This window comes from Coprococcus aceti (assembly GCF_025567285.1).
GTDB classification, from domain to species: Bacteria; Bacillota; Clostridia; order Lachnospirales; family Lachnospiraceae; genus Coprococcus; species Coprococcus aceti.
The window spans coordinates 145295-234368 of sequence record NZ_JAOQJT010000005.1; the positions used below are offsets into that span (position 1 = coordinate 145295).

Here is an 89074-nt window from a genome sequence, read left to right on the forward strand (position 1 = left end):
AAAGTATGAACATGGCGTACTGAAACTGTCGATTCCTAAGAAGGAAGAGCAGAAGAAAGTAGAGAAGAGTAATTACATCGCAATCGAATAATGTAAGAAATGCGTAATTACTTAATAACAGATGACTAATATTCGTAGAGCCCTCCGTGTATCTGCAAGGTGCAGGTATGCGGGGGGCTCTTTTGCTTGTCTGTTCCAGGGACAATCCTCATGACAAAAGAAACGTCCCCATTAAAGTATCAGCCATGAAAATAATATGACAGCCAAAGGCATGGTTATGATACAGAACAAAGTAGTAAATACATTTAAAAGACTGGAGTATGTTGCATCTTTGTTATATACCTGAACCATCTGGGTGATTGTTGAAGCTGATGGCGTGATGGAGGCAAGGTATACTATGAGTAGTAAGGTTCTTCCGTCTGGAATAAATTCGTATACATGACTTACACACATTATAAGCAGCAAAATAGTAGGCCAGATAACGAGTCTGATGGCAGAGAAAAGGTATAGTTTTGCATTCTTCAGGCTGGCCAGAATCGGCGAATCAGCCATCAGCATACCAGTTACTATCATGCTTAGAGGTGCAAGCATATTCCCGATGTCATTTATCGGTGCAAGGATGACGGCTGGCAGTTTTATCTTGCAGAAAAATAGCAGGAGACCAGCTATTATGGCTAATACATTTATATTGGATATTATCTTTTTCCATTCCAGGTGTGGCTTTTCGGAGAGCATTGTGCTGCAGTGTGTCCAGAGAAATATCAGTTGTACAGACATAAATGCGCATGAATACAGTACATAGTCGGAACCCAGAATAGCACTTACAAGTGGGATAATCATATTTCCCGAGTTGGAATACATGACAGTTGCACATTCAACCGGGGTCCAGTGCCAAAATTTTCTTCCGATATTTATAAAAATCAAAAGCAGAACATGTATAATGACCGCAATGACAGCGGAAAATAACAGTCCCTGCAGTTTTTCTTTTGTAAAATCAATCTCAAATGAACCAATTATGGCACAGGGCATCACCAGGTATACCACGATGATAGATAATATCCGGCTGTCAGATGATTTTAATATATTTTTGTTGACAAGAATAAAACCAAGCAGGATCATAATAAAAAAGTTAATAAGCTTTCCGAGCAAAATTATACTTATCTGCATAGCGATTACCTCTTTTCGTTTCCGTATTATAATACTATTCCTCTAAAAAAACATCCCTGAATGCTGACTTGTCAAAAATGAATGAATGCGATAAAATATGTGCAATTTGTAGAGAACTTGTAAATAGCATCCAAAATAAGGAGAGATGACATACTATGAATTCGCGTAAAAACCATAACAAAAAGCTTATGTTGCCGGTTCTCATTTTTCTGGTTGGCTGTCTGGTTTTGACAGTAGTTTTATATCATTCATATAGATCAAATTATAAACAGGTACGGAATGTCACAGCGCTTAATGCCACAACATATGCAGAACGACTACAGAATGACATGAACCGTGGAGTTGCAATTACAGATACACTTGAAGAGATAGCAATCAGCGAAAATGGGAAAATTGACAATTTTCAAAAAGTTGCTCGGGATCTGATGGCAGATTTTATTCAGAGCATACAGATTGCGCCTGACGGTGTTGTCACAGATATATATCCGGAGGCAGGGAATGAAGCTGGAAAGATAGATTTGATGCATGATGAAAGTCGTGGAGAGATATGCCGCTATGGAAGAGATAAAAATATAGTCACGATGCAGGGTCCTTTTGATTTAAAACAGGGGGGGCAGGGCATTGCGATTAGAAATCCTGTATATCTGGAGGGGGCAGATGGCTCTCCAGTATTTTGGGGATTTACCATAGTAATTATACGTGTTCCGGAGATATTTACAGAATCAATTCAGGCACTCACAAAATTCGGTTATGATTACTCCCTGACAAAGACAGTTTCCCCTTTGTCTGATGATACAGAGATAGTATCATCATCCGGCAATATTATGAAGAATCCGATTACATTTGAGTTTGAATTTTGCGGCAGTCTATTTGATTTTGAGATAATGCCTGCTGATGGCTGGAGTCATGGGTGGAATGTATTTCCGCAGCTGTTTTTGGGAATATGTGTTATTTTGCTCTTAACTGGATTAACGGTGGTCATCCTTGTGATTGAGAGACATCGAGATACATTAAAAAAAATGGCGATAACAGATCCGCTGACCGGACTCTTGAATCGTAAGGGGTTTGACGAACAGCTCAAAAAGGTTATGCAGGGCGATCTTCATATTCATTGCGTGGGTATACAGATGGATATTGATGATTTTAAATTTATAAATGATATGTATGGTCATGTAGTTGGAGATGCCGCACTGAAAAGTCTTGCACAGGACATGCAGAGCTATTTCAATGATAATTCTATTATTTGCAGAAATGGCGGTGATGAGTTCTCCGCCATTCTGGTTGACACAACAGAGGAAGAGGCAAGAAAGAAAATAGAACAATTTACTCTTCAGCCACGGCATATAACATATAATGGTGGGGAGCATCCATTTTACATTTCTCTTGGGTATGCAGAATATCCAAAAGATTGTGAAGATGTTTCGGAGCTTATCAGATGCGCGGATATGGCACTTTACGCGGTAAAACTTCATGGAAAGAATAATTGCAGTCCTTATCGAGGAGCTTATAAGATGCAGCACAGAAGCCAGCTTGGATTTGCACTTCAGGATGTATCAAAGAATCTTCCGGGAGCTTTCCTTATATATATAGCTGATCCTGAAAATGATAATATTTTATTTGCAAATCGTGAACTGATAGAATTTGCTGGCTGCAGGGATTTTGATGATTTTCTGGATTACACAGATCATAGATTCAGAAACCTGGTCCATCCAGACGAACGGGATTCTGTTGAGACCAGCATCTGGAAACAGATTGATGCAAAGACCAGTGGAAATAATGACTATGTAAGGTTCCATTTTGCAAAAAAAGATGGAACATATCTTCCTGTTCTTGATCACGGAAGAATAGTGGAAAACCGTTATTATGGAAATGTATTCTACGTTTTGATCATGGACTGCGCTCTGGTTGAATCTTATTATGATAACAAAACAGGTCTGGAAACTGTGCCAGAATAGCGGATTGGCTATTACAGGAATAGGACACAAAATCTTCACAAAAGAATTAGCACTCACCTATTGACAATGCTAACAACTAGGTGTATAACATAGTCAAAGATAAGGAAAGGGATAATAAAGAAGAGAAAGAATCCCGAAAGTTTATCTTGACAATTATTTTGAAAGTAACAGTAAACAAAAAGTCTAAGTGCCTTGGGGTTTCATAAGAAACCACAATTTCCGACACTTGTTTGAGATTGAAAGGAGAAATGACTTATGTTACCTAGTATTTTTGGAGAAGATTTATTTGATGATTGGATGAATGACTATTTCCCATTTGGAAGGGATTTTGACAAGGAGTTCAGTAAAGCGTTAGCACCTACCGAGCGTGCTCTGTATGGCAAGCATGCAAAGAACATGATGAAGACCGATGTCCGTGAGACAGACGATTCATACGAAGTAGATATGGATCTCCCAGGATTCAAGAAAGATGAAGTAAAGGTTCAGCTTGCTGATGGTTACCTGACAATTGAGGCTGCAAAGGGTCTGGATAAGGACGAAAAGGACAAGAAGAGCGGCAAGTATATCAGGCGTGAGCGTTATGCCGGCAGCATGAGCAGAAGCTTCTATGTCGGTGAGGGAGTTACCCAGGAAGACATTCATGCAAAGTATGAACATGGCGTACTGAAACTGTCGATTCCTAAGAAGGAAGAGCAGAAGAAAGTAGAGAAGAGTAATTATATCGCAATCGAATAATGTAAGAAATGTGTAATTACTTAATAACAGATGACTAATATTCGTAGAGCCCTCCGTGTATCTGCAAGGTGCAGGTATGCGGGGGGCTTTTTTGCGTTTTGCAATTAGATGTAAACCAGTAAAGGTGAAAAAATATTATGACTATTTTGGACTGGAATATTGTAAAAGCTGGTAAATTTTTTCATTGATATTTACACAGAATATCTCTAAAAATGTTGAAATGGCATTTGATTTATTTGATAATAGTAATTGAGACTGTTGAGGGAGGACAATCGGTGAAACGTTATTCAATAAAGGGGGATTTATATGTTCGATTTTCAGCAAATGTATAGAGAAAAGCTGCGTACACCGGAGGCTGCGGTGGAGTGTGTCAAGGATGGAGACTGGGTCGATTACACATCGTCCCTTGGAAAACCTGTACTACTTGACAGAGCACTGGCAAAGCGGAGAGATGAGCTGCACGATGTGAAGATCAGAGGCAATCTGATGGCTGGGCCTATAGAGGTTGCAGAGTGCGATGACAGTCAGGAGCATTTTGTGTATCACAGCTGGCACTGTTCGCAGTACGAGAGAAAGCTGTGCGATGAGGGCAAATGCTATTATATACCGATGGTGTTCCATAATAATGCGGCTTACTATGAGTATTTCCTCCATGTAAATGTGGTCATGGTGTCGGTGGGACCTATGGACAAGCATGGTTATTTTAACTTCTCGGTGAATACCGGTGTGGCTGCCCCTATTGCCAGGAAGGCGGACATCGTGATAGTTGAGGTGAATGAGCACATGCCTAAGATACGCGGTGGATATGACGAGTGTATTCACATATCGGATGTGGATATGATCATAGAGGGGGAGCACGAGCCATTTGCAGATGTGAAAACACAGGCACCGCGGGAGGTTGACCGGAAGATAGCGGAGCTGCTTATTCCGTATATTGTGGATGGTTCAACACTACAGCTCGGTATCGGAGGAATGCCAAATGCGGTGGGTGAGATGCTGGCTCAGTCGGATCTCAAGGATCTTGCCATGCACACGGAGCTCTGCTCGGATGCATATCTAGCCCTGTACAAGGCGGGCAAGCTGACAAATAAATATAAGAACATAGATCGTGGAAAAGGCGTATTTGGCTGTGCCATCGGTTCAAATGAGCTGTATGAGTGGCTGGACGACAATCCGGGAATCGCCGCATATCCACTTGAGTATGTGAACAGGCCATATGTCATATCGCAGATAGACAACATGGTGTCCATAAACAGCTGTGTGGCTGTGGATCTGTACGGACAGGTTGCGGCGGAGAGCAGTGGTTCGCGCCAGATCAGCGGAACCGGCGGACAGCTCGATTTCCTGATCGGAGCATCGGGCTCTCGTGGCGGCAAGGCGTTTATCTGCATGAGTTCCACACACACCGACAGGAATGGAGTGAAGCATTCCAGGGTAAAACCGCAGTTCAACGGAGATATCATCACCTCGCCGAGAAGTCAGGTGTACTTTCTTGCGACAGAGTACGGTGTGATAAACCTTGAAGGACGATCCACATGGGAGAGAGCGGAGGCTCTGATATCCATAGCCCATCCTGATTTCCGGGACATGCTGGTAAAGGAGGCACAGGAGAGAAAGATCTGGCGGAGGTCGAATAAGAGATGAGAAGATCATGGCATTATAAAAGTGGGGCTGCGAATGAAAGGAAAATCTAAAAAACAAAAAAGTAGAAATAAGAAAAAGCAGAAAAATATAAAATTGGCAATTACTCTGAGCATAGTTATTGTCATAATATTGTTCTGCAATTTTCAGAACAAACACCTTGAAACCACACATTATACATATGCGGCAGAGCAGCTTGGCGCAGATCTTGAGGGATATCGCATCGTCCAGATATCGGATCTGCATAATGCAAAGTTTGGCAAGAATAACCAGAAACTGGTGGACAGGATAAGAGAATGTGAACCTGATATGATTGTCCTGACCGGAGATCTTGTGGACTCAAATCACACAAATGTAGACCGCGCAGTCCAATTTGTGGATGAGATCGTGAAAATATGTCCGGTATACTATGTCACAGGCAATCATGAATATTGGCTTGAGAAATCTGAATATGACGAGCTTATGGATGGGCTTATAGGTGCCGGGGTGGTTATTCTGGATGATCAGGTTGTGGAGATATCCAGGGGGGATGCGAAGTTCAGGCTGGTCGGACTGGACGATAAAAGTCTTGCGGATGGGACACTGGAGGCGTTGCTTAGTGATGAAAAGGAGTTCACGGTCGTTCTTGCACATGAGCCACAATACCTTGCCAGGTATGCCGACACCGGTGTTGATCTCGTGCTTTCCGGACATGCCCACGGCGGACAGTTCAGACTGCCGTTTGTCGGCGGGATAGTGGCTCCGGATCAGGGATTTCTTCCAGAATATACATCAGGTGAATATTATATGGATGGCACCGAGATGATAGTCAGCCGAGGCCTTGGCAACAGTGTGATTCCGGTGAGGCTGTTTAACTTCCCGGAGATAGTATGCGTGGAGCTGGTGGGGAAGCATTAGTTATTGTGAGAAAGTTAATGTAGATAAGAAAATGATGTACATAAAAGATCGTGGGAAGATTTTGAGTAGGGATCTTCTCACGACCTTTTAACATATTAGGATTTATTTTTCTCAGCCTTCTAGCTATCGCAGCCTTTCGTCTACTTCCACCTTGAAAGGAAGCTTGCTTAGAATGTCATGTTCAAGATCAATTCCCGGGTACACCTCAATGAGCTTAAGTCCCTTTTCAGTGAGCTCAAATACGCATCGTTCTGTGACGTATATAACCCTCTGCCTGTTTGCCAGCGCACGTTTTCCTGAGAAACTGATGCTTCTGACATCGTTTACGAACTTAGGAATGCTTCCCTCGTTTTTGATGGTCACGATGCCGTCATTGTCCTCCACGGCAAGCCCCTTCGTATCAAATGTGAGACAGAACACAACGGTTGCTGTCTTGGCGGTGATATTTGCAAATCCGCCTACACCGGCAAATGCGCCAGGACCCTTGTGGGCATTTACATTCCCGAACCTGTCAACCTCGATCCCGCCCATGAAACAGATATCAAGACCGCCATTGTTGTAGAGATCAAACTGGTTTGCCATGTCATAGATGGAGTCCGCGCCAATGACAGCGCCGAACACCTTGCCCGATGCAGGAAATCCGCCTACACCTCCGGATTCTACGGTCAGGGTTATCTTGTCCAGAATACCGTTCTCTCTGGCATACTTGGATACAGTCTCCGGAATTCCAACACCTATGTTGACTATATCGTCCGGTTTCAATTCCAGAGCAGCCCTTCTTCCAATGATCTCTGCGCTTGTATTGACGACATTCTTTGTCTTGGTACGACCGGAAAGCATCTCAGCCCAATCCTGCCACTGTGAATATGGAATCTCAAAACTTCCTGTCAGGGATTCGTATGATGCGTGTCTTGGCTCCGGCGGTATCTCAACGATAGCGTCAACCAGACATCCCGGAATGATGGTATTGTGAGGTCTTGATGGCCTTGCCACAAGTCTGTCAACCTGCACGATGACCTTTCCGCCATTTGCCTTTACAGCCTGACAGATGGACAGCGCATCTCCTGCGGTAAACAGATCCTCAAATGAGATGTTGCCCTTGCGGTCGGCAGCAGTTCCCTTGATGATAGCCACGTTGATAAGCGGCAGCTTGTAGTAGAGGAATTCCTCACCGTCCAGCTCAACGTATTTTACAAGTGAGTCGTCCTTTGATATGTTGTTGATTCCCGGTCCCTCAAGTCTAGGATCGACAAATATATCGAGACCGACCTTGGAGAGTGCTCCCGGAAGTCCGCCGGCCTGTGCACGAATTGCGTGTGAGATACAGCCGAGTGGAAGATTGTATGCCTCAAATCTGTCCTCAAGGACAAGCTTCTTGGTGCTGTACATGGCACCGAAATGTCCACAGATGATCTTGTCAACGGCGCCGTCTCTTATGTATCCCTCTGCCGCCTTGTTCTCATCCCACGCACCAAAGCCCGCGCTTGATATAGCTGTGAGGTGCTTCGGTGAACCTGTCCTCTGGTATCTTTTATATAATGCCTCGTGAAGCTCGATTGGAATATCTATGCCGAGAAATGAGTTGAGTGCGATCACATCTCCGTCATTTATAAGATCCATTGCCTCGTCGGCTGTCATTATCTGGTACATTTGTTCTATCCTTTCGTTTATATAAAAAATCAATCAAAATCTGCTATGAATTTATTAGCAGGTTACAATATGATAACATTCTTTGTAAGAGTTCTGTATCCTTGTTCTGACATAAATCAACAAGGGCAAAGAGCTCAGGATTCTTGTTTTTGTCAATTACGATTTGTGTCGCGGCCGGAGAATCCGAAAGACCGGTCAAATATTCAACAGATGTGTTAAAACATTGAGCAATAATTTCCAGCGTTTGCTGAGATGGGACTCTCTCTCCGTACTCATATCTGCAATATCCTATTTTGGAAAGATTGAGTCTCCTGGATGCTTCAGCCATAGTAATTCCCATATTTTCTCTCACAATTTTTAATCGTTCTGGAATTAATTTAGCAGACATTATTATTCCTCCTAGACTAAATATTGACAGTAACCATTGGATAATATAAAATAGATATATCCAATGGTTACTATACAACAAATAATAGCCTTATTCAACATTTAATATAGAATAGAGGGAGATATATAATATGCGAAATGAGGACAAGTTAATAAAAGTAGCACATTATAACACTAAACTCAATTCAGTATTAGGTTTTGATTATAGTGCTTTTACAATTTATAGATCTAAGGGATTGTTGACACATCTTATTAAAAGAAAGCATTTTGTTGCTGCAAAATACATTGATCGTTTAGATGATATAATTAGTCATCCAGACTATGCAGGATGTTATAATGGAAATATAGAGTTGGTTAAATGTTATAATGACAATATTTTTGTTTCAATCAAATTAGATGAAAAGGAATCAAAATATTATATTGCTACAGTATTTGATGTAAAAAAAGGAAAAATAGATTCATATGTAAAGTCAGGCAGATTGGTGCCGATATGTAGTAATATATTTGGTTAGATAAGATATCTTGACTTTATCGGTAAGCAATGGTATCATCATTGTATACATTTGACAAGCAGGAAAGGCACCCTGCGCTCCCTCGGGAACCTGATATGATGGATACGCCGCCCATCCAAATGTAAACATTAAATACTTAAAAATGTCAGATAAATATGAGCAATGATTTGGAGCTTATATCTATCTGACATTTTTAATTTGCGTCAGCAACGAGCTAAAGCGTGCTGCTCCTTGTTCCCTAATCAGGATACTTGATCAGATCGTACATCTTACCATAAGCGCCCATATCGCGCACACCCTCAAGCTCCATGCCGAGATGCATGTATTTGTCGCACTTTGACTTGGCATCCGTCTCAAGGATGACTGGAACGTGCAACCTGTTTCCCTCAGAGAAAGCCATGTCCAGAACTTTTCTCATGTATCCCTGTCCCTGGTATTGTTCGCGGACGCAGACCATGCCGACGAATATAAAATCTTTCTTCTCTTTCTTCATTCGATCTTGAAGGGATTTTCCTCCCTTGGACAGAGCTTTTCCCATGCAGATCATTTCTTTAAGGCTCATGTTGTGAAACAGAGCTTTGAGGATAGCCATGCCCGCCTTGAGATTTATTTTCTGTCCTGGCAGGGTATAGGCGATATACCCCTCGCCGCGTTCGCTGGTCGCGTAGAGCATTTGCCCTTCAAATGCCATACGAACGTAGCCGGCTATGTAATTTGCTACGGCTTCTTTGCTGCTGTAGAACACTCCCATACCTGTTTCCTGCCCATAGTCGTAATATCCAAACGCATGGCCGATATCCTCGGCTGCCTGCGCATCCCATTTTGTTATCTTCATTGTATTTTCTCCGTTCGATAATTATATTGTAGTTTCTAATTTGATTTATATGGTTAGACATACCTAACCATAATCATATTATCATATATAGAGTGAAAATAAAACTATGATCTCATTCAGGATGACATGATAGAAATATATGAATATATGAAGATGTGAAGGATGTCGATGTCATAGTGTTTGCATATGGAATGTTACTACTAAAACAATACATTTGTATTGAATTAGCATAAATCAAGCATTATAATTTATAAAGAAGCGGTGAAGTTGCATATTATTAATACTAGGAGGTGCATGAGAATGGCAAGCACAATACAGGTAAGGGTAGACAATGATCTTAAGTCAAAATCAGATAAATTATTTCATGATCTTGGAACAGATACTACGACAGCTATAAGAATTTTTCTTACCCAGGCAGTTGCAAATAATGGATTTCCATTTGAGATAAAAAGGGTTGTTACAGATCCATATGTGGCAATGACAGAGGAACAGATGATAGACAAACTGGCGAAGTCAAGACAACATGCTGAAAAAGGTGAATGTCGTGATGCTGATGTTGTGATAGATGATATGAGGGCAAAATGATACAGAACAATCCGTAGAGCTATGAACATTAAAGAGTGGGAAGCGATGAGCTTCCCACCTTTTTGTGTATTTAAAACTTTGTAAAACTAACTCAAAAGCGTTATATAAATTCCCGTAAGTATCGCAGTCGTTATAACTCCGCAGATATTTACGCCCAGGGCGTAGTCGAGAATAAATGCTGAAGGGTCAGCCTTTGATGCCGCCTTCTGGGCGACCTTGGCGGTTGAAGGTACGCATGACACTCCAGCAATACCGACTGTAGGGTTGAAGTTACCCCGCTTGAAGAGGTATACGATGTAGCCTCCGACTATTCCGCCGATACCTGAGAGGAGCAGAGCAAGCATTCCAAGGATCAGGAGCTTGAGCACCTGTTCATTCAGGAACCAGCTTTTGTTTGGATGTGATCTTGCTTTTTCTCTGTTCCCTGACGATGGCTTTGCCCCTCACGCTCTTTGGTATGAGCAGCTTGAGTGATGCAAATAAAACCATAGGTCCGTCCGCACCGCCGATGATGGAGACTGCGGCTTACGAACCGGCATCGAGGCCCATTGCCCTGGCGATAGGGTATGTAAGTATGGTGCCCGCCTCTGAGTCCGTTGCTGAATGTGAGTGTGTATATCGGCTGCAGAAAATCTATCTGCATATATTTCATCAGGTCATCGGTGGATGAAAGCAGGGGATTGATGATCAGATTTCCTGTCTGGTTATTTTCAAGGAACAGGACACCGGCATTTACCGCCGACATTCCAAGTCCCATCGGGACCATGATAAGCGGCTCCAGTGTTCCCTTTATACCCAGATACACAAGTAAAAATCCAAGTAAAATGAGCGCGATACGGGCGATGACTATATGAGGCGACTGCTCGAACATAGTCGCAATACCCTGAAAGAGGTCAAGAATATCCATTATTTCTGTACATCCTTCTCCTTTGTCATGGCACTGATACACGCCATCGTAATCTTCATAAGCACAGCGATACCATATGATATCACAGCTCCGATACTAAATACTTTTAATGCTAATAACACCCACAATATATCCAATTGAGAAAATGGTGTCAATGAATCGCGGGGTAATTGGGTGTATCTGAGCCATATCTTTGCCGAGGGGCAGTACGCTTTTCCGGTTAATATGCGAGTACCTAATCTTCACAAAATCTTCACAAAATAATTAGCACTCACCTCTTGTTATTACAGCGTAGCTTTTGTCTTAGTTCATAGAGTGCCGTAAAGTGCTTATTTACAGGCTTTTTACGGGTTTTATGAATTTATCACATTTCATCAAAAATCGTCAATATACAAAAATTTGGTGTCAAAATTGGTGTCAAATAACCTTGATTTGAGATTTTGATGAGCAACACATCAGTATAAAAAATTGAATATTTTATAGATTATGGAACGCCTAAAATGACGTTCCTTTTCTATTTCCAGCCGTTCTTATTGGACGGCTATTTTATTACCCAAAATGAAAGGAGCATTAGATTTATGAAAAAGACATGGAAACGATTGTGTACGGGCTTCTTAGTTCTTGCAACTGTCGTTACTGCTTTACCGACTACACCTGTCCATGCAGAAAGTAAGCAATACTGGACGGAAAGTGCAGAGCGTGTCGGTATCATTGAAAAAGTAATGAATGACGGTTCTATCGGTTCGACATTCAATGAGGGCTATATGAAAGTCGAGGGCGAAACTGCCTATTGTATTGACATCAATACAGATTTTAAGAACGGCTACAAGACCAGAGCTGACGCAAGCTCACGCATGAGTGCCAACCAGATTTCAGATGTGGCGTTATCCTTAGAGTATGTCAAACAGTATGGCGAAGCTCACAAGGAACTGAATTACAAACAAGTCTATCTGTTGGAACAATGTGTAGTCTGGCAAAGATTGAGCGTACATCTTGGCTGGCAATGTGATAACGTGCGAGCTTCTTATGATGAAATTCCAAAGGCAACGCAGGACGAAGTTTTCGCTGGTGCAAGAACTTTTGTCAAAGAAAATAAAGGACGCTATGAATGTGGCGGTTATATCTACTCTGGCGAGGGACAGGAATTAGGACAATTCTGGGCGAAGCTGAATGTCGGAAATGCGAAACTGCAAAAGACTTCCAGTAATAACAGCATTACAGACGGTAATGGGAATTACTATATTTCTGGTGCAACCTATGGTGTCTTTTCTGATAAGGACTGTACGAAACAGCTTGCCACCCTTACGACTGATGGAAACGGAAATACAGATGTTGTAGAGGTAACGGCTGGCACAGTCTATATCAAGGAATTATCCGCACCAGCAGGATATAAAGTGGATAAAACTGTATATTCCTTAAAGGTTGAAGCTGGAAAGACAGCAACATTGAAAGTATCTGATACGCCAAAAGTAACGGACACTTTGATTGAGCTTTTCAAGATTGATATGGAAACACAGAAAGACAATCCGCAAGGGAACGCTTCTTTAGCAGGTGCGGAATTTACATGGAAGTATTATGCTGGCTTCTACAATAAAGACAATCTCCCTGCCGAAGCTACTCGTACATGGGTTACAAAGACAATCGCTGAAACAGACAGCGACGGGACAACTCATTACATCACAAAATTAGCGGACACATACAAAGTATCTGGCGACAGCTTCTATATGCAGGACGGCAAGGCGGTTCTTCCACTTGGAACACTAACCGTAGAAGAAACAAAAGCTCCAAACGGCTACTTGTTAGAGGGTGCATATATGCAGGCTGGCGATAAGTCCGAACAGATAAAAGGCTTATATGTAACACAGATTACCGAGGACGGCGACCTTGCCGTATTATCTGGAAGTAACCAGTTTTCCGTATCAGACAAGGTTATCCGTGGCGGTGTCAAAATTCAGAAACGAGATTTAGAAACGGGCGATACAAAGCCACAAGGAAGTGCCACTTTGAAAGATACTGCCTTTGACATCATTTCCTTAAATGATAATGCAGTATTGGTTGAGGGCAAGTTATACAAGAAAAATGAAGTGGTAAAGACAATTCGTACAGATATTGAGGGTGTCGCTTCTACTTCTTCTGACCTCTTACCTTATGGAAAATTCCGTATCGTTGAGAGTGAAGCTCCCAACGGTTACTTAACTGACGGTGCAAAGCCGATTGATTTTACAATCACAGAAAATGGAAAAATCGTGGACTTAACCGAAAAAGCCCATTCTATCTATAATCAGATTAAGCGTGGAGATATTGAGGGTGTAAAAATCGGTGCAGGCACACACAAGCGTCTTGCTGATGTTCCTTTTAGGATCACAAGCAAGACAACGGGCGAAAATCACGTCGTGGTAACTGATGATAACGGGCAATTCTCCACTTCTGCTGAATGGGCTTCTCATAAGCATAATACCAACGCAGGAAAGACCAGCGAGGACGGTGTGTGGTTTGGAACTTCTGAACCAGACGACAGCAAGGGTGCATTACCTTATGATACCTACATCATTGAAGAAATGCGTTGTGATAGTAACAAAGGCTTTGAACTTATCCCACCTTTTGAAATCGTGGTATCAAGAAATAACCTTGTGATTGATTTAGGGACGCTGACTGATGAATACGAAAAAGAAATCTCTATCCATACCACAGCGACCAGCAAGGACGGCGAAAAGACTATCCTTGCAGGAAAAGAGGTAACAATCGTTGATACGGTCAAATTAGACGGACTTACAAAAGGCTCAAAATATCAGCTCAAAGGTTGGCAGATGTTAAAGGAAGAAAACGCCGAGCTTGTCATTGACGGAAAGCGTGTAGAAAATGACTATACCTTTGTCGCTGATGATGAGGAAATGAAAATAGAAATTACATATACATTCAATGCGTCCGAGCTTGGCGGTAAAAATCTGGTAACATTCGAGGAATTATACGATTTGAGCAATTCAGACGAACCCGTAAAAGTTGCGGAGCATAAAGACATTAAGGACGACGGGCAGACGGTACTTATCACAGAGCGTATCATCAAGATACATACAACCGCTACCGATAAAGACGGCAACAAAGAGCTTGAAGCTGAAAAAGAGGTAACAATCATTGATACCGTAACCTTAGAGGGCTTAGAAATCGGTACACAGTACAAACTTGTGGGCTGGCAGATGTTGAAAGAAGAAAATGCAGAACTTCTTATCAATGGAAAGCGTGTGGAAAGTGATTATACCTTTACCGCTGACAGCGAAGCTATGAAAGTGGAAGTTGCCTTTACCTTTGACGCTACTTCTCTTGACAGCAAACAGCTTGTAACTTTTGAGGAATTGTACGATTTAAGCAATCCAGACGAACCGAAGAAAGTTACCGAACATAAGAATATTGAGGATAAGGGACAGACGATTACCTTTAAGGAAAAGCCAGAAGAACCAGAGAAACCCGAAACACCACCGACACCAGAAAAGCCTAGCAGACCTAGCGACAGTCCCAAAACGGGCGACAGTACAAATGTAATGGCATTTATCGTGATGTTGCTTGCGTCTGCTGGTGGACTGGCTGGAACATATCTTTACAAACGCCGTAAAATGAAGAAATCATAAGGCGGTAACGGTATGAGGAAAGAAAAATCACGCTCTCCGCCGAAGCTGTCAAACGGCAGATTTTTGCTTATTCTGGCTTGTCTGCCTACAACCTGCAAGAACACGGATAGTCAAGGGTGCGTAAGCATTGATTTTACCCTTTACTATCTGGGGGATTGCTGGTACTTCCCAAACCGCCAGAATAAGAAATCACAATTAAAAAACTTATCAAATATAGAAAGAAACGAGGTAAAACAATATGGAAATGAAATATGTCGTGCCAGATATGACACAGTCTTTTGGAACTCTTGAATTTGCAGGCGAAAGCGAGCCAGTCTTTGAAAGAGATAAAAATAACCGCAGGGTCTTAGCCAGACGAAGCTATAACCTTTATTCTGACATACAGAAAGGCGAAAATGTTGTGGTGGAAATTCCTGTGCAGGCTGGCGAAAAGCATTTCAAGTATGAACAGAAAGTAAAACTTGTCAATCCGAAGTTATACGGCAGAGGTTACGCAATCGGGGATATGGGACATACCGATTATGTATTAGTTGCTGATGATATTGTAGCAGTTGAAGAAAAGTAAAGGAGTGAAGAATTTATGAGATTATCAAACGGGTTTGTTATTGACAAAGAGAAAACATTTGGAGAATTAAAGTTTACAGCGGTACGTGATGTGTTCTTGCAGAATGAGGACGGGACACCGAGTACCCAGCTTAAAAAGCGTATCTATGATTTGAAGTGCAGTCTGCACGGTGGAATTATCCCCGTGTCTGTACCGCCAGAAGTACCGTTAAGGGAATTTCCTTACAATGCAGTTGTGGAGCTTGTCAATCCAGTAGCCGATACGGTATCAAGAAAAACCTATACGGGTGCAGATGTGGACTGGTATGTAAAGGCAGAGGATATTGTGTTGAAGAATAAAGGCAACCAGAACGCAGGTAGCCCACAGAACCCTACACCGCAGGGACAGCCGAAGAAATAAAAGTGATGTATTTGTCTTAATTTTGATTGACACGAACAATGCGGAGTGATATATTTATCTCATAAAGATACAAAAACATCTCATTTGAAAGGAGAGATAAATATGTCAAAGAAACAAATTAAAAAAATTATTTTTATGGGGGTAGGGTGTGCTTTATTGCTTATTGTTGGTACAATCTACTCCCTATTATACAATGATGGACGCTGGGTCAAAAATATGGATATGTCGGAATATGTATTTTCTTACAAGGATATTCCTATGTTAGTAATTGGAGCTTTAATAGCACTATATGCTATCTATATAGTAATTATCTGCTTTAAAAATGTCTTTTCAAAAAACAGCAGGGAAAAACGATATTCAAGAACAATTTCTCCTTACTGGGGATTTTGTGGAATGTTTGGTTTTCTGGGGTTTGGCGGATTTTGGACATACTATAAATTTGGAGAAATATTTCCTTTTGCTTTTTTCATATTTTTTGGTTTTTTCAGTTTTTTCTTTGAAGGTAAACTTTCTCATATCTTAGAAGATGAGCTTTTTCAAGAAAATAAACGTAAGGCACAATTAGAAGCCTACAAGATAGGTTTTAAACTATTATTTGTAGTTATCTGGCTTATGGCAATAGGTATGTTTTCCCGTAATGTTGAGTGGTGTGCAATATTTATGCTGATTTCTGTTTCACTTATCTATGCTCTTGTTCTTTTTCTTAGCAACTATTTATTATATCGTTATGAAAAAAGGGAATAAATTATGGAAGCAAAGTTTGTATGTAATTTAAAAAAATATCGTGTAGCACAAGAATTAACACAAGAACAACTCGCTGACATTGTAGGTGTTCGTCGTGAAACTATTATGAGATTAGAAAAAGCACAATATAATCCGTCACTTAAATTGGCAATAGATATTTCAAGAGCTGTAAAAGCTCCGATAGAAGATATATTTATTTTTGAATAAAGACAGTTTAAAGCAGTTAGTCTTAGGATTGACTGCTTTTTTCATATCCAGAAAGGAGTGATTGATTTATGCGTAAGATTTGTAACAAAGGACACCGTATCAGAGCCAGCGACAAGCAACTTGTCTATCACTTTTCCATAGGGACGCTTCTGTTTGTATTCGTAGCGGTTCTTTTGCTACTGAATACGAAACAGCTCATGCGTACCGATTGGGAGCATTTCAGCTTGTTAGAGAACGGCTTGACGCTCTCCCCTTACAACTTCATAACCATACTGATAGCGACTGGTGTTTGTGCATTGGTCGCTTTTCTGTATTATCGCTTCTGTTACGATAGTTTCAAGAAGCTCCTGCACCGTCAAAAGCTGGCAAGAATGATACTGGAAAACAAGTGGTATGAAGCCGATACCGTACAAGATAGCGGTTTTTTTACTGACCTGCAAGGCAGATCAAGGGAAAAAATCGTCTGGTTTCCAAAGATTTATTATCAAATGGAAAAGGGACTGCTTCATATCCGCTGTGAAATTACGCTGGGGAAATATCAAGACCAGCTTTTACGGTTAGAGGATAAATTGGAAAGTGGCTTGTATTGTGAGCTGACTGACAAGACCCTGCATGACGGCTATATTGAATATACCCTGCTTTATGATATGATAGCGAACCGCATTACCATTGATGAAGTACGGGCAGAAAACGGCTGTCTTAGATTGATGAAAAATCTTGTCTGGGAATATGACGCACTCCCCCACGCTCTGATTGCTGGTGGGACGGGTGGCGGTAAAACTTATTTTCTGCTGACGCTCATTGAAGCCTTACTGCATACCAACGCTGTCCTTTACATATTAGACCCGAAGAATAGCGACCTTGCGGACTTAGGAACGGTCATGCCAAACGTCTACCATACCAAAGAAGAAATGATAGACTGCGTCAATGCCTTTTATGAGGGCATGGTACAGCGAAGCGAGGAAATGAAGCGACACCCGAACTATAAGACAGGCGAAAACTACGCCTATCTGGGACTGCCACCCTGCTTTCTTATCTTTGATGAATATGTGGCGTTTTTTGAAATGCTGGGGACGAAAGAAAGCGTGAGCTTACTTAGCCAGCTAAAAAAAATCGTTATGTTAGGGCGACAAGCAGGTTATTTCCTTATCGTTGCCTGCCAGCGTCCAGACGCAAAGTATTTCTCGGACGGTATCAGAGATAACTTCAATTTCCGTGTGGGACTTGGGCGTATCAGCGAATTAGGTTACGGTATGCTGTTTGGTTCAGATGTGAAAAAGCAGTTTTTTCAGAAGCGTATCAAGGGGCGTGGATATTGTGATGTGGGAACAAGCGTTATCAGTGAGTTTTACACGCCTTTAGTCCCGAAAGGACATGATTTTTTGCAGACTATCGGCTCTCTTGCACAAGCAAGGCAGGACGGGACGGCGACGTGCGAAGCGAAAGGCGACGGCACGGACTAGCCGTTGCTGGTGTGGCGTTAGCCACGCCAGCAGGTAAAACCCCTCGGTATCTAACAGAGGGGTACGTTTGCAAATAGACAATAGACAAAAAGCATAGGAAACATAAGGCTTCTGACATGGTTTCCTAACAAAAATCGGCTGTGAAGTCGCCTTAAAAAACTTCACACTTTATAGATTGGGGGTATGGTTCTGAATGAAGAACAATGGATAAAAGAATTACGGGAGAAACGGATTGCTTACGGTATCTCACAAGGCAGGCTGGCGGTGGCTTCTGGTATCACAAGGGAATATCTCAACAAGATAGAAAGCGGAAAAATGAAGCCGTCAAAGGAACTTCTTAATACTTTGCATAAGGAACTGGCAAGGTTTAATCCAGAAGCACCGCTTACCATGCTGTTTGATTATGTAAAAATTCGTTTTCCCACGCTGGATATACAGCACATCATCAAAGATATATTAAAACTGAATATCAATTATATGCTCCATGAAGATTACGGACATTACAGCTATACGGAGCATTATTCTCTTGGGGACATCTTTATCTATACGTCGGCTGACGAAGAAAAAGGTGTCCTTTTAGAGTTAAAAGGGCGTGGTTGCCGACAGTTTGAAAGTTACCTGCTGGCACAGCAAAGAAGCTGGTATGACTTTCTCATGGACGCACTCGTAGACGGTGGCGTGATGAAGCGTATCGACCTTGCTATCAACGACCATACGGGCATTTTGGATATACCAGAGCTTGCGGAGAAATGCAGGAAACGGGAATATATCGGAAAGTCCAGAAGTTATAAGTTTTACCAGTCGGGCGAGCTTATCAAGCACAGAGAGGACGACAGAGAATATATGGGACGTACCCTTTATCTTGGTTCTCTGAAATCAGATGTGTATTTTTGTATCTATGAAAAGGACTATGAGCAGTACGTCAAGTTAGGGACACCGCTTGAAGAAGCCGACATTATCAATCGTTTTGAGATACGGCTTAGAAATGAACGAGCCTATTATGCAGTACGAGATTTGCTGACGTATTATGACGCAGAGCAGACTGCCTTTTCTATCATCAACCAGTATGTGAGGTTTGTTGATGAAGAACCAGACAAGCGAAAAAATGACTGGAAACTCAATGACCGCTGGGCTTGGTTTATCGGCGATAACAGACAGAGCTTGAAGCTGACGACAAAGCCAGAGCCTTACACCTTAGACCGTACATTGCGGTGGGTACAACGGCAGGTAGCACCGACCTTGAAAATGCTGAAAAAGATTGATAAAGGAAACGGTACAGACTACATGGAAACAATCGAACAGCAGGCAAAGCTCACAGAAAAGCATGAAATGATTATCAAACAGCAGACGACCCCTGCAAAAGATTTGGTGGAAAGTTAGGAGTGATAAAAAATGTGGGTATTATTAAAAGACTTCCTGCTGGTATCTATGGGAATGGGTATCGGCGTAGTCTTGATGTGTATTTTGAATGTCGGCAAAGAAGCTGACTATGAAATGAAACAATTAAAAGAAAGCGAGGACAATTAAATGAATTTCGGACAAAATTTGTATCAATGGTTTTTATCAAATGCACAGAGCTTGGTGCTTATGTCGATCGTGGTTATCGGTATCTACTTAGGTTTCAAGCGTGAGTTTTCCAAACTTATCGGCTTCTTGGTAGTTGCCTTAATTGCTGTCGGCTTGGTATTCAATGCTGGCGGTGTGAAAGATGTACTGTTAGAGCTGTTCAATAAGATTATCGGTGCATAAAATATTGAAATTATCTTTAATTGCAGAGCAAAAAATGATATGATAATATAAAATCTTTCATAAAAACAAAATACATTCTTTCGTGCTTTTTAAGATTTTTACTGTATCATTTTATTTAAAATTACTGTGAAAGGACGATTACTATGTTATCTACAATTTATGCTTTGCTATGTATTATAGTTCCTTGTTCCTTATACCAGCTTATCATTTGCAAGCGTCAAAACAAAAAACAAGAAAACAAAACAATTCATTTTGTATGGGTATATATTTTTCTGTTATATATCTACTTGACGTTCTCTGTTGCAGGTATAGGTAGTATTTGGGATATTGGACATTATGATACGATTATAAGATTAGAGGAAATCAATTTATTACCGTTTCAGTCTGAGGGGATAATGACTTATGTTTTAAATATTATAATGTTTTTACCTCTGGGCTTTTTAATTCCTTTAATTTGGAAACGATACAGAAATCCTCTGAAAATTTTTATGATAGGCTTCGGTTTTTCATTATCCATTGAACTTTGCCAGTTATTCAATCGGAGAAATACAGATATTGATGATTTAATGATGAATACGCTAGGGGCAGTTATTGGATATTTTATTTGGAAATTGACAAAAAGGTTATTTAAAAATATTAACCATAAATCTATTTCTCTTTCTAAACTAGAACCTATTGTATATTTAACTCTTGCAGTTTTAGGAGAATTTCTATTATTCAACTGGAGAATTTTTCTCTAGTGCTAACAAAAATATTTACACAAAAAGCAGTTAGTCTTAGGATTGACTGCTTTTTTCTTACCTAAAATTTCAGATTGGAGTGATTACATGAACGATATTTTTAGGGATATGCAGGCAAACGTCGGCTGTGATTATCTTTCTGACCTGCCCTCTTACAAGCGTAAGGTGTGGCAGGAAATGAAACGGCTGAACCCTGCCGACTATGAAGAAAGACAGTTAGAAGATTTTTCTAACTATGTGTTTGGTATGTCGTACCAGACCATAAAAGATGTGATGAAGCAACAGAAAGGACGTGAGGAACAATGCAGGAAACAAGGGTGCTGGTGGAAACGAGAGGAACAACTGGCGAAGAAACAATATCATACTGGTTTGAACTGCCGATAGATGTTGCCGAGTTTGAAGAAAAGCTAGGTATCGGTGCAGAAAGTCAAGATTACCGTATTATCGAAAAGGTGTTGCCTTATGCTGATGAAGTCCACGAACATACAAGCGTGTACCAGCTCAACGAATTAGATTTTATGTACCGCCAGCTTTCAAGTGATATGCAGGAAGAATATGTATCACTACTTACGGTGTTTGAAAATTTAGAAGCACTTTATATTTGCAGGAATGTGATTACGGTTTATCCCAACTGCAAAAGCATGATAGATGTTGCAAAGCAAAAGCTGATGAACGACCCGACGTTCAAACATTTATCCGAGGACTGTCAAGCCTACTATTTTGACTTTGAAGCCTATGCTTCTCACTTGCAGGAACACGGGAAATTTTTAGTAACAGAACACGGTATCTTTGAACTGCCAGAGTAGGAAATGAGGTGGTGCTTATGATTGATGATATGGCGGTTTACATTGCTAATCTTGGCAAATACAATGAGGGCTATTTAGTCGGTGCTTGGTTCACATTTCCTATTGACGAGGAAGATGTAAAAGAAAAAATCGGCTTGAATGAACAGTATGAGGAATACGCTATCCATGATACCGACAACTTCCCTATTGCGATTGGCGAGTATGTTTCCATTGAAGAACTGAACTCTATGTATGAAATGATAGAGGAACTTCCCGACTATATCGTAGAATGTCTGGACGAATTTATCAGCCACTACGGGACGCTGGAAGAAGTCGTGGAACACAAGGACGATATTTATTATTATCCCGACTGTGAAACCATGACAGACGTTGCCTATTACTACATAGACGAATTGCAGGCACTTGGGGATATTCCACCCAGCTTACAGAATTACATTGACTATGAAGCCTACGGGCGAGATTTGGATATGGGCGGTTGCTTCATTGAAACAAGCCGAGGTATGTGCGAGATACCATATTAACGCTGGAAGATCAGCAACAAGCATTGTTGCTACTGACAGCGTATTTCTCTTTTAAGGGACAGTCTGAAACATGGCTGTCCTTTCCATTTAGAAACTTACGAAAGGAGCTGAAAGAACTTGAAAAAGATTAAATCTTATACGGGTATCTGGAACGTGGAAAAAGTCTTGTATGCAATCAATGACTTTAACTTACCCTTTCCCGTTACCTTTACACAGATTACATGGTTTGTGATTACAGAATTTATCATCATTCTGTTTGGGGATATGCCCCCACTTTCCATGATTGAGGGAGCATTTCTCAAATACTTCGGTATTCCCGTTGCTCTCACTTGGTTTATGTCGCAGAAAACCTTTGACGGAAAGAAGCCGTACAGCTTTTTGAAATCACAGATAACCTATGCCCTGCGACCAAAAATCACTTATGCAGGAAAAGCCGTAAAACTGCATAAGCAGACCTTGAATGAAACAATCACGGCAGTAAGGAGTGTGAACTATGTTCCCGATAAAATATATTGACAATAACCTTGTCTGGAACAAGGACAATGAGGTGTTCGCCTACTATGAGCTGATACCGTACAACTATTCTTTCTTATCCGCAGAGCAGAAATTTATTGTGCATGACAGCTTTCGACAGCTTATCGCACAGTCCCGTGAGGGTAAAATTCATGCCTTGCAGATTGCCACGGAAAGCTCCATACGAAGTATGCAGAAACAGTCAAAGAAACTGGTAACTGGAAAATTAAAGGAAGTTGCTTACCAGAAGATAGACGAACAGACCGAAGCGTTAGTATCTATGATTGGGGACAATCAAGTGGACTACCGCTTTTTTCTTGGCTTTAAGCTCATGGTTACGGAAGAACAGCTCAATCTGAAGAACATCAAAAAATCGGCGTGGCTGACGTTCACGGAATTTCTCCATGAAGTGAACCACACGCTGATGAATGATTTTGTTTCCATGCCGAATGATGAAATCAACCGTTACATGAAAATGGAAAAGTTACTGGAAAATAAAATCTCCCGTCGCTTTAAGGTGCGTCGCTTGGAAATCAACGATTTTGGGTATCTCATGGAACATCTTTACGGCAGGGACGGTATCGCCTATGAAGATTATGAGTACCAGCTACCAAAGAAAAAATTGAACAAAGAAACGCTGATAAAATACTACGACCTTATCCGTCCGACAAGGTGTGTGATTGAAGAAAGCCAGCGATATTTACGCTTGGAACATGAGGACAAGGAAAGTTATGTGTCCTATTTTACCGTCAATGCGATTGTCGGCGAGCTTGATTTTCCGTCAAGTGAAATCTTCTATTTCCAGCAACAGCAATTCACATTCCCCGTTGATACTTCTATGAATGTAGAAATCGTGGAAAATCGAAAAGCATTAACGACAGTCCGCAACAAGAAAAAGGAATTGAAAGACCTTGACAATCACGCTTATCAAGCAGGAAGTGAAACCAGCTCAAATGTGGTGGACGCATTAGACAGCGTGGACGAACTGGAAACGGACTTAGACCAGAGCAAAGAAAGTATGTATAAGTTAAGCTACGTGATACGGGTGTCTGCACCCGATCTTGACGAGCTGAAACGCCGTTGTGATGAAGTCAAGGACTTTTACGACGACCTCAATGTAAAGCTGGTGCGTCCTGCTGGGGATATGCTGGGGCTTCATTCTGAATTTTTACCTGCCAGCAAGCGATATATCAATGACTACGTGCAGTATGTAAAATCAGATTTCTTGGCAGGTCTTGGTTTTGGTGCGACACAGCAGTTAGGGGAAACTACGGGTATCTATATGGGCTATTCCGTTGATACGGGAAGAAATGTGTACCTGCAACCGTCCCTTGCCAGTCAAGGTGTGAAAGGCACAGTTACCAACGCTTTAGCTTCTGCTTTTGTCGGTTCGCTTGGCGGTGGAAAATCGTTCTGTAACAATCTTCTGGTATATTATGCGGTGCTGTTTGGCGGTCAAGCAGTCATTTTAGACCCCAAAGCCGAGAGAGGCAACTGGAAAGAAACACTCCCAGAAATCGCCCATGAAATCAATATCGTAAACCTTACCAGCGACAAGGACAATGCAGGACTTCTTGACCCATTCGTGATTATGAAGAATGTAAAAGACGCTGAAAGTCTGGCAATCGACATCTTGACATTCCTTACGGGTATTTCTTCTAGGGACGGCGAAAAATTCCCCGTACTTCGTAAGGCGGTGCGTTCCGTTACCCAAAGCGAAAAAGGAGGACTGTTACACGTCATTGAAGAATTGCGAAAAGAAGATACACCAGTATCAAGAAATATCGCAGACCATATCGACAGTTTTACGGACTATGATTTTGCACACCTGCTGTTTTCGGACGGTACGGTAGAAAATGCTATCAGTCTGGATAATCAGCTCAATATCATTCAAGTAGCCGACCTTGTACTGCCAGATAAAGATACCACTTTTGAGGAATACACGACCATTGAATTATTGTCGGTGTCTATGCTGATTGTGATTAGTACCTTTGCCCTTGATTTTATCCATTCGGACAGAAGCATTTTTAAGATTGTAGACCTTGACGAAGCGTGGGCGTTCTTAAATGTGGCACAAGGAGAAACGCTCTCTAACAAGCTGGTTCGTGCTGGACGAGCTATGCAGGCAGGCGTGTATTTCGTTACACAATCTTCTGGGGACGTGGCAAAGGAAAGTCTGAAAAACAATATCGGCTTGAAGTTTGCCTTTAGAAGCACAGATATAAACGAGATAAAGCAGACCTTAGAGTTTTTCGGTATCGACAAGGACGACGAGAACAACCAGAAACGCTTGCGTGATTTGGAGAACGGACAATGCTTATTGCAGGACTTATACGGGCGTGTGGGTGTAGTACAGATACATCCCGTCTTTGAAGAACTGCTACACGCCTTTGATACCAGACCGCCCGTACAGAGAAATGAGGTGGAGTGATGAAAGAAAGGATAAAAGGTGCGTTCACAAAAAAGAAGATTTTCCACTTTCTCAAAATGGCTCTGTTTGTCGTGGCACTCTCCCTTATCCTGCTTTCACTTCTGGGGACGGTGGCTCATGCGACGGGGCTTGTGGACGATACCATAAACACAGAAAATCTTTACTCAAAATATCCCCTTTCCAACTACCAGCTTGATTTTTATGTAGATAATAGCTGGTCGTGGCTTCCGTGGAACTGGCTGGACGGGATTGGAAAATCGGTACAGTACGGGCTTTACTGCATTACCAACTTTGTCTGGACGATAAGCCTTTATTTGAGCAATGCCACGGGCTATGTGGTGCAGGAAGCCTATAAATTAGACTTCATTAACGATATGGCAGACAGTATCGGAAAGAGCATACAGACCCTTGCAGGTGTTACGGCAAACGGTTTTTCCAGCTCTGGCTTCTATGTTGGTTTTCTGCTTCTCATTATCTTAGTGGTGGGACTTTATGTTGCCTATACGGGACTGATAAAACGGGAAACAAGCAAAGCACTTCACGCCGTTATCAACTTTGTGGTGGTATTCGTGTTGTCTGCTTCATTTATTGCCTATGCTCCCGATTACATCAAAAAGATAAATGAGTTTTCATCAGACATCAGTACCGCTTCACTTGACTTGGGAACAAAAATCATGCTCCCCAACTCTGACAGCGAGGGCAAGGACAGCGTGGACTTGATACGGGACAGCTTATTTTCCATTCAAGTGGAACAGCCGTGGTTACTCTTACAATTCGGGAACAGCAACGCAGAGGAAATCGGGACAGACCGTGTGGAAGCTCTCGTATCGGCAAGCCCAGAGGACGAGGACGGCAAGACCAGAGAGGAAGTCGTGAAAACAGAAATCGAGGATAACGACAATAACAATCTGACGATACCGCAGGTGGTAAACCGTTTAGGTATGGTGTTCTTCCTCTTGTTCTTCAACTTAGGTATCACGATATTTGTATTCTTGCTTACGGGCATGATGTTATTTAGCCAGATACTTTTTATTATCTTCGCTATGTTCCTGCCTATTAGTTTCTTGCTCTCTATGATACCGAGCTATGAAAGCATGGCAAAGCAGGCAATCGTAAGGGTATTTAATACCATAATGACACGGGCAGGAATAACGCTCATTGTAACGGTGGCGTTCAGTATTTCCAGTATGTTTTATAACATATCTACGGACTATCCGTTTTTCATGGTGGCGTTCTTGCAGATAGTGTGTTTCGCTGGTATCTACATGAAGCTGGGCGACTTAATGAGTATGTTCTCTTTGAATGCTAACGACAGTCAAAGCATGGGACGCAGGATTTTCCGCAGACCGTATCTGTTTATGCGACATAGGGCTAGGCGTATGGAACACCGTATTGCAAGGGCAGTAAGTGCTGGCGGTATTTCGGGTGGTGTGGCTGGTGCGGTGGCTGGAAGTGCCGTTGCTGGCAAACGAGCGGAAAGAAAAAATACAGCTTCTAAAGAAAATCGGGGCAATACCACTTCCAGCATGGGACAGCGAGCAGGCTCAAAGGTGGGTGCTGTCTTAGATACGAAAAATAAAGTGAAAGACAAGGCAAATGCTGTCAAAGAAAACATCAAGGATATGCCGACACAGACCGCTTATGCGGTATATTCCGCAAAGGAAAAGGCAAAGTCCAGCGTATCAGATTTCAAGCGTGGCATGGTGCAGGAACAGAAGTCCAGACAGACGGGACGATTGGAAAAGCAGGAACAGCATAGACAAAATATCGCTGACAAGCGTATGGAGCTTCAAAAAGCACAAGAAGCTAGGCAGGCACAGCGAAAGGCTGACGGATCAGCGACAACGGGAGCTACCCGTCCCCATGAGCGACCAGCCACAGCTTCAACCATTCCAAAGCCGAGTACAGAAAAAACGCAGGAAATCAAACGCCCTGCCACAGCGACCACTTCAAAAGCAAGCGAGCCAGTCAAGACAAGTGTTATCAAAGAGCGTCCGTTATCTTCTGGTGCTTCTGATAGAAAAGCGTCCCAGCCTATACAGCCAGCACATAGGCAGAATGTAGAAAAAGTGGTATCGCAGGAAACACACCAGAATTACAAAGCAGAGCGTACCACAAAGGCACAGACCTTTGAACAATCAAAGCGTACAACGGAACATACCGAAAAGAACCGTAACCTTGTAATGAAGAAAGGACAGAAGAAAAAATGAAACTGAAACATATCGCTCTTATTGGCAGTCTGTTTCCTATCCTCTTTTCTCTGGTGCTGTTCTTTGGTGTCCTCATTAGTGCGGACAGCGACGACGAAAACAGCAACTTTTCTTCTGGCATTACGGTTATGAATTTATCCGCAGAAGTTTTGAAACATCAGCCTATGGTGGAAAAATACGCCAGAGAAAACGGTATCTCCGAGTATGTCAATGTGCTACTTGCTATCATTCAAGTAGAAAGTGGCGGTACGGCAGAAGATGTTATGCAGAGTTCGGAAAGTTTGGGACTACCACCCAACTCTTTAGATACCGAAAGTTCAATCAAGCAGGGGTGTAAATATTTTGCGTCCCTGCTTTCTTCCTGCCAAAATCAAGGTATCGACGACTTGAATGTAGCGATACAGTCCTATAATTATGGCGGTGGTTATGTGGGATATGTGGCAGGAAAAGGAAAGAAATATACCTTTAATCTTGCAGAGAGCTTCGCCCGTGAGAAATCGGGTGGAAAGAAAGTAACCTACACCAACCCGATAGCCGTTGCAAAGAACGGGGGCTGGCGGTATGGCTATGGAAATATGTTCTATGTGGAATTAGTCAATCAGTATTTAACTGTTCCGCAGGTATCGGGAGAGCTGGCACAAAAGGTAATGAATGAAGCGTTAAAATATCAAGGCTGGAAATATGTGTATGGCGGTAGCAATCCCAACACTTCCTTTGACTGCTCGGGACTGACGCAATGGTGTTATGGAAAAGCTGGTATCTCCTTACCGAGAACAGCACAAGCACAGTATGACGCTACCCAACATCTTCCGCTTTCGCAGGCAAAGGCTGGGGACTTGGTGTTTTTCCATTCTACCTATAACGCTGGTACTTATGTAACGCACGTTGCAATTTATGTAGGGAATAACCAGATATATCATGCAGGCGACCCGATAGGATATGCAGACCTAAGTAGTAGTTACTGGCAACAGCACTTAATCGGTGCAGGACGAGTAAAACAATAGAAAGGACTTGAAAATATGTTTAAGAAGAATAAGAAACAGACAGAAACTATCAAAGAACCAAAAGAAAAAAAGGTGCGTACTGTTAAGGTAGGCACACATAAGAAAACCGTGATTGCGTTGTGGGTGGTGCTTATCGCAAGCGTGAGCTTTGGAGTGTATAAGAATTTTACTGCTATCGACCAGCACACGACCCACGAAAAAGAAATCATTGAACTTCGCTTGCAGGACACAAACGGGATAGAAAATTTCGTGAAGAATTTTGCGAAGTCCTATTACACATGGAATAACAGTAAAGAAGCGATTGAATCAAGGACGCAGGCAATCAGCGGTTATCTGACAAAGGAATTGCAGGACTTGAATGTGGATACCATTAGAACCGATATACCGACCAACTCCACAGTTACAGATGTGATTGTGTGGAGTATCGAACAATCGGGAACGGACACTTTTTCTGCTACCTACGAAGTAGATCAGCAGATAAAAGAGGGAGAACAGACAAGCAATGTGAAAGCAACCTATATGGTAAAAGTCCATGTGGAGGCTGACGGGGATATGGTAATCGTTCAGAACCCTACCCTTGCACCAGCAATCGAAAAATCAGACTATGAGCCTAAGACACCAGAAGCAGACGCAAGTGTAGACGCTGATACTGTAAACGACGCTACCGCATTTCTGGAAACATTCTTTAAGCTGTACCCAACAGCCACAGAAAAAGAACTTGCCTATTATGTATCTGGTAATGTACTTGAACCTATCGGCAGGGACTACCTTTATTCTGAATTGGTAAACCCTATCTTCACAAAGGACGGGGACAATGTGAAAGTCAAGGTTGCCGTGAAATTCCTTGATAATCAGACAAAGGCGACGCAGGTGTCGCAGTATGAGCTTGTGCTACATAAGGATAGTAACTGGAAGATTGTAGGATAAATGATATAGCGTGCATTTCCTATCAGATTTGCACGCTTTTACAAAACGACAAGAAAACTGTGCAAAAATATTGACTTGTAATGACCGAATGCTATAATATAAATGACAAGTGTACTTGGTATTATTTGAAAGGAGCGTTATATAATGGATAAAGAAAAAATACTATCACAAAACAAAAAAGAGAATCTATATCTTGATGAATACGAAAAACATATTAAACTTCAAGGGAAATCTTTTGGCTTAATGTTTGTTTTATTTATCTGCATTTTAATTCTTTTCATTAAAGCAGTTTGTAAAGAACCTTACTATGACATAATGACAATTATTGGGTCTGTGGCATTTGGCTCTATGGGTTATGAAGCACATATTTCAAAAAATAAATCCAAATTTGTTATTGCTTTATTCTTTCTTCTATTTATGGGGTATTACTTTTATAAATTTTTAATGGTAGGTTTATAGAATGGACGAACATTTAATTTTGCGAAACAGATTAAAAACTGTACGAAAAGAAAAAAAATTATCACAAACAGAATTAGCTGAACTAGTCGGGGTTTCTCGGAATACAATTAGTTCTATTGAAACTGGACAATTTAATCCAACAGCAAAATTGGCATTAGTGCTTTGTATAGCTTTAGATAAAAAATTTGAAGAATTATTTTATTTTGATTAAAGGAGAGAACAATTATGGAATTAGAGGAATTGATTGTTGAAATAGTTATAGGATTGTTTTTACTTTTTACATCTTATCAAATAGGAATAAAAGAGAATATTACTTTATTACATGGTTATCATTATACACAACTTGACCCTAAAGATAAAAAGGTGTTTACAAAAAAAATAGGAATAGGCACTTTACTGGTTAGTATTGGTATTCTTGTTATGCCGATTATCAATTTAATCTCTCATTCTGAATTAGGCTATTACATAGGTCTTATTTTGATTGTTGTAGGAGTGTTTTATATCATATTCATCATTGTAAAATACAACGGAAAACTTATTAGCTTTAAAAAGTAGAATTGAGGTATGAATATGATAGGACTGAACAAAAGAGATATAAAAAAGGCATTGAAAGCTGGTGCAAAGGCTGGCGGTGTATCATTGGCTGATGTTCGGGCGGATATAGAAGCTACGATTGATGAAGCTATTAACAGCACCGACCCAGAAGTGCAGGCAAATTTCAAAAAGTATTTTGGAAATAAACGCCCTACACCAGAGGAATACATTTATACCATTACGAAAAAGACAAAGGTAAAATTATAATAAAAGGGTCGTGGAAATGTTTCACAGAATTGTGATCTGCATTATCACGGCTCTTTTACTCTCTGTTTACTTTCAAAACTGTAAGTGTAATTGAATACTGCCCTTGCTATAATTTAATTGTATTCCAAAACAAATAAATGTGGCAGGAAGAAAGGAGCGATTTTTAATGGAACACATTTTAAATTTAGAGCAAGTAAAAAAATACTACGGGGGTAATTCTGGAAATATCACAAAGGCAGTAGACGGTATTTCTATGTATGTAGACAAGGGCGAATTTGTCGCAATCATGGGAGCTAGTGGTTCTGGAAAGACTACCCTATTAAACTGTATCTCTACGATTGATACTGTAACCAGTGGACACATTACAGTCAATAATCAAGATATTACAAAAATCAAGGATAAAGATTTTGCTGATTTCAGACGTGAAAATCTAGGGTTCATTTTTCAAGATTTCAACCTTTTAAATACTTTAACGATTGAAGAAAACATTTCTTTGTCATTGGTAATCAACAAACGGAACCCTGCTGATATTGAAAAAAGAGTTCATGCTATCGCCGATAAATTGGGTATTCGTGATATTTTATCGAAATTTCCTTATGAAGTTTCTGGCGGACAAAAACAGCGTTGTGCTTGTGCTAGAGCCTTAATCAATGAACCGAAACTGATTTTAGCTGATGAACCGACGGGAGCTTTGGACTCAAAAGCTTCCAGATTGTTGCTGGAAACAATGGCTGACATCAATAAGAAAATGCAGGCAACTATTTTGATGGTAACACATGACCCGTTTAGTGCGTCTTTCTGTGAACGTATTTTGTTCTTGAAAGACGGTAAAATATTCAATGAAATCTTCAAAGGAGAAAAAAACAGAAAAGACTTCTTCAATGAAATACTGGATATATTAACCTTGCTTGGAGGTGAAGTGGGAAATGTTAGGTAAGTTAGCGTATAGAAATACAAAAAGAAATATTAAAGATTATATGATTTATCTGATAACCGTTACTGTTTCCTTTTCTCTTATATTTGCTTTTAATTTGGTGGCAAGTTCTGATGAAATTGTAAAGTTATGTTCCAGTATGGATGCATTTAAGAATTCATTGTTCGCTGTAAATATCCTTATTGTTTTTGTGATATGCTTTTTGATTAACTATACAACGAAATTTATGTTTGAAAAGAGAAGTAAAGAGTTAGGAACATATATGCTTCTTGGCATTGAGAAAAAAGAAATTGCCCACTTAGTTGTAATTGAAAATATACTGTTGGGAATTTTAGCAATTGTATTAGCTATTCCTATTGGCTTTTTATTCAGCCAGTTTGTGTCGTTAGTAATTGTAAACTTACTGGGTATTCCAAAAACTCTCTTTATTTCTTTGAATTTCGTTTCTATTGGACTATTGATAATTTATTTTTTAACTATTTATGTTTTGGTTTTACTTAATCTATTAAGAAGAATAAGTAAAATGACGATACGTGATTTTCTTTATTTTGATAAACAAAATGAAAAGAAAATGTTCCGTGACAGTAAAAAAAGAAATGTCATTTTTGTCTTAAGTATTATTCTTGGTGTGATTTCTCTTTTTCTCTGGAATTCACGTTGCACTATGGATAACTTTAATAAGCAAGAAACACTTACCTATTTAATGGTAAGCGTAATCATGTTGATTATCAGCATTTATGGTATATCTACAACTTGTGCAGATATGTTCTTGACTGTTTTGTTAAAGAATAAAAAAATGAAATATCAAAATGACAATCTGTTTGTAGCAAGAACATTTGCTTCTAAAGCAAGAACAATGAGCTTCACATTTGGTACATTGTCTATGTTGATTTTAACTTCACTGCTGGCTCTGAATTATTCTAGTATCAACAAAGCTTCGTATGATATCAGCGTAAATTTAAATGCACCATATGATGTACAACTCTTTGATGATAAGCAGGTATTTGATGAATATATTCGAGTAATTGAAGAAGAATATACGATTGATAATACCATTGAGTACGACATTTATAAAGAGCCGAATCATCAGGTACAAAATTTCTTCCAATCAGAATATTATGATTTTGACCCAGTCTTGAAGTTAAGTGATTATAATAGGTTACTAGAATTAAGAAAGATGCCGTTGCTTTCTTTAAATGATAACGAATACTATATAGTTACAAATAGCAAGTTTGCATATGAGGTTGAAGATAACAAAGACATTGAAACTATAACAGTAGCAAATAAAAATTTGAAATTAAAAGGATATGACACTAAGTCTTATTGGAACTCTATAACTAATACTGGCAGATTTGTTGTTGTACTTCCAGATAAATATGTTCAAGGACTTGAAGTATCAGAAAATCATTTGATTATAGATACAAAAGAAGAAACAGATGCAGAATTAGAAAACAAGATAAAAGAAGATATGCAACATCAATTAGTAAAGGTTGATAAAAATGGAGAAATAAATGACGAATCGTATAGAGTAAATGTAAGAGGTGCAGAAATAGAACAACAAAAAGCAATGGTTGCAATAGTAGCCAGTCTGTTTATGTACATTGCATTTATTTTGATTTCCGCAGTAGGGACAATTTTGGCAGTTCAATCATTGAGCGACTCTACTAAATACAAATATCGCTACTTGACCTTGCGAAGATTAGGAATAAATGATAAGTCGCTATTTAAGACAATCAGAAAACAATTATTGATATTATTTTGTGTCCCTGCAATATCAGCAATATTATGTTCTTTTGTGATGATGTCGTCATTGAATAATGTGTATCAACAAATTTTGGGAGATAAACACCTTTATCTAATCTACTTTGGCTTGAATTTAATTATCTTCTTCCTAATTTATAGTATTTACTGGATTGCAACGTATATTGGTTTTAAACGAAATATCAACGAGGAGAGTTAGACTTTTCTAGCTCTCCTACTGTGAAATTATTATAATGATAAATCAAGGGGGTGTTGAAATGAGAATAGCAATTATCGAAGATGATGAAATCACTCGTTTGGAGCTTTCTAAATTATTGAACACACAAGGATATGAAACAGTTTTATTGACTGACTTTGGAAACCTGACAGATGAATTAAAGCAATATTCCATAGAACTGGTTCTGCTTGATATTAACCTGCCGTATGAGAATGGCTATGAAGTATGCAGGAAAATAAAACAAGTCATGCCAGTACCGATTATCTTTGTAACAAGCAGAGATACAAATGCTGACGAATTGAAAAGTATTCAAGTGGGTGGGATTGACTTCATAACAAAGCCGTATGACACGCTTATTCTTCTTGAGAAGATCAAGCGTGCATTGCAGTTGTCAAACCCGAATAATTTCCGTGAGCTTGTCAAAAAAGATTGTACCCTTGATTTACATTTATCCATTTTGAAGTATCAAGAGCAAAGCATTGAACTGACAAGAAATGAATTTCGTATTTTGTACTACTTCTTTATGAACGAAGATAAAGTTATTAGCAAAGAAGAACTATTGGAAAAGCTGTGGAATGACAAATATTATATAGACGAAAATGTATTATTGGTTAATATGACCCGTCTAAAAAAGAAAATGAAAGAAATCGGTATTGTTCATTTATTGGAAAATATACGAGGAAAGGGTTGGAAACTGTGAGTTTTTTTACATTCTTAGAAGAAAAAATAACAGAGATATTGTTTCAGCTTTTCTTTCTTGCCGTAGTAGCATTTCTCTTGATTTTCTACGGTGTAGATACGCTGTTTGTTGTATCGTTGGTAATTCTGTTCATCAGCATACAAGGGCTTTTTCAATGGTGTTTGTATCGGAAGAAACGTAACGTTTCACAACATATTATTGATTTAGTAGACGGACTGGAAGAAACCTATTATATTGCAGACGTTTTACCAAAGCCAAAAGAATTTCAAAATAAAGCCTATTGCTACGCACTAAAAAAAGCCTGCAAATCTATGAATGATGAAATCGGCAAAATCACAGAGGAAAAGCAGGACTATCAAGAATATGTGGAAAGTTTCGTCCATGAAATTAAAATACCGATAGGAGCATTGTCTTTGACGTTTGACAATACAAAAAATTACACATTAAAAAAAGAAACAGACAAAATATTTCAGTTAGTGGAACAAATGCTCTACTATGCAAGAAGCGAAAATACGGAAAAGGACTATTTTGTAAAACAGTTGCAGTTAGACGAAGTGATACATAATGTCATTCTGAAATTCCGTCATTCGCTTATGGAAAGAAAAGCAATTATCAATATCCATGACATAGAAAATGTCATTTATACTGATGAAAAATGGCTGACATTCATTCTATCTCAAATCGTGCAAAATGCGATTAAGTATTTTGATAAGCAAGAAAATAAACTGACGATATACAGTCAAGACAATGGTACAAATATATTGCTTGTGATTGAAGATAATGGTTGTGGAATAAAAGCGTCTGATTTATCCCGTGTATTTGAAAAAGGTTTTACGGGTTCAAATAGAAACAAAGCAAATGCAACGGGTATGGGACTGTATCTATCGAAAAAATTATGCGATAGGTTGGGCTTGAAATTGGATATTGCTTCTACGGAAAAAGAATATACAAGACTGACCATTACATTTCCAAAAGGAACAGTTCATAATTTTTCAGAGTAATTTGAAAACCATGCCAACATTGATACGGTGCTTTAAGGGGGCTTGCATTATGGAAAGCTTTAAGTACAATTATTTGCAATCAAATTCCACCTAATAGCACACTATTAAAAATTGAATATGTTTTAGCTTTAAAGGCTCGTACAGACTATATGTTTTGTGCGGGCTTTTTTCATACCCGAAAAAAATTTAAAAATTTTTCAAAAGAGGTCATTAAATCACACCTTTCATTCCCTATATGGTGCGGAAAGAGGGATAAACACTTTTCAAATCATAGTGGAAAGGGGGTGAGATTGATGAAACCGTCTGACTTCCAGAAAACAGTTCAATGTCGCTTTGAAAGTTGTTTGAAGAAAGTTGTCCGTCATGTTGTAAAGGACTACCAACAAGGATTAAAACGACGAAAAGATAAAGAAATTCCATTCTGTGAACTTCCAGAAATTTTCGTTGAAAATTTTGCTGTGTGGGACGACTACGAAACAGATTATACAATCTTTTCAGTATGTGGCATTGATATTCGTGTCCTTGATGATGAGCTGGCAGAAGCCTTGAAAAAACTTCCAGAAAGAAAGAGAAATACTCTGTTAATGTATTACTTCTTGGAAATGACAGAAAGTGAAATTGCCAACTTACAAAAGATTACGCAAAGCGGTGTATTTAGAAACCGACATCATGCTTTGGAAACTATGAAAAAAATACTAAAGGAGAAGCAGTAAAATGAAGCAAACATTTAAGAAGCCGTCCTACTATTTGCTTTCGCAAGCAATGGACGGGGACGAAAAAGCGATTGAAAAAATACTGGCATTTTATGACCCGTACATATCAAAGTGCTGTTTGCGTCCACTCTATGATGAATACGGCAATGTCTATATTGTTGTAGATATGGAGTTAAAGGGACTTATCCGAGAAGCACTTATCAAAATGATTTTAGGGTTTGATATTGCCTTAGAAATCGAAGAAGAATAAGCAGTTTTTAGCAGAGCATGGTTTAATGTCCCCCTCTTTCCTGCTCTGCCCTGCTTTTACATGAAAGCAACACGCTTTCGCCACAGCTCTTTGACAACTGAATAAAGCAGACAGATACGTTTGTGAGATAGCGAGCCACGGGGACTGTACGCCACGACTTTTCCAAAAGAAAGCGAGCGACCCACGCAGTGATCCGAGAGCGACTGTTGGAAAAGTCGTTTTGCCATGACCTATCCTCACAGAATAATGATACGTCCGCATGGTGCGGTTCTGCCCACAAGAATGGGAATAGTTGAGATACTAATGGAGCTTTCCAAAGCCGTCTGTCTGCTTATGTAACTTATAAATAGACACACAGCAAAGGGGGTGTTACATTATGTTAAATACTGATGTGTTAAATGATGTGATGTTCCAGCGAGGTAAGGTGTTGGAATATGAATAAAACGAAGATAAGAGCAACGGAACAGCCGATTGCTGTTGATATAGAGGGACTGTCTGCTATGTTATCTTGTGGTCGTGCTACTGCAAGAAAGATTGGCGAGCAGGCAGGAGCAAAAATTGTGATAGGTCGCAGGGTTCTTTATTCCATAGAAAAAGTCAAGAAATACTTGTTATATTTGGAAGAATAGAGCGATTTTCTATTTATGTTCTCTGGCGTGTGTAGTATAATAAGAAAGGACAAAGCACGCTGTGAGAACAAGAAAAGAGGCTTTTTCAGAAAGGAATGGTTCTCATGGCAATTAGTAGAAAAGACCCAAAAGGAAGAAAATTAAGAGAGGGCGAAAACTGGCGTAATGATGGAAGATACAGTTATCGTTATACAGATGCAAGAACAGGCAAGAGATTGACAGTCTATGCACAAGATTTACCAGAGCTTCGAGAAAAAGAGAAGCAGATTGCAAAAGATATGGAAGATAATATATTGACAGACGGAGCAATCAAAAAAATGACGCTTAACACGTTGTTTGAGCGTTATATGGCAACTCGTGAGCTGGCTGATACTACAAGAGTTAGTTATGTTCGTGCTTGGGAAAACAGAGTAAAAGACGAGATTGGAAATATTAAAGTTGTTCAGCTTTTACCCTCACATATTAAAGCGTATTATGCGAAACTTTCCAAAGCTGGATATGCTTATTCTACAATCAAGTATATTCACAACCTGCTTTATCCTGCATTAGAAATGGCTGTTGATGACGATATTATCCGAAAGAACCCTGCAAAAAGTTCCATTAGTGATTATGGAAAACCAGCAGAGGAAAAAGAAGCCTTAACAGTTTCTCAACAAGAAAAGTTTATGGAGTTTGTAAAACAGAGCAATGTCTATAACACATATTATCCTATGTTTACCATAATGATTGGTACGGGGTTAAGGTGTGGGGAGCTTATTGGTCTTACATGGAAAGATATAAACATCAAGGCAAAAACGGTTAATGTAGACCACCAGCTCATTTATAAGAATTTAGGCGACGGTTGCAAGTTCCATATCTCAACACCAAAAACGTCGTCGGGTATTCGTATTATACCTATGACACAAGAAGTTGCAAAAGCCTTTGAGGAACAAAGAAAAATCAATTTTATGCTTGCAAAGGATAAGAGCATTGAGGTGGACGGGTGTTCGGGGTTTGTCTTTACAGCAAAATCGGGCAGACCGCTTATGCCGAATGGCGTAAATAGTGTTTTATACAACATTGTAGACGCATATAACAAAACCGAAGTAGAGAGAGCAAAAAAAGAGCATAGGAAAGCAGAGCTGTTACCAAAGTTTTCAGCCCATGTCATGCGTCACACAGCTTGTACCAGAATGGCAGAGTGCCGTATGGACGTAAAAGTTCTTCAATATATTATGGGACACGCTCATATAGATGTAACAATGGAAGTGTATAACCATATTGGAGAGCTGACAAGGATTGAAAATGAGATTGCAAGACTAGATAGTATGGTGTTAAATGCTTGACACCACAAAAAGAGAAATTGGTGTCAAATTGGTGTCAAAACAGAAAAAATCACAATTTCAAAAGAAATAAGATACTGCAAACCATTGATTTTAAAGGGTTTGCAAAAAAAATCTCAAAAAATTAGCACTCACCTCTTGACATTGCTAGCATAGAGGACTATAACATAGTCAAAGATAAGAAAAGGATAGCACAACCGGTGGTGCATATGCACTGCAGATTTCTGTTATATAAAATGTAAGGCAAACAGAAAGGAAGTGTTCAAAATGGATAAAAATCCAAAGCATCCATTGAAGAAAAAGAAAGCAGTTCAGAAGGTATATGCGACAGCAAATCATAACGCTGCAGCAGCTGAAGAACCGGCTACACCAAAGTCAAAAAAGCATAAATAGTATATGAGACAAAGGTCCCCTGTATCTGCATCAGGCAGGTATGGGGGACTTTTTTGTCGTGGGAACAGCAATATATAAATTTAATTTCTGAATATGGGGTTACTGATGTATAATATATATAACAAATATTTATGGGATACATTGTCGGACTTGACAGACTGATATATTTTCGAACTAAAATATATTGAGTGTTGATGGGATAATAGATTTGGGACACATGGGGAATATGAAAAATATGGAGAATGCGGAAGGAACGGAAACAACAGATAAGGTCAGAAAAACGGGTAAGCTGGATGAGAAGCTTTTGCCGCCGGACAAGCTTGTACTGCCTAAGGCCTCTACGCCCCAAAATCAGAACAAGCTTAATATGAAGATACTTCTGGTGGAAATTCTCATTGTGGCAGTGATCGCTGTGATCGTGATAGTTATGGCAGTAAATGGTAAGGGCAGGAATCCTGACATGAAAGGGTATTACTATAGAGGGCGCTGGCATCCAATAGGATTCGCCGGCATAGATCTGTATGGTTTCATTATGCTCATACTTATGTGTATTGGCCTCGGAGTGATGCGGGTAATCCCGGGTACTATAGCGGATTTTTCGACAAGACCGGGGAAAGAGAAACGTGGGGAGCTTGAATCTATCAGGAGAAATAATTATGCAAAGCATTTGTGCAGATTGATCGAGATTGATAAGACGGAAATTTTGGATAATATGAGAGATAGATTCAATCCTGTAGTCCAAATCTTTTTTTCGGAGGCGCAGGCTGAATGTCTGAATAGATCGAGGGCCTGCAATCATCTTATGGTCAGACTGGGGCTTGGCAGTGTGGATATATCTGATCATGTGGTGGTTCAGGAGGCTGGCGGAAAGCGGGAGAGAGAGGTACAGCTCACAGACGTTGCAAATGAGGTGAAGATAAAAACGGCAGTTATCCACGACTTGCCGGTGGTGCTGGATCTCAGCCGTACCGGGGTTATAGGAATAGTAAGTGATGGAAATAAAAAGAGTGCATTTGATATAGCGAGAAATATCATAGGCCAGCTTGAGATAAATGAGACAAATGACAGGATTCAGCTAGCATTTGCCTGTGATCCGGGTGATGGTGAATGGGTAGGATATGATGAGCTTTATCTGGCGGACCGTAAGAATGGAGAAATCTCTTTTGCCGCAGGAGAAGCTGATGTGAAGGGCTTGTTAGACATGCTGGCAAATGAGCTTCAGAAAAGAAATGGTACTCTGGATTATTTTGTGAATAGCGAGAATGTAGGCGGATATAGGCATATAGTTTTGTTTGTTGACGATCCCGGACTTCTGGAGGGGCATTTGATAAATCGGTACATTTTGCCGGGGGAAGAAAATCTGGATTTTACAGTTGTCGTTCTCTCTGATGATGAAGAGAAGTTTATTTTGGAGATGGACTGTGAGATAATACAAAATGATGATTTTGCGGGAATATATAAGCCTAGAACGGAAGAGTGGATAGAGATCAAATTCGACAGGGTGACCGAGGCAAGGCTGTGGAGTCTGGATGAGATTGTAAGAAAGAACAGTGAAAGGATGGTGCAGGATGAGCTACGTAGAATTTCGAGATGTAAAGAAAGTATACAAGACAGGTGAGGTGGAGATCAATGCTCTCCGCGATGTGGATTTTGAGATAGAAAAGGGAGAGTTCTGCGTCATAGTCGGAGCCTCCGGTGCGGGCAAGACTACTATCTTGAATATACTTGGCGGTATGGACACTCTGACAAGCGGCAGCGTGAAGCTGGATGGCAGAGAGATATCAACTCTGAATAAGAGACAGCTCACGGCATACAGAAGGTATGATGTGGGATTCGTGTTCCAGTTCTACAATCTGGTACAGAACCTCACAGCACTTGAGAACGTGGAGCTGGCGGCACAGATCTGTAAGGAACCGCTGGATGCTGCAACGGTTCTGAAGCAGGTGGGACTTGAGGATCGTATGGCGAACTTCCCGGCACAGCTCTCAGGTGGTGAGCAGCAGAGAGTTGCCATAGCAAGGGCGCTTGCAAAGAATCCAAAGCTTCTGCTCTGTGATGAGCCGACCGGAGCTCTGGATTACAACACAGGCAAGGCTGTGTTGAAGCTCCTTCAGGATACATGCAGAAATACGGGAACGACAGTTATAGTCATAACGCACAACCAGGCACTCACAGCCATGGCGGACAGAGTCATCACGGTTAAGAGCGGAACTGTGGAGAAAGTGGTTATGAATGATAACATCAGGAACGTTGAAGATCTGGAATGGTAGGTGGCCTATGAAATCAATGATGAGACGCACGACATTTCGTGAGATAAAAAATACATTTGGAAGATTTGCAGCCATCATGGCGATCATAGCCCTGGGCGTGGGATTCTTCTCGGGTCTCAAGATGACGAAGCCGGACATGATGAATACCATATCGAATTTCCTTGACAAGGGAAATTTCTATGATCTGCATCTTCTGTCAACTCTTGGATATACGGATGATGACGTGGATTCATTTGCCGGGGAGAAGGATGTGCTGTACGCTGAGGGCGGTTATAGTCTGGACGTCCTATACAAGAACCAGGGTGAAAATGACAGGGTGTTGAAGACTATGTCAGTTCCGGAAAACATCAATAAACTGAGTCTTGTGGACGGACGCATGCCGGAAAAGGAAGATGAATGTGTTGTAGATGCCAAGATGGACAGTATAAAGATAGGTGATGTCATAGAGGTGGCAGATGACGATGCAGCAGAAGGTGAGGACAGCAGTACACAGGATATCCTTAAGGTGAAGAAATTCACCGTTGTCGGAACTGTCAACTCCCCTCTTTATATTAATTTTGAAAGAGGCACCACAACCCTTGGAAATGGTAAGATCGCGGGCTTTGTATATGTCAGCCCTGAAGCATTTGACAGCGAATGCTACACCGATGTATATGTGAAATTTGACAGAAAGTTTGATATGTATGCCGATGAGTATGAAGACTATATAGACGACAGGATGGACGAATGGGAGTCAATATGTAAGACCAGTGTACTGGACAGATATAAGGATATCCTCATGGCAAAGGGTATGACGGAGGATATGGTGAAGGACATAACGCTGGATGATGCAGATGGTGTGAATTATTACATACTCGGCAGGGAGACGAATATCGGATATGTCTGCTTTGAGAGCGATTCAGACATAGTGAATGGAGTTGCAAAGGTATTTCCGGTATTCTTCATATTGGTTGCCGTGCTCGTGTGTATGACTACCATGAACAGAATGGTTGAGGAACAGCGCTCTATGATAGGCATGTTGAAGGCTCTCGGCTATGGCAAGGCGGCTATCATGGGAAAATATATGATCTATTCGGGAACTGCAGCTGTAGTAGGATGTGCAGGTGGATATCTTATAGGTACATATGTATTTCCGGAGGTTATCTGGTATGCATATCATATGATGTATATACATGTGCCGCTTGAGAGAACCACAGACTGGACGCTGGTTATTGGCGTGCTGGCAGCATCCCTTTTGTGCACTGTAGGTACAACTTGGTTTTCCTGTAGATACGAGCTTTCTGAGACTGCGGCAAGTCTTATGAGGCCTAAGGCTCCGAAGCCGGGCAAGAGGGTGTTCCTTGAGCATATCCCATTTATATGGAAGAGACTGAAATTTCTGAGAAAGGTAAGTGTCAGAAATGTATTCAGATATAAAAAGCGTTTTTTTATGATGATAATAGGAATAAGCGGCTGTACTGCGCTGCTGCTCACAGGCTTTGGAATAAATGATTCCATAAGCGGATTTGCGGACAATCAATATGGGGAGATACAGGTCGGAGATGGAGTGATAACGCTGAATACACCGATTGCGGGTGATAGAGAAGATGAGCGCTTCAGTAGTCTGAAAGACCGGCTGGAGGAGGATACCTCCTGCTATGATCTCGTCAGTGAATCTACCTGGGATCTGGTTCATGATGGTGGCGTAAAGTCCGTGAACATGGTCATCATGGAAGAACCTGAGCACGTTGACAGGTATATGAAGTTGGCGGATAAAGATGGTGCGGAGATAGAATATCCGGGCAAAGGGGAAGCTGTGATCAATACTGCGCTGGCAGAACAGTACGACATCAAAACGGGCGATGTAATAACGGTCAGAGACAGCGAGATGAAAGAGATAAGAGTTTCCGTATCAGGCATATTCAGGAATCATGTATACAACTATGTGTATATATCACCTGAAACATATGAGGATCAGATGGGGGAAGCACCTCAGTACAAATCGGTGTACTTCAATCTTGAGGAAGGCGCAGATTCGCACGAGATATCTGCTGATCTTATGGGTGATGCAGCAACAGCGTCAGTGACTATCAACAAGGATATGAAGAACAGGATATCTAAGATGATGGAGAGTCTGAATTATATAGTAATTGTAGTCATACTCTCGGCTGGTGCGCTTGCATTTATCGTTCTCTACAACCTGACAAATATCAATATCACAGAGCGAATCAGGGAGATAGCAACCATAAAGGTTCTGGGATTTTTCAAAAACGAGACTTCAGCTTATGTATTCAGGGAGAACAGAGTCCTGACGACATTTGGAATCGCTGTGGGACTTGTGCTTGGAGTGTTTTTGCATGCATTTGTCATAGGACAGATCAAGGTGGATATGGTCGCATTTGATACATATATAGCGCCGATGAGCTATGTGTACAGTATCGTTCTGACATTTGTGTTTAATTTCCTTGTCAACAGAGTCATGTCAGTCAAGCTTGATAAGATAAATATGGCGGAATCGCTTAAGTCGGTGGAATGATCCTTTCATATATGGCATGTAACAGAATAGTTTAGATGTTTATTACGATCCACAGGGCGTACAGTATAGACGGTACGTTCTGTGGATTTTTTTGCAAAAAAGTTGTTTTTACCTCCTGTTACTAGCCTTTTGGTTAGTGTACATGGAAAAACACAGCAATTATAATTGTAAATATATTATTGATACCAGAATGTGGCAGCTTAAAACGGCTGGTGTTCATGGCTGGTTTTTTTAGTGAAAGGGAGGAAGAAATTATGAGAAAGAGGGCGATAAGCTGGGCGCTGACGGCCAGTATGGTGCTATCTATGCTGTCCGGATTTATTCCCGGACAAAAAGCATACGCGGCGGACAGCTCGAAGAAAACAGGCAAGACGGTGGTCGAGACGGAGATTGACGAAAGTACATACAAAGCTCTGGGCCTCAGCACCGATATAGACAAAAGCAAAGCTGCGGTGCCGTATGACAAGGATAATATATCTACATTTGCAGAGGTGAATGAGGTATACGTTGCGGCAAACGGCAATTACAGAAACAAGTACACTGTGCGAGACGGATTTGACAGGATTGGAGATTTCAAGGACAGGACTACAAAGGTAAACAGCAGCCTTGGCAATCTGTACGGAGCGTATGGTTTCTATGATCTTGGCAAAGATAATGTGAAAGTGGAACACGGCGGATCGGGAGACAGTAACATAAGTAGCAACATGGGAAATGTTCTAAAAAAGGACAGTAATGGTTTTAACGGCCTGTATGCGACAAGCGTTGCATTTGATGGAGGCGACGGAAAAACCAACTACGTTGCGGAGCTAAGAGTACATGGAGATAAAGTATTCAGTCCAGCTGGATGGAAAAGTATTAAAACTGTCATAGACGGCAAGGAGTACCGCGGAAAGATAGATGTGAGTATTTTCAAGATAGCAGCTGATGGTACAAGATCTTCAATTGCTACGCTTACCCCTACTTTAAACAAGAATTCTACATATGGCGATGGACTTTTGTATTTTATCAGAAGATACCAGCAGGAGCTGGATGCGATGTTTGAGATCGAAAAGGCCGATCTGAATGGAGATGGCTTTGAAGATCTTCTCGTATACTGTGGAACTTACGAGGATAGAAATATAAACGATCAGAACATACGCTATGCCATAGTCGATGTATATTATGGCAAGGGAAACGGCAGGTTCACAAAGGGAAATAATATAAGCATACCGGGCGGGCTTGCATCTAATTATGAAAGTGGAACGGGTGGATCGTGGTGTGATTATGGAATAGGAAGAGCTCCTGTGGTAACTCTGGCCGGCGGTGATCTGGAGCAGGATGGCCGGGATGAGGCCGCGGTTGCCGTATCTGGATCAGTTCTGAATTACAACATGGCAAAGGCAGGTCATATGACCGTCTATACATATAAAGACGGCGGACTTGTCCCTATAGAAGGTCTGAATGAAGTGTCACTTGGAGACACAGATGGCAGAAAACAGAACTATGGAATGTATGCTGCAAATTGTGCATTTGGCCGGTTTAAGTATCCTGGATCAGGAGCCATGGTCACAGGACTTATAGTTGGTGGATATTATTCGAGCAATTCTCAATATGTGCAGAGGGAATATGAAGCCACGCAGGCTGCATACAGATACGTATACTACGATAGTCTGACGGATAATTATGTGTTGTCAGATTATCATACGAGAAGCCTGGGGACTAAGAGTAAAGAAATCGTGAAATATCACGAGGTTAAAAGTAACGAATATTACAGACCTGTGAATGCACCTATGGCGCTTGCGTGTGCAGACCTTAAGGGCATGAACGGCAATAATGAAAATGACAGTGTGCTTTTTGGCGCAGAGGTATATGCTTTCTCACTGGAAGATGGCGGAATAACAGGTTCGGAGATAGGAAGCATGAGTATATGTACCGACCAGCGCAATCAGGGCAACGACAAGAAGAAAAAAGATCAGGTGTGGATCGGCGATGTCAGGGTTGGCTGTGTCGATAAGGATGCCAAGGGGAACAATTACAGACAGAGTTTTGTGTGCGTTGTGGGAGTGCACAGAGAGAAGAAACTCAATGATAAAGATGATTATTACTGGCTGGACATAGCGACATTTTCTATGGATGGCGGCAGCCCATACAGCAGTCAGGAGGGTGTAGTATGCCAGTCGAACAGCAGACAGGATATGTATGGAACATTTGTTTCACTGTGTCTTCCGGATATTGATAATGACAGTGTGCGGTTAAAGTACGAGGGAGAGTATCCGGTATACACAAATCCAGAGGTCTATGCAATCCTTCAGGCAAGTCCGTATTTTGATGATGTTCAGGAAGTATATGAATATGTAAATAACGGTGGAACATCATATTCAACAAGCAAAGGTTCATCGAACACGGTATCAGCTAACTTGTCAATATCAGTTGGCGCGTATGTGTCGTCGGAGATCCAGCTCATCGGAGCAGGTGAGGTAGAGGTTGAACTTTCGTATGGAGCAAGCTTTGAATATGCAAATACAAAGACAACGGAATATGAGATAACATATAATGCCGCAGGTGGAGGTTCTGATCAGGTTGTTCTGTACTGTTTGAAATATATGTATTACGAATACTCCATATATGATCCGATTGCGAGAAAATGGGAGCCGGTGGTTATGCCGGTATGTCTCGGACCTTCAACTTCAATCATAGATGTGGCAGATTACGACAAGGTTGCAAGAAGGAGCAAGGGGCTCAACGAGATATATAATAATATTCTGAATAACACAGCGGGAGACCCTGCTACATACCAGACTCTTGGAGGTAAATTAAAGTACGCCTATCAGTCAGGTGGAAATAACAATTATTCTTCTGTAAATGCCAGCTCTGGTGCAGATCAGACTCAGACGATATCTGTGACTGATGAGAATGAGTATTCAACTGAAGTGTTCCTTGAGGCGAACGAAAAGCTTGGTGCTGGAGGCGGAGGACTCGGTAATAAGGTTATCGTCGGTGTAACATCAAGCCAGCATGCGGGTCTTGGTCACACCCGTGTAAGCTCGAATGGTGTTACATACAGTGGAACGGTGGACAATGTTCCGGCAGACTGCACAGGGTTCTCATTTGACTGGCAGCTGCGGGTGAACACTGCAAAGCTGAACAGCGACAGTGATTCAGTGTTCGTCATTGGCTATGATGTTAAGAATGTTGTTCGTCCGGCGCGTATGCCGATGGGACTTTCTGTTGTCGACACAACGAGAAACAGTGTCAGTCTTGAGTGGTCACCGTCCAATGATGCAGATTACTATGAGGTCTGTATCGTTGATGCAGGAGGTAATTACAACAGCAAGGCAGTTGTGCCATATACAGTTACTGACTATGAAGTGAAGGGACTATATTCCAACAGGACTTACACATTTGCAGTGAGGGCTCTTCAGGCAAATGGTTCAAAGAGTCTGTTCAGCCGTCCGGCAACCGCGACGACACTTCAGGACAGTTCTAATTTCCATATAACAAAGAACCCTGATGATACAAATACGTTTGCGGGTGGAAATGCAGAATTTGCGGCAAATGCGGTTTATTATGATGGGGATGGAGTAAACCAGAGCGTTGGATACAACTGGCAGGTTAATACAGATAATGGATGGAGAAGCGTATCGACAGGAGGCAGCAATCCTACGCTCAGACTTACTGATGTAAGTGATGAAATGGATGGAAACGAATATCGATGCAGAGTTTATTACAACGACATCACACTCTACACCAAGACTGCGACACTCACTGTAAATAAGGCGGACAGCAAGGTCATGCTTCTGGCGCACAACGATACCGAGAATAAAGATTTGTCGGATGGCAGCGTAGTCAGGGCATCGGGCTCAGAGACTACAAAGGTGGAGAACGTGACTAAGGAGAGAAATCTTATAACAGTCACATCCGGAGTCGGGGAATATATTCTTGTCAGCGACGGAACAAACTATATGTGGAAAGATAGTGACGAGAATTACTATCCATGCAGCGTAAGCGTCAAAAAGGACAGCGATGGTTACGTGGATGAATCACAGACATTTAAAGCATCTGATGTGGGCGGCACGGCATATGGTGTGAGTGAATCAGATTTCATCGCAGATATTGATGGCAATACTTACAAGCTGATCAGCGTAAATGCAGCTGACTATGCAGGTGAAAAGGTGTCATATGCATCTGATGATGTTACATATGACAGGATACTCGCAAAATGGGTATCAGAGGATGGCAGTAAGAACTTCTATCTTCTCGGAAACACATCGGGAAGTGAAGACAGTACGGTGTACTATTATGTGGCAGGTAGTGAAAGCGGAAGTTTTACTATGACTTCAAAGAAGACTCTTAATGTGTCAGATACTGTCAAGGTGGTCCAAACTGATCTCAAATCGGTATATCAGACCAAGACGGTGAGATCTGAGACCACAGGGGCAGAGGTCACATATACAGGAGACAAGATCACACTCAGCTGTCAGCCGAAATCACTGTCAGGTGAGGATGTACAGGGAGATGTGGAATTTGTCATCACAGGACCTGAGAGCAAGCGCATAGCTGGTAAGTATGACAGAGCAAATGGCTGCTATACTGCACAGTGGGAGCCATCCGGACAGGGAATATACAACGTATATGTATACTTTGCAGGAAACAAACAGTACAACGACAGTATATCTGACTCGATGGCTATATATACCTCATTTGAGGGAAAGACGAACATGAATCTGACCATGCAGGATAATGTAAGATATGGAGATTCAGTGAAGATGTCTCTGGAGAGAGTGTCATACGACAATACAGGAAAGCTTCAGGATATCACGGACGATTCAGAATACACTGTCAAAATAAAGAATAATAAGACAGGAGAATTTGAGGACACAGACAAATACGAACTTGCAAACGGCGTGTTTATACCGAAGTCTATTGGAATGTTCCAGATAACGGCATCAAATGGCGGAGACAAGACCCAGAAGAATATAAATGTTGGAATGGCACAGCTTGAGATAGCTGCCCAGGATACAGAGAAAAGTGTAAATGATTCTGTAAGAGAGTGCGAGGATGCGGTGATAACAGGTCTCAAGGCATGGGATACTGACATAATGCCTCAGAGAGACAGGGATTACGAGCTCGGATCAGTTGGAGTAAGTGGGCTGCTGCCGGGTATATATGATATAGATGTTGCATACGTCAAGGTGGGCGATCAGCATTCACAGGTTATGAATGAACTTGAGAAAAACTATATAATAAACCTGGTTAAAGCATCATACACACTGACAGGAAACGTGTACACCGTTACTGCCAGACCGGCAAATACACATGGTACAGTTTCAATCAAGTACCAGCAGCCTGGAAATGAAAACAGTGACGGACTCACAGTTGACAGTGGAACAAGACTCCCTGAGAACTCAACGATCACTTTAGCTGCTACTCCTCATAAGGGATATAAGGTTAAGAGCTGGTCACTAAATGGAAAGACAGTTACGGATCCACAGTGTGGAACATCCGGTGGCAAGGCGTGCAGCAATGACCAGATCCAGATGGCTAAGCTGAAAGCAAACATGAATGTAGCAGTAAACTTTGAGCCTGTATATCACAAGCTGACATACAAGCCGGACAATGAGGCTCACGGAACACTCAAAGCAAACTATGTGACGGATGGAACAATTGGAAAATCGTTTGGTTCAGGTGCAAACATTCATATAGAACAGAAGGTAAGACTCACTGCGGTTCCGGCAGCAGGATATGTTCTGGATCATTGGACTGTTACGGGAGAAGATGGAGTTCCAGAGACCGTTCTCGCGGAAGATGGAGTGACAAATAACACATCTCTCACATATGATGCAGAGGAGATCAGCGAGGATACACTTATCACGGCATATTTTGCAGAGGCACAGAATTTCAAAATATCAGTCTCGCCTGTAACTGTTGGAAGCGATGGAAAGACTACAGTGACAACAGGTGTGGATGTCACAGTCAAGGCTCAGCGAGTTGACGGCACAGTGACTATAGAGAGCGGTGAAGATGGTATATATGAAGTCAGCCGAGGCGACAATGTGACCATCCAGGTTACCGTTCCGTCAGGACTACTTCTCGACGGATGGTCAGCAGCAGATGGACAGGAACTTGGAACTATATCAGCGGATCTCAGGACGATGACAGTGTATGATATAGCTTCAGACCTCGATTATACAGTTAAGTACACTGCGCCGAACAGATACAAGGTGACATATGGTGCGGATGATGATGCAGCTGGTGTGGTAGATGCTGTGGCTGCAGGAAGTACAGACGCACTTGTATCCGGTGACAAGCAGCTTCAGGGAAGTGACATAGTATTTACAGCAACTCCAAATGAAGGCTACGAGGTAGCATACTGGGAGGTAAATGGCGAGAAGGTTGATGCTGAGGCAGAAGGTACTGGCGCCCAGAGGTATGAACTAGAATATCTCGGCAAGGATACAAAGGTTGTCGTATACTTCTACAAACAGCCGGTTGTGTCGTGGACATCAGGAAATGACACAGAGATGACTGCAAAGTCAGGAGATTCTGATCTGGCAAATGGCGGATATATCGCATATGCAAGTAAGGATGATCTGAAATTCTCATTTGCGGTGAAGAGAAGTTATGAGATAGCTGACATAAAGGTAAATTATGCAGGAGAGGATGTATTCAGTCTTGCGGAGGACAGCGGAGAAGGAAAGCTGGCTGAGACTGCGGATTCTGAGTCCGGAACAGAGAGATACACGTTTACGTGGAGTGCTCCGGCAGATGGATTTACAGGGGATGTGACAGTAAATGCCACATACAGAAAGATCGCACCATCCGTGAAGGCTGAGTATTCTCTGAAGGTGATAGAGAAGGCTTCTGCTGGAGAGGCGTCAGGAAAGACACACGGCTCTATAAGTGCAGATGTGTCAAGAAAAAATCTCCCTTCATACATACAGATAGGAGATACCATAAGTGATGCGACGGAGAGCAAATCTGCGCAGATCACAGACATATACAGAGATTCTGTCATCACATTCAAGGTTGTGCCTGATGATGGATACAATGTAAAAGAATGGATCATAAATGGACATAAGCTGACAAGCGAGACGGAGAATATAAAGTTATATTCAGACAAGAAAGTAAATGATACCCTTAAGATCACGGTTGACGGAGATTCATCTGATGTGACAGTTATGGCTGGTCTTGAGCTGGTTGGTGATGTACTCACATTTGGTCCTGAGACAGAGGGAACAGGTGAGGTGAGCGCCATGATCACATCTACAAAGCTGGTGCTCGAATCAGGAGATATGATAGGTGCTGCTTCATATGTGGAATTCACAGCGGCGGCTGCAGAAGGATACGAAGTTGCAGACTGGCTTGTAAATGGAATCAGTCAGGGCGTGGCAGAGAAGATATTTGCATACAAAGTGCCAAAGGATACGAGAGTTGATGTGAGGGCTGTGTTTGACAGACCTGTGTATAAGATAACATGGTCATCAGATGAGGGTGGACAGATAAAGGCAGAGAACATGACAGCAGATGAAGTGCTTGAAGGTAATTCTGCACAGATCAGAGGAGACAGAGAGCTTAAGTTCACAGCTGATGCCGACCAGTACATGGAATGTACAGGATTTACAGTAAAGACAGCAGAGGGAACAAAGGATTACACAGCAGAGGAGCTTGGCAGCAACGTATTTGTGGTTGACAAGGTGGCATCTGACATAGATGTTGTTGCTCACTTTGCTAAGCAGGAACTCAAGTCAGTTATAACCTTTGAGGCAAATGATGCTGCTCTTGGAGCTGTGACAGCGGTATATGGACTGGACGAGAAGGCTGAGATCACAAGTGGCGATAGCCAGGTATCCGGCGGAGATGCAGTATTTACGGCAGCTCCTGCAGATGGCCAGATGATCGAGGGCTGGTATCTTGATCCTGAGTGTACACAGGCTATAGAAGGCACTGAACTGGAGCAGACTACCTATGAGGTGAAGACTATCTACACAGATGTGGCAGTATATGTTAAGTTTGTGGAGATTCCAGAGTATACAGTTAAGGTAGGTACAACAGGAACCGGATCGGCGAAGATCACTGCATCTTCTGACGGTGAGGAACTTGAGATCGTATCAGGAGAGGTTAAGCTCAAGAGACATAAGGATCTTACAATAACAGTTGCACCGAAGGATGAATACAACACAGTTGAGCACTGGACAGTTGACGGAGCAGATGTTGATTCAGATGAACTCACATACAAGCTGACAGACATAACAAAGGATGCAGAGATATATGCATATATCGCACCATCACTTCTTGTAAATGTAATATTCAAGAATGAGGATGAAGTTAAGAAATATGACAATATAGACATCAGTACAGGTTATGTCGGCGAGGATGGAGATATAAGCGGACTTAAGTCAATAAATGCTGAGAATAACTTAGTGAGAATAGGTTCTGGCAAGGATGTAAGATTTGCCATAACACCTTCTGATGATTATATGATCCAGGCATGGACAGTTAAGTACATCAGAGGCGGAAAGGTTGTCAAGGAAGAGTCTGGCACTGACTTTGGATTTACCAACGAGATACTTTTAAATGATGTTACAAACAGCATAGAGGTAAGTGCAGAGCTTGTTGACAGAGTTGGATATGCCATTCCTGTAGAGGGAAATTATGACAGAGATAATAATCTGATAGAGACTGCAGGTGGTGAAAGCACACCGGAGACAGCTTACACTATAACAGACCTTACAAAGATACCAGACAATGTGGTATTCAAGAATGACAATGGCGTAGTTCTTGATAATATGGTAAGAGAGAACGGAGATGCGAGTGTTGTTATTACACCTGCTGAGGGCTGGAGAATTAGAGATATAATCATTGATGAACCAGAGAACGCTGAAAATTCAGAGGAGTCAGAGAATATCATGTCAGTCCAGCCAGTGCTTGCAGAGGATGGAACTGAGACAGGAGCATATCTTGTAAGTGATGTAAACGTCACAAAGAATATGGAGTTTAAAGTTGATGCAGTTAAGCTTTACTCTGTAACAATAGCAGATACAGAGCATGGAAACATAAAGGTGACAAAGCCAGATGGCACAGAGGTGGAGAATGGTGAAATGATTGACGAGAAAACTGTTCTTACATACACAGCAACACCGGATATGTACTATGACTTTGACGCATGGACAGAGGATGCGGCAGATCAGGCTGAGAGCACATTTGAAAAAGCCCTTGACGAAAGTATCACAGTGGGAGCAGCCTTCAAGGCAAGATATGCGAAGGTAAGTATTGCCACAGTGAAGAATGGTACGGTAACTGTCACAACAGCTGACGGTAAGAAGATATCTAACGGACAGCTGGTTCAGGAAGGCACAGATATCATCTGCAAGGCAATTCCTGCAAAGCATTGTGATCTGTCAGCCTGGGGCGGAGATGCCAAAGGCAAGACTGGTACTACAGTGAAACTTACGGTGACAAAGAACATGAATATAAGAGCGGCATTCAAGTTCAGGTATGTGAAGGTAGCTATTGGAAAGACTGAAAACGGATCGATCACAATCAAGACTGCGGAAGGCAAAACAGTTAAGAATGGTGCATCAGTGATCGAGGGAACGGTTCTTATCTGCACAGCAAAGGCGGCAAATAACTGTAAACTTGGAAGCTGGACAGGAAGCTTCAAGAGTACAAAAACTTCGGTAAAGGTTGCTGCAAATAAGAATATGAAAATCAATGCCAGGTTTGTAGCAAAAATACCGGCACAAAATACAGCTGGTATCAATAAGAATATCCATGCAGTAGTATCTGGAAACAAAGTGACAGTTGTGTGGGGTAAGGTTAACAAGGCTGACGGATATGATATATATGCACAGAAGTGCTATGTAAACTTTGGCTCGAAAAGTCTTGTTAAATCGGTAAAGGGCGCATCGGCAACCCGAGTTACAATATCCAGAATTAATGGCAAATCACTTGCTAAGTTTGATACGATCAAGCTGAGAGTAAAGGCATATAAGCTGGTAAATGGTAAGAAGAAGTATATAGACAATAGTGTCATGCTTCATATAGTTACCAATAGCAGCAAATATACCAACATCAAGAAGGTTCTGCTTCCACAGAAGAGCTACGTGTTGGGAGTTAAGCAGACGATTAAGCTTAAACCTGGATATACCAAGGCAGATGCCAGCAAGAAGGTGCTTGATGGCACACATGGTGCAAGGTATTTGTATGCATGTACAAATAAAAATGTTGCTACAGTTGATGCCAAAGGAAGAATAAAGGCAAAGGCCGCAGGAAAGTGTACGGTCTATGTAATTGCTGTAAATGGCACTACACAGGCTGTGCAGATTATAGTAAAATAAAAATAGTAGCTGCATGAGGTGCTTGATATCCGGCCCGTTGGGGCTGGATGCAGGCACCTTTGCTGATATATACAGGGTGTTGATTATCTATACCGGGATTAAAAAGTGAGAAAAGGAGATTTGTACATATGGGGAATACGGCTTCGGGTAATAAAGGCTGTTTTATAAAACCGAAAAAAGCCTGGAGGCTTCTGAAGACAGCGGATGAAGGGAATGTAACTGCATATATATTCGGGGTCAGTGGTTCGGGAAAGACGACTCTTGTCAGCAGATATCTTGGAACACGTAAGTACATGGTGGTGGATGCCGGCGGTATCAGACCGGATGACCTTGTGGTAGAAAGCAGCAACGCAAGAAAAATAATTGTCATAGATAATCTGCACGAGCTCTCATGGGGGGATGTGGACACAGTGAGGGAGCAGATCATAGAACTCATTAGAAGAGAAGACGTATGGGTTATACTCGTTGGCCGGTGTCCGGTTCCCCCATGGCTTTCTGCTGTAAGATTTCAAGAAGGATTTTATGTGGTGGACAGCAAGCTGCTTATGTTCAGTCTGGAGGATATAAAGAAGTATGCTGAATACGCTGGATTTAGCATCAATGAGGCACAAGTGCAGAGAATGTACTATGAGACTACAGGACTTCCGCTGGCTGTGGAGATGTGCCACATCAAATACATGGAAATGGCATATACAAGCGAGATAACAGATGATATGTATAATGATTTTTCGAGACGCGTTGAGGATGAGATGTGTAATTACCTTGAGTATCATGTGTATGATAACTGGGATGTGGAAATGCAGGAATTTCTCATGGAAATATCCGTGGTGGATGAGTTTACAACAAAACAGGCTGAGATGATAACCGGAAGAAGTGACAGTGAGCTTTTGATCGAGAGGGCAAAGTGGCTTGGAAACTTTATGACCAGCCGGATGGATAAGGATGGCAATACACAATATCAACTGCAGTTTCACATGAGGGTCTCTATGCGCAGACGTCTTAAGCGGAAGTACGAGAAAGAGCGTATAAGAGGCCTGTATGAGAATGCCGGACTGTTTTACAGACTTAACGGAGATATAAGGAAAGCTCTAGAGATGTATGAAAATGCAGGAGTTACAGAGCGAATAGTTTCAATACTTGTCGATAATGCCAGACATGCGGCGAACAGTGGTTATTACTATGATCTGAAAAAATATTACCTGGAACTTCCGGATCATGTCATCGAGAAAAGTCCTGAGCTTATGTGTGGTATGAGCATGCTGCAGTCACTCCTTCTAAATCCTGATGAGAGTGAAAGATGGTACGACAGACTAAAATTATATGCAGATGAAAACCAAGGAAGTGCCAGGAAAAATGCAAAGGGACTTTTGCTGTATCTGGATATTGGTCTGCCGCACAGGGGGAGTGTTGATGTATTAAAGCTTTTGAAGTCAGCATACACCATGGTTTTTAATAAAGAAGTAAGAATACAGGAATGGTCGGTTACATCCAATCTGCCATCAATGATGAATGGCGGAAAAGATTTCTGTGAGTGGAGCAAGAGAGACAGAGAGCTGGCGTCGAAGGTTGGCAGGATTGTTGAGTTTGTACTTGGAAAATACGGAAAAGGTCTTGTAAATCTTGCTTTGGCGGAGAGTTTTCTTGAAAAGAGCGGAGATAATTACGAGGTGGCAACGCTTGCGGCAAAGGGCAGAATGCAGGCGGAAGCAGGAGGAAAAATCGAGCAGTGCTTTGTTGCTGATGGTATATTGGCGTGGCTGCATTTGCAGAACGGAAAGCCACAGGAGGCTCTTGAGGTTTTGAATGGAATAGAGGGAAAGGCTGAAAAAGAGGAAGGACAAAATCTCCTTCCCAATATATATGCATTTGAGACCAGATGCAGCCTGTACAGAGGAGATAGAGCCTGTGTTACAGGTTGGATGGAAAATGCTCCGGATGAAAATGTTGAATTCAGGATATATGACAGGTTTATCTATCTAACCAAAGTGAGAGTATACCTTCAAAGCGGACGGAATGAACAGGCATATTCGCTGCTGACAAAGCTGAGATATTATGCTGAGATGATGTCCCGTACGTATATAGGGATAGAATGTAGTGTGCTGATGGCTGTAGCTTTGCAGCGATTAAAAAATGATGACTGGAAAAAGGCGATGTGCCATGCTATTGATACTGCGATGGAATATAGCTTCACAAGGATTATATCCAGAGAAGGTGCGGCGGTGAATACTCTTATAAATACATGTGGATGGAAAGTCGAGAAAGATGGTGCTGACGATAAGGAGATAGCCGCAAGAAGGGCATATTTCAGACAACTGCAGAAGGAGACTGAGAGTATGACGAGATACTACCCTGGATATATGAAAGCGGGAGTGGATGATGTTCAACTCAGTGAGACTGCTACAGCCATACTTAAACTGCAGGCAGAGGGGCTGTCCAGACAGAAGATAGCGGACAGACTCAACATGTCGGAGGCGAATGTAAAGTATCATCTGAACCAGGTGTACAGGAAACTCGGGGTGACTGATAAGGCCGGGGCGGTCAGGGAGGCATCTAACAGGGGACTTATCTAGTGATTGTGAGATTTGTGTTCGGTGGTGATTTACTTGAATACACCGCATGTAAAAGTTGTATATGAATGTATATAATTAGGGTGGAAAAACTTAGATTGTTGTTGTATTATGTCTATAATTATGATTACATACGAATCAGTAACGTCAGATTAAGAAGAGGATAATTTCTGTATGGCATAAAAGTGTTGGTGAAGATGGCGTTTGAAACTCAGAGAATGAGCGGGTACGGACGGATTCGTATTTGACAGGTATTCAAGGAGGAATTGCGACGTGAATTTTTTGGAAGAGAGAATAACGAAGGACGGAATAGTTAAGGAGGGCAATGTTCTCAAGGTGGATAGTTTCCTGAACCACCAGATGGATATACGTCTGTTTGATCAGATCGGTGAGGAGTTCAAGAAGAGATTTGAGGGAACAGAGATCAACAAGATCCTTACTATAGAGGCATCTGGAATAGGCATTGCCTGTGTTGTTGCCAGACATTTTGATGTGCCTGTTGTATTTGCGAAGAAGTCAAAGAGCATCAACATAGAGGGCGATGTGTATGTGGCAGAGGTAGAGTCATTTACACACAAGTGCAAGAATCAGGTCATCGTGTCCAAGAAGTTCATCAATCCTGAGGACAAGATTCTTATCATAGATGATTTCCTTGCAAATGGATGTGCGCTTCAGGGACTCATCTCCATAGTGAAGTCAGCAGGCGCCAGCGTAGAGGGAATCGGAATCGCAGTTGAGAAGGGCTTCCAGACAGGTGGTCAGGTCATCAGGAATCTCGGATATCATCTTGAGTCGCTTGCGATAGTGGACAGCATGGACGCTGCTACGGGCGAGATAAAGTTCAGGGAGCAGTAGGATCGCTGCGGGATATTTGCTGAGAGGTGGGGTATATGGGAAATAACAATTTAGAAGAAAAAAATGTTTCTATGCCTGAGAAAATTGGAGGCGTAATATTTGGCATATGGTTTGTTGCCAGTATTATAGCCGGATTTGTTGCAAGTGAGATCGGAACGGATGCTGTTATGCTTGTTGTGGGGCAGTTTTTTGCCGGGATAGTTCTTGTCATAATTCTAAAGACTCTTATTCCGATGATTAAGAAGCGAAAGCGGGGGAGCATCATCGGTATAGTGTTCATATCTGTGTTTGCCGGTGCTGCATCGGCGCTGATATGGGCGGCGTGTGCTGTGAAAGATGGCTCTTTTGCGGATAAGATAGTATTGCTCCCGGAACGGATATTGGGGAGAGAAAATTGCAATGTTGGAGCATTTTATGCAGAGATATTTGCCTGTGCATTCTTTGTGGTCAGTGCAATAACACTGCTCTCTGTGATATGTAAGAGAAAAGCGCTTGAGCGAAGATGTTCATTTACTGTGAAAGCTGTATGCCATGATGTACGTGCAGATATGAGACAGGATATGAGAGCCGGCAGAAGATATCCGGAGGCGGGAGTATTTGAATTTACATACAGGGATAAGCAGTATAAAGTGTATGAGCAGACATATGTATATGGACTGAATATAAGTAAAGGCGATGTGGTATATCTTTATATCAACCCAGAAAATCCGTACGAATTTTATCTGGAAAACAGTGGTATATTCAGCAGTCAGGCGATATGGTCAGCAGTTTTTTTGATGGTTATATCAGGTTTGATGGCCGCAGGCTGCAATTTGTTGATTTTTAGGTGAAAAAATAGCCAGGTGTATGTTCTCCAATTTGGAGAATATGCACCTGGCTGTTTCTACGTAATTTTATCTGAAACTCTTCAGCCAGTTCACAAGAGAGTCATGCCAGATGTTGTCTGTGACAGTCTTCTTCATCTGCGCATCAACAGGTCCGTTGCCTGCAAGCTTTGCCAGGATAGCAGCCTGAAGTTCAGGAACTGTCATGGATTCCGGAGACTTGCTCCAGTCAACTGTGATGGTTTCTGGATCAACCGGGGTGTCGGCAGCAGCTTGGGCAGAAGCGTCCTTGGCTGAATCTTTTACCTCGTTGGCGGCAGAAATATTCTTCTCAGTATTGGTTGTGTTTTTCTTAGCATCTGCAGATTCTGTAGCAGTCACAATGTCTTTGGATTCTTTGGATTCTATCTTTGGTTCAGCTTCCTTATTGCCTTTTGCATCGGTAGCTGTTTCAGATGCTGCTTTATCTTCTGTGTTGGTCTTAGCTTCGCTCTCAGTCTTCGTCACAACCTTAACCGGCTTTACATCCAGGTCTGTTCCATCAGGCACCCAGATCTCACCACTGTTTGCAGGCTGGGTTATGTTGATATGACCATCCTGTACAGATACCTTTTCGCCTGACAGGGCGCCGATGTATGCTGTGCAGTTCCCTGCTGCAAGGTGCATTCCGGCTGGGGCATCGTCGTTGTTCACTGACACGATGACACGTGTTCCGTCAAGATCCCTCGCGTATGCGAACTGTCTGTTGGTGAGCATCAGCTCATCGTAGCTGCCATATGACAGTGCAGGAACGGCCTGACGTACCTTGCCGAGTGCGGCGATGAGTGCTGTACAAGGATTAGTTTTTACTGAATCCTTGTAATCTTCTATATTGAGAGCTGGTCTTAAGCTGTCGTCCGAGCCATATTCCTTGCGTCCCTCAATGCCAAATTCCGAACCGTAGTATATGCTAGGCACACCCGGAAGAGTGTAGAGCAATACATGTACAGGTGCAAAATGAGCCTTATTGGTAAGTTTTGTATAGATACGCTCCACATCATGGTTGTCTACGAAGTTGTAGAGCTTTAATGTTCCCATGTTCTGGAGACGTCTTACAGTGTGCGCGATTTCAAAATAGTTGTGGTCATTGTGGCCGCTGTACAGAGCCTTGTGAAGTGTGTAGTTGGTGACACTGTGAAGAGTCTCGCCGTTTACCCAGCGGCTGTAGTCGCCGTGGATGACCTCACCCATGAGCCAGAAATCCGGCTTCACTTCATTTGCTGTGCGGCGCAGTGCCTTCATGAAATCAAAATCAAGGACGTCCGCAGCGTCAAGTCTGATTCCGTCCACATCGAACTCACTCACCCAGAAACGAATCACATCGCATATATAGTCAACGACAGCAGGATTCTTCTGATTCAGCTTGACGAGAAGGTTGTAGCCTCCCCAGTTGTCGTAAGAGAAACCGTCGTTGTACTCGTTGTTACCCCAGAAATTCACGTTGCAGTACCAGTCTTTGTAATGTGAATTCTCTCTGTTTGCCTGGATGTCCTTGAATGCGAAGAAGTCACGGCCTGTGTGGTTGAACACTCCGTCGAAGATGACCTTTATTCCCTGTTCATGGCAGTAAGCCACAAATGCTGTCAGGTCCTCATTTGTTCCGAGACGGGAGTCGAGCTTCTTGTAATCTGTAGTCTCGTAGCCGTGTCCGACTGACTCAAAGAGTGGTCCGATGTACAGTGCTGAACCGCCAATCTCCTTTATATGATCCACCCATGGAAGCAGGGTGTTTAAGCGGTGAACAGGCTCACCGTAGTCGTTCTGTTTAGGGGCTCCCGCAAGTCCCAATGGATAAATGTGATAAAATACTGCCTCATCATACCATGCCATAGTTATCCCTCCATATTTTAGGTGCCGGCAAATGCAAAGCACCCGATATTATTTGATATACGCTGTGAGCTGCAAGTGTTATCAGAAGCTGCCCACAACGTTTATATTATACTAAAAAAATTAGAAAAATGCGACAAAAAGTCATGTATGTATTGCACGACAGAGCCACAGATGCAGGAAAAAGACTCCATTGGAGTAGTGACGCTGGCGTGCTGTCTGCTCGTCCATATATTTGCAAAGTCATACTGGAAGCAGCTCTCAGTTCTGTTCGGACTTGTGGTTGGATATATAGTAGCAGTGTGCATGGGTATGGTGGATTTCTCCGCACTCAGCGGAACATCAGTCATAGCGCTCCCTCACATCATGCCATTTAAGCCGGAGTTCAACTGAAACGCGATCATATCAGTAACTTTTCCCTAAGATCGTGCAGACGGTATTTGCTGAGAACTGTGTGGCTGTTGTATTCATAGTTGCCATCATTCTGAATCTTGTGCTTCCTAAGAACATGGATGCCCACGAGGCCCCAAAGACTGAGGATGCAGAGTAAAAACCTTTCATAAGGTGTAAGTGTTAATAACAGCGTTGTTCTGATATTATAATTTCAGAACGGCGCTGTTTTTGCTTTTTCAAAAATAGGTCAAAAGGGGTCAGGTACCTCCGTCCCCATTATAAGAAAATCGGCAAAAATCCCCCCAAATAAAAATAAAGAAAGGTGAACAATATGGATAGTTTATTAAAGATAGAATCACTGAAGAAATACTATGGCAAAAAGCCAAACCAGACTAAGGCTCTGGACGGCATATCATTTCAGGTCATGCCGGGGGAGTTCCTTGGCATCATGGGTAGCAGTGGATCGGGAAAGTCCACACTGCTGAACTGTATCGCAACGGTCATAAAGCCTGACAGCGGAACCATAGAGCTTCAGGGCAAAGAGATACAGGCGCTTAAAGGTGCGAAGCTTGCGCAGTACAGAGGCAGGGAGATAGGTTATCTGTTCCAGAATTTTGAACTTCTGGACAATCTAACAGGCAGAGAGAACATTATGGTTCCGTTGTCAATACACGGTGTATCCGAGGATGAGAGCAGAAACAGACTGGAAAAGCTTTCATCATATCTGGAGATAGATAACGTGCTTGACAAATTCCCATCGCAGATGTCTGGTGGTCAGAGACAGAGGGTTGCGGCCGCCAGAGCACTCATACTTAATCCGGGGATCATTCTTGCGGACGAGCCGACCGGAGCACTCGACTCAAGAAATGCAAAGGCACTCATGGAGAAACTGTTGGGACTGAACAGGGATGACAACACTACCATACTTATGGTGACCCACGACTCAAATGCGGCCAGCTTCTGCAAGAGGATACTCTTCATACAGGATGGCAGGATATTCCATGAGCTCAGAAGAGATATGGAGAGAGAGTCACAGCAGGAGTTTTATGAGAGGATACTCAAGCTGATGGCGCAGATGGGAGGAGGCAGCGCAAATGTTCTTTAAACTCGCAATGAGGAACAGCCGGAGAAGCAGGAAAGAGAATGGTCTGTTCTTCGCTTCGCTGGTCGTGTCCATAGTGGCATTTTATATCATATTGGCGCTGTCCCATCAGGATGTGATGATATTCCTGAGAAGTCTTGAAAGCGATGCGGTGAACAGTCTTCTTCAGATAGCGGCGGTGTTCTATGTATTTTCACTGGTCATGTTGTTCTTTCTTATATACTATGCAAGCAAATACCAGCTCGAACGACGGAGGCACGAACTTGGAATGTATATAATGATGGGGATGAGGAGATCAAAGCTTTTTGCCCTGCTGATTGCGGAGGATCTGGGCAGCAGCGTAGTGGCTCTGCTCATCGGACTTCCTATAGCGATCCTGATGTCTGAGGTGGTCAGCCTTCTCACAGCCAGACTGGTAGGTCTTGGCGTTATAGGTCATCACGTATCATTTTCACTGCAGGCAGTCATACTGACAACTGTTGGATTTGTAGCGATAAAGCTTGCAGCATTTCTCATACTGAGCGGTAAGCTTGCAAGAAAGCAGATAGGCGATCTCCTTGTAGATACACCGGAGACAGAGAAGAAACAGCTTCCGGCTCCTGTGTATGGTGTGAGTGCAGTCCTCGGTCTTGTTGCGCTGGTCATTGCATACTGTCAGGGAATAGGTGGCTATTCGTGGATCAGCGTAAAATATATGGCGGTCACCATAACACTGGGATTTGTTGGCATGTTCCTGCTGTTTTTCGGTCTCAGGCTCTTTGTTGATGCACTGGCCAGACGTGCAAATGGCTCAAAACCACTTGCTGTGTTCGGTTTCAGGCAGATACACGAAAATGTAGCAACAAAATCTGGAACGCTTGCAATAAGCTCGATACTCATACTCGGCGCTCTGTGCTGCTGCGGTGCGGGCGTTGGCATATGTATATCCAGACAGAATATGGATCATGTGCTCGATTATACATTTGCCTCATATGGGGGTGACGCTGAGACGGACAGCAGGAATATCCGCGCGAAACTGGAGGAAACCGGCGTGTTGGAGGATTTCTCGGACGTATTCGATATGAAGCTTGGTTATATAAAGATGGGTGAAAATGAGTCCCATGATGATGCTGTGAACGTGGGGAATGTCATATCCGCACTTGAAAAACTCAAGGTTTCAGAGGACAGGGACGTGCTTATAAATAACATGTCATACATGACATACCCTTACCTGATCCAGGAGAGTGCGTACAACAAGGTGCTTGAGACTGCGGGAAAGGAGCCTTTGGAGCTCGGAGAGAATGAACTGGCACTCTATACGGATTTCTTTACTGATTACCGCGGAGGTTTACTGAATGAGGTATTGGCAGAGCGTCCGGAGGTGGATGTAAGAGGAGATGAGTATCATCTGACCGGAGAGGTCCAGACCACGAAGATTGTGACAGATTCATCGATAACCCTGTCGTTCGGACTTATCGTGGACGATGATACATTTGCCAGACTGACAAATGACAATTACGAGTTATATGTAAATGCCGTTCTCAAAAAGGATATCGTGGACGATAAGGGCCTCATGAAAGCCATAATGGACGAAAATGAGAAACTTGACGGCATAGATTTTGAGAGTATAAACGCTGATTGCGAGAGTTATCTGCAGAACATAGGAAGAAATATGTTCTACACGGTGGCTGCAGGATATATAACGCTTTATTTGGCGGTGGTGTTCCTCATAATCGCAAATACCATAATCGGTGTTCAGTTCCTGATGGGACAGAGAAAGTCCGGCAGAAGGTACAGAACCCTTGTGAAGCTTGGCGCGACATACGAAATGCTCTGCAGCTCAGCAAACAGACAGGTGGGCTGGTATTTCGGAATCCCGGTTGCCGTGGCGGCGGTCAGCAGTATATTCGGTGTGCGTGCTCTGCTCACGGGAATCCTGTCAGAATCCATGCATGGCAGTGTGAAACAGATACTTATCATAGCTGCGGTTATGATAATCCTGTTGTGTGTGGTAGAATATATCTATATGACAGCGGTGAAACGCTCAAGCAACAGATATCTCATGGCGATGATGACACCGGAAAGGGTTGAGTAAACGGTGAAGTGTGTGATGGTGGTTGAGGACGATGTCCTCATGTGCGATGAACTTCTGGATATGCTGACAAAGGCAGGATACAGGGCAGTTAAGCCAGATGGATTTGACAACATAATAGAACAGATACTGGACATGGCTCCGGATATTCTTCTGCTGGATATCAATCTTCCTGGCAGGAGCGGCTTTGACATATGCCGGGAGATCAAGAGGCGGAGCTCTGTCCCGGTGCTGGTTCTCACATCGAGGGACCAGCTAAAGGACGAGCTCCATGCGCTGGAGCTGGGCGCTGATGAATTCCTCACGAAGCCATGCCGCCGTGAGCGGCTTCTGGCCCGGGTGGCAAATGTGCTCAAGAGGTACGAGGGCAGACAGAACCTGATCGAAGGAGAAGGGTTTCTTCTGGACACTCAGACATACACTCTGTATATAGATGGGAGATCTGCGGTGCTTCCACAGAATCAGGGACGTATATTTGAGACACTTATGACAAGCGGAGGAGATGTCGTGTCTAAGGAGAAACTTTGTGAGGCAGTGTGGGGCACATCGGAGTATATAGATGAAAATGCCCTGCAGGTGAATCTTACAAGACTCAAAAAGAAAATGGCGGGACTGGATATGAAGGCAAAGATCATAGCTGTAAGAGGCGTTGGATACAAAATATTCCCTGGGGACGGAGGTGCCTGACCCACTTGTCAGAGTGGAGAAAATATGAAAAGATTTGGACTTGTTATAAAACAGAATATTGTCTGGCTTGGTCTGCTGCTTCTGACGGACGTGGCGTTCTGCTTCTTCATGTGGCTTGTGGCACCAGAGGCATTTGTCAGAATAAGGGTGCTGGTTGGCATGTTCACTGTGATACTGTTCGCGGCGGTGTGCTCGGTGCTGTGTATAAAGGACAGGAAGAAGATTGAGGCGTTCAGGAGATTTGTCACTGCCCCGGATGAACAGAGCGAGATAGAAATGAGGAGCCTGTGCGGGGCTTCTGAACAGGAATATGTGAGCGTGCTGTCGGAGGAGCTTCACGATCTGAGAGATTCAGTGATGCAGAGTGGCAGACAGCTCAGGGATTATCAGGAGTATGTGGAGAACTGGGCACATGAGATCAAGACCCCCATCTCTCTGCTGACATTTGTGGTGGACAACAGGAGAGATGAGCTGCCTCATAATGTTGTGATGAAGATGGACAATGTGACCAGCCAGATGCAGAACTATGTGGACCAGATGCTCTACTACGCCAGACTGAAAAGCGATTCCAAGGATTATCTCATGGAGAGCATAGATGTGGAAGAATGCGTGGATGAGGTGATAGCTGACTACAGATCCCTGCTTGAGGAGAAGGGCATACGGGTCAGAAAGTGTCTTGAGAATGGAGAGGTGTACAGTGACCGCAGGGGATTGCAGTTTATACTCGGTCAGCTTGTGAGCAATTCCATGAAATACACAAATGAGCAGCCGGAGATATCATTTGACTTCTGGACGGCGGGTGACAAAAAGCTGCTGTCCGTGAGTGACAATGGCATAGGTGTAAAGAGCTGTGACATGCCATACATATTCGAGAAGGGTGTCACGGGTGATTCGGGTGAGAACAGGAAGCATGCAACGGGCATGGGACTGTATCTTGTCAGTGAGATGGCGCATGACCTAGGCATCACAGTGACGGCAAATTCAAAGTGGCAGAATGGATTTGAGATAGTACTTGAATTCCCGGATGTGGAGACAAAGATATAAAAGTGAGGAGGCAGATACAGCGTTGTGCGTATCTGCCTCCTCACTTTTTACCGGGATATTTTATAATAAATTTATGAGTGGCGGTCTGTTAATAATCACTTTGATATTTTATAATGTAAGCATTGGTTGTAATTTAGTTGACGGTGCAAAGTCGGTTTAAGTGGACTGAGGTTCGGCGGGGATGTGTCAAGTTTTCTGTGAAAACTTGACATGTAGCGCCAGCCATTTGCCGAAGGCAAATCTTGCATGGCTGGTGTTCAATGGAAAGGAGAATATAATTATGGAGATCAGAAAAGCGACAGCAGAGGATTTTGATATTGTATTTGATTTTATAGAAAAATTATGGACATATAATACATATGACAGGGAAGAAATACGCAAAGTATATATGGACGTCATAGATGACGAATGCAGCTTTGCGTTTTTATTATGGGATGAAGGCATTTGCAGAGGCATGTGTCATGGAGACTATTTCAATACATTCTGGATGTCGGGGCTCACATGCTATGTTTCAAGTCTCATAACAAGAGAGGAGGACCGTGGCAAGGGATATGGTGTGGCACTCCTGGATCATGCAAAGGAGCTTGCAAAGCAGAGGGGATGCAAGGCCATTACCCTTGATTCCGGACTTCCGAGGACAGGGGCACATGGCTTCTACGAACACTATGGATTTGAAAAGAGCTGTTATGGCTTCGAGATGATGATATAAATTATCTGCAGAGATTTGTAAGGAGGCAAAATATGTGTACAGCAGCGACATATAAGACAAAGGATTTCTATTTTGGAAGAACGCTGGATTATGAATTCTCGTACGGCGATGAGATTACCGTGACTCCGAGAAATTATCCGTTTGAATTCAGATATATGGGCAGGATGGACAGCCATTATGCCATGATAGGAATGGCACATGTGGCGGGTGACTATCCTCTCTACTATGATGCTATAAATGAGAAGGGACTTGGAATGGCAGGCCTGAATTTCGTTGGAAATGCCGCGTATCAGGAAGCTGATGAGAGTGAAGACAGGGACAATGTAGCTCAGTATGAGTTTATTCCATGGATACTCGGAAGCTGTGCCAGTGTAGGCGAGGCAAGGGTGGCACTGGATAGGATGACTCTGACAGGAACACCATTTTCTGAGCAGCTTCCTACGGCGCAGCTCCACTGGATCATTGCGGACAGAAATGGTGCCATAACAGTGGAGTGCATGGCTGACGGACTTCATGTGTACGAGAATCCGGTTGGAGTCCTCACGAACAACCCGCCATTTCCTCAGCAGATGTTCCTGCTCAACCAGTATATGGGACTGTCACCGAAGCAGCCAGTGAACACATTTGCACCAGAAGTTGGATTGAGCGCTTACAGCCGCGGCATGGGGGCCATAGGACTTCCTGGGGATCTGTCGTCCACGTCAAGATTTGCCAGGGTGGCATTTGTGAAGCAGAACAGTCTGCCTGCGGATTCTGAGGCTGAGAGTGTAAGCCAGTTCTTTCACATACTTGGCTCTGTGGATCAGCAGAGGGGCTGCTGTGAGGTCGCACCTGACAAATACGAGATCACGATATACACCTCATGCTGCAATGCAGACAAGGGTATATATTACTACAATACCTATGAGGGACATCAGATAAATGCTGTTGATATGAACAGGGAGGATCTGGACGGCGCAGAGCTTGCCAGATACCCTCTTATCCAGGGGGAGAATATCAATTGGCAGAACTGATGTATGTGGCTTACAAGGGAGAAAGGATGCTGTATGAGTAAAAGCAAGGTTACAATAAAAGAAATAGCGGAGATGGCTGGGGTGTCAATAGCCACGGTATCACATGTTATAAATAGGACGAGGTATGTAAGACCTGAGCTTGTGGATAAGATAGAGAAGATCATTGTAGAGACAGGATACCAGAATAAGATAGCTGATAAGGAGAGAAAACTGCTGGTTGGACGGGAGTCCACGATAGTTGCAGTCATTCCAAACATTGAAAGTACTATATACAGAGATATGGTAGCTTATGTGAAGCAGCTTGTCAGTGTGCAGGGATATCAGTTCCTTGTGGCGATAACAGACAATGATCTCAAGGAGGAGGCGCAGGTGCTTGCCGGACTTCTGGTGAATAAGAAGGTTGCAGGGATCATACATGCGCCGGTGAGTGATGTGGCATCTAACTACACAAAACTCATACAGTCGGGTGTTCCATTTGTCTGCGTGGAGAGAAATATACTTGGATCAGGGATAGACTCGGTTGAGTTTCGCGACCGAGAGGCTATATTTAAGGGCGCAGATTATCTGCTTGCGAGTGGACACAAAAATGTTTTGTTTTTCAGAGAGAGTACGGACAGTACCACCAGGGATGAGAGAACAAAAGGTTTCCTGAATGCTCTGGAGAAATACAATATAAATACAAATGATGCAAACATTGTTGATGTGACGTTGGAAAAAGGAGAGGATGACTGCATGCTGGCTATTCAGAAAGCCCTGCGCAGATACAGGCCGACCGCTGTACTTGCGGGGGGCAACAGAATAACTCTTTATCTTATGAAGACACTGAGAGATATGGGAATCGACTGTCCGGGAGAGATATCTGTGGTTGGATTTGGTGATGAGAGCTGGTCTGAACTTACTTATCCACCTCTTACAATACTGAGAAGAGATGTGAAGGGACTAAGTGCCAAGGCTGTTGGGATGTTGTTTGAGAAGATCAATACGGGAGTTGCCATATCGCATGACTGTTATGCAGATGTAGAGCTTGTAGTCAGAAAATCCACAAAGATGCTTGACAATGGACCATTTGGAGATAAAGCGGCAGCGCCGGATTCGGTTGTACTGACAAAAGAAGAGAAACACAGACTAAAGGCAGGACATTACAGGGTTGCGATCTCTTTCCACTATACCGGAACGTCTTGGGCAGAATTGCATGAGAAGGGAATTCGGGAGGAACTTGAGCAGTTTGGAATAGATGTGGTGTCGGTTATGGATGCGCACTTTGACTCGGAACTGCAGAATGCACAGCTTGATGGCATAAGACTTCAGAAACCGGATGCAGTTATAGCTATTCCAGCGGATGACAGCCGTACCAGAGAAAAGTTTCAGGAGCTTTCAAAAGTGTCAAAGCTGGTGTTCATAAGCAATGTTCCAGATGGTATGTCCAAGAACAGCTATGTGTCCTGTGTATCAGTAAATGAGTCGGAGAATGGAACGAACACGGGAAGAATGTTGGGAGAATATTGTAAGGAAAATAAGAAAAAAAAGGCAGGTTTTATTATTCATGGCGCGGCATTCTATGGAACAAGAGTCAGGGATAATGCTGCTGAGAGAATAATCAAGGACAGTTACCCGGATATTGACATAGTGACGATCAGGAGCTTTGGAGAAATATCCAATGCATATCAGGTAGCCAAGGATGTGATAACTGCCAATCCTGAAATTGAGGCAATGTATGTGAGCTGGGATCGCCCAGCGCTTCTGGCTATAAAGGCGCTCAAGGAGCTTGGCAGGGAGGATGTGGCGGTGTTCACAACTGATCTTGACCATGGTATAGCCCGGTGCATGGAAGAAGGAATAGTCAAGGGACTCAGCACGCAGAGACCATACGAGCAGGGAAGAGCGGCTGCGGCAGTTGTTGCCAAGTCCCTGGTAAGTGAAGAACAGCTTCCAAAGTATGTGGGAGTTCAGCCGTATCAGGTCGAGCCAAAACAGCTCAGGCTTGCATGGAAGGAAATCTTCCATGAGTCCATGCCGGACAGACTTGGGTGATATGACATCCGTCAGAGAGAAAATTGTATCTTTCTGGCGGATTTTTTGCGTTTACACACAAGACCTTGGAAGATTGTATCTTTTTCGCCTGAGAAGTTCCCAAGGATACAATTTTGTGTCCAAGTTGCTGTAACCACACCCAAAAGAGAAAATTCCCGGGGAAGTGGTACCGGAGACAAAGGACAAGATTACAAGATACAAGGTGACAAGTAACGGGTGTCAATCATACACTACAAATCCCATAAGTATGACATATCGTAAAATATTTACGTAAAAAATAATAAAAGACCTGCGAACCCTATAATGCAATCGAGTGTTATTTGTACATAATGACGAATAAGCAATAAATAAAACACTTGATATTGACAATAACCGACAAAGGTTATATCATCAAAACATGCAAAGGACGAAAAACAGTTTAAAATTTACGTAAATTAAACCGGTTGTAAACAGTTTTTCGACAACGAGTTAGCAAAAACGAAATACATGATATTGGAGGTAAAAATTATGAGAAAGATTAAGAAGTTATTAGCAGTTGGAGCATGCCTGTGCATGTCACTCAGTTTACTGGCAGGTTGTGGATCAGGAGCAGGAGGCGCATCGGACGGCGGTTCATCTGAATCAGGTACAAAGCAGGAGAGCACGAAGTCATCCGACCTGTCATTTGCATTCTGTACAAACACACTTAACAACACATTCCAGAGTTCAATAGATGCAAAGCTCAAGGAACTCTGTGATGCGAACGGAATATCATATACATGTCTTGATCCTGACTACGATCTGAACACACAGCTCAGCCAGTTATCAGACGTGGCAAACAGTGGATACGACGCAGTGTTCATCATCCCAGTTGATTCAGCAGGTATCACATCTGGTCTTGCAGAGATCAAAGATGCAGGAATCCCAATCTTCAATGTAGATACAGCAGTTATCGAGGATGACATAGAGAACTTTGTAACACAGTTCGTTGGAACAAATGCATACATGGCAGGACAGCTTGTAGGTGAGCAGATGGTTAAGGATTATCCGGATGGAGCAGACATTGCGATCCTTGACTTCCCATCAAATGAGAGCTGTGTAGACCGTGTAAATGGTTTCCTTGACGGACTCGGTGACAACAAGGACAAGTTCAATATTGTGGCACAGCAGGATGGCGAGGCTGCACTTGATGCATCAATGAGTCTTGCAGAGGATATCATCACAGCAAACACAGATCTTCAGGCATTCTTCTGCATCAATGATCCATCAGCACTCGGTGCTGCAGCAGCAGTTAAGGCAGCAAATAAGACTGGCAAGATCGGCGTGTACAGTATCGATGCTTCACCAGATGGCAAGCAGGCACTCATTGACGGTGAGTTCACAGCAGTTGCATGTCAGGTTCCTGTACAGATTGCAGAGTATGCATTCAACGCAGCACAGAAGTATGTAGGCGGAGATACGACCATTGACGAGAAGAAGGTATATCTTGATTCACACCTTGTACTCAAGGATGAGGCAGAGAAGACAGTTAACGACTGGCAGTAAAGCCGGACCGGCTCCGAAAATAATAGTGAGGAGCTGAACCCGGACTTGGCAGATATGACACAATGTAGATGCATATAACACGGGATAGACCGGGGATCTGAGATCTCCGGCCGTGATCCCGAAAAAGCAGGATAACAAAAGATCTATTTTAGAAACTTGGAGGTTTAATATGGGACAGACAGTTCTGGAAATGATAGGGATAAAGAAAAGCTTCTCTGGAATATATGCTTTAAGCGGCATCGACTTTTCCCTTGAGCTGGGAGAGGTACACGCACTGCTCGGTGAGAATGGTGCAGGAAAGTCCACACTGATCAAGGTCCTCGGCGGAATTTACCAGCCCGACAGCGGAATCATCAAGGTAAATGGCAAGGAGGTCAAGATCAACGGAGTTCCGGCTGCCAGAGAGAATGGTATAGGAATAATACATCAGGAAATCGTACTTGTTCCATATCTTTCGGTGGCACAGAACCTGTTTCTCGGCAGAGAGATAAGGACAAAGCTTGGAACATTGGACTTTGCAGAGATGAACAGAAGAGCAGAGGAGATGATATCATCCCTCGGTGTGAATATAAAGGCAGACACGATAGTAGAAAATTTGACCATCGCACAGCAGCAGATGGTGGAGATCGTTAAAGCGGTCTCATTCAACGGCAAGATAATAGTTATGGATGAGCCAACCTCATCACTTTCAAATGAGGAGGTTGAGCAGTTATTTGAGATCATTGAAAATCTCAGAAAGAAAAAGGTAAGTATAATCTACATCTCCCACAGAATGGAGGAGCTCTTCAGAATATCTGACAGAGTTACCGTCATCAGGGATGGTGCATACGTAGGAACAAAAAAGACATCAGAGACAAGCCCGAATGAGCTGGTTGCGATGATGGTAGGAAGAGATCTGGAGAGCTTCTATGCCAGAGATTACTGTGACATGGACAAAGCGGAGACTGCTCTGGAGGTAAGGAATCTTTCTCAGACAGGTGTCTTTGAAGATATAAGTTTTTCAGTACATAAGGGCGAGATCCTGGGATTCTCAGGTCTGGTAGGTGCCGGACGAAGTGAGATCATGGAGGCGATATTTGGCGCAACACGGCTCACATCGGGAGAGGTGATACTCGGAGGAAAGCCGGTTCACTTCAAGAATCCAATGCAGGCTATCAAGGCAGGCATAGCACTGGTTCCGGAGGACAGAAAGAAACAGGGCCTTGTACTTGGCAACAGCGTGGCATTTAACCTCACACTTTCATCCCTCAGATTCTATATGAATGGAATCGCTATAAGTGAGAGAAAACGAGGCGAGGTAATTGACCATTATTCACAGAGACTGAGGATAAAGGCGGCATCGCCTGAGATTGAGGCGGGCAGCCTGTCAGGCGGAAACCAGCAGAAGGTGGTTCTGGGCAAATGGCTTGCAACCAAGCCGGATGTACTTATTCTGGATGAGCCGACCAGAGGCGTGGATGTAAATGCAAAATTTGAGATATACACAGTAATCAATGAACTGGCAAAGGAAGGCATAGCGATAATCATGGTATCCAGTGAGCTTCCTGAGATCATCAACATGTGCGACAACGTATGTGTGGTCAGAGCCGGAAGACTCGTGAAGAAGCTGTCAAAGGACGAGCTCTCACAGGAAGAGATAATGAAATACGCTGCAGGAGGTATCGAATAATATGGGCGAGACAAAGAAGAATTCAAAAGCAACTTCTATATTAAAGAACAATCCCCTGACATCCATAGTCAAGGGCAACATAGGAATCATAGTGGTTCTGATAATCATGTGTGTGGCGGTAGCACTTGCCACGGACAAGTTCCTCACGACCAACAACATCATATCAGTGCTTAGACAGATATCGATCAACACATACATAGCACTTGGAATGACACTGATAATTATACTTGGACACATCGACTTGTCAGTTGGATCGATAGTAGCCATGTCGGGAACCCTGACCGTAGGATTCATAGTTAACCAGGGACTCCCTCTCGGCGTTGCCATAGTAGCAGGACTTCTGGTTGGTACAGCAGCGGGCTTTATAAGTGGTTTTATAGTTGCTAACTTCAAGGTGCCTGCATTCATCATCACAATGGCCATGATGAACATAGCAAGTGGTATAGCTTATGTCTACACAGGTGGACAGTCAACACGTATCACCAACAAGATCTTCATCGAGATCGGAACAGGATACCTGTTCAATGTGATCCCACTCCCTGTAGTGTACATGGTAGTGCTCATCATACTGTTCAGCTTCATCCTCAGCAAGACAAAGTTTGGAACATATGTATATGCGATAGGTGGTAACCGTGAGGCTGCAAGACTCTCAGGTGTACCTATCAAGAAGATAGAGATCGTAGTATTTACAATATCTGGACTTCTCTCAGCATTTGCAGGACTTGTACTTTGTTCAAGAATGTACTCAGGCCAGCCTTCAGTAGGAAGCGGATACGAACTTGATGCCATCGCAGCCTGCGTACTTGGCGGAACATCCATGACAGGAGGTAAAGGAAGGATCAGTGGAACCGTATTTGGTGCCATGGTCATCGGAATCATCTCAAATGGTCTTAACCTTATCGGAGTGTCATCATACTGGCAGCTCATCATCAAGGGTCTTATCATCGCATGTGCGGTACTCCTTGATGGACAGAAGGGCAAGCTTGAGCTTCTCAAGAAGAAGAAACTGGCAGCAAACTAGTAGAAAGAGAGGATTGATAATATGGAGATTTTTAGAAAGATGTCCTTCGCGGATTCCACGGGAGATGCAATACCTTTCTACCACGAGGGCAAATATCATATATTCTCACTGACTTCCCCTCCGGGAACAACAGTGTACCCGGCAAGACTCAGAACAACATGGAGCCACAGTGTATCAGATGATCTGGTGCACTGGGAGGAGCTTCCTACAGCGCTCTATCCGGGCGAGGGCGACGAGCCGGATGCATCAGGAGTATGGACTGGATCAGTCATATACGGCGAGGGCAAATACCATGCATTCTATACAGGCTACTGCCTCACCGCAGAGTATCAGCAGACCATATGCCACGCTACAAGCGACGATGGAATCACGTGGGTGAAGGATGCAGCCAATCCGGTCATCACACCTATGATAGAGCTTTACGAGAAGCTTGACTGGAGAGATCCATATGTATTCTACAATGAGGAGGACAAATGTTACTGGATCCTCATATCAGCGAGAAGGTTGGATATGCCGATAACCAGAAGAGGATGTATAGTTCTCTACAGATCAAAGGATCTGGTCAACTGGGAATATTACGGACCGATATATTCACCGGGACACACCAACTGTCCTGAGTGCCCTGAGATGTACAAGATGGGAGACAATTGGTATCTCTCATACTCAAGATTCTCAGAATATGTAAATACAATATACAGAGTTGCAAAGTCACCATTTGGCCCATGGAGAAAGCCAAAGAAGGATGGCATAGGCGGAAGAAGATTCTACGCAGCCAAGTCCATGCAGGATGATGACGGCAGACGCTTCTACTTCGGTTGGGCTCACGACAGAGCAGACAGAAGCGACAGAGGTGAATGGTACTGGGGCGGAACCTTCTGCGTGCCGCATGAGGTAGTTGCCACAGCGGATGGAGGACTTGACGTAAAGCTTCCAAAGGAATATGAGCATGTATTTGAGAAGCCTGTGGCATGGGATTACATCCCTGTACTTGGAAATGCAGAGCTTCACGGAGACAGACTGGTTGAGATGGATTCAGTAAGCACATGTACATACGGATTCCTTGGACACAACGAGGAGAGCTACATGCTGAAGTGCAAGATCATGCCTAGAGAGGTGTATGACCATTTCGGTATACTGCTCAAGTCAGACAAGGAAGCAAGCGGATGCCTTCTCCTTGAGTTCGATGTGGCCATGCAGAGAGTGTCACTGGTAAATCTTCCTATGGGAGTTGACCCGTTCTGGGTTCAGTCCTGTCAGGCTGTGCCTCCTGCAACGGAGCCGGGCCCTGATGGAGTCAGAGTGTGCGAGAAGACATTTGACATAACAGAGGGCAGCGAGATAGATGTGAAGATCATCGTTGACCATGATATGGTGGAGGTATTTGTCGGAGAACAGGTGGCGTTTACATACAGAATATATGCGAAGCCTGAGTTTGAGACGGGACTTCTGGCACAGGATGCAAGAGTAGAATTCTATGACATAGAGATCACAGGAAAGTAAAATTCACAAGGAGGATCCAACATGGAAAAGAAATATGATGTTGTGGCTCTTGGTGAGTTCCTGATAGACTTTACACCTGCCGGAAGCACTGATTCCGGGATGAAGCTCTTCGAGCAGAATCCCGGAGGGGCTCCGGTGAACATGCTCACGGCAGTCGGTAAAGCCGGGCTTAAAACTGCCTTCATTGGTAAGGTTGGAGATGACATGCACGGCAATTTCCTTGTTGAGACGGCAAAGCAGGCAGGGATAGATACCAGAGGTATAGTGGTTGACAATACGGTATTTACCACTTTGGCATTTGTCACTCTGGATGAGAACGGAGAGCGTGAATTCTCATTTGCCAGAAAGCCGGGAGCGGACACAATGCTCTGTTACAAGGAAGTGGATGCCGACCTGCTAAGAGACACAAAGGTGTTCCATATAGGTTCGCTGTCTCTCACGGATGAACCGGCCAGAACCACCACGTTTCAGGCGGTGAAGGAGGCAAAGAAATACGGCGCGGTGATATCGTATGATCCGAACTACAGAGCACCGCTGTGGGACAGCAGAGAAAATGCGATGGAGAGGATGAAGAGTATTCTTCCATTTGTAGATATAATGAAGCTTTCGGACGAGGAAACAGCGCTACTCACACCATTTTCCGATCCGGAAGAGGCAGCAGAGTATCTTCTGGGAAGCGGCGTCAGACTTGTTGCGGTCACCCTGGGAAGTGAGGGTGTGCTGATATGCAGCAGGGATGGAAGCCGGAAGGTTCCCGGATTCGTCAGCCATGTGGTAGATACGACGGGGGCTGGAGATTCATTCTGGGGAGCATTTGTATCACAGCTTGTCAGAGCGGATAAGAGACTGGAGGAGTTCAGTATAGATGAGCTTGCAGAGTGTGCAAGATACGGAAATGCGGTTGCGAGCCTGTGTGTCGAGAAGCGCGGAGGACTCAGATCGATTCCTGAAGAGAGCGAGACATTTGAGAGACTCGCAGTAAAGTAAGTGTACTACAATTTTTCACATAAAATTTTCCCTTAACCCTGAAGGCCGGAGAGTTTCCGGTCTTCTTTTTTGTACAATCTAACATTTGGACAGTATAACCATTCAAAAGTGCATTGACTCATAATTCCATTTCCTATAATATGTGGCTGGTGAACAAAAAAATAATCATATATACCACATATTATTAGGAAGAGGAATAAATATGAAGAGTAGATTGACGAGAAAAGAAATGCTTCCGCTTGTGGGAATGACCGTCTCGGCGTTCATATTCAACACATCGGAATTTATGCCAATTGGCTTGCTGACAGACATTGCAAAGTCGTTCAGCATATCGGAGTCGAAGGCGGGAATGCTTATTACAGTGTATTCGTGGATAGTCATGCTGTTGTCCCTGCCGCTCATACTTCTTGTGTCGAAGATAGATTTCAGGAAGCTGTTCATGGGAACGATCGCACTGTTTGGAATATGCCAGATCATGTCCGTGATCGCGCCGACATACGGAGTGCTCATGGCATCGCGTATAGGCGTTGCGTGTACCCATGCGATATTCTGGTCGATAGCTTCACCGGTTGCCATAAGACTTGTAAATGAAGAACACAGATCATTTGCACTGAGCATGGTCGTGACTGGAACATCCATAGCTACTATAGCCGGACTTCCGCTTGGAAGACTTGTTGGACAGTATATGGGATGGAGAGTTACATTCCTCATCGTTGGAATCATAGCATTTGCAGTGCTCGTATATATGGCGTTTGTTTTCCCGAAGATAGCGAGCGGAGAGCAGTTCCATGTAAGGGATCTCCCGGCACTCCTGAAGAATCCGGTGCTCATCTGTCTGTATGTCCAGACCATACTTTTTGTGCTTGGATATTACACAGTTTACAGTTATATAGAACCGTTCATGCAGCAAGTCGCAAAGCTGCAGAACAATGTCATAACCATAGTGCTCCTGATATTTGGTGCCACGGGACTTCTTGGAAGTTATCTGTTTTCAAAGCTGTATGACAGACATAGATTTGCATTTATAGGTACAGTTATGGCTACGCTTCTTGTATGGCTGCTGCTTTTGCTTCCAGCATCAAAGAGCCTGGCAACTATGGTCATTCTATGTGCATTCTGGGGAATCACGGCCATGGCGTTTAACGTAACTACTCAGTCTGAGGTCATCAGAAGTGTGGATGAGAAGGGCTCTGCCGTGGCGACAGCCATATATTCAGGACTTTTCAACCTTGGTATAGGTGGGGGAAGCTGGATCGGCGGAATAGTGTGTGACAAAGGTGCGATATCGTATATAGGATTAGTGGGTGCGGTATTTGCGGTTATATCAGTGTTGTTCTTTGCATTTGTACTGCTCAGGAAATTGAAGCAGAGCGTGAACTGATAGTGTGTTGTATATAAAAAAATATGATAGAAATATAAAGGTGCGGCATAGCTGACATGCGGGTTTCGTTTGGAACGTGGAATATCAGCTATGCCACTTTTTCTATTGAGTTTCAAATAATGGGTTGACATATTATCAAAATGATAATAACATATAAACAACTTGGAGATATTATCAAAATAATAATAACTGGAGGCGCGTGTGGATTTCTTTATGAAAGAAGGAGGAGAAGAATTATGGGTAATAACACGAAAAAGACACTTATAGTAGTTGATATGCAGAATGATTTCATTGATGGGGCACTAGGCACAAAGGAGGCAGCAGCCATCGTGGAAAATGTGAAAGCAAAGATAAGAGAGTATGCTGACCGCGGGGATGAGATCATATTCACAAGGGATACGCATTATGAGGACTACATGGAGACAAACGAAGGTCGTCATCTCCCGGTTCCGCATTGTATAGAGGAAACTGAGGGCTGGGAGATCGCAGCTGGTCTTGAAGTCCCGGGAGCTATATACATCAACAAGACCAGCTTTGGATATACAGGATGGGGGGACTTCGACCTTCAGGATGTTGAGATGGTAGGTCTCTGTACGGATATATGTGTCGTGTCGAATGCTCTGATCATCAAGGCTCTGTACCCGGAGATAAATGTCAAGGTGGATGCGAAGTGCTGTGCCGGGGTGACACCGGAGAGTCATGAGGCTGCGCTTGCCACCATGTCGATGTGTCAGGTGGATATAATCAGATAAGATACAGCGGCTGGCATGAGGCTGCCGGTTTTTTGCAGATAGAACCGGCTAGATGCAGATAGAGGCGGAAATATATAGGAGGATGAAGCAGACTTATGAAGAAATATGAGATGAGTGACGAAGAGAAGAAATTCCTCGCCGGATATGATCTGACGAAATATGACAGGCCATCTGTTGCCGCGGATGTGGTTGTATTTTCAGTTATGAAGGATGACGAGTGCGAGGATGCAAGAAGACTTCAGGAGAAGAAGCTCAAGATACTCCTGATAAGAAGAGGTGGATTCCCATATAAAGGAAGCTGGGCTATGCCCGGTGGGTTCTGTAGAAAAGGCGAGGATGTCATAGATTCAGCCAGAAGAGAGCTTTGCGAAGAGACAGGTATAGACGATGCATATGTAAAGCTTGTCGGAGTGTATGGCGAGCCGGGCAGAGATCCGAGAGGCTGGGTCATATCATCAACTTATATGGCACTTATGAACGCTAGAGCCTGCCGCCTGAAGGCAGGAGATGATGCACAGGATGCGAGATGGTTTACAGTTGAACTGACAGATGTTTCAACAGAGGCAACAGAGGTGTCAGGTACAGGTGAAGAAAATGTGAAAAATGAAGTTGAAGCTTCACATAAAGTCCAAAACGGGAAAAAATACAGGCTGGTTCTCAAGAATGCAGACTCTGATATAAAACTTACTGCAGTGCTGCGCAGAACAGATATGAGCTCATGCGGACGAAGCTCGGACAGTTACTATATAGAGGAATGTGAAGGACTGGCATTTGACCACGCAAGAATCATAACGGAAGCGGTGCTCGGACTGCGGGAGGATGTCAGGAGGGATATGGAGCTGGCATTTGACCTGCTGCCGGAGAGATTTACACTCACCGAGCTTCAGAATGTATATGAACAGATATGGGACATGGAACTCACCACACCTAACTTCAGAAGAAAGATTGCGGAATATGTTGAGGAAACTGATGCATATCAGGCCGGTGAGAGATACAGGCCTGCCAAACTGTTCACACGAAGGAAGGATGCAAGGAAGTAGAGACTATAGTGTAGTGGATGGATGTTTAAATGGGGAGGAATGAATAGATGACATTTAAGAAATTTATAAAAAATGAGATAGAGGGCTGGAAGAAGCTGGAGGTCGCCTGGCTGCTTATAGCATGTGCGGTCATCGTGGGGCTGTCCATATACTGGGATGATACGGTTATGGGGATCATATCGTCCACCACAGGTGTGATCTGCGTAGTGTGTACGGGAAAAGGAAAGTTGTCAGCGTACATATTTGGTCTTGTGAATACAGTGCTTTATGCAATCATATCGTATAAGGCTGCGCTGTACGGGGAGACGATGCTCAATGCGCTATATTATGTGCCTATGCAGTTTGTTGGATTCTATGTGTGGTCAAGGCATATGAATGATGAGACGCATGAGGTCAGAAAGAAACACATGAAGGCGGTGGGAAGGATATTCATGGTGCTGGCGGTGGCACTTGGCACATTTCTGTATGGGCTGCTGTTAAAGAGACTCGGGGATGCCATGCCATTTGTGGATGCGTTTACAACGGTTTCATCGGTTGTGGCGATGGTTGTATCTGTAAGAATGTTCGCGGAGCAGTGGTGGATATGGATTGCGGTAGATGTGTTTACAATATATATGTGGGCACAAAACTTTGTGAGTGGCAATGACAACATAGCAACGCTGCTCATGTGGATAGTGTACCTTGGAAATGCCGTTATTATGTGTGTCAGATGGGAACGTGAGGTCAGAAGAAATCGCCTGGACGAAGTACACGTTTTCGAAGACGGCACGGCAACAGAGTAAGGGAGGCTGACAAGTTATGTATAGATATAAGGTAGGAATGTATGGGGGGTCGTTTGATCCGCTTCACATAGGACACATCCACGACATCATACGTGCTGCGGCGATGTGTGAGGAACTGTATGTGATGATAAGCTGGTGTGAGGGCAGAGAGTCTGCCACAAAGGAACTGAGATATCGCTGGATACTTAACAGTACAAGACATCTGCCAAATGTGAAGATAATCATGATAGAGGATAAGGCGGTCTCAAAAGAAGAATATAATACGGATTATTATTGGGAAAAGGGAGCACAGGATATCAAGGACACGATAGGAAAGCCTATAGATGCAGTGTTCTGTGGTTCGGATTATCTTGGAACCGGCAGGTTTGAGAGCCTGTACTGTCCGGAGAGTGAGGTCGTGTACTTTGACAGGGCAGAGGTTCCGGTATCCTCGACAGAGATCCGTGAGTGGGCGACGGCGCATTGGGAGTATATTCCAGAGGTGTGCAGGGATCACTACGTCAGAAAGATTCTGGTTGTCGGCGGTGAATCTACAGGAAAATCCACACTGGTTGAGAATCTTGCGCTGGCATATAACACGAATTTTGTACGGGAGATAGGACGTGACACCTGTGAGTACGCGGGTGGCGAGAATTTCATGGTTGAAGATGATCTGGTGGAGAACTTCATCAGACAGAAGGACGAGGTACGCAGGGCAGCCAGGCATAGCAACAGACTGTTGTTTGTGGATACCGATGCACTGACTACGGGATTTTATTGTGATCTGCTCATGGATGATGATGAACAAAAACGCAGGCTTACAGATATGGCGGGCGCGATAAATGCAACAAATAAGTGGGATCTTGTGTTGTTCCTTGATCCTGATGGAACGGATTTTGTCCAGGATGGGACCCGGAATGAGAAAATAATGCGGGAGAGAAGGCATTACAGCGATTTGCTCAAGGCGTGGTTTGACAAGTATGGGGTACACTGTGAGACGATATCGGGAGATTATCTTGACCGGTTCAACACTGCGAAAAAACTGATTGAGGAACGACTTGCGATAACAACTGTATTTTAAATGACAAATGATCATATATATTAACGCCCATGACATGGTTTTTAAAACAACGTGTTGTGGGTGCTTTTGCCCGTTTTTTATCGTATTTATGACTATGAATAAAGTACAGATGATGATACAATAGTAAGCAAGAAACGATGATAAGAAAAAGTGTATGTTAAATCGAAAGAAAATGCTAATACTAGATCAAAAGAAAACGCGAATGTAAAAAAGTAATCATAAATATATTGGAGAGGTGGACAAACATGGCAAAGTTTATCTTGAGCTGCTGCTCAACAGCAGATCTTTCAAAGGAGCATTTTGACAAAATAGACGTAAAATATATATGCTTTCACTACGAGCTTGATGGTGTGGAGCATCCTGATGACCTGGGACAGACCATGCCATTTGAGGAATTTTACAGAAAGATGACAGAGGGTGCGGCTACGAAGACCTCGCAGGTGAATTCAGATGAATATTATGATTTCTGGAAACCTTATCTTGAACAGGGGTATGACATACTTCACCTGACATTGTCATCGGGAATAAGTGGGTCTATAAACTCTGCAAATATTGCCAGGGAGGATCTGGAGGAAGAATTCCCTGACAGGAAACTCTATGTGGTAGATTCCCTGGGGGCTTCCTCGGGCTATGGATTGATCATGGACACGCTGGCAGGCATGAGAGATGAAGGCAGGTCCATAGACGAGCTGCATGACTGGATAGAACAGCATAAGCTGGACCTGAACCACTGGTTCTTCTCAACAGATCTCACGTTTTATATCAGAGGCGGAAGAATATCCAAGACTGCTGGAACGGTTGGCACAATACTTGGAATATGTCCACTTCTCAACATGGATAACGAGGGCAGGCTGATACCGAGATCAAAGATAAGAGGTAAAAAGAAGGTTATTCAGGAGATAGTAAAGCGCATGGAGGAGAATGCACAGGATGGGCTTGATTATTCCGGCAAGTGCTATATATCGCAGTCTGCATGTATGGAGGATGCCGAGGCTGTGGCAAGGCTTGTTGAGGAGAGATTTCCAAAACTTGACGGCAAGGTGGAGATCAATTATATAGGAACTACCATAGGAAGCCATACAGGACCTGGCACAGTTGCCTTGTTTTTCTGGGGCAAAAGACGTCAGGGGTAGGATAATACATTGTGCATTCATTTTTCCACTGCTATAATATAGGAAGAGTTTATATTTATTAATTTTTGATGCGCTTGGGCCGATTTTGATATTTAAGACCGGACGATACGGGCTATGTGGCGAAGGCTGGAGGAGAGAGAATGGATAATACAATTGATAAAAGCATACAAATGGACAGTCAGATGAAAGAATTCTTCGAGTGCATAAGCGGGGACGCGGATACACAGCAACAGAGAATCCAGTGTATAAGGAATGGTCTTGCTGCTATTGCTGACAGGCTCAGGCTGGGAAAGGCGGAGATTACTGTTGATATTCCGAAAAACAGGTTTATGCCGCTTGGAGAAAGAAGCAGCGCGGTATTATACGAGAGAGAAGTGACTGAATTGGGTACTCCCGTTGATATAGAGATGAAGATCAGAACCGGTGGTACTGTGTTTATCAAGGATTATCCATATGGTCCGGGTTATTCAGAAGAGGAGATACAGACACACAGGTTTATATTTAGGGAGATATTTATTCAGTACAACCGGACATTGGCTCAGTGCATGCTTGAAAAGATCATGAATACAGATATAAACACGGGTGTTGCCAATCAGAATTCCCTGATGTATTATGCGGTGAATCTGATAAATAACGGACGGATTGGTGATTATACAGGCATATTTTTTAATATCCACAATTTCAAGTATGTGAATAAGGTTTTTGATTATTCACAGGGAGATGTGATACTTAGAAATTATGCGCATATGGTGAAGTCATATCTTGACAGCGATGAGGAGATAGCAAGGCTTGGAGGAGATAATTTTGTTGTAATCTGTCGTAATGAGAATGCGTCTGATTTTATAAGCAAGATTAAAGATGTTCATATGAGTCATGAGTTCAGATCTGTCAAAAGAGAATTACAGCTGGGAGTTACAGCGGGTATAGCCTGCCTGGAAGGCGTTGATAAGCCGAGGGAAGTTATGGCCAGAACCAGCATTGCGTATCAGGCAGCAAGAAAAACCGGAGCGGGCTCTATAGTGGTATATACAAAAGAGATTCAGAAGCAACTTATGGATGATCAGGAGATTCTGGCTGCTTTTCCCCAGGCACTTGCTGCGGGCGAATTTGTAGTATATTATCAGCCAAAGGTGAGGATTGCGGACAAAAGTATATATGGTGCGGAGGCACTTGTCCGCTGGGTGAGAGATGGACAGGTGGTCACTCCTGCGAGATTTATACCGCAGTTTGAGAGAGAGGGAAGTGTGTGCAGGCTTGACTACTATATGCTTGAGCAGGTATGCGGTTTTTTGAAGAGCAGACTGGATAAAGGTCTGAAGATTGTGCCTGTATCAGTCAATTTTTCCAGAAGACATCTGGAAGAAGGCGATCTGGTGGAACGAATAACCGGTACCATAGACAGATTTGGGATAGACAGAAGCTATATTGAGATAGAGCTCACAGAAAGTGAGGATTATCAGAATTATGAGATCATGTCCAGCGTGATAGGAAGACTCAAGGAACGAGGCATAAGTACATCCATAGATGATTTTGGCACAGGATTTTCTTCACTCAACATGATCAAAAAGGTTGACCTTGATACCATCAAGATAGACAAATCGCTGATACCTTTTGACGATGTAAACAATAATAAGCATCAGGATATAGTAATGTTTTCAAGCATAATAGACCTCATAGGCCGGCTCGGGAAAAAGTCAGTTGCGGAGGGCGTTGAGACAACTCAGCAGCTTGACTATCTGGAAAAGCTTGGCTGTGATATAGTACAGGGATATGTGTTTGACAAGCCCCTGCCAAAGGATGAATTTGAGCAAAGGCTGGAATCGGGATATTAAAAAGCGGCAATGGAGCCATATGAACTCCATTGCCGCTTTTTGTGTATGTAGTAAAACGGTAAAATATATATACATGGGGACTTGTTTCTTCACCGGGAAAATGATAAAACTGTTGAGAGGATTGATAAGGAAACACAGCAAAAATTGCTGCTTGAGATGGGGTGCCAGGGAAGTGGCTGACCGTGTTATATTTATGGCTAACGGGATCATAGTTGAGGATGGAACTCCGAAGCAGCTGTTCGGAAACCCGCAGAATGACAGGACAAAGGCGTTTCTCAGTTCAATTCTCAACACATAATAGAGTGCCTGTATGTTGTATGCTGTGGCACGGACTAAAAAGAACGAGAGGTTTCACAGATGAAGAGTAGACAGGTAAGGAATTCACTGCTGCTGGTTTTGACAGCTTTTATATGGGGCGTAGCCTTTGTTGCGCAGAGACAGGGAGGAGATGCGGTTGGACCGTTCTCTTTCAACGGAATACGGTCACTGATCGGCGGTGCTGTTCTTATACCGGTCATATTTATAATTGACAGGATAAAACCATCTGATAGGAAACCGAGTAATAGATCAGATAGAAAGAGACTTGTGATTGGCGGTATATGCTGTGGAACTGTTCTGTTCCTGGCAAGCTCTGCACAGCAGCTTGGACTTTATATGGGAACACCGGCGGGAAAAGCGGGATTCCTCACAGCGTGTTACATATTGCTGGTTCCAATTCTGAGTCTGTTTTTGAAGAAAAAATGTGGCTGGAATATATGGCTTGGAATAGTTATAGCTGTGGTGGGGCTTTATCTGCTTTGTATGAGTAGCTCACTGTCATTTCAGAGCAGTGATCTTATGGTGCTTGTATGTGCATTGCTTTTTGCAGTACATATACTTGTGATAGACCATTTCTCACCGCTTGTGGACGGAGTCAGAATGTCATGTATACAGTTTTGGGTATGCGGGATTCTCAGCATATTCCCGGCGTTTTTCTCGGAGATGCATCACAGTGTGGCTGGAATTGCGGCATGGGTGCAGCCTCTCGGTACATTGAGTGCGTGGATTCCGATACTCTATGCAGGAGTGTTGTCATGTGGCGTGGCATATACACTTCAGATAGTTGGACAGAACGGACTAAATCCCACTGTCGCTTCAATGATCATGAGCCTTGAGTCGGTATTCTCTGTCATTGCCGGTTGGATCATCCTTGGAGAACGTATGGGGGTAAGACAGCTTGCAGGATGCGGGCTGATATTTGCCGCAATACTTCTGGCACAGATCCCGGTCGGACGAGGAAAGAAAGAGATGGCATGAACGTCTTGAGAGCCGATGATAAAAATACTTTGTTTTCACAAGAAAAAATATGCCGCAGGCGTACATATATCGTTGAAACACTTGAAAAAAATGCGAGTTTTTATTTACTTGCAAAAATGGGTTGACATTAAAATACTTCAGTGCTAGTTTAGGTACCGAACAAAGAGCAAATGCAAAGAACAGAATACGGTCGTCAAAGATCGCATACTTCAGAGAGCCGCCGGTTGGTGTGAGACGGTGTATGTCCTTGATGATTATCCTCTGCGAGCAGTGCACTGAATTCCCTGGTCATGAGATGCCAGAGACATTAGGTGTCACCGGTTTTCTACCGTTACATAGAAGCTTATTTCAATAGACAGTGAGTAGTGGTCAGGCGAGATAAGGTCAGAGAGGTCATCCTTTTATGATGGCAAATAAAGTGGTAACGCGGAAGTATACAGGCTTTCGTCTTTATGAGATTGCATAAAGACGAAAGCCTTTTTTAATTTACTCTTTGCAAAAATGAGATATCGCCATAAGGCGTGAGAAAGGAGAAAGATATGAATAGTTTGGTAATTGTTCTTATCGCAGTAGTAGTTTTAGGTGCTGGCTATCTGGGCTATGGAAGATGGCTTGCAAAGAAATGGGGTGTAGATCCAAATGCAAAGACACCAGCAGTTGCAAATGAGGATGGCAAGGATTATGTACCATCATCAAAGCTTACAGTATTTGCACATCAGTTTTCATCGATAGCAGGTGCCGGCCCTGTCCAGGGACCTATCATCGCAGCCATGTTCGGATGGGTACCAGTTTTACTCTGGCTGCTTGTCGGAGGCGTATTCTTTGGTGCAGTTCAGGATTTCGGTTCACTTTACGCATCAGTTAAAAATGGTGGTAAGTCAATAGGACTTGTCATCGAGAAGTACATAGGCAAGGCAGGAAGAAGATTCTTCTCACTGTTCTGCTGGCTCTTTACACTTCTTGTTATAGCAGCATTTACATCGATGGTTTCATCGACATTTAACGGTTTCACAGCAGGCGCTGACGGAGCTGTGACAAAGAACTTCAATGGTGCTGCAGCTGCTACAGTTTCAATGCTGTTCATAGTAGTAGCCATGGTATTCGGTGTGGTTATGAAGACATGCAAGAATATGAAGGAGTGGCTCAAAGCTATAGTAGCTATCGTCCTCATCGTTGCAATGTTTGCAGTAGGTATGAAATGTCCTTGGTACTTAAATGGTGACCAGTGGAATTACGTAATCATGGCTTACCTCTTCCTCGCATCAGTTCTTCCAATGTGGTTACTCATGCAGCCAAGAGATTACATGACAACATTCATGCTCATCGGTATGTTAGTTGGTGCATTTGTCGGAGTTCTGGTAGGACATCCTGATATGAACCTGAATGCATTCAATGGTTTCACAGTTGTATCATCAACAGGAGCTAAGAGTTATCTGTTCCCAACACTGTTTGTAACGATCGCCTGTGGTGCGGTTTCCGGTTTCCACAGCCTTGTTTCATCAGGAACATCATCTAAGACAGTAAGAAATGAAAAAGATATGCTTTTCGTAGGTTACGGCGCAATGATCCTTGAGACGCTCCTCGGAGTTATCTCACTTATAGTAGTTGGTGCTGTCGCAGTTGGCGGCAAGGCTCCAGAGGGTCTTACACCTTTCCAGATCTTCTCACAGGGTATCGCAGGATTCCTCGAGAAGTTCGGACTTCCAAACTCAGTTGCAAATGTATTCATGACAATGTGTGTATCAGCACTTGCTCTTACATCACTTGACTCAGTTGCACGTATCGGACGTATGTCATTCCAGGAGCTCTTCATGGGAGACACAACAGATACATCCAAGATGCCTGTATGGCAGAAGATACTTACAAACAAGTATTTTGCAACAGTTATAACACTGTTCTTTGGTTATCTTCTCTGCAAGGGTGGATATTCAAATGTATGGCCACTCTTCGGATCAGCAAACCAGATGCTTGCAGCCCTTGTACTTATAGGCGTAGCAGTATTCCTCAAGGCAACAAACAGAAAGCACGCAATGCTCTACCCACCTATGCTGATAATGCTTGCTGTTACATTTACAGCTATCGTGCTCAATGTAATAGGCAATGTACAGAAGTTCCAGGCTGGAACAGCAACATTCCTTGTAGAGGGACTTCAGCTTATAGTAGCAGTATTCCTTATCGTGCTTGGTATCATCGTGGCCATCACATGTATCAAGAAGCTCGTTCTTATGAAGAAGGAGAATGCTGAGAAGGCAGAGGCTTAAATGATGAGTGGGGGGAATCCCCGATAAAGATTTTAAATATAATAACTACCAAAAAATCAGGCAATTGGTGAAATACCGATTGTCTGATTTTTTATGTTTACATGGCATGGCTGTAACCAACATTAAGGATTGACAGGCTGAAGTCTTTGAAGGAAAATAATAGGGGAAATGAGGGATGTCATTCTCTTTGAGATCTTTGGACATCTGGAATAGTGGAGGAAATATAGGTATGATACAGGATATAGAACCACAGAGGTTTAATAATCAATATAGTAACAGGAGAGAACCAGAGGATCATGATATGGTTCTCTCTTTTTCTGAGAAAATGATATTTGCGAAAGTTATGGATGATGAGAACCTGCTTGGGTTTATGACGTATGGAGAACTGCAGAAAATAACCGGATGCGATAGGAAAATAGGGGATCTGGTTTATCTCTTTTCAATAGATGATACCGCATATTTTATGTGGAATGGAGATAACAGACTTGCTGCCCCGGGCTATGAATACCGAAGCATGTATAAGACAAGGGCTTGCTATCCGAAGACTGCGGTTCTTGCGGCGGCGACAGGCTGGCATCTGTCGCTTTGGTACAGGACCAACAGGTTCTGTGGTGCCTGTGGAGAGAGAACTGTTCATGATGAGAAAGAGAGGATGCTCAGATGTCCGTCATGCGGCAGGCTGATATTTCCAGTCATAGCTCCTGCTGTCATAGTGGGCGTGATCGACGGCGACAGGATCATACTTACCACATATGCGGGCAGGGAGTACAAGAGATATGCCCTGATAGCGGGATTTACCGAGATAGGGGAGAGTGCTGAGCAGACCGTCAGACGGGAGGTCATGGAGGAGGTCGGCATCAGCGTTAAGAATATCACTTATTACAAGTCACAGCCATGGGGCTATGACAGCAATCTTCTCATGGGTTATTTCTGTCAGGCAGACATACCGGAGGGCGGTGACGGACATCTGACCATAGACAGACAAGAGCTTGCAACCGGAGAGTGGGTGAACCGTGATGATATTCCAGACTATCCGGAGCACCTGAGTCTCACACATGAGATGATGGTATACTTTAAAGAGCACGGACAGGGAGTGTTTAAGTGACAAATAGAGCTAAGATGTAATATCCATTGAATATCCGGACGGGTGGTCATTGTCGTTTTCAAGTTACACACGGAGTTAAGATCGCTGTTTATTGCAGGACTCACTACAAATACCCTACGGGCAGAAAAAAGATTATTTAAGTTTTAAACGGTTGTGTAAATGTATGGAGTTATTGTATTATAGACAAATCAAGGATATGGATACTTGAGAAAAATATGGGAGAATGTTTCTTTATATAATAAGACATTAAAAATGGGCTTATATCGAGAAAAAAGGGGTAAATGGAATATGAAAAAGACAGGAATTGTGATATGTGTGCTTGCGGCACTGGTGGGACTTGCGGGATGTTCATCAGTGGTAAGCAGTGATAAAACAGATAGAACCAAATCGGGTATAGAGAGTCAAGGAAAGTTCAAGGTCAATACGCCGGATGAGGAGTGGTTCAAGGAGACTGCCCTAGATGTGGCGGCTTCGGTGAACGAACTTGCAAATGATGAAGCTTATATAAAGATAATGGGCGGAAGTGACGAGGTTGCTGAAGTCGCAAGTGACTGGGGGGATAATATAGCCGACACAAGTGGCAAGATTGCAGTTGTGATAATCTCGGATAAAGCAGCAAAATTCATTATGGGGCAGACTGATGGTGAAACGTCCCTGTCCGATACGGCCAGAGACCGTGTTGAAAAAAATGCGTGCTTGGCATTTGGAAATTATGTGACCGCCAGCGCTGGGGGAGCGAGTGCATTGGCGGCCTCATCAATACTTAGGTATGATCAGGCGTATGTAGTAAGTGAACCGGTGCTGGATCAGGTGTGGGTGATCCCAGCTGGGGAGGAATGTGCACTGTGGATAGCCTATAGTAACTGTGGTGACGGAATAGTGAGCGTGAGTGGAAGTTACATGGCACTCCCTGATGGTCAGACTGTGGAGGAGGCTGCGGATTCACTGTTCAGCACGTGGGGGTTAGAAGTAGAGGTGCACGAGTGGTAAAGTCACTTTGATATATGTGTTTTAAATAAACGGCGGAGACTGATATGTACCCTCTTTACTGGACAACCAGTAAGGAGGGTATTTTTATGCGTTATAGTTATGAGTTTAAAATGATGTGTGTTGAA

Annotated in this window: 77 protein-coding genes, 1 pseudogene and 1 other annotated feature; of the genes and pseudogenes, 70 read left to right on the forward strand and 8 right to left on the reverse strand. The window is 42.9% G+C overall.

Annotated elements, in window-relative coordinates:
• Positions 1–231 precede the first annotated feature (231 nt).
• Positions 232–1167 carry an AEC family transporter gene (locus tag OCV54_RS08640; RefSeq protein WP_004849828.1) on the reverse strand — a complete coding sequence of 312 codons (936 nt, stop codon included), beginning with the start codon at positions 1165–1167 and terminating at the stop codon, positions 232–234.
• Positions 1168–1322: 155 nt separating this feature from the next.
• Between OCV54_RS08640 and OCV54_RS08645 the strand changes: the two genes are divergently transcribed.
• The 4 genes from OCV54_RS08645 to OCV54_RS08660 all read left to right on the forward strand — a co-directional run bounded on the left by OCV54_RS08645 (position 1323) and on the right by OCV54_RS08660 (position 6395).
• The gene (locus OCV54_RS08645) at positions 1323–3122 is read left to right on the forward strand and encodes a diguanylate cyclase domain-containing protein (RefSeq protein ID WP_055223577.1); all 1800 of its coding nucleotides are present in this window, start codon (positions 1323–1325) and stop codon (positions 3120–3122) included.
• 255 nt (positions 3123–3377) lie between these two features.
• Entirely contained in the window at positions 3378–3857 is a 480-nt protein-coding gene (locus tag OCV54_RS08650; RefSeq protein WP_022216070.1) for an Hsp20/alpha crystallin family protein, read from the forward strand.
• A gap of 306 nt (positions 3858–4163) precedes the next feature.
• Positions 4164–5501: an acetyl-CoA hydrolase/transferase family protein gene (locus OCV54_RS08655; protein ID WP_055223579.1), complete on the forward strand. Its 1338-nt coding sequence runs from the start codon at positions 4164–4166 to the stop codon at positions 5499–5501.
• A 93-nt stretch (positions 5502–5594) separates the two neighbouring features.
• Positions 5595–6395: a metallophosphoesterase gene (locus tag OCV54_RS08660; protein ID WP_242859646.1), complete on the forward strand. Its 801-nt coding sequence runs from the start codon at positions 5595–5597 to the stop codon at positions 6393–6395.
• Positions 6396–6518: 123 nt separating this feature from the next.
• On the opposite strand, the gene OCV54_RS08665 is transcribed toward OCV54_RS08660, so the two are convergent.
• A complete protein-coding gene (locus OCV54_RS08665; protein ID WP_055223583.1) occupies positions 6519–8045 on the reverse strand; it encodes a CoA-transferase in 1527 nt (508 codons plus the stop codon).
• A gap of 43 nt (positions 8046–8088) precedes the next feature.
• Positions 8089–8433, reverse strand: coding sequence for a helix-turn-helix domain-containing protein (locus OCV54_RS08670; RefSeq protein ID WP_055223584.1), 345 nt, complete (start codon positions 8431–8433; stop codon positions 8089–8091).
• Positions 8434–8563: 130 nt separating this feature from the next.
• Here OCV54_RS08670 and OCV54_RS08675 point away from each other — a divergent pair, with 130 nt between their 5' ends.
• Positions 8564–8944, forward strand: coding sequence for a PBECR3 domain-containing polyvalent protein (locus tag OCV54_RS08675; protein ID WP_022216065.1), 381 nt, complete (start codon positions 8564–8566; stop codon positions 8942–8944).
• Between the two features lie 238 nt (positions 8945–9182).
• Here the strand turns inward: OCV54_RS08675 and OCV54_RS08680 are convergent, their stop codons facing one another.
• Positions 9183–9779 (reverse strand): GNAT family N-acetyltransferase, encoded by a 597-nt coding sequence (locus OCV54_RS08680; protein ID WP_055223585.1) that lies wholly within the window; start codon positions 9777–9779, stop codon positions 9183–9185.
• Between the two features lie 300 nt (positions 9780–10079).
• Between OCV54_RS08680 and OCV54_RS08685 the strand changes: the two genes are divergently transcribed.
• Entirely contained in the window at positions 10080–10364 is a 285-nt protein-coding gene (locus OCV54_RS08685) for a type II toxin-antitoxin system RelB/DinJ family antitoxin (RefSeq protein WP_055223587.1), read from the forward strand.
• 86 nt (positions 10365–10450) lie between these two features.
• Here OCV54_RS08685 and OCV54_RS08690 read toward each other — a convergent pair whose 3' ends face one another.
• Genes OCV54_RS08690 through OCV54_RS08700 form a run of 3 tightly spaced genes read right to left on the reverse strand, consistent with a single transcriptional unit; the run spans position 10451 to position 11393 of the window.
• The gene (locus OCV54_RS08690) at positions 10451–10732 is read right to left on the reverse strand and encodes a sodium ion-translocating decarboxylase subunit beta (protein ID WP_055223589.1); all 282 of its coding nucleotides are present in this window, start codon (positions 10730–10732) and stop codon (positions 10451–10453) included.
• A gap of 8 nt (positions 10733–10740) precedes the next feature.
• A complete protein-coding gene (locus OCV54_RS08695) occupies positions 10741–11271 on the reverse strand; it encodes a sodium ion-translocating decarboxylase subunit beta (protein ID WP_055223590.1) in 531 nt (176 codons plus the stop codon).
• A complete protein-coding gene (locus OCV54_RS08700; protein ID WP_262563280.1) occupies positions 11271–11393 on the reverse strand; it encodes a hypothetical protein in 123 nt (40 codons plus the stop codon). Before OCV54_RS08700 ends, OCV54_RS08695 begins: the two co-directional genes overlap by 1 nt.
• Before the next feature lie 456 nt (positions 11394–11849).
• On the opposite strand from OCV54_RS08700, the gene OCV54_RS08705 reads away from it, so the two are divergent.
• The 38 genes and pseudogenes from OCV54_RS08705 (at position 11850) to OCV54_RS08890 (ending at position 57706) form a co-directional block, all read left to right on the forward strand.
• Positions 11850–14894, forward strand: coding sequence for an SrtB-anchored collagen-binding adhesin (locus OCV54_RS08705; RefSeq protein WP_055223591.1), 3045 nt, complete (start codon positions 11850–11852; stop codon positions 14892–14894).
• 238 nt (positions 14895–15132) lie between these two features.
• Entirely contained in the window at positions 15133–15459 is a 327-nt protein-coding gene (locus tag OCV54_RS08710) for a YdcP family protein (protein ID WP_027089109.1), read from the forward strand.
• Between the two features lie 15 nt (positions 15460–15474).
• Complete coding sequence (locus tag OCV54_RS08715) at positions 15475–15858, forward strand: YdcP family protein (RefSeq protein ID WP_027089108.1); 384 nt, start codon at positions 15475–15477, stop codon at positions 15856–15858.
• 102 nt (positions 15859–15960) lie between these two features.
• Positions 15961–16602, forward strand: coding sequence for a DUF2178 domain-containing protein (locus tag OCV54_RS08720; RefSeq protein WP_025579173.1), 642 nt, complete (start codon positions 15961–15963; stop codon positions 16600–16602).
• Between the two features lie 3 nt (positions 16603–16605).
• A complete protein-coding gene (locus OCV54_RS08725) occupies positions 16606–16809 on the forward strand; it encodes a helix-turn-helix transcriptional regulator (RefSeq protein ID WP_008787613.1) in 204 nt (67 codons plus the stop codon).
• A gap of 68 nt (positions 16810–16877) precedes the next feature.
• Positions 16878–18272, forward strand: a complete 1395-nt coding sequence (locus OCV54_RS08730; protein ID WP_055057926.1) for an FtsK/SpoIIIE domain-containing protein — start codon at positions 16878–16880, stop codon at positions 18270–18272.
• A gap of 183 nt (positions 18273–18455) precedes the next feature.
• Positions 18456–19652 (forward strand): MobT family relaxase, encoded by a 1197-nt coding sequence (mobT, locus tag OCV54_RS08735; RefSeq protein ID WP_041968853.1) that lies wholly within the window; start codon positions 18456–18458, stop codon positions 19650–19652.
• Positions 19653–19685: 33 nt separating this feature from the next.
• Positions 19686–19799: pseudogene (locus tag OCV54_RS08740) on the forward strand (DUF3789 domain-containing protein); the annotation flags it as partial.
• Positions 19800–20021, forward strand: coding sequence for a hypothetical protein (locus OCV54_RS08745; RefSeq protein ID WP_003060793.1), 222 nt, complete (start codon positions 19800–19802; stop codon positions 20019–20021).
• A gap of 143 nt (positions 20022–20164) precedes the next feature.
• Positions 20165–20761 (forward strand): VanZ family protein, encoded by a 597-nt coding sequence (locus OCV54_RS08750; protein ID WP_055223593.1) that lies wholly within the window; start codon positions 20165–20167, stop codon positions 20759–20761.
• An 87-nt stretch (positions 20762–20848) separates the two neighbouring features.
• The gene (locus tag OCV54_RS08755) at positions 20849–21145 is read left to right on the forward strand and encodes a conjugal transfer protein (protein ID WP_082431306.1); all 297 of its coding nucleotides are present in this window, start codon (positions 20849–20851) and stop codon (positions 21143–21145) included.
• A complete protein-coding gene (locus OCV54_RS08760) occupies positions 21064–21567 on the forward strand; it encodes an antirestriction protein ArdA (RefSeq protein WP_055223595.1) in 504 nt (167 codons plus the stop codon). Before OCV54_RS08755 ends, OCV54_RS08760 begins: the two co-directional genes overlap by 82 nt.
• Positions 21568–21584: 17 nt before the next feature.
• Positions 21585–22088, forward strand: a complete 504-nt coding sequence (locus OCV54_RS08765; protein ID WP_003417623.1) for an antirestriction protein ArdA — start codon at positions 21585–21587, stop codon at positions 22086–22088.
• 117 nt (positions 22089–22205) lie between these two features.
• A complete protein-coding gene (locus tag OCV54_RS08770; RefSeq protein ID WP_011861948.1) occupies positions 22206–22604 on the forward strand; it encodes a conjugal transfer protein in 399 nt (132 codons plus the stop codon).
• Positions 22582–25032, forward strand: a complete 2451-nt coding sequence (gene tcpF, locus OCV54_RS08775) for a conjugal transfer ATPase TcpF (RefSeq protein WP_055223597.1) — start codon at positions 22582–22584, stop codon at positions 25030–25032. Before OCV54_RS08770 ends, tcpF begins: the two co-directional genes overlap by 23 nt.
• Positions 25032–27242: a CD3337/EF1877 family mobilome membrane protein gene (locus OCV54_RS08780; RefSeq protein WP_055223599.1), complete on the forward strand. Its 2211-nt coding sequence runs from the start codon at positions 25032–25034 to the stop codon at positions 27240–27242. The genes tcpF and OCV54_RS08780 overlap by 1 nt, the downstream gene beginning before the upstream one ends.
• The gene (locus OCV54_RS08785; protein WP_055223601.1) at positions 27239–28246 is read left to right on the forward strand and encodes a C40 family peptidase; all 1008 of its coding nucleotides are present in this window, start codon (positions 27239–27241) and stop codon (positions 28244–28246) included. The genes OCV54_RS08780 and OCV54_RS08785 overlap by 4 nt, the downstream gene beginning before the upstream one ends.
• A gap of 15 nt (positions 28247–28261) precedes the next feature.
• Entirely contained in the window at positions 28262–29173 is a 912-nt protein-coding gene (locus OCV54_RS08790) for a conjugal transfer protein (protein WP_055223602.1), read from the forward strand.
• A 144-nt stretch (positions 29174–29317) separates the two neighbouring features.
• The gene (locus tag OCV54_RS08795) at positions 29318–29632 is read left to right on the forward strand and encodes a DUF6442 family protein (protein ID WP_055157126.1); all 315 of its coding nucleotides are present in this window, start codon (positions 29318–29320) and stop codon (positions 29630–29632) included.
• 1 nt (position 29633) lies between these two features.
• Entirely contained in the window at positions 29634–29843 is a 210-nt protein-coding gene (locus OCV54_RS08800) for a helix-turn-helix transcriptional regulator (RefSeq protein ID WP_005342572.1), read from the forward strand.
• 14 nt (positions 29844–29857) lie between these two features.
• Positions 29858–30187, forward strand: a complete 330-nt coding sequence (locus OCV54_RS08805) for a DUF3784 domain-containing protein (protein ID WP_003061243.1) — start codon at positions 29858–29860, stop codon at positions 30185–30187.
• Positions 30188–30202: 15 nt separating this feature from the next.
• Positions 30203–30433 (forward strand): hypothetical protein, encoded by a 231-nt coding sequence (locus OCV54_RS08810; RefSeq protein WP_054752748.1) that lies wholly within the window; start codon positions 30203–30205, stop codon positions 30431–30433.
• 166 nt (positions 30434–30599) lie between these two features.
• A complete protein-coding gene (locus OCV54_RS08815; RefSeq protein WP_055223605.1) occupies positions 30600–31370 on the forward strand; it encodes an ABC transporter ATP-binding protein in 771 nt (256 codons plus the stop codon).
• Complete coding sequence (locus tag OCV54_RS08820; RefSeq protein ID WP_055223607.1) at positions 31360–33327, forward strand: ABC transporter permease; 1968 nt, start codon at positions 31360–31362, stop codon at positions 33325–33327. Before OCV54_RS08815 ends, OCV54_RS08820 begins: the two co-directional genes overlap by 11 nt.
• 58 nt (positions 33328–33385) lie before the next feature.
• Positions 33386–34045 (forward strand): response regulator transcription factor, encoded by a 660-nt coding sequence (locus OCV54_RS08825; protein WP_015530206.1) that lies wholly within the window; start codon positions 33386–33388, stop codon positions 34043–34045.
• Positions 34042–35046 (forward strand): sensor histidine kinase, encoded by a 1005-nt coding sequence (locus tag OCV54_RS08830; RefSeq protein ID WP_055223653.1) that lies wholly within the window; start codon positions 34042–34044, stop codon positions 35044–35046. Before OCV54_RS08825 ends, OCV54_RS08830 begins: the two co-directional genes overlap by 4 nt.
• Positions 35047–35339: 293 nt before the next feature.
• On the forward strand, positions 35340–35759 hold the full coding sequence (locus OCV54_RS08835) for an RNA polymerase sigma factor (RefSeq protein WP_009261829.1): 420 nt from the start codon (positions 35340–35342) through the stop codon (positions 35757–35759).
• A 1-nt stretch (position 35760) separates the two neighbouring features.
• On the forward strand, positions 35761–36009 hold the full coding sequence (locus OCV54_RS08840; protein WP_004613734.1) for a helix-turn-helix domain-containing protein: 249 nt from the start codon (positions 35761–35763) through the stop codon (positions 36007–36009).
• A 434-nt stretch (positions 36010–36443) separates the two neighbouring features.
• A complete protein-coding gene (locus OCV54_RS08845) occupies positions 36444–36638 on the forward strand; it encodes a hypothetical protein (RefSeq protein ID WP_004614488.1) in 195 nt (64 codons plus the stop codon).
• Between the two features lie 104 nt (positions 36639–36742).
• Entirely contained in the window at positions 36743–37963 is a 1221-nt protein-coding gene (locus OCV54_RS08850) for a tyrosine-type recombinase/integrase (protein WP_055223655.1), read from the forward strand.
• 264 nt (positions 37964–38227) lie between these two features.
• On the forward strand, positions 38228–38353 hold the full coding sequence (locus OCV54_RS08855) for a hypothetical protein (RefSeq protein ID WP_004849860.1): 126 nt from the start codon (positions 38228–38230) through the stop codon (positions 38351–38353).
• 235 nt (positions 38354–38588) lie between these two features.
• Positions 38589–39971 carry a hypothetical protein gene (locus OCV54_RS08860; protein WP_055223609.1) on the forward strand — a complete coding sequence of 461 codons (1383 nt, stop codon included), beginning with the start codon at positions 38589–38591 and terminating at the stop codon, positions 39969–39971.
• Positions 39922–40623, forward strand: a complete 702-nt coding sequence (locus tag OCV54_RS08865) for an ABC transporter ATP-binding protein (protein WP_022058060.1) — start codon at positions 39922–39924, stop codon at positions 40621–40623. Before OCV54_RS08860 ends, OCV54_RS08865 begins: the two co-directional genes overlap by 50 nt.
• Before the next feature lie 7 nt (positions 40624–40630).
• Positions 40631–43138: an ABC transporter permease gene (locus tag OCV54_RS08870; protein WP_238050748.1), complete on the forward strand. Its 2508-nt coding sequence runs from the start codon at positions 40631–40633 to the stop codon at positions 43136–43138.
• 254 nt (positions 43139–43392) lie between these two features.
• Entirely contained in the window at positions 43393–53454 is a 10062-nt protein-coding gene (locus tag OCV54_RS08875; protein ID WP_055223612.1) for an InlB B-repeat-containing protein, read from the forward strand.
• 128 nt (positions 53455–53582) lie between these two features.
• Positions 53583–56024 (forward strand): LuxR C-terminal-related transcriptional regulator, encoded by a 2442-nt coding sequence (locus tag OCV54_RS08880; protein ID WP_055223614.1) that lies wholly within the window; start codon positions 53583–53585, stop codon positions 56022–56024.
• A gap of 270 nt (positions 56025–56294) precedes the next feature.
• Entirely contained in the window at positions 56295–56876 is a 582-nt protein-coding gene (locus OCV54_RS08885; protein ID WP_004849872.1) for a xanthine phosphoribosyltransferase, read from the forward strand.
• A 35-nt stretch (positions 56877–56911) separates the two neighbouring features.
• Positions 56912–57706: a hypothetical protein gene (locus tag OCV54_RS08890; RefSeq protein WP_004849874.1), complete on the forward strand. Its 795-nt coding sequence runs from the start codon at positions 56912–56914 to the stop codon at positions 57704–57706.
• Between the two features lie 63 nt (positions 57707–57769).
• Here the strand turns inward: OCV54_RS08890 and OCV54_RS08895 are convergent, their stop codons facing one another.
• Complete coding sequence (locus OCV54_RS08895; protein WP_055223616.1) at positions 57770–59569, reverse strand: alpha-amylase family glycosyl hydrolase; 1800 nt, start codon at positions 59567–59569, stop codon at positions 57770–57772.
• A gap of 147 nt (positions 59570–59716) precedes the next feature.
• Here OCV54_RS08895 and OCV54_RS08900 point away from each other — a divergent pair, with 147 nt between their 5' ends.
• From OCV54_RS08900 to OCV54_RS09025, 26 genes are all read left to right on the forward strand, one after another.
• Positions 59717–59959 carry a solute carrier family 23 protein gene (locus OCV54_RS08900; RefSeq protein ID WP_015534066.1) on the forward strand — a complete coding sequence of 81 codons (243 nt, stop codon included), beginning with the start codon at positions 59717–59719 and terminating at the stop codon, positions 59957–59959.
• Between the two features lie 34 nt (positions 59960–59993).
• Positions 59994–60116: a hypothetical protein gene (locus OCV54_RS08905; protein WP_004849879.1), complete on the forward strand. Its 123-nt coding sequence runs from the start codon at positions 59994–59996 to the stop codon at positions 60114–60116.
• A gap of 174 nt (positions 60117–60290) precedes the next feature.
• Entirely contained in the window at positions 60291–61064 is a 774-nt protein-coding gene (locus OCV54_RS08910; RefSeq protein WP_004849881.1) for an ABC transporter ATP-binding protein, read from the forward strand.
• A complete protein-coding gene (locus OCV54_RS08915) occupies positions 61054–63135 on the forward strand; it encodes an FtsX-like permease family protein (RefSeq protein WP_055223619.1) in 2082 nt (693 codons plus the stop codon). Before OCV54_RS08910 ends, OCV54_RS08915 begins: the two co-directional genes overlap by 11 nt.
• A gap of 15 nt (positions 63136–63150) precedes the next feature.
• On the forward strand, positions 63151–63819 hold the full coding sequence (locus OCV54_RS08920) for a response regulator transcription factor (protein WP_004849887.1): 669 nt from the start codon (positions 63151–63153) through the stop codon (positions 63817–63819).
• Positions 63820–63843: 24 nt separating this feature from the next.
• Positions 63844–64863, forward strand: coding sequence for a sensor histidine kinase (locus tag OCV54_RS08925; RefSeq protein WP_055223621.1), 1020 nt, complete (start codon positions 63844–63846; stop codon positions 64861–64863).
• A 280-nt stretch (positions 64864–65143) separates the two neighbouring features.
• Positions 65144–65572 carry a GNAT family N-acetyltransferase gene (locus tag OCV54_RS08930; RefSeq protein WP_055223623.1) on the forward strand — a complete coding sequence of 143 codons (429 nt, stop codon included), beginning with the start codon at positions 65144–65146 and terminating at the stop codon, positions 65570–65572.
• Between the two features lie 32 nt (positions 65573–65604).
• Positions 65605–66585 carry a choloylglycine hydrolase gene (bsh, locus tag OCV54_RS08935; RefSeq protein ID WP_022215847.1) on the forward strand — a complete coding sequence of 327 codons (981 nt, stop codon included), beginning with the start codon at positions 65605–65607 and terminating at the stop codon, positions 66583–66585.
• Between the two features lie 33 nt (positions 66586–66618).
• Entirely contained in the window at positions 66619–68616 is a 1998-nt protein-coding gene (locus OCV54_RS08940) for a LacI family DNA-binding transcriptional regulator (protein ID WP_022215846.1), read from the forward strand.
• Between the two features lie 516 nt (positions 68617–69132).
• Complete coding sequence (locus OCV54_RS08945) at positions 69133–70140, forward strand: sugar ABC transporter substrate-binding protein (protein ID WP_416810465.1); 1008 nt, start codon at positions 69133–69135, stop codon at positions 70138–70140.
• A 169-nt stretch (positions 70141–70309) separates the two neighbouring features.
• Positions 70310–71809 carry a sugar ABC transporter ATP-binding protein gene (locus tag OCV54_RS08950; protein ID WP_022215844.1) on the forward strand — a complete coding sequence of 500 codons (1500 nt, stop codon included), beginning with the start codon at positions 70310–70312 and terminating at the stop codon, positions 71807–71809.
• Between the two features lies 1 nt (position 71810).
• Positions 71811–72830 (forward strand): ABC transporter permease, encoded by a 1020-nt coding sequence (locus OCV54_RS08955; protein ID WP_022215843.1) that lies wholly within the window; start codon positions 71811–71813, stop codon positions 72828–72830.
• Positions 72831–72851: 21 nt separating this feature from the next.
• Positions 72852–74330 carry a glycoside hydrolase family 32 protein gene (locus OCV54_RS08960; RefSeq protein ID WP_008402272.1) on the forward strand — a complete coding sequence of 493 codons (1479 nt, stop codon included), beginning with the start codon at positions 72852–72854 and terminating at the stop codon, positions 74328–74330.
• A gap of 21 nt (positions 74331–74351) precedes the next feature.
• Positions 74352–75317: a carbohydrate kinase family protein gene (locus tag OCV54_RS08965; RefSeq protein ID WP_055223625.1), complete on the forward strand. Its 966-nt coding sequence runs from the start codon at positions 74352–74354 to the stop codon at positions 75315–75317.
• A gap of 202 nt (positions 75318–75519) precedes the next feature.
• A complete protein-coding gene (locus OCV54_RS08970) occupies positions 75520–76698 on the forward strand; it encodes a sugar transporter (protein ID WP_022215841.1) in 1179 nt (392 codons plus the stop codon).
• Positions 76699–76934: 236 nt separating this feature from the next.
• Positions 76935–77450, forward strand: coding sequence for a cysteine hydrolase family protein (locus OCV54_RS08975; RefSeq protein WP_055223627.1), 516 nt, complete (start codon positions 76935–76937; stop codon positions 77448–77450).
• Positions 77451–77545: 95 nt separating this feature from the next.
• Complete coding sequence (locus OCV54_RS08980) at positions 77546–78490, forward strand: NUDIX hydrolase (protein WP_055223630.1); 945 nt, start codon at positions 77546–77548, stop codon at positions 78488–78490.
• A 47-nt stretch (positions 78491–78537) separates the two neighbouring features.
• Positions 78538–79272: a nicotinamide riboside transporter PnuC gene (gene pnuC / locus OCV54_RS08985; protein WP_055223632.1), complete on the forward strand. Its 735-nt coding sequence runs from the start codon at positions 78538–78540 to the stop codon at positions 79270–79272.
• A 16-nt stretch (positions 79273–79288) separates the two neighbouring features.
• Complete coding sequence (locus tag OCV54_RS08990) at positions 79289–80332, forward strand: AAA family ATPase (RefSeq protein WP_055223634.1); 1044 nt, start codon at positions 79289–79291, stop codon at positions 80330–80332.
• Between the two features lie 245 nt (positions 80333–80577).
• Positions 80578–81465, forward strand: a complete 888-nt coding sequence (locus OCV54_RS08995; RefSeq protein WP_055223636.1) for a DegV family protein — start codon at positions 80578–80580, stop codon at positions 81463–81465.
• 140 nt (positions 81466–81605) lie between these two features.
• Positions 81606–83297 (forward strand): putative bifunctional diguanylate cyclase/phosphodiesterase, encoded by a 1692-nt coding sequence (locus tag OCV54_RS09000; protein WP_055223638.1) that lies wholly within the window; start codon positions 81606–81608, stop codon positions 83295–83297.
• Positions 83298–83490: 193 nt separating this feature from the next.
• Positions 83491–83595, forward strand: coding sequence for an ATP-binding cassette domain-containing protein (locus tag OCV54_RS14840; RefSeq protein WP_082431307.1), 105 nt, complete (start codon positions 83491–83493; stop codon positions 83593–83595).
• A 59-nt stretch (positions 83596–83654) separates the two neighbouring features.
• Complete coding sequence (locus OCV54_RS09010) at positions 83655–84593, forward strand: DMT family transporter (RefSeq protein ID WP_055223640.1); 939 nt, start codon at positions 83655–83657, stop codon at positions 84591–84593.
• Between the two features lie 166 nt (positions 84594–84759).
• Positions 84760–85048 (forward strand) — a binding site (T-box leader).
• An 84-nt stretch (positions 85049–85132) separates the two neighbouring features.
• Positions 85133–86854, forward strand: coding sequence for a carbon starvation CstA family protein (locus OCV54_RS09015; RefSeq protein WP_022216075.1), 1722 nt, complete (start codon positions 85133–85135; stop codon positions 86852–86854).
• Positions 86855–87083: 229 nt separating this feature from the next.
• Entirely contained in the window at positions 87084–87959 is an 876-nt protein-coding gene (nudC, locus tag OCV54_RS09020; RefSeq protein ID WP_055223642.1) for an NAD(+) diphosphatase, read from the forward strand.
• Between the two features lie 288 nt (positions 87960–88247).
• Entirely contained in the window at positions 88248–88949 is a 702-nt protein-coding gene (locus OCV54_RS09025; RefSeq protein ID WP_015534046.1) for a YgdI/YgdR family lipoprotein, read from the forward strand.
• Positions 88950–89074: the final 125 nt, after the last annotated feature.

Coding starts and splice junctions, on each gene's coding strand:
- tcpF (WP_055223597.1), top strand. CDS start 22,582: ATGTTCCCGATAAAATATATTGACAATAACCTTGTCTGGAACAAGGAC.
- OCV54_RS08780 (WP_055223599.1), top strand. CDS start 25,032: ATGAAAGAAAGGATAAAAGGTGCGTTCACAAAAAAGAAGATTTTCCAC.
- OCV54_RS08705 (WP_055223591.1), top strand. CDS start 11,850: ATGAAAAAGACATGGAAACGATTGTGTACGGGCTTCTTAGTTCTTGCA.
- OCV54_RS08970 (WP_022215841.1), top strand. CDS start 75,520: ATGAAGAGTAGATTGACGAGAAAAGAAATGCTTCCGCTTGTGGGAATG.
- OCV54_RS08980 (WP_055223630.1), top strand. CDS start 77,546: ATGAAGAAATATGAGATGAGTGACGAAGAGAAGAAATTCCTCGCCGGA.
- OCV54_RS08950 (WP_022215844.1), top strand. CDS start 70,310: ATGGGACAGACAGTTCTGGAAATGATAGGGATAAAGAAAAGCTTCTCT.
- mobT (WP_041968853.1), top strand. CDS start 18,456: ATGGTTCTGAATGAAGAACAATGGATAAAAGAATTACGGGAGAAACGG.
- OCV54_RS08815 (WP_055223605.1), top strand. CDS start 30,600: ATGGAACACATTTTAAATTTAGAGCAAGTAAAAAAATACTACGGGGGT.
- OCV54_RS08890 (WP_004849874.1), top strand. CDS start 56,912: ATGGGAAATAACAATTTAGAAGAAAAAAATGTTTCTATGCCTGAGAAA.
- OCV54_RS08845 (WP_004614488.1), top strand. CDS start 36,444: ATGAATAAAACGAAGATAAGAGCAACGGAACAGCCGATTGCTGTTGAT.
- OCV54_RS08930 (WP_055223623.1), top strand. CDS start 65,144: ATGGAGATCAGAAAAGCGACAGCAGAGGATTTTGATATTGTATTTGAT.
- OCV54_RS09025 (WP_015534046.1), top strand. CDS start 88,248: ATGAAAAAGACAGGAATTGTGATATGTGTGCTTGCGGCACTGGTGGGA.
- OCV54_RS08995 (WP_055223636.1), top strand. CDS start 80,578: ATGGCAAAGTTTATCTTGAGCTGCTGCTCAACAGCAGATCTTTCAAAG.
- OCV54_RS08730 (WP_055057926.1), top strand. CDS start 16,878: ATGCGTAAGATTTGTAACAAAGGACACCGTATCAGAGCCAGCGACAAG.
- OCV54_RS08640 (WP_004849828.1), bottom strand. CDS start 1,167: ATGCAGATAAGTATAATTTTGCTCGGAAAGCTTATTAACTTTTTTATT.
- OCV54_RS08745 (WP_003060793.1), top strand. CDS start 19,800: ATGAATTTCGGACAAAATTTGTATCAATGGTTTTTATCAAATGCACAG.
- OCV54_RS08955 (WP_022215843.1), top strand. CDS start 71,811: ATGGGCGAGACAAAGAAGAATTCAAAAGCAACTTCTATATTAAAGAAC.
- OCV54_RS09010 (WP_055223640.1), top strand. CDS start 83,655: ATGAAGAGTAGACAGGTAAGGAATTCACTGCTGCTGGTTTTGACAGCT.
- OCV54_RS08925 (WP_055223621.1), top strand. CDS start 63,844: ATGAAAAGATTTGGACTTGTTATAAAACAGAATATTGTCTGGCTTGGT.
- OCV54_RS14840 (WP_082431307.1), top strand. CDS start 83,491: ATGGCTAACGGGATCATAGTTGAGGATGGAACTCCGAAGCAGCTGTTC.
- OCV54_RS08710 (WP_027089109.1), top strand. CDS start 15,133: ATGGAAATGAAATATGTCGTGCCAGATATGACACAGTCTTTTGGAACT.
- OCV54_RS08810 (WP_054752748.1), top strand. CDS start 30,203: ATGATAGGACTGAACAAAAGAGATATAAAAAAGGCATTGAAAGCTGGT.
- OCV54_RS08840 (WP_004613734.1), top strand. CDS start 35,761: ATGAAGCAAACATTTAAGAAGCCGTCCTACTATTTGCTTTCGCAAGCA.
- OCV54_RS09015 (WP_022216075.1), top strand. CDS start 85,133: ATGAATAGTTTGGTAATTGTTCTTATCGCAGTAGTAGTTTTAGGTGCT.
- OCV54_RS08665 (WP_055223583.1), bottom strand. CDS start 8,045: ATGTACCAGATAATGACAGCCGACGAGGCAATGGATCTTATAAATGAC.
- OCV54_RS08910 (WP_004849881.1), top strand. CDS start 60,291: ATGGATAGTTTATTAAAGATAGAATCACTGAAGAAATACTATGGCAAA.
- OCV54_RS08645 (WP_055223577.1), top strand. CDS start 1,323: ATGAATTCGCGTAAAAACCATAACAAAAAGCTTATGTTGCCGGTTCTC.
- OCV54_RS08875 (WP_055223612.1), top strand. CDS start 43,393: ATGAGAAAGAGGGCGATAAGCTGGGCGCTGACGGCCAGTATGGTGCTA.
- OCV54_RS08655 (WP_055223579.1), top strand. CDS start 4,164: ATGTTCGATTTTCAGCAAATGTATAGAGAAAAGCTGCGTACACCGGAG.
- OCV54_RS08835 (WP_009261829.1), top strand. CDS start 35,340: ATGAAACCGTCTGACTTCCAGAAAACAGTTCAATGTCGCTTTGAAAGT.
- OCV54_RS08855 (WP_004849860.1), top strand. CDS start 38,228: ATGGATAAAAATCCAAAGCATCCATTGAAGAAAAAGAAAGCAGTTCAG.
- OCV54_RS08880 (WP_055223614.1), top strand. CDS start 53,583: ATGGGGAATACGGCTTCGGGTAATAAAGGCTGTTTTATAAAACCGAAA.
- OCV54_RS08650 (WP_022216070.1), top strand. CDS start 3,378: ATGTTACCTAGTATTTTTGGAGAAGATTTATTTGATGATTGGATGAAT.
- OCV54_RS08800 (WP_005342572.1), top strand. CDS start 29,634: ATGGACGAACATTTAATTTTGCGAAACAGATTAAAAACTGTACGAAAA.
- OCV54_RS08895 (WP_055223616.1), bottom strand. CDS start 59,569: ATGGCATGGTATGATGAGGCAGTATTTTATCACATTTATCCATTGGGA.
- OCV54_RS08790 (WP_055223602.1), top strand. CDS start 28,262: ATGTTTAAGAAGAATAAGAAACAGACAGAAACTATCAAAGAACCAAAA.
- OCV54_RS08870 (WP_238050748.1), top strand. CDS start 40,631: ATGAAATCAATGATGAGACGCACGACATTTCGTGAGATAAAAAATACA.
- OCV54_RS08920 (WP_004849887.1), top strand. CDS start 63,151: ATGGTGGTTGAGGACGATGTCCTCATGTGCGATGAACTTCTGGATATG.
- OCV54_RS08695 (WP_055223590.1), bottom strand. CDS start 11,271: ATGGATATTCTTGACCTCTTTCAGGGTATTGCGACTATGTTCGAGCAG.
- OCV54_RS08975 (WP_055223627.1), top strand. CDS start 76,935: ATGGGTAATAACACGAAAAAGACACTTATAGTAGTTGATATGCAGAAT.
- OCV54_RS08825 (WP_015530206.1), top strand. CDS start 33,386: ATGAGAATAGCAATTATCGAAGATGATGAAATCACTCGTTTGGAGCTT.
- OCV54_RS08860 (WP_055223609.1), top strand. CDS start 38,589: ATGGAGAATGCGGAAGGAACGGAAACAACAGATAAGGTCAGAAAAACG.
- OCV54_RS08765 (WP_003417623.1), top strand. CDS start 21,585: ATGATTGATGATATGGCGGTTTACATTGCTAATCTTGGCAAATACAAT.
- OCV54_RS08805 (WP_003061243.1), top strand. CDS start 29,858: ATGGAATTAGAGGAATTGATTGTTGAAATAGTTATAGGATTGTTTTTA.
- OCV54_RS08940 (WP_022215846.1), top strand. CDS start 66,619: ATGAGTAAAAGCAAGGTTACAATAAAAGAAATAGCGGAGATGGCTGGG.
- OCV54_RS08680 (WP_055223585.1), bottom strand. CDS start 9,779: ATGAAGATAACAAAATGGGATGCGCAGGCAGCCGAGGATATCGGCCAT.
- OCV54_RS08900 (WP_015534066.1), top strand. CDS start 59,717: ATGTATTGCACGACAGAGCCACAGATGCAGGAAAAAGACTCCATTGGA.
- OCV54_RS08720 (WP_025579173.1), top strand. CDS start 15,961: ATGTCAAAGAAACAAATTAAAAAAATTATTTTTATGGGGGTAGGGTGT.
- OCV54_RS08725 (WP_008787613.1), top strand. CDS start 16,606: ATGGAAGCAAAGTTTGTATGTAATTTAAAAAAATATCGTGTAGCACAA.
- OCV54_RS08750 (WP_055223593.1), top strand. CDS start 20,165: ATGTTATCTACAATTTATGCTTTGCTATGTATTATAGTTCCTTGTTCC.
- OCV54_RS08760 (WP_055223595.1), top strand. CDS start 21,064: ATGCAGGAAACAAGGGTGCTGGTGGAAACGAGAGGAACAACTGGCGAA.
- OCV54_RS08685 (WP_055223587.1), top strand. CDS start 10,080: ATGGCAAGCACAATACAGGTAAGGGTAGACAATGATCTTAAGTCAAAA.
- OCV54_RS08785 (WP_055223601.1), top strand. CDS start 27,239: ATGAAACTGAAACATATCGCTCTTATTGGCAGTCTGTTTCCTATCCTC.
- OCV54_RS08965 (WP_055223625.1), top strand. CDS start 74,352: ATGGAAAAGAAATATGATGTTGTGGCTCTTGGTGAGTTCCTGATAGAC.
- OCV54_RS08670 (WP_055223584.1), bottom strand. CDS start 8,433: ATGTCTGCTAAATTAATTCCAGAACGATTAAAAATTGTGAGAGAAAAT.
- OCV54_RS08820 (WP_055223607.1), top strand. CDS start 31,360: ATGTTAGGTAAGTTAGCGTATAGAAATACAAAAAGAAATATTAAAGAT.
- OCV54_RS08850 (WP_055223655.1), top strand. CDS start 36,743: ATGGCAATTAGTAGAAAAGACCCAAAAGGAAGAAAATTAAGAGAGGGC.
- OCV54_RS08755 (WP_082431306.1), top strand. CDS start 20,849: ATGAACGATATTTTTAGGGATATGCAGGCAAACGTCGGCTGTGATTAT.
- pnuC (WP_055223632.1), top strand. CDS start 78,538: ATGACATTTAAGAAATTTATAAAAAATGAGATAGAGGGCTGGAAGAAG.
- OCV54_RS09000 (WP_055223638.1), top strand. CDS start 81,606: ATGGATAATACAATTGATAAAAGCATACAAATGGACAGTCAGATGAAA.
- OCV54_RS08675 (WP_022216065.1), top strand. CDS start 8,564: ATGCGAAATGAGGACAAGTTAATAAAAGTAGCACATTATAACACTAAA.
- OCV54_RS08865 (WP_022058060.1), top strand. CDS start 39,922: ATGAGCTACGTAGAATTTCGAGATGTAAAGAAAGTATACAAGACAGGT.
- bsh (WP_022215847.1), top strand. CDS start 65,605: ATGTGTACAGCAGCGACATATAAGACAAAGGATTTCTATTTTGGAAGA.
- OCV54_RS08795 (WP_055157126.1), top strand. CDS start 29,318: ATGGATAAAGAAAAAATACTATCACAAAACAAAAAAGAGAATCTATAT.
- OCV54_RS08715 (WP_027089108.1), top strand. CDS start 15,475: ATGAGATTATCAAACGGGTTTGTTATTGACAAAGAGAAAACATTTGGA.
- OCV54_RS08915 (WP_055223619.1), top strand. CDS start 61,054: ATGTTCTTTAAACTCGCAATGAGGAACAGCCGGAGAAGCAGGAAAGAG.
- OCV54_RS08990 (WP_055223634.1), top strand. CDS start 79,289: ATGTATAGATATAAGGTAGGAATGTATGGGGGGTCGTTTGATCCGCTT.
- OCV54_RS08960 (WP_008402272.1), top strand. CDS start 72,852: ATGGAGATTTTTAGAAAGATGTCCTTCGCGGATTCCACGGGAGATGCA.
- nudC (WP_055223642.1), top strand. CDS start 87,084: ATGATACAGGATATAGAACCACAGAGGTTTAATAATCAATATAGTAAC.